Origin of the sequence: Pseudomonas sp. R38(2017), assembly GCF_002112395.1 — a bacterium.
Classification (GTDB): domain Bacteria; phylum Pseudomonadota; class Gammaproteobacteria; order Pseudomonadales; family Pseudomonadaceae; genus Aquipseudomonas.
The window spans coordinates 512,666-628,008 of the sequence record NZ_NEHN01000002.1 but is presented as its reverse complement, the minus strand read 5'-3'; the positions used below and the strand labels follow the sequence as shown (position 1 = coordinate 628,008).

The 115,343-nt window shown below is 59.3% G+C and carries 96 protein-coding genes, 3 tRNA genes, 4 pseudogenes and 2 riboswitches (2 of these 105 running past the window's edge); of the genes and pseudogenes, 47 read left to right on the top strand and 56 right to left on the bottom strand.

The genetic code is table 11. The features are described 5' to 3' along the window. Positions 1-448: the 3' portion of a protease SohB gene (gene sohB, locus CAF87_RS06440; protein WP_085730745.1), read on the top strand. It extends 575 nt beyond the left edge of the window; 448 of the gene's 1,023 nt are visible here — the last part of the coding sequence; its start codon lies beyond the left edge, outside the window; its stop codon occupies positions 446-448. 193 nt (positions 449-641) lie between these two features. Then, positions 642-5,498, top strand: coding sequence for a dermonecrotic toxin domain-containing protein (locus CAF87_RS06435; RefSeq protein ID WP_085730746.1), 4,857 nt, complete (start codon positions 642-644; stop codon positions 5,496-5,498). A 45-nt stretch (positions 5,499-5,543) separates the two neighbouring features. On the opposite strand, the gene CAF87_RS06430 is transcribed toward CAF87_RS06435, so the two are convergent. Both CAF87_RS06430 and CAF87_RS06425 read right to left on the bottom strand, forming a co-directional pair. Continuing rightward, a complete protein-coding gene (locus CAF87_RS06430) occupies positions 5,544-6,038 on the bottom strand; it encodes a DUF934 domain-containing protein (protein ID WP_085730747.1) in 495 nt (164 codons plus the stop codon). Next, positions 6,022-7,680 (bottom strand): nitrite/sulfite reductase, encoded by a 1,659-nt coding sequence (locus CAF87_RS06425; RefSeq protein ID WP_085730748.1) that lies wholly within the window; start codon positions 7,678-7,680, stop codon positions 6,022-6,024. Before CAF87_RS06425 ends, CAF87_RS06430 begins: the two co-directional genes overlap by 17 nt. A gap of 525 nt (positions 7,681-8,205) precedes the next feature. On the opposite strand from CAF87_RS06425, the gene CAF87_RS06420 reads away from it, so the two are divergent. After that, positions 8,206-9,279, top strand: a complete 1,074-nt coding sequence (locus tag CAF87_RS06420) for an ABC transporter substrate-binding protein (protein ID WP_085730749.1) — start codon at positions 8,206-8,208, stop codon at positions 9,277-9,279. A 6-nt stretch (positions 9,280-9,285) separates the two neighbouring features. Here CAF87_RS06420 and CAF87_RS06415 read toward each other — a convergent pair whose 3' ends face one another. Both CAF87_RS06415 and metH read right to left on the bottom strand, forming a co-directional pair. Further along, positions 9,286-9,504, bottom strand: coding sequence for a DUF2970 domain-containing protein (locus CAF87_RS06415; RefSeq protein ID WP_065257810.1), 219 nt, complete (start codon positions 9,502-9,504; stop codon positions 9,286-9,288). A gap of 100 nt (positions 9,505-9,604) precedes the next feature. Then, positions 9,605-13,315, bottom strand: coding sequence for a methionine synthase (gene metH, locus CAF87_RS06410; protein ID WP_085730750.1), 3,711 nt, complete (start codon positions 13,313-13,315; stop codon positions 9,605-9,607). 158 nt (positions 13,316-13,473) lie between these two features. On the opposite strand from metH, the gene CAF87_RS06405 reads away from it, so the two are divergent. From CAF87_RS06405 to nfuA, 3 genes are all read left to right on the top strand, one after another. Beyond that, a complete protein-coding gene (locus CAF87_RS06405; RefSeq protein WP_085730751.1) occupies positions 13,474-15,768 on the top strand; it encodes a fatty acid cis/trans isomerase in 2,295 nt (764 codons plus the stop codon). A gap of 59 nt (positions 15,769-15,827) precedes the next feature. Beyond that, positions 15,828-16,829, top strand: a complete 1,002-nt coding sequence (locus CAF87_RS06400) for an acyltransferase (protein WP_085730752.1) — start codon at positions 15,828-15,830, stop codon at positions 16,827-16,829. Positions 16,830-16,918: 89 nt separating this feature from the next. Then, positions 16,919-17,503: a Fe-S biogenesis protein NfuA gene (gene nfuA, locus CAF87_RS06395; RefSeq protein ID WP_007959519.1), complete on the top strand. Its 585-nt coding sequence runs from the start codon at positions 16,919-16,921 to the stop codon at positions 17,501-17,503. Positions 17,504-17,549: 46 nt separating this feature from the next. On the opposite strand, the gene cobM is transcribed toward nfuA, so the two are convergent. The 4 genes from cobM to CAF87_RS06375 form a co-directional block, all read right to left on the bottom strand. After that, positions 17,550-18,296 (bottom strand): precorrin-4 C(11)-methyltransferase, encoded by a 747-nt coding sequence (gene cobM, locus CAF87_RS06390; protein WP_085730753.1) that lies wholly within the window; start codon positions 18,294-18,296, stop codon positions 17,550-17,552. A 91-nt stretch (positions 18,297-18,387) separates the two neighbouring features. Continuing rightward, complete coding sequence (locus CAF87_RS06385) at positions 18,388-18,801, bottom strand: cobalamin biosynthesis protein (RefSeq protein WP_085730754.1); 414 nt, start codon at positions 18,799-18,801, stop codon at positions 18,388-18,390. Then, positions 18,798-19,499 (bottom strand): CbtA family protein, encoded by a 702-nt coding sequence (locus CAF87_RS06380; RefSeq protein WP_085730755.1) that lies wholly within the window; start codon positions 19,497-19,499, stop codon positions 18,798-18,800. The genes CAF87_RS06385 and CAF87_RS06380 overlap by 4 nt, the downstream gene beginning before the upstream one ends. 11 nt (positions 19,500-19,510) lie before the next feature. After that, positions 19,511-19,708 (bottom strand): CbtB domain-containing protein, encoded by a 198-nt coding sequence (locus CAF87_RS06375; RefSeq protein WP_016983301.1) that lies wholly within the window; start codon positions 19,706-19,708, stop codon positions 19,511-19,513. Positions 19,709-19,829: 121 nt separating this feature from the next. Further along, a riboswitch (cobalamin riboswitch) is annotated at positions 19,830-20,053 on the bottom strand. 720 nt (positions 20,054-20,773) lie between these two features. Next, positions 20,774-20,984, top strand: a riboswitch (cobalamin riboswitch). A 98-nt stretch (positions 20,985-21,082) separates the two neighbouring features. Here CAF87_RS06375 and cobW point away from each other — a divergent pair. The 5 genes from cobW to CAF87_RS06350 are packed head-to-tail and all read left to right on the top strand — an operon-like array spanning position 21,083 to position 29,286. Beyond that, positions 21,083-22,156 carry a cobalamin biosynthesis protein CobW gene (gene cobW / locus CAF87_RS06370; protein ID WP_085730756.1) on the top strand — a complete coding sequence of 358 codons (1,074 nt, stop codon included), beginning with the start codon at positions 21,083-21,085 and terminating at the stop codon, positions 22,154-22,156. Between the two features lie 3 nt (positions 22,157-22,159). Continuing rightward, positions 22,160-25,933 (top strand): cobaltochelatase subunit CobN, encoded by a 3,774-nt coding sequence (cobN, locus tag CAF87_RS06365; RefSeq protein ID WP_085730757.1) that lies wholly within the window; start codon positions 22,160-22,162, stop codon positions 25,931-25,933. 2 nt (positions 25,934-25,935) lie between these two features. Next, positions 25,936-26,937 carry an ATP-binding protein gene (locus tag CAF87_RS06360; protein ID WP_085730758.1) on the top strand — a complete coding sequence of 334 codons (1,002 nt, stop codon included), beginning with the start codon at positions 25,936-25,938 and terminating at the stop codon, positions 26,935-26,937. Continuing rightward, positions 26,862-27,602, top strand: coding sequence for a VWA domain-containing protein (locus tag CAF87_RS06355; protein ID WP_170929562.1), 741 nt, complete (start codon positions 26,862-26,864; stop codon positions 27,600-27,602). The genes CAF87_RS06360 and CAF87_RS06355 overlap by 76 nt, the downstream gene beginning before the upstream one ends. 40 nt (positions 27,603-27,642) lie before the next feature. Then, the gene (locus CAF87_RS06350; protein ID WP_085730759.1) at positions 27,643-29,286 is read left to right on the top strand and encodes a phospholipase D-like domain-containing protein; all 1,644 of its coding nucleotides are present in this window, start codon (positions 27,643-27,645) and stop codon (positions 29,284-29,286) included. 3 nt (positions 29,287-29,289) lie between these two features. Here CAF87_RS06350 and CAF87_RS06345 read toward each other — a convergent pair whose 3' ends face one another. After that, complete coding sequence (locus CAF87_RS06345; protein ID WP_085730760.1) at positions 29,290-30,513, bottom strand: NADH:flavin oxidoreductase/NADH oxidase family protein; 1,224 nt, start codon at positions 30,511-30,513, stop codon at positions 29,290-29,292. 79 nt (positions 30,514-30,592) lie between these two features. Here CAF87_RS06345 and CAF87_RS06340 point away from each other — a divergent pair, with 79 nt between their 5' ends. Next, complete coding sequence (locus tag CAF87_RS06340) at positions 30,593-31,003, top strand: MerR family transcriptional regulator (RefSeq protein ID WP_085731254.1); 411 nt, start codon at positions 30,593-30,595, stop codon at positions 31,001-31,003. Between the two features lie 295 nt (positions 31,004-31,298). Continuing rightward, the gene (locus CAF87_RS06335; RefSeq protein WP_085730761.1) at positions 31,299-32,855 is read left to right on the top strand and encodes a TerC family protein; all 1,557 of its coding nucleotides are present in this window, start codon (positions 31,299-31,301) and stop codon (positions 32,853-32,855) included. 5 nt (positions 32,856-32,860) lie between these two features. On the opposite strand, the gene CAF87_RS06330 is transcribed toward CAF87_RS06335, so the two are convergent. The 6 genes and pseudogenes from CAF87_RS06330 to CAF87_RS06305 all read right to left on the bottom strand — a co-directional run bounded on the left by CAF87_RS06330 (position 32,861) and on the right by CAF87_RS06305 (position 41,893). After that, positions 32,861-33,937, bottom strand: coding sequence for a diguanylate cyclase (locus CAF87_RS06330; protein WP_085730762.1), 1,077 nt, complete (start codon positions 33,935-33,937; stop codon positions 32,861-32,863). Further along, positions 33,921-34,799, bottom strand: a complete 879-nt coding sequence (locus CAF87_RS06325) for a DUF4434 family protein (RefSeq protein WP_085730763.1) — start codon at positions 34,797-34,799, stop codon at positions 33,921-33,923. Before CAF87_RS06325 ends, CAF87_RS06330 begins: the two co-directional genes overlap by 17 nt. Beyond that, the gene (locus CAF87_RS06320) at positions 34,799-37,957 is read right to left on the bottom strand and encodes a hypothetical protein (protein ID WP_085730764.1); all 3,159 of its coding nucleotides are present in this window, start codon (positions 37,955-37,957) and stop codon (positions 34,799-34,801) included. Before CAF87_RS06320 ends, CAF87_RS06325 begins: the two co-directional genes overlap by 1 nt. Continuing rightward, positions 37,954-40,136: pseudogene (gene nrfB, locus CAF87_RS06315) on the bottom strand (cyclic di-3',5'-guanylate-activated glycosyltransferase NrfB). The gene CAF87_RS06320 and the pseudogene nrfB overlap by 4 nt, the downstream one beginning before the upstream one ends. Beyond that, positions 40,133-41,287: a non-hydrolyzing UDP-N-acetylglucosamine 2-epimerase gene (wecB, locus tag CAF87_RS06310; protein WP_085730765.1), complete on the bottom strand. Its 1,155-nt coding sequence runs from the start codon at positions 41,285-41,287 to the stop codon at positions 40,133-40,135. Before wecB ends, nrfB begins: the two are co-directional and overlap by 4 nt. A 174-nt stretch (positions 41,288-41,461) precedes the next feature. Then, complete coding sequence (locus tag CAF87_RS06305) at positions 41,462-41,893, bottom strand: thioredoxin domain-containing protein (protein ID WP_085730766.1); 432 nt, start codon at positions 41,891-41,893, stop codon at positions 41,462-41,464. Positions 41,894-42,229: 336 nt separating this feature from the next. On the opposite strand from CAF87_RS06305, the gene CAF87_RS06300 reads away from it, so the two are divergent. The 8 genes from CAF87_RS06300 (at position 42,230) to CAF87_RS06265 (ending at position 48,717) form a co-directional block, all read left to right on the top strand. Continuing rightward, the gene (locus CAF87_RS06300) at positions 42,230-43,078 is read left to right on the top strand and encodes a transporter substrate-binding domain-containing protein (RefSeq protein ID WP_085730767.1); all 849 of its coding nucleotides are present in this window, start codon (positions 42,230-42,232) and stop codon (positions 43,076-43,078) included. Positions 43,079-43,129: 51 nt separating this feature from the next. After that, positions 43,130-43,792 carry an amino acid ABC transporter permease gene (locus CAF87_RS06295; protein WP_059405928.1) on the top strand — a complete coding sequence of 221 codons (663 nt, stop codon included), beginning with the start codon at positions 43,130-43,132 and terminating at the stop codon, positions 43,790-43,792. A gap of 9 nt (positions 43,793-43,801) precedes the next feature. Continuing rightward, positions 43,802-44,464 (top strand): amino acid ABC transporter permease, encoded by a 663-nt coding sequence (locus tag CAF87_RS06290; protein ID WP_007960241.1) that lies wholly within the window; start codon positions 43,802-43,804, stop codon positions 44,462-44,464. Continuing rightward, on the top strand, positions 44,461-45,258 hold the full coding sequence (locus CAF87_RS06285; protein WP_085730768.1) for an amino acid ABC transporter ATP-binding protein: 798 nt from the start codon (positions 44,461-44,463) through the stop codon (positions 45,256-45,258). The genes CAF87_RS06290 and CAF87_RS06285 overlap by 4 nt, the downstream gene beginning before the upstream one ends. A 31-nt stretch (positions 45,259-45,289) precedes the next feature. Next, the gene (locus tag CAF87_RS06280) at positions 45,290-45,679 is read left to right on the top strand and encodes a RidA family protein (RefSeq protein ID WP_039768794.1); all 390 of its coding nucleotides are present in this window, start codon (positions 45,290-45,292) and stop codon (positions 45,677-45,679) included. A 78-nt stretch (positions 45,680-45,757) separates the two neighbouring features. Further along, a complete protein-coding gene (locus CAF87_RS06275) occupies positions 45,758-46,522 on the top strand; it encodes an IclR family transcriptional regulator (RefSeq protein ID WP_085730769.1) in 765 nt (254 codons plus the stop codon). Between the two features lie 39 nt (positions 46,523-46,561). Then, positions 46,562-47,782 carry an amino acid deaminase gene (locus CAF87_RS06270; RefSeq protein ID WP_085730770.1) on the top strand — a complete coding sequence of 407 codons (1,221 nt, stop codon included), beginning with the start codon at positions 46,562-46,564 and terminating at the stop codon, positions 47,780-47,782. Beyond that, entirely contained in the window at positions 47,782-48,717 is a 936-nt protein-coding gene (locus CAF87_RS06265) for a sugar kinase (protein WP_085730771.1), read from the top strand. The genes CAF87_RS06270 and CAF87_RS06265 overlap by 1 nt, the downstream gene beginning before the upstream one ends. 48 nt (positions 48,718-48,765) lie before the next feature. On the opposite strand, the gene CAF87_RS06260 is transcribed toward CAF87_RS06265, so the two are convergent. After that, positions 48,766-49,041: a peptidylprolyl isomerase gene (locus tag CAF87_RS06260; RefSeq protein ID WP_065260528.1), complete on the bottom strand. Its 276-nt coding sequence runs from the start codon at positions 49,039-49,041 to the stop codon at positions 48,766-48,768. 50 nt (positions 49,042-49,091) lie between these two features. Then, positions 49,092-51,629 (bottom strand): PAS domain-containing sensor histidine kinase, encoded by a 2,538-nt coding sequence (locus CAF87_RS06255; protein ID WP_085730772.1) that lies wholly within the window; start codon positions 51,627-51,629, stop codon positions 49,092-49,094. 127 nt (positions 51,630-51,756) lie between these two features. Here CAF87_RS06255 and CAF87_RS06250 point away from each other — a divergent pair, with 127 nt between their 5' ends. Beyond that, complete coding sequence (locus CAF87_RS06250) at positions 51,757-52,866, top strand: PilT/PilU family type 4a pilus ATPase (RefSeq protein WP_085730773.1); 1,110 nt, start codon at positions 51,757-51,759, stop codon at positions 52,864-52,866. A 134-nt stretch (positions 52,867-53,000) separates the two neighbouring features. Continuing rightward, complete coding sequence (locus CAF87_RS06245) at positions 53,001-56,771, top strand: hypothetical protein (protein WP_085730774.1); 3,771 nt, start codon at positions 53,001-53,003, stop codon at positions 56,769-56,771. A gap of 37 nt (positions 56,772-56,808) precedes the next feature. Here the strand turns inward: CAF87_RS06245 and CAF87_RS06240 are convergent, their stop codons facing one another. From CAF87_RS06240 to CAF87_RS06195, 10 genes are all read right to left on the bottom strand, one after another. Beyond that, entirely contained in the window at positions 56,809-58,764 is a 1,956-nt protein-coding gene (locus CAF87_RS06240; protein WP_085730775.1) for an acetoacetate--CoA ligase, read from the bottom strand. Between the two features lie 63 nt (positions 58,765-58,827). Beyond that, a complete protein-coding gene (gene hbdH / locus CAF87_RS06235; protein ID WP_007952053.1) occupies positions 58,828-59,601 on the bottom strand; it encodes a 3-hydroxybutyrate dehydrogenase in 774 nt (257 codons plus the stop codon). Between the two features lie 7 nt (positions 59,602-59,608). Continuing rightward, on the bottom strand, positions 59,609-61,000 hold the full coding sequence (locus CAF87_RS06230; RefSeq protein ID WP_085730776.1) for a GntP family permease: 1,392 nt from the start codon (positions 60,998-61,000) through the stop codon (positions 59,609-59,611). A 274-nt stretch (positions 61,001-61,274) separates the two neighbouring features. Continuing rightward, positions 61,275-62,690, bottom strand: coding sequence for a sigma-54-dependent Fis family transcriptional regulator (locus CAF87_RS06225; protein WP_085730777.1), 1,416 nt, complete (start codon positions 62,688-62,690; stop codon positions 61,275-61,277). Between the two features lie 40 nt (positions 62,691-62,730). Continuing rightward, a complete protein-coding gene (locus tag CAF87_RS06220; protein ID WP_085730778.1) occupies positions 62,731-64,305 on the bottom strand; it encodes an ABC transporter ATP-binding protein in 1,575 nt (524 codons plus the stop codon). Positions 64,306-64,318: 13 nt separating this feature from the next. Further along, a complete protein-coding gene (locus CAF87_RS06215; protein ID WP_085730779.1) occupies positions 64,319-65,341 on the bottom strand; it encodes an ABC transporter permease in 1,023 nt (340 codons plus the stop codon). Further along, the gene (locus tag CAF87_RS06210; RefSeq protein ID WP_085730780.1) at positions 65,341-66,402 is read right to left on the bottom strand and encodes a microcin C ABC transporter permease YejB; all 1,062 of its coding nucleotides are present in this window, start codon (positions 66,400-66,402) and stop codon (positions 65,341-65,343) included. The genes CAF87_RS06215 and CAF87_RS06210 overlap by 1 nt, the downstream gene beginning before the upstream one ends. Next, positions 66,402-68,270, bottom strand: coding sequence for an extracellular solute-binding protein (locus CAF87_RS06205; protein WP_085730781.1), 1,869 nt, complete (start codon positions 68,268-68,270; stop codon positions 66,402-66,404). The genes CAF87_RS06210 and CAF87_RS06205 overlap by 1 nt, the downstream gene beginning before the upstream one ends. A 135-nt stretch (positions 68,271-68,405) precedes the next feature. Continuing rightward, a complete protein-coding gene (locus CAF87_RS06200) occupies positions 68,406-68,687 on the bottom strand; it encodes a peptidylprolyl isomerase (RefSeq protein WP_041478733.1) in 282 nt (93 codons plus the stop codon). 97 nt (positions 68,688-68,784) lie between these two features. Then, positions 68,785-69,654 (bottom strand): triacylglycerol lipase, encoded by an 870-nt coding sequence (locus CAF87_RS06195; RefSeq protein ID WP_085730782.1) that lies wholly within the window; start codon positions 69,652-69,654, stop codon positions 68,785-68,787. Between the two features lie 336 nt (positions 69,655-69,990). Between CAF87_RS06195 and CAF87_RS06190 the strand changes: the two genes are divergently transcribed. Then, positions 69,991-71,100: a hypothetical protein gene (locus CAF87_RS06190; protein WP_256575973.1), complete on the top strand. Its 1,110-nt coding sequence runs from the start codon at positions 69,991-69,993 to the stop codon at positions 71,098-71,100. Positions 71,101-71,146: 46 nt separating this feature from the next. Here CAF87_RS06190 and CAF87_RS06185 read toward each other — a convergent pair whose 3' ends face one another. After that, complete coding sequence (locus CAF87_RS06185; protein WP_085730783.1) at positions 71,147-72,223, bottom strand: 3-deoxy-7-phosphoheptulonate synthase; 1,077 nt, start codon at positions 72,221-72,223, stop codon at positions 71,147-71,149. Between the two features lie 334 nt (positions 72,224-72,557). Next, entirely contained in the window at positions 72,558-72,689 is a 132-nt protein-coding gene (locus CAF87_RS29470; protein ID WP_256575974.1) for a hypothetical protein, read from the bottom strand. Positions 72,690-72,873: 184 nt separating this feature from the next. Here CAF87_RS29470 and CAF87_RS06180 point away from each other — a divergent pair, with 184 nt between their 5' ends. From CAF87_RS06180 to CAF87_RS06150, 7 genes are all read left to right on the top strand, one after another. Beyond that, on the top strand, positions 72,874-73,338 hold the full coding sequence (locus CAF87_RS06180; protein WP_256575975.1) for a GNAT family N-acetyltransferase: 465 nt from the start codon (positions 72,874-72,876) through the stop codon (positions 73,336-73,338). A gap of 127 nt (positions 73,339-73,465) precedes the next feature. Continuing rightward, positions 73,466-74,107, top strand: a complete 642-nt coding sequence (gene uvrY / locus CAF87_RS06175) for a UvrY/SirA/GacA family response regulator transcription factor (RefSeq protein ID WP_032829778.1) — start codon at positions 73,466-73,468, stop codon at positions 74,105-74,107. Positions 74,108-74,109: 2 nt separating this feature from the next. After that, a complete protein-coding gene (uvrC, locus tag CAF87_RS06170) occupies positions 74,110-75,933 on the top strand; it encodes an excinuclease ABC subunit UvrC (RefSeq protein WP_085730784.1) in 1,824 nt (607 codons plus the stop codon). Positions 75,934-75,965: 32 nt separating this feature from the next. Beyond that, positions 75,966-76,526: a CDP-diacylglycerol--glycerol-3-phosphate 3-phosphatidyltransferase gene (gene pgsA, locus CAF87_RS06165; RefSeq protein ID WP_085730785.1), complete on the top strand. Its 561-nt coding sequence runs from the start codon at positions 75,966-75,968 to the stop codon at positions 76,524-76,526. 60 nt (positions 76,527-76,586) lie between these two features. Continuing rightward, positions 76,587-76,662: transfer RNA gene (locus tag CAF87_RS06160), tRNA-Gly, on the top strand. A 47-nt stretch (positions 76,663-76,709) separates the two neighbouring features. Continuing rightward, positions 76,710-76,783 (top strand) — tRNA-Cys (locus tag CAF87_RS06155). A gap of 194 nt (positions 76,784-76,977) precedes the next feature. Then, positions 76,978-77,064, top strand: a tRNA-Leu gene (locus CAF87_RS06150). Positions 77,065-77,156: 92 nt separating this feature from the next. Here the strand turns inward: CAF87_RS06150 and CAF87_RS06145 are convergent. Beyond that, positions 77,157-77,624: pseudogene (locus CAF87_RS06145) on the bottom strand (tyrosine-type recombinase/integrase); the annotation flags it as partial. Between the two features lie 11 nt (positions 77,625-77,635). Between CAF87_RS06145 and CAF87_RS06140 the strand changes: the two are divergent. Next, positions 77,636-78,542: pseudogene (locus CAF87_RS06140) on the top strand (IS3 family transposase); the annotation flags it as partial. Between the two features lie 204 nt (positions 78,543-78,746). On the opposite strand, the gene CAF87_RS06135 reads toward CAF87_RS06140, so the two are convergent. From CAF87_RS06135 to CAF87_RS06095, 9 genes are all read right to left on the bottom strand, one after another. Next, entirely contained in the window at positions 78,747-78,977 is a 231-nt protein-coding gene (locus tag CAF87_RS06135; RefSeq protein ID WP_085730787.1) for a hypothetical protein, read from the bottom strand. A gap of 120 nt (positions 78,978-79,097) precedes the next feature. Beyond that, on the bottom strand, positions 79,098-79,328 hold the full coding sequence (locus CAF87_RS06130) for a hypothetical protein (RefSeq protein ID WP_085731257.1): 231 nt from the start codon (positions 79,326-79,328) through the stop codon (positions 79,098-79,100). A 70-nt stretch (positions 79,329-79,398) separates the two neighbouring features. Continuing rightward, positions 79,399-81,036, bottom strand: a complete 1,638-nt coding sequence (locus CAF87_RS06125) for an ABC-F family ATP-binding cassette domain-containing protein (RefSeq protein WP_085730788.1) — start codon at positions 81,034-81,036, stop codon at positions 79,399-79,401. A gap of 143 nt (positions 81,037-81,179) precedes the next feature. After that, positions 81,180-82,208 (bottom strand): DNA topoisomerase IB, encoded by a 1,029-nt coding sequence (locus tag CAF87_RS06120; RefSeq protein WP_085730789.1) that lies wholly within the window; start codon positions 82,206-82,208, stop codon positions 81,180-81,182. Between the two features lie 72 nt (positions 82,209-82,280). Then, positions 82,281-83,360 carry a molybdenum ABC transporter ATP-binding protein gene (gene modC, locus CAF87_RS06115; RefSeq protein ID WP_085730790.1) on the bottom strand — a complete coding sequence of 360 codons (1,080 nt, stop codon included), beginning with the start codon at positions 83,358-83,360 and terminating at the stop codon, positions 82,281-82,283. Between the two features lie 3 nt (positions 83,361-83,363). Then, entirely contained in the window at positions 83,364-84,044 is a 681-nt protein-coding gene (gene modB / locus CAF87_RS06110) for a molybdate ABC transporter permease subunit (RefSeq protein WP_085730791.1), read from the bottom strand. Then, positions 84,045-84,812 (bottom strand): molybdate ABC transporter substrate-binding protein, encoded by a 768-nt coding sequence (modA, locus tag CAF87_RS06105; protein WP_085730792.1) that lies wholly within the window; start codon positions 84,810-84,812, stop codon positions 84,045-84,047. Between the two features lie 177 nt (positions 84,813-84,989). After that, positions 84,990-86,051: a nitronate monooxygenase family protein gene (locus CAF87_RS06100; RefSeq protein ID WP_085730793.1), complete on the bottom strand. Its 1,062-nt coding sequence runs from the start codon at positions 86,049-86,051 to the stop codon at positions 84,990-84,992. Between the two features lie 108 nt (positions 86,052-86,159). After that, positions 86,160-88,607 carry an autotransporter gene (locus CAF87_RS06095; RefSeq protein ID WP_085730794.1) on the bottom strand — a complete coding sequence of 816 codons (2,448 nt, stop codon included), beginning with the start codon at positions 88,605-88,607 and terminating at the stop codon, positions 86,160-86,162. Positions 88,608-88,785: 178 nt separating this feature from the next. Here CAF87_RS06095 and CAF87_RS06090 point away from each other — a divergent pair, with 178 nt between their 5' ends. Continuing rightward, positions 88,786-89,769 carry an MDR family oxidoreductase gene (locus tag CAF87_RS06090; RefSeq protein ID WP_085730795.1) on the top strand — a complete coding sequence of 328 codons (984 nt, stop codon included), beginning with the start codon at positions 88,786-88,788 and terminating at the stop codon, positions 89,767-89,769. A 61-nt stretch (positions 89,770-89,830) separates the two neighbouring features. After that, on the top strand, positions 89,831-90,289 hold the full coding sequence (locus CAF87_RS06085; RefSeq protein ID WP_085730796.1) for a GyrI-like domain-containing protein: 459 nt from the start codon (positions 89,831-89,833) through the stop codon (positions 90,287-90,289). Here the strand turns inward: CAF87_RS06085 and ada are convergent. The 6 genes and pseudogenes from ada to CAF87_RS06065 form a co-directional block, all read right to left on the bottom strand. Next, positions 90,286-91,353: a bifunctional DNA-binding transcriptional regulator/O6-methylguanine-DNA methyltransferase Ada gene (ada, locus tag CAF87_RS06080; protein ID WP_085730797.1), complete on the bottom strand. Its 1,068-nt coding sequence runs from the start codon at positions 91,351-91,353 to the stop codon at positions 90,286-90,288. The two genes, CAF87_RS06085 and ada, sit on opposite strands and share 4 nt — an antisense overlap. An 88-nt stretch (positions 91,354-91,441) precedes the next feature. Beyond that, positions 91,442-91,894: an alpha-ketoglutarate-dependent dioxygenase AlkB gene (locus CAF87_RS29230; protein ID WP_256575977.1), complete on the bottom strand. Its 453-nt coding sequence runs from the start codon at positions 91,892-91,894 to the stop codon at positions 91,442-91,444. Next, positions 91,828-92,103 (bottom strand): annotated as a pseudogene (locus CAF87_RS29675) (alpha-ketoglutarate-dependent dioxygenase AlkB); the annotation flags it as partial. The gene CAF87_RS29230 and the pseudogene CAF87_RS29675, both read right to left, overlap by 67 nt. 4 nt (positions 92,104-92,107) lie before the next feature. Further along, positions 92,108-92,821, bottom strand: a complete 714-nt coding sequence (locus tag CAF87_RS06070) for a 2OG-Fe(II) oxygenase (RefSeq protein ID WP_085730799.1) — start codon at positions 92,819-92,821, stop codon at positions 92,108-92,110. A gap of 92 nt (positions 92,822-92,913) precedes the next feature. Then, positions 92,914-93,090, bottom strand: a complete 177-nt coding sequence (locus CAF87_RS29225) for a hypothetical protein (RefSeq protein ID WP_170929563.1) — start codon at positions 93,088-93,090, stop codon at positions 92,914-92,916. Between the two features lie 28 nt (positions 93,091-93,118). Further along, positions 93,119-93,421: a DUF1883 domain-containing protein gene (locus tag CAF87_RS06065; protein WP_007958929.1), complete on the bottom strand. Its 303-nt coding sequence runs from the start codon at positions 93,419-93,421 to the stop codon at positions 93,119-93,121. Between the two features lie 211 nt (positions 93,422-93,632). Between CAF87_RS06065 and CAF87_RS06060 the strand changes: the two genes are divergently transcribed. Next, positions 93,633-93,989: a hypothetical protein gene (locus CAF87_RS06060; RefSeq protein ID WP_085730800.1), complete on the top strand. Its 357-nt coding sequence runs from the start codon at positions 93,633-93,635 to the stop codon at positions 93,987-93,989. A gap of 72 nt (positions 93,990-94,061) precedes the next feature. Continuing rightward, entirely contained in the window at positions 94,062-94,292 is a 231-nt protein-coding gene (locus tag CAF87_RS06055) for a hypothetical protein (RefSeq protein ID WP_085730801.1), read from the top strand. Positions 94,293-94,295: 3 nt separating this feature from the next. Here the strand turns inward: CAF87_RS06055 and CAF87_RS06050 are convergent, their stop codons facing one another. Together CAF87_RS06050 and CAF87_RS06045 are read right to left on the bottom strand one after the other, a co-directional pair. Next, the gene (locus CAF87_RS06050; protein WP_085730802.1) at positions 94,296-94,592 is read right to left on the bottom strand and encodes a hypothetical protein; all 297 of its coding nucleotides are present in this window, start codon (positions 94,590-94,592) and stop codon (positions 94,296-94,298) included. A 137-nt stretch (positions 94,593-94,729) separates the two neighbouring features. Beyond that, positions 94,730-94,918 (bottom strand): hypothetical protein, encoded by a 189-nt coding sequence (locus CAF87_RS06045; protein ID WP_085730803.1) that lies wholly within the window; start codon positions 94,916-94,918, stop codon positions 94,730-94,732. A gap of 247 nt (positions 94,919-95,165) precedes the next feature. Here CAF87_RS06045 and galU point away from each other — a divergent pair, with 247 nt between their 5' ends. Both galU and gorA read left to right on the top strand, forming a co-directional pair. Further along, entirely contained in the window at positions 95,166-96,005 is an 840-nt protein-coding gene (gene galU / locus CAF87_RS06040; protein ID WP_085710029.1) for a UTP--glucose-1-phosphate uridylyltransferase GalU, read from the top strand. A 129-nt stretch (positions 96,006-96,134) separates the two neighbouring features. Next, complete coding sequence (gene gorA / locus CAF87_RS06035) at positions 96,135-97,493, top strand: glutathione-disulfide reductase (protein WP_085730804.1); 1,359 nt, start codon at positions 96,135-96,137, stop codon at positions 97,491-97,493. Here gorA and CAF87_RS06030 read toward each other — a convergent pair. Continuing rightward, complete coding sequence (locus CAF87_RS06030; RefSeq protein ID WP_085730805.1) at positions 97,490-98,494, bottom strand: DNA-binding protein; 1,005 nt, start codon at positions 98,492-98,494, stop codon at positions 97,490-97,492. The genes gorA and CAF87_RS06030 overlap by 4 nt on opposite strands. A gap of 177 nt (positions 98,495-98,671) precedes the next feature. On the opposite strand from CAF87_RS06030, the gene CAF87_RS06025 reads away from it, so the two are divergent. The 3 genes from CAF87_RS06025 (at position 98,672) to ahpF (ending at position 102,001) form a co-directional block, all read left to right on the top strand. Then, positions 98,672-99,610 carry a site-specific integrase gene (locus CAF87_RS06025; protein WP_139831701.1) on the top strand — a complete coding sequence of 313 codons (939 nt, stop codon included), beginning with the start codon at positions 98,672-98,674 and terminating at the stop codon, positions 99,608-99,610. Positions 99,611-99,746: 136 nt separating this feature from the next. Next, positions 99,747-100,310, top strand: a complete 564-nt coding sequence (gene ahpC, locus CAF87_RS06020; RefSeq protein ID WP_003224621.1) for an alkyl hydroperoxide reductase subunit C — start codon at positions 99,747-99,749, stop codon at positions 100,308-100,310. A 128-nt stretch (positions 100,311-100,438) separates the two neighbouring features. Further along, positions 100,439-102,001, top strand: coding sequence for an alkyl hydroperoxide reductase subunit F (ahpF, locus tag CAF87_RS06015; protein WP_085730807.1), 1,563 nt, complete (start codon positions 100,439-100,441; stop codon positions 101,999-102,001). A gap of 81 nt (positions 102,002-102,082) precedes the next feature. On the opposite strand, the gene gloA is transcribed toward ahpF, so the two are convergent. Further along, entirely contained in the window at positions 102,083-102,604 is a 522-nt protein-coding gene (gene gloA / locus CAF87_RS06010; RefSeq protein ID WP_085730808.1) for a lactoylglutathione lyase, read from the bottom strand. Between the two features lie 142 nt (positions 102,605-102,746). Here gloA and CAF87_RS06005 point away from each other — a divergent pair, with 142 nt between their 5' ends. Continuing rightward, positions 102,747-103,265, top strand: a complete 519-nt coding sequence (locus CAF87_RS06005; protein WP_085730809.1) for a DUF4946 domain-containing protein — start codon at positions 102,747-102,749, stop codon at positions 103,263-103,265. Positions 103,266-103,471: 206 nt separating this feature from the next. Here the strand turns inward: CAF87_RS06005 and CAF87_RS06000 are convergent, their stop codons facing one another. From CAF87_RS06000 to CAF87_RS05990, 3 genes are all read right to left on the bottom strand, one after another. Then, positions 103,472-103,837 carry a histone-like nucleoid-structuring protein, MvaT/MvaU family gene (locus tag CAF87_RS06000; RefSeq protein WP_085696023.1) on the bottom strand — a complete coding sequence of 122 codons (366 nt, stop codon included), beginning with the start codon at positions 103,835-103,837 and terminating at the stop codon, positions 103,472-103,474. Between the two features lie 235 nt (positions 103,838-104,072). Continuing rightward, the gene (locus CAF87_RS05995) at positions 104,073-105,608 is read right to left on the bottom strand and encodes an EAL domain-containing protein (protein ID WP_085730810.1); all 1,536 of its coding nucleotides are present in this window, start codon (positions 105,606-105,608) and stop codon (positions 104,073-104,075) included. 115 nt (positions 105,609-105,723) lie between these two features. Further along, positions 105,724-106,596: a LysR family transcriptional regulator gene (locus CAF87_RS05990; protein WP_085730811.1), complete on the bottom strand. Its 873-nt coding sequence runs from the start codon at positions 106,594-106,596 to the stop codon at positions 105,724-105,726. A gap of 77 nt (positions 106,597-106,673) precedes the next feature. Between CAF87_RS05990 and CAF87_RS05985 the strand changes: the two genes are divergently transcribed. Together CAF87_RS05985 and hppD are read left to right on the top strand one after the other, a co-directional pair. Beyond that, on the top strand, positions 106,674-107,621 hold the full coding sequence (locus CAF87_RS05985; RefSeq protein ID WP_085731258.1) for a DMT family transporter: 948 nt from the start codon (positions 106,674-106,676) through the stop codon (positions 107,619-107,621). Positions 107,622-107,867: 246 nt separating this feature from the next. After that, positions 107,868-108,944 (top strand): 4-hydroxyphenylpyruvate dioxygenase, encoded by a 1,077-nt coding sequence (hppD, locus tag CAF87_RS05980; RefSeq protein ID WP_085730812.1) that lies wholly within the window; start codon positions 107,868-107,870, stop codon positions 108,942-108,944. A gap of 61 nt (positions 108,945-109,005) precedes the next feature. On the opposite strand, the gene rarD is transcribed toward hppD, so the two are convergent. The 3 genes from rarD to CAF87_RS05965 form a co-directional block, all read right to left on the bottom strand. Continuing rightward, positions 109,006-109,887, bottom strand: a complete 882-nt coding sequence (rarD, locus tag CAF87_RS05975) for an EamA family transporter RarD (RefSeq protein WP_085730813.1) — start codon at positions 109,885-109,887, stop codon at positions 109,006-109,008. Between the two features lie 139 nt (positions 109,888-110,026). Beyond that, a complete protein-coding gene (locus CAF87_RS05970; protein WP_085730814.1) occupies positions 110,027-111,040 on the bottom strand; it encodes an aldo/keto reductase in 1,014 nt (337 codons plus the stop codon). A 69-nt stretch (positions 111,041-111,109) separates the two neighbouring features. Next, entirely contained in the window at positions 111,110-112,009 is a 900-nt protein-coding gene (locus CAF87_RS05965) for a LysR family transcriptional regulator (protein ID WP_085730815.1), read from the bottom strand. Between the two features lie 99 nt (positions 112,010-112,108). Between CAF87_RS05965 and CAF87_RS05960 the strand changes: the two genes are divergently transcribed. After that, entirely contained in the window at positions 112,109-112,813 is a 705-nt protein-coding gene (locus CAF87_RS05960) for an SDR family oxidoreductase (protein WP_085730816.1), read from the top strand. Continuing rightward, a complete protein-coding gene (locus CAF87_RS05955) occupies positions 112,810-113,184 on the top strand; it encodes a hypothetical protein (RefSeq protein WP_085730817.1) in 375 nt (124 codons plus the stop codon). The genes CAF87_RS05960 and CAF87_RS05955 overlap by 4 nt, the downstream gene beginning before the upstream one ends. A 74-nt stretch (positions 113,185-113,258) precedes the next feature. Here CAF87_RS05955 and CAF87_RS05950 read toward each other — a convergent pair whose 3' ends face one another. After that, on the bottom strand, positions 113,259-114,569 hold the full coding sequence (locus tag CAF87_RS05950; RefSeq protein WP_085730818.1) for an MFS transporter: 1,311 nt from the start codon (positions 114,567-114,569) through the stop codon (positions 113,259-113,261). Positions 114,570-114,739: 170 nt separating this feature from the next. Between CAF87_RS05950 and CAF87_RS05945 the strand changes: the two genes are divergently transcribed. Then, positions 114,740-115,343, top strand: the 5' portion of a protein-coding gene (locus CAF87_RS05945) for a sugar diacid recognition domain-containing protein (protein WP_085730819.1). It continues 521 nt past the right edge of the window; the window shows 604 of its 1,125 coding nt (coding positions 1-604); the start codon lies at positions 114,740-114,742; the stop codon falls past the right edge of the window.

Here is a 115,343-nt window from a genome sequence, read left to right as displayed (position 1 = left end):
CGTGGTTGCGCAGTTGCCCAACGTCAACCGGCTGCTGAAAAAACATGACATCGATTTCGAAGTACTCACCGCTGGCGAATACAAGCGCACCCTGACGGTATTTGGCGAAAACACCGAGAAGGGCCGGGAAAAGTTCCAGGAAGACCTGGACATCACCCATAAGCTGTTCAAGAACTTCGTCGCTCGTTATCGCCCGCAACTGGCGATCGACGAAGTCGCCACCGGTGAAGTCTGGCTCGGCCTCGCGGCGCTGGAAAAACAACTGGTGGACGAACTCAAGACCAGTGACGAGTACCTGGCGGACCGGGCGAAAAACGCCGAGGTCTACCACCTGCACTATGCCGAGCGCAAAAGCCTGCAGGAGCGGATCGGCATGGCGGCCAGCGGTTCGGTGGATCGCGTGTTGCTGAACTGGTGGAGCCGGCTGACTCAGCAACGGTTCTGGTAACGGGTTCTACGCTCGTGTGGAATCTGCCATACGAGCGTATATCAACTTCAACGTATACTTCTGTCGTATATATTTCTTGTATTGTCTTGCATTGTTGTTTTATTGGATGTGAAAACATCAATTAATCCTGCTGTTTTCGAGGTCGCGTAGTCCTTAATCTGATTATTCATTTTTCAGATGACGGTTGTCGGACATGGATGTTAAAGATCGTATTGAAGAAATGCCTGAGATGACGTCAGTCGAACAGGGCATTTTTTTTGAGTTGATGAAACAACAAATGCCGGCCTGGCTGCTTAATGCATCAGCCAATGATCGAGAAAACCTCTATAACAGCCTGAGGTCCAGCTACAAGTCCCGTAAGAACTCGCTCGAACAATTACAGGCATTGAAATCCCCGGAAAGCTTTTGTGCGCCATTGCTGAGCCAGGCCATGTCAGCACGGTTGGGGGAGCCGATCAATGTCGCCGGTGCGCTATTCCAGCATGTGCGCTCGACATCAAGCCTGCTGGGGCTGCGCAAGAAACTGATATTGCCTATAGGCAGAGATCTGTTGAGCGCCGCTTGCGAGAACTTCGAACTGTCCGAAACACGGGCTGACAGTTATCACGAACGCTCCTTGCTTTACATTCCGCAGCGAGTGACCGGGGACGCCAATCGCCTATTGGCCATCGAACCCCATGAGTTCGCAATATTGTGTCGCGAACTGGATCTCGGGAAGCAATACCGTAAACATGTCGAAGCATTGTTTGGTGATGGATCTCGGCCTGCAACGCTTCAGGCTACTTCGATCACGTATTGGCGTGACCGGTTTGAAGTCGACAGGCATATCGCCTATTTGCGCGGGCACATCAGCGCCAATGTTTATCAAGCGCTCGGTTCGGTTGCCGTTTCGCAGCCTGGCAGCAAGACGCTCGATTATCAGAGTCTCGAAATGCTGGGTGTCAAACTGAGAGGGCCCATGGTCATTGGTTCGGTCATGGCGGATTCCGGCGATGCTGATCGTTGCGTCGTTTACCTGCCGCAAGACCCGGATCAGCCGCTGAGGGAGTATGCGTCCTTTCATGACGTCGAGATCGAATTGAGCAAGCGCTTGAGGAGCGCCGACTTCCTGAAGTCATTCATGCGCTTTGTCACGTTGCGGGATCGTCCGACCTTTTTCAACGGCGTGGAGGTACGGTTGTTGAACGTCACGCCTTTGCATCTCCCGTTTGAGACCCCGTATCTGCCACTGACGGTTGTGAGTCCTGAAGGCCGTGCGAAAACAGATCTCTTTCTGGCGCTCTTCGAGCATCGCGCCGCGCAAGTACGTGCCGATGCCAGAATGATGGTGGTCGCTACGGACGATGAGGATGAAAAAACACGTCAGGAAAGGCTGGAGCTCTACGAGTCCATCGGAATCAATGCATTGTTGTTTCTGGTTTCGTTCGTACCGCTTCTGGGAGAGCTCATGTGTGGCGTGGCCGGACTACAGTTGCTCAATGAAGTCTACGAGGGCATTGACAGCTGGGCGCATGGCGATCAGGAGAGTGCGACCGACTACCTGTTCGATACCCTTGAAAATCTGATAGTCATGGCGACGCTTTCCGCTGGTGGTGCTGCCGCAGGCAGAACCTACCGGGCCGTGCGCTCATCAAGTTTCGTACAGAGGCTTCAGCATGTGCCGGTTGCATGGAATGCCCGGCGGCTCTGGAGCCGTGACCTGTCGGCATTTCGTCTGCCGCAAACTGCACCAGGCCTGTTTTCGCCCGATCAGCGAGGCTTGATCCTGCACGGCAACGATCAGTTTCTCAGATTGGGGAATGACGTAATGGCGGTCCATCCGGTGCCGGGCAGCGGCTTGTGGGAGGTCGGCAGTCCGTTCCGCTCGGCCCGATACAGGCCGCAGCTCGAGACCAATGGGTTCGGAGCATGGCGACATCAAAGCGAATCGCCACAGGATTGGGATTCGCTCACGCTGTTTCGTCGCATGGGGTATCGCGAAGAAACCCTGCCGGATGAGCGCGTCTTGCAAATCCTCGCCGCCAGCAATGTCGACGAGCCCGTGATGCGTCAGGTGATCATTAACTGCAGCAGACCCCCGGCGATACTGACGGACGCCGTTCGGCGCTTTCAGGCGGACGCTGATGCAGGGCGATTCATGGCGTCTGTGGCGTCATCTTCGCCCACACGGCTGGCAGACGCGGACCTGCAATTGTATCTGCTGACATCCGAGGGAGAATGGCCGCAGGATCTCATGATCGTTGTCAGGGATACCCAGGCAATCGAAGTCGCACGGTACGGTGCGCTCAATGCTTCTCGAACCGTGGCGATCACGCAGGAGGACGTGCAAAAAGGGGCGTTCCATGTTCCGTTGCTGGCGGCACTGAACGAGAGCGAACGCTTGCATCTGTTGGGGGAGGCGAGCGAAGACCCGGGCGTTCAGGCCACATTGCTGACCTCGCACATTGGCGAACTGGCGCTGTTTCAGCGAATGGCGCTGATGGACCGCCTGTATCGTCGGGCGGACCTTATCGAACGGCCACAGGCCGAGCCGATCCGCAAGGCATTCGCGAAGCTGCCGGCCAGTGTCGCCGATGAATTGGTACGCCACGCTGATGCCAGCGAATGGCAGCAGCTTGAGTCTGGCAAGGTGCCGCTGCGACTGGCCGAAGAGGCGCGACGGTATCAACAGATTTTGCGTCTGAATCGTGCCTGCGAAGGGTTGTACCTCGACGCCGCCAGTGGTCGGGACGTGAACCAGTTGATCCTTGATACCTTGACTCATCTGCCGGGCTGGCCTGCTGATGTATTCATAGAGATTCGCGATTGGGCTGTACATGGCGAGGAAAACGCGTGTGTTGGCCCGCGTGATGCACGTTACAAGGTTTTTATCGAAACCTGTGCAGACCGATATGAGGGTCTGGGCACTGAGGAGAATCTCGTATCCAGCTCATTGACACGCACCCGTACAGATTTTTTTCGGGTTCTTTGGGAAAGTCTCCCTGTGCACAGTCGTCGTGCATTGGGGGCCGAGGCGGGAGCTGATGAATTGCGCCGCAAGATCACCTCTCTGGCGCTGGAGCGGCGCACGCAAGTCAACACCGTGTCGGGGAGCACAAGGGTCGCCGTGCGTTATCGCTCGCCCATGGGGTTGGCGGATCGACGAATCGAGCTCTCCCGTCCGCTGACGGCGGACTCAGCGACGGTAACGCGCCGGTCTGCCGTCCTGCTGCAACGCGCTCGTGAGCTGTATCCCTCATTTTCGTCCGTACAGATCGATCAGTTTCTGGCGACTCTGGACAGCGATGAGGTGGTAGCCATCAGGACACTGGAGCACGTGCGAGAACAATACCAGGCGTTGCTCCAAGCGCTGGAGCGCTGGACTCACCGCAACTCCTATTACCAGGTGGGCGATGGACCCAGGCAACAGGTGCCCACCCGGAACAAGGCACGGGCGACACGTGCGATATTGCGCGCCTGGCGCCGGGAATCATGCGTGTCCACGGCCACCGGCCTCGTTTCACATCGCTTGGCATTCGACGCGATGCCTTTGGGCGACATGCCGGTCATGATTGGCGACTTCAGCCATGTCGACGCGTTGCACATGCGTGCCGTGGGAGCCGGTGCCGGGCTGAACAGCTTCCTGCACAGTTTTCCGGGTTTGCGCATGTTGAGCCTGGCCGGCAATGAACTGACGCGCATTCCCCGTGCGATTGAAACAATGCCCGGGCTGAGGGTGCTGGATCTGAGTGACAACCGGATCCGGTTGATTGATCAGTCCCCGAATGCTCTGGCCCCTCTTGACCATTTGCAGTCGCTGGATCTAAGTTTCAATCCGATGCTGGGCCGCCCGCCGCGGATCGCTTCGCTGCGCAGACTGCGTCACTTGGGGTTGCGAGAAACCGGCATCAGCGAGTGGCCGGCCGACATGGAGGGGCTGACGGCTCTGGAGACCCTCGATCTGCGCGACAATCGAATCGTCGACATTCCCGGGGCCGTGTTCAATGCGCCTGAGGTGTTGAACAGAGGAACCAACGCCGATGGCAATCCGTTATCGGCCACGAGCCTGCAGGCGATTGCCGCCTATCAGCAATCCCGGGGAATCAACCTGGGGGTCATCACTTCTGAGTATGTGAGTGCAGCGCGCTCGCCGTCCGAAGGCACAAGCTCGGATTGGGTGACCGGCTTGCCTGCAGTAAAGGTTTCCCGGGTGAAAGAGGTCTGGTCGGCGCTGTCCGCCGATCCGCAATCCAGGCCTTTTTTCGAGGCCCTGTTGCTATTGCGTGGCACTGCCGATTATTCACGCTCACTGGGTCAGCTGACTCAGCGAGTCTGGTCAGTGCTGGAGGCTGCGTGCGAGGACGACAGGCTTCGTCGTACGCTCTTTCGTATGGCCAGGTCTGGCCGAGTAAGCACGGCCAATGCTGCTGAGGTTTTCAGCGATCTCGAAGTCAGAGTCCTGTGTTCAAGGGCGGCAGCGGATCATACCGCTGCCGAGTCGCTGGAAGGGCGCCTGATCCGACTGCTGCGAGGGCGGTTTCGATTACAGGAGGTCGAACGACAAGCCTCGATGGACGCTGCTCATCGAGCCCGGTCGGGTTCGTTCACACGCGAGCAGGCAATGGAACTGAGTCTGCTTTACCGGGTGCGGCTGGCGAACCGCCTGGAGCTGCCGGCTCAGCCCGATGCTTTGAATGTGCAACTTGAGGTCGAGGTCTCTGACGCGCAGATCAATCGGGTGTATCGCAAGGTCGCCACGGCTGAACAGACTTCGCAACTGCCGCAGTCGATGAGCAGCGAGGAATTCTGGTCTGAATACTTGATGACGACCCATGAAGAGGAGTTTTCCGTTGCCCTTGAACGCTGTGCGGCGTCCATGGCACAACTGGAACGGCACAATGAACTGTCCCGTGAAGTCGCGTCGCGGCAAGTGATGGCGATAATGGACAATCTGAGAAATGAAAATCAGCAGGTGCGGTTACGCTTGACCCACGAAGCATTGACCCGAAACCCGGGCCTGTCATTGCTGGACGGTGAGGGGAATGGCCGATTGGGGGGCGCTAGGCATTAAGTGCATGCCCCCGGACCTGCTGTTGCAGGTCCGGGGGCATGATCGTCAGCGGCGACGGAACAGCGGCAGCGGTTCGTCGGTGGCGGCCTGATAGGTCACCGAGAAGTCCTTGAGGCTTTCCAGTGCATCGTAAGGGTCTTTGTCTGCGCGCAGGGCGAAGGCATCGAAGCCGCAACGGCGCATGTAGAACAGCTGGTCGCGCAGCACGTCGCCAATCGCTCGCAACTCGCCTTTGAAACCATAGCGGTCACGCAGCAGGCGGGCGTTGGAGTAGTTGCGGCCATCAGTGAATGCCGGGAAGTTCAGGGCAATCACCTGGAACTGGTCCACGTCATCGCCGATTTCCTCGGCTTCTTCGTCAGCGTCCAGCCACACACCCAGACCGCCATCGCGGGCCTTGAGCATGCGGGCGTGCTCACGCCACAGCTGCAACGGGACGATCAGGTCGTCGCAGTTGCTGATTTCGTCGATGTTGAAATCTTTGGGCAGCAGGTGCCAGGTTTCGTCGACGACCTCGTTGTTTTTAATGATTCGCTGCATAGACGCGTTCCTTGAAGAGGTCGATGCCAATACGCTGATAAGTGTCGATGAAGCGTTCGTCTTCGGTCCGTTGTTCCACGTACACGTCGATCAGCTTCGAGATCACGTCCGGCATGTCTTCCTGAGCGAACGACGGGCCGAGGATCTTGCCCAGGCTGGCGTCACGACTGGCGCTGCCACCGAGCGAGACCTGGTAGAACTCTTCACCTTTCTTGTCCACGCCGAGAATGCCGATATGGCCGACGTGGTGGTGACCGCAGGCGTTCATGCAGCCCGAGATGTTCAGGTCCAGTTCGCCGATGTCGAACAGATAGTCCAGGTCGTCGAAACGGCGCTGGATCGATTCGGCGATCGGGATCGACTTGGCGTTGGCCAGAGAGCAGAAGTCGCCACCGGGGCAGCAGATGATGTCGGTCAGCAAGCCGATGTTCGGCGTGGCGAAACCACCTTCACGCAGTTCGCCCCACAGGGTGAACAGCTGGCTCTGCTCGACGTCGGCCAGAATGATGTTCTGCTCGTGGGAGGTGCGCAGTTGACCGAAGCTGTAGCGGTCGGCCAGATCGGCGACGGCGTCGAGCTGTTTGTCGGTGATATCGCCCGGAGCAACACCGGTCGGCTTCAGGGACAGGGTCACGGCCACGTAGCCCGGTTTTTTGTGCGCCAGGGTGTTGCGGGCGCGCCAGCGGGCGAAACCCGGGTGTTCCTTGTCGAGGGCTGCCAGTTCGGCGTCTTGATTGCTCAGCGCCTTGTAGTCCGGATCGACGAAATGTTTGGCGACACGATGCACTTCAGCTTCGGTCAGGGTGGTCTGGCCGCCTCGCAGGTGTTCCATTTCGGCGTCGACTTTCTGGGCGAATACTTCCGGTGTCAGCGCCTTGACGAGGATCTTGATCCGCGCCTTGTATTTGTTGTCACGACGGCCGTAGCGGTTGTAAACCCGCAGAATCGCGTCGAGGTAGCTCAACAGGTCCTGCCACGGCAGGAATTCGTTGATGAACGCGCCGACCACCGGAGTACGGCCCAGGCCGCCGCCGACCAGCACGCGGAAACCAAGCTCGCCCGCGGCGTTGTGGACGGGTTCAAGGCCGATGTCGTGAACTTCGATGGCCGCACGGTCAGACGTCGAGCCATTGACGGCAATCTTGAACTTACGCGGCAGGTAAGCAAACTCCGGGTGGAAGGTCGTCCACTGACGGACGATTTCGCACCACGGACGTGGGTCGATCAACTCGTCGGCCGCGACACCGGCGAACTGGTCGGTGGTGACGTTGCGCAGGCAGTTGCCGCTGGTCTGGATCGCGTGCATCTGCACGGTGGCCAGTTCCGCGAGGATGTCCGGGATGTCTTCGACCGCCGGCCAGTTGAACTGCACGTTCTGGCGAGTACTGATGTGGGCGTAGCCCTTGTCGTAGTCGCGGGCAATCTTCGCCATCATGCGCATCTGACGCGAGGTCAGTTGGCCGTAAGGCACCGCCACCCGCAGCATCGGCGCGAAGCGCTGGATGTACAGGCCATTTTGCAGGCGCAGGGGGCGGAATTCTTCTTCGCTCAGCTCACCTGCCAGATAGCGTCGGGTCTGATCACGGAACTGCTTGACGCGGTCCTCGATGATCCGCTGATCGTACTCGTCGTATACGTACATATAAGTCCTGTTCTCAGGCTTTGGGCTACTCGGAAAACGCTGCGTTTTCGCTTGCTGGAGTCCGATGGTGCCTCGGCAATTACGCGCGCACGGCCGCGCACTCCCTAATGGAGCCGGGGCAATATACCCGTTTGCAGTTATGCGCAAAAGTGATGTTTGAGTATATGTAAAGAACCAAATTGACTAACGAGAATCAGTGTCAGCTAACCCACATTTGTCGTGCGGACAATCATCGTCTTAACTGTGGTCGAGTCTTTCTGCAATCACCGATAAAACCGACAAGAGGCGATGCAATGAGCAACCCAACCAAAGCAAGGAAAAGCGATAGCAGCGTCGATGCCTGGGCCATTCTGTTCCTGATCATTCTGGTCGTCGGGACAGCGGTATTCTGGGTCAGTCATCAATAAACGACTTGTCCGGGCCCCGTTTGCGACGACTGTCCGACAAAAAACGGGATCAAGCGCCAATGGCCACTGGTTCGATGGCTATAATGCGTGGCCATTTTTCCTTGGGCCCGGATGATTCATGTTGAAGATTTTGCAACTGATCCTGCTGCTGTTCGGCGCGGTTTTCGGATCATGCGTGCGTGCAGAGTCTGTCCTGTTCCTCAACCCGGGTTCGACGCAGGAAGCGTTCTGGGTCAGTTATTCGCAATTCATGCAGGCGGCGGCCCGGGATCTGGGCATCGATCTGCAAATTCTTTATGCCCAGCGCCAGCCGGAATTGACGCTGGCCCAGGCGCGACTGGCGTTGCAGGGGCCAAGCCGACCCGATTATCTGGTCTTCGTCAATGAGCAGTACGTCGCCCCTCAGATCATGCGTATGGCCTACAACAGCGGTGTGAAGCTGTTCATCGTCAATGCTGCGCTCACGCCTAACCAGCAAGCGCTGGTCGGTGAACGGGCTGACCGCATCGGCAGTCTGGTGCCCAATGACGAAGAGGGTGGTTATCTGATGATGAAGGAGCTGATTCGCCTTCATCCCGCGGTGGCGCCCGGCGACACCATTGAGTTGCTGGCGTTCTCCGGCCTGAAAATCACGCCGTCGTCGCAATTGCGAGAGAAAGGCATGCAACGGGCGCTGGCCGAACATCCTCAAGTGCGTCTGCGGCAACTGGTTTACGGCGGCTGGAAGCAGCAACGTGCCTACGAGCAGGCCAGGCAATTGCTGGTTCGGTATCCCGACGTATCGCTGGTGTGGGCGGCCAATGATGAAATGGCGTTCGGTGCGATGCGGGCCTTTACCGAGGCCGGCAAGGTGCCCGGCAAGGATGTGTTGTTCAGTGCGGTCAACACGTCGCCGGCCGCTTTGCAGGCGGTGGTGGACGGCCGTTTGAGCGCCTTGCTTGGCGGACACTTCACGCTGGGCGGCTGGGCTTTGGTGGAACTGCACGATTATGAGCAGGGCGTCGATCTGAATCAGTACGGAGGCCGTGACCGGCAGGTCCCTTTGCTGCAACTGATCGATAAAAAGCACGCGCAGCAAATGCTCGACATGGGGGCGTCACCGGACTACGGCGTGCACTTTCGCAAGCTCTCGGCGAAGGGCCGCCCGGCCTCGTACCGCTATCCGTTCAACCTGCAAACCCTGATGCACTGAGGCTGTTCAGGCGCCCGCCAGATGCACCACCAATTGCACGATGCCGAACAGTGTCAGGGCGAACACGGCCGTGAACGCAATGCCCAGGAAGATGAAGTGGCTGGGCTTTCCATGGGTGAAATCCCTTGCCCGGTTCTTGCCGCTCTGAACCCCGAATGCTGCCGCCATGACGCTGTGCAGCATTTGCCAGAAGGTCGGAGGCTTGTTGTCGACTGGATCGTCCATAAATCCCTCGTCTGCCGTGTGTGTCAGACAAGCATAGTCAACCCATGAAAAAAGACCGCAGCCTGCGGGGCAGGCTGCGGTCTTTTGTTCCGGCTCTGGGTTAGTTGTCGTAACCCAGGTTCGGCGCCAGCCAGCGCTCGGTCAGGCTCAGTTCCTGGCCTTTGCGTGAGGTGTAGCTCTGGACCTGATCCTTGTCGATCTTGCCCACGGCGAAGTACTGCGCCTGCGGATGGGCAAAGTACCAGCCGCTGACCGCTGCCGCCGGGAACATCGCGTAGTGCTCGGTGAGGAACACGCCGCTGCGGCCGGCGCGCATTTCCTGGGCTTCGGGATCGAGCAGGGCGAACAGGGTGGCCTTCTCGGTATGATCCGGGCACGCCGGGTAGCCCGGGGCAGGGCGAATGCCGGAATACTGCTCTTTGATCAACGCTTCGTTGTCGAGGGCTTCATCCTTGGCGTAACCCCAGTGCTCTTTACGCACCTGCTGGTGCAGCCATTCGGCGCAGGCTTCGGCCAAGCGGTCAGCCAGGGCCTTGACCATGATCGAGTTGTAATCGTCGCCAGCGTCCTGATAAGCCTTGGCCACTTCTTCGGCGCCGATCCCGGCGGTGGTGATGAAACCACCGACGTAGTCGGTCACTTCGCTGTCCTTCGGCGCGACGAAGTCGGCCAGGGAGAAGTTCGGCTTGCCGTCGGTCTTGATGATCTGCTGACGCAGGTGATGCAGGCGGGCCAGTGGCTTGCCGTCATCGCCGTACAGTTCGATATCGTCGTCGTGCACCTGATTGGCCGGCCAGAAACCGAACACCGCACGGGCGCTGATCAGCTTCTCGTCGATCAGCTTGGTCAGCATCTCGCGGGCGTCCTTGTACAGCGAGGTTGCCGCTTCACCGACGACTTCGTCCTCGAGGATGCGCGGGAACTTGCCGGCCAGGTCCCAGGAGATGAAGAACGGCGTCCAGTCGATGTACTCGGCCAGGACGTTGAGGTCGATGTTGTCCAGCACACGGGTGCCGGTGAAGGTTGGTTTGACCGGTGTGTAGGACGCCCAGTCGAACTGCGGTTTTTTCGCGATCGAGGCGGCGTAGCTCAGCCGTTCGGTACGGGCGCTGCGATTGGAGGTGCGTTCACGCACGTCGATGTACTCTTCGCGGGTCTTCTCGACGAAACCAGCCTTGAGTTCCTTGGACAGCAACTGCGTCGCCACGCCTACGGCGCGGGAAGCGTCGGTGACGTAGACCACGGCATCGTTGCTGTACTTTGGCTCGATCTTCACCGCCGTGTGTGCCTTGGAGGTGGTCGCGCCGCCGATCATCAGCGGCAAGTGGAAGTCCTGGCGCTGCATCTCGCGGGCCACGTGGACCATCTCATCCAGCGACGGAGTGATCAGGCCGGACAGGCCGATGATGTCGCATTTCTCTTCGCGGGCCACCTGCAGGATCTTCTCCGCCGGCACCATCACGCCGAGGTCGACGATGTCGTAGCCGTTGCAGCCCAGCACCACGCCGACGATGTTCTTGCCGATGTCGTGCACGTCGCCTTTCACGGTGGCCATCAGGATCTTGCCCTTGGCTTCCGGCTTGTCGCCTTTTTCCAGCTCGATGAATGGAATCAGGTGGGCCACGGCCTGTTTCATCACGCGGGCGGACTTCACCACCTGCGGCAGGAACATTTTGCCGGCGCCGAACAGGTCGCCGACAATGTTCATGCCCGCCATCAACGGGCCCTCGATCACTTCGATCGGGCGAGCGAAGGACTGGCGGGATTCTTCGGTGTCTTCGACGATATGGGTAGTGATGCCCTTGACCAGTGCGTGCTCCAGACGCTTGTTGACGTCCCAGCTGCGCCATTCTTCGGTCTCGGCTTCCTTGACGCTGCCGTCGCCCTTGTACTTGTCGGCGATGGCGAGGAGGGCGTCGGTGCCTTCCGGCGTGCGGTTGAGGATCACGTCTTCAACGGCGTCGCGCAGTTCTTGCGGGATCTGGTCGTAGATTTCCAGCTGACCGGCGTTGACGATACCCATGGTCAGGCCGGCGCGGATCGCGTACAGCAGGAACACCGAGTGGATCGCCTCACGCACCGGGTTGTTGCCGCGGAACGAGAACGACACGTTGGACACGCCGCCGGAGCTCAGGGCATACGGCAGCTCGTCGCGGATGTAGGCGCAGGCGTTGATGAAGTCCACAGCGTAGTTGTTGTGTTCTTCGATACCGGTGGCCACGGCGAAGATGTTCGGGTCGAAGATGATGTCTTCAGGCGGGAAGCCGACTTCGTTGACCAGAATATCGTAGGAGCGTTTGCAGATCTCTTTCTTGCGCGCTTCGGTGTCGGCCTGGCCGGCTTCGTCGAACGCCATCACTACAACTGCCGCGCCGTAACGCTTGCACAGCTTGGCGTGATGGATGAACTGCTCGACGCCTTCTTTCATGCTGATCGAGTTGACGATGCCCTTGCCCTGAATGCATTTGAGGCCGGCTTCGATCACGTCCCATTTCGAGGAGTCGATCATGATCGGTACGCGGGAGATGTCCGGTTCACCGGCAATCAGATTGAGGAAGGTCACCATGGCCTTCTTCGAATCGAGCATCCCTTCGTCCATGTTGATATCGATCACCTGGGCGCCGGCCTCGACCTGCTGCAGGGCGACTTCCAGGGCTTCGGTGTAGTTGTCTTCACGGATCAGGCGGGCGAATTTCGCGGAACCGGTGATGTTGGTCCGCTCGCCGACGTTGACGAACAACGAGCTGCGATCGATGGTGAACGGTTCCAGACCCGACAGGCGGCAGGCCTTTGGAATGTCCGGAATCTGCCGTGGCGCGTAACCGGCGACGGCTTTGGCGATGGCTTCGATGTGGCCCGGGGTGGTGCCGCAGCAACCGCCGACAATATTGAGAAAACCGCTCTGGGCGAATTCTTCGATGACCTTGGCGGTGTCCACCGGCAGTTCGTCGTACTCGCCGAATTCGTTTGGCAGGCCAGCGTTCGGGTGCGCCGAGACGTGGGTGCTGGCCTTGTCCGACAGCTCTTCCAGGTACGGACGCAGTTCACGGGCGCCGAGGGCGCAGTTCAGACCGACCGAAATCGGCTTGGCGTGAGCCACGGAGTTCCAGAACGCTTCGGTGGTCTGGCCCGAGAGGGTCCGGCCGGAAGCGTCGGTGATGGTGCCGGAGATCATGATCGGCAATTCGATGTGCAGCTCTTCGAACACGCCTTGCACGGCGAAGATCGCAGCCTTGGCGTTGAGGGTGTCGAAGATGGTTTCGATCAGGATCAGGTCGGCGCCGCCTTCGATCAGGCCTTTGGTGGCTTCGGTGTAGTTCTCCACCAGCTCATCGAAGGTGACGTTGCGGTAGCCCGGGTTGTTGACGTCCGGCGACAACGAGCAGGTGCGACTTGTAGGACCGAGCACGCCGGCGACGAAGCGCGGCTTGTCCGGGTTCTCGGCGGTCTTGGCGTCGGCGACCTTGCGCGCCAGTCGTGCGCCTTCTACGTTGAGTTCGTAGGCCAGCTCTTCCATGCCGTAGTCGGCCATGGAAATGCGGGTGGCGTTGAAGGTGTTGGTCTCCAGGATGTCGGCACCGGCATCCAGGTAGGCTTTCTCGATACCGCCGATCACGTCGGGACGGGTAATGACCAACAGGTCGTTGTTACCCTTGACGTCGGTCGGCCAGTCGGCGAAACGCTTGCCGCGATAATCCTGCTCTTCGAGCTTGTAGCTCTGGATCATCGTGCCCATACCGCCATCGAGTATCAGGATGCGCTCTTTGAGGGCTTGCTTGAGAGCTTGAAGGCGGACGCTGCGATCGGACATTGGGACTACTCGAAAAGACCATGACGAAGGAGCGGGATCATAACAAACCTGTGCGGATTTAGAGCATGTGGCGCTTTTGCATGAATATCGCTCATGTTGGCACGGGCGTCATAACGGTAGAATCGCGGCGTTTTTTATTCAGGATCAGGATCAGGGAAATGTCGTACCGCGTCGTCAGCATGGTGTTGCTGTTTTTGAGCTTTGGCGCGGCGGCGCAAAGTCCTGCGATCTCGCCTTCCATTTCTTACACTCGCGACATCCAGCCGATCTTCACCGAGAAGTGCGTGGCCTGCCACGCGTGCTACGACTCCGCCTGCCAATTGAACCTGGGCAGCGGTGAGGGCGCGGCCCGGGGCGCAAGCAAAATGCCGGTCTACGACGGCGAGCGCACTCAGGCGGCGCCGACCACGCGGCTGTTCTACGACGCTTTTGGCAAGCGTGCCTGGCAGCAGAAAGACTTCTATTCTGTGCTCGACGCCCAGGGCAGTCAGGCGGCGCTGATGGCGCGCATGCTGGAGCTGGGGCACAAAACGCCACTGACTCCCAATGCCAAACTGCCGGAAGACATCGTCCTCGGTCTGCAGCGGGAAAACATGTGCGCGATGCCTGTCGAATTTGACGGCTATGCCGGTGCTCACCCGAAAGAGGGCATGCCGCTGGCGGTGACCGGCCTGTCCGATCAGCAATATCAGACGTTGCAGCGCTGGCTGGCGTCCGGCGCGCCGATCGATGAGCAAGGCCTGGCGCCGAGCGCCAAGGAAGCGCTGCAGATCGTGCAGTGGGAAAACCTGCTCAACCAGCCAGGGGCGCGGGAAAGTCTGGTCGGGCGCTGGTTGTTCGAACACTGGTTTCTGGCGCACATCTACTTCAAGGACGGTGAGCCGGGGCATTTCTTCCAGTGGGTGCGTTCGCGCACGCCGACCGGCCAGCCGATCGATCTGATTGCTACCCGCCGTCCGAATGACGACCCGGGCACCCAGGTGTATTACCGCCTGTGGCCGGTGCAGGGCGTGATCGTGCACAAGACCCACATCACTTATCCGCTGAGTGCGGCGAAGATGGCGCGGGTCAAAAGCCTGTTCTACAACGGCAATTGGCAGGTGCATGCGTTGCCGGGTTACGGGCCGCAGAGCCGGGCCAATCCGTTCGCGACCTTCGAGGCGATTCCGGCGCAGGCGCGGTATCAGTTCATGCTCGATAACGCCGAATACTTCGTGCGTACATTTATTCGCGGCCCGGTGTGCCGTGGGCAGATCGCAACCGACGTGATCCGCGACAACTTCTGGGCGCTGTTCCAGGCGCCGGAACATGACCTGTACATCACCGACCCGAATTATCGCGGCCAGGCCACACCGTTGCTGGCGATGCCGGGGCAGAACGACGATGTCGGCAGCGTCCTGAGCCTGTGGCACGACTATCGCAACAAGCGCAACAAGTACGAAGCCCTGCGCCGGGACAGCTACGCCGAACTGCCGGCGCCGAGCTGGTCGACCCTGTGGGCGGGTAACGACAATGCGCTGCTGAGTATCTTCCGCCACTTCGACAGCGCCTCGGTGACCAAAGGCCTGATCGGTGAAGTGCCACAAACCATGTGGCTGTTCGACTATCCGCTTTTGGAACGCACTTACTACCAGTTGGCAGTCAACTTCGATGTGTTCGGCAACGTCTCCCATCAGGCGCAGACACGGCTGTACTTCGACTTGATCCGCAATGGCGCCGAACAGAACTTCCTGCGCCTGATGCCGGCCGATTCCCGCGAGGATTACCTCGACGATTGGTATCAGAGCAGCGGCCAGTTCAAGATGTGGCTGGATTACGAGTCCATCGACGACGACAAGCCAACCGCGCTGAAACTCGACGAAAAAGACCCGAAACACGATTTCGCCATGCAGTTGCTCGCTCGCTACGGCGACCTCAACGCGCGGCCCGATCCGATCAACCGCTGCGTGGATGCCTACTGCTCGCGGCCGAACATCGACCCGGCGCTGCAAAACGCCGAACAGGCCCTGAGCCGCCTGACGGCGCGTCCTGCAGCCGGTCTGAAGGTGATCGATCAATTGCCGGAAGCGACGATGCTGCGCATCGAAACCCGCAGCGGCAAGCGTGAGGTCTACAGCCTGCTGCGCAACCGCGCCCACAGCAACGTGGCGTTCCTGCTCGGTGAATCGCTGCGCTATCAGCCGGGGCTCGATACCCTGACCATTTATCCGGGCGTGCTCAGCAGTTATCCGAACTTCATGTTCAACATCCCGGCGGATCAGGTTCCGGCGTTTGTCGATGCCATGGAAAGCGCCAAGGATGCACCGCAGTTCGAGAAGATCGTCGAACGCTGGGGCATTCGTCGCAGCCATCCGCAGTTCTGGTTCTATTTCCATGACCTGAGCCAGTACATCCACGAAACCGACCCGGTGGAAGAGGGCGTGCTGGATATGAACCGGTACGAGAATCTTTGATCGTTTGATCGACGGCCGCTGTCCCAATCCTGTGTAGGACGGGATCGGGAGCGCCATCGATGTTGATTTCAGTGCAGGCCCTGCGAGCGCTCGCCGCGTGGGCGGTGGTCTGCCATCACTTCATGCAGATTTTCTTCGACTTCAAGGCGCGCGGGCCGATAGGGCAGCTGTTCATCGACAAAGGCGCGGTGGGCGTCGATATCTTTTTCGTGATCAGTGGGCTGGTGATTTTTCTGTCCACCGAAGGGAAGGCGCTGCCACCGGCGCGGTTTCTGCTGTATCGACTGTTTCGCATTGTCCCGGCGTATTGGCTCTACACCGTGCTGATGGCATTACTGGTGGTGTTTACCCAACCGCTGCTGCCGGATCAGACGGTGGACTGGCGTCATTTGCTCCTGTCGTTGCTGTTTATCCCGACGGAAAACCCCGGCGGCTACGGGATCTATCCGACCCTGAATGTCGGCTGGACACTCAATTATGAAATGTTGTTCTACGTGCTGTTTGCATGGGCATTGCTGTTCCGGTTGAACGTCCGCTTGCTGGTGGTTGGTGCGTTGCTGTTCACCGTGTGCCAGGCCTGGACCGGGTTTGGCTGGGTCAGTGAGTTCTATCGTTCGGATATCGTCTATGAATTTCTGCTCGGCATCGGTATCGGCATGCTGTATCGCAGGGGCTGGATCGGACAGGGTTTGTGGATGGCGCTGACGGTGATCGGCGCGGCGTTACTGGCTATCTATTATCTGCCGCCATCGCCCCGGTTGCTGAACTGGGGCGTTCCAAGTGCGGTGCTGGTCATGGCGTGTATGGCGCTGGAGCGGCATGTCGAACGCAACCGTGTGCTCAAGCTGCTGGGCGACTGTTCCTACTCGGTTTATCTGATGCATGTTCTGGTGTTATCTGCTGGCGGATTTCTGGCACATCGCTATGGGATCAATCCATATTTGATGTTCCTCCTGTGTGCCGTGGCGATTGGCGTGGGCTCCTGGTTGAGTTATCAATGGGTAGAAAAGCGCAGTTATCAATGGCTTAGAACGCGAATCGACGGCAAACCAGCGGATTAGGCGATTGCGAACTATTCCTACGTAAATACTGGGACTTTGTGCCGCGCGCCGATTGGCGTAAACTCCGCCCAAGCCTGCGAGGAGTTTCCATGACCGCTATTACCATTACCGACGCCGCCCATGATTACCTGGCCGATCTGCTGTCCAAGCAGAACACCCCGGGCATCGGCATCCGCGTTTTCATCACCCAGCCTGGCACCCAGTACGCCGAAACCTGCATTGCCTATTGCAAGCCGGGCGAAGAGAAACCTGAAGACACAGCGCTGGGGCTGAAAAGCTTCACTGCCTACATCGACTCGTTCAGCGAAGCGTTCCTCGACGATGCCGTCGTCGACTACGCCACCGACCGCATGGGCGGCCAGCTGACCATCAAGGCACCAAACGCCAAGGTTCCGATGGTCAACGCCGACAGCCCGATCAACGAGCGCATCAACTATTACCTGCAAACCGAAATCAACCCGGGGCTCGCCAGCCACGGCGGTCAGGTCAGCCTGATCGATGTGGTTGAAGACGGCATTGCCGTGCTGCAGTTCGGCGGCGGTTGCCAAGGCTGCGGCCAGGCGGACGTGACCCTGAAGGAAGGCATCGAACGCACCTTGCTCGAGCGCATTCCGGAGCTCAAGGGCGTTCGCGACGTGACCGACCACACGCAGAAAGAAAACGCCTACTACTAAGGCGTTCGCTGCGGCATAAAAAACGGCGCCCCGTGAGCGCCGTTTTTTATGGTCGATACAAATGTGCATGCCCCGCGCGATACAGTGACGATTCACTGAAGTGATCGCTGCCCAACACCCGGCCGACCAGAATCAGTGCTGTACGCCGAAAGCCCTTGTCGGCAACCTTTTCGGCAATGTCCTCCAGCGTCCCGACGACCCAATCCTGATCCGGCCAGGTCGCCCGGTGGATCACGGCGATCGGGCAGTCCGCGCCATAGTGCGGCAGCAACTCGGCGAGGATCTTCTCCAGATGATTGACCCCCAGATGAATCGCCATGGTCGCCGCGTGCTGCGCCAGGTTGCCCAGTTCTTCGCCGGCAGGCATCGCAGTCTTGTCCGCATAACGGGTCAGGATCACGCTTTGCGAGATGTCCGGCAGGGTGAGTTCGGCGCCCAGTAGCGCGGCGCAGGCGGCGGTTGCCGTTACACCGGGGATGATTTCGAACGGGATTTGCAGCTCGCGCAGATAACGAATCTGCTCGCCGATGGCACCATACAGGCCCGGATCGCCCGAATGTACTCGCGCCACATCCTGGCCCTTGGTGTGGGCGGTCTTGATCAGGTCGATGATCTGTTCCAGATGCAGTTCGGCGCTGTTGACTACGGTTTCAGCCGAATGACCTTCCAGCACCGCCGCCGGCACCAGTGAACCAGCGTAGATGATCACCGGGCAGCTGCGGATCAGCCGCTGGCCTTTGACGGTGATCAATTCCGGATCGCCGGGGCCGGCGCCGATGAAGTAAACGGTCATCGTTGGATCCTGTGAAAGTAGGGTAGGTCGAGGCTTCAAGAGCGCTTCAGATGAAGAACGCTCATGATCGAAAGCGGGGATTATCGGAAATTTACGCTGCGCCGGCCAATGCCAGTGTGGCCTGGGCGTATTTTTGCCGGGATATCAGCAGTTTTGCCGGGGCTTGAATCAGCTGTTCGGCGAGCGCCAATGCAGCGCTTTCCGCCACGCCGTAGCAACCGGTGCGTTCGAAGGCGATCTGTGAATGGTGACTCAGTCGTTGCTGATAACTGGCCAGTTCTTCGCTGCTGAAGTACAGCAACGGCAGCGCCAGTTGAGCCGCCAGTTCCTGCAGGCCGGGTTCGTCGCGTTTCAAGTCGATGCTGGCCAAAGCCTTGACCGCTTCGAGTTCGATGCGATGGGCCTGTAAGGCCTGGTCGAGCAAGGCGCGCAGCGTACTGGCCGGGCAGCCGCGCTGGCAGCCCAGGCCGACCACCAGGGTCGGCGCTGCGCTGTCATCGGTCATGCGTGGTATTGACCATCGCTTTTGCGGCGGAACAACCAGGCGCTGATCAGGCCGAGGGCCAGCCAGAACGCCACGTTGGTCAGCTGCGAAGCGATTTTGAACTGGGCTTCCAGTGCTACCGGAGCAAGCATCGAGTGCACTTCCGGTTGCGGAGCGCCGATCACGTGCGGCACAGCAAGGATCGCTACGCCGAGGATCTTCAGCAGCCAGTTGCCACCGAACGCGATCAACGCCAGGCCGACAGCGGTTGACGCGGCGGTGCCGATCCACCACATCTGGCGCGATGCCAGGTCGGCGGCGGCGGTGCCCGGCAGCTCGGGCGGCAGGCCCAGTGTCGGGGCGAGCACGAAAGTCGCATAACCGGCCAGCCCCCAGAGCAGGCCTTGCGAGGTCTTGGTCGGCGCACGCAGGGTGTACAGACCGGCCAGCATCAGGGCGAAACCCACGGCAACGACCAGATTGCCGCCGGTGGTGGAAACCACTCGCTGCCAGCCGTCTTTCGGCTCCCAGGCTTCGGCATCGTGGGTGTGGGCGGCGGTACCGGAGGCGTGTTCGTGGACTTCGGCCACCGGTTCGGCTTTCTCGAAGGTCTCGGCCTGAAGAATCAGCGGCGATACCCAGAAGCTTTGCAGCAACGTCAGAAGCAGGGCAGCCAGAAGGCCGGTGAAACCTGCGGTCTGCGCAATACGCTTGATCATGTCGTCAGGTCTCAGTGGCACGGGAACGCAGCGCTGTGGCGGGTATCGTGCGCGGCGTTGTGAACCGCTTCGATGTGCGAGAAACCGGCGAAGTAGACCAGGCTGGCACCCAGGATCGACGCGAAGATCGCAGCGGTCAGGCGTTGGCTCAGGGTGGTGGTGCTGGAGATTTTGTCCGTGTTGCTGCCGGTGCTGCTGATGATCGACATGGCGCTTCCCTCTGGTGTGTCAGCGGGTGAACGGTGCGCATGAAAACCCCTGCGAGTCGGGCACGCAGGGGTTCGAACAGCGCCCGCCCACCGCGGGTTTGTTATGTTCAGTGACGCAGGATGCGCACTGTGTGTTGCGGGCCGGTCTCCGGGCTCACGAGGGGTGGCTGTCTGCCGACCTGCACAAGCGTCACCTTCCCATGCCCGTGGGCACAGTGGATCTGACGCTTCGCTCGCTTACCGTTGCGGGGGCAGCACCGGACTGACATGGCTTTAGAGTAAAGCACATGATTCACCGGTTTCCCGTTTCACCCTGTGAAGGGCACCCGTAACAAGTTGTGTAGGAGAGCATGGGTTGGGGAATTTAGTCAATTTTGTGGGCATATCCGTTTTTGTGGGCATATCCGTTGCTGCGGTTATGGCCACTTAGGGTTCCGCCCTTACGGCGGGTCACCTTTTCCAAACGCCGAAAAGGTAACCCAAAAGGCTTCACCCTGACGTACGGCCCCTCGCTGAGGCTCGGGGTTCCTTCGCTCCGGGATCGATCCGGGGGCATCGCCTACGGTTTGCTTCGCTGCACCTCCTCTCGATGTGTTTGGCTTCGCCAAACGGTCGCTGCGCTCCCACCCCGAATCAATCCCTCCACTCAGCCTGCCGATGGGCCTTGAGATCAAAAGCGGTACTTGAGCTAACGCTCATCGTGGTGAGGGGCTTTTGATCTGGCTTCTGCTCTGGCTCTGGCTTTTGATTTTTTGCCCCTTCGGCAGGCCGAGCGGAGGTGTTCATCAGGGGGTAGGCGCGTAGCGCCGTGCGGCGAAGCCGCATACATCGAGAGGAGGTGCAGCGAAGCAAACCGTAGGCGATGCCCCCTGATGGACACCGTAGCGAGGGAACACTGAGCCTAAGCGAAGTGCCGTACGCCGGGGCAAAAGCCTTTTGGTTCCTTTTTGGCGTTTGAAAAAGGGACTCGCTGTAAGAGCGAAACCGCCAGCGGCAGCACCCGAAGCAACGGATATGCTCTCGTTCCCAAACTCCACGAACCATTGACCCATCCCCACACCCTGCGTAGCCTTGCGCTTTCGAGGTTCTTCGGCCCACGCCGAAGCTAAGAAGGGAACGCGGTCCAAGCCGCGGCTGCCCCCGCAACTGTGAACGGTGCCGTTCGCTGCTACGCCACTGCCAACTCAATCCAGAGCCAGCGGGAAGGCGCAGCGAATACCGGGCCAAGGCCCGAACACCGTCAGCCAGGAGACCTGCCTCGTCACAGATTCTCACTTTCAACCGGGCGGGGTGATCCGGTGGCGAACTCTCCAGGCACGCACACGCGTTGCCGGCCTCGTCCCGTATGCCCGCCACCTTGCCAAAGGGCATCCGATGAAAACACTGGCCAAACTCCCCGTCACCATCGTCACCGGTTTCCTCGGCTCGGGTAAAACCACTTTGCTGCGGCACATGCTCGACAACGCTCAGGGCCGCCGCATCGCGGTGATCGTCAACGAATTTGGCGAGTTGGGCATCGACGGTGAAATCCTCAAGCAGTGCACCATCGGCTGCACTGAAGAAGAAGCCACCGGCCGAGTCTATGAACTGGCTAACGGCTGCCTGTGCTGCACCGTTCAGGAAGAGTTCTTCCCGGTGATGCGCGAGTTGGTAGCCCGTCGCGGCGACCTCGACCACATCCTGATCGAAACTTCGGGCCTGGCCCTGCCGAAACCACTGGTGCAAGCCTTCCAGTGGCCGGAAATCCGCAGCGCCTGCACGGTTGACGCGGTGATCACCGTGGTCGACAGCCCGGCCGTGGCCGCTGGCACCTTCGCCGCGTTCCCGGATCAGGTCGATGCACAGCGCAAACTCGACCCGAACCTGGACCACGAATCGCCCCTGCACGAACTGTTCGCCGATCAACTGGCCAGCGCCGACCTGGTGATTCTCAACAAGGCCGACCAGACCAGCCCTGAAGACCTCGCTCGTGTGCGTCTGGAAGTCGCCGAAGAGCTGCCGCCAGCCGTGAAAATCATCGAAGCCAGCAACGGTCGTCTGCCGCTGGACGTTCTGATCGGCCTCGGCGCAGGCTCCGAAGAACACATCGACAGCCGCCACAGCCATCACGATCACCACCACGGTGAAGGCGATGACGATCACGACGACCACGATCACGACGCCTTCGACTCGATCTCCATCGAACTGCCGCAAGCCGATGAAAGCCTGCTGCTCGATGCGCTGACGCAACTGGTTGTTCAGCACGGCATCCTGCGGGTCAAAGGCTTCGCGGCGATCCCGAACAAGCCGATGCGCCTGCTGATTCAAGGCGTGGGCACGCGTTTCGACAAGCACTTCGACCGTCAGTGGGGGGGCGATGAATCGCGCGTGACGCGTCTGGTATTGATCGGCCAGGAACTGGACGCGGCCAAGCTCGAAGCGCAACTGCGCGCCGCGCTCAGCGTTTAAGCCATGCACCTGCTCAGGACCCAGCCCGGCGGTTTCGTGTCGGATGACAACATTGCCGACCTTGGACAAACCCCCGCCGAGCTGGTGATCCTGTGCAGCGGCGATTCCAGCCTGGCGCTGCTCGCCGAAGCGGCGCAGCAACTGCCTGACGATTACCCTAGCGTGCGCCTGGCCAATCCGATGCAGGTGCAGAACCATGCGTCGGTCGACCTGTACGTCGACGAAGTGCTGCGTCACGCCAAGGTCATTCTGATTTCGCTGCACGGCGGCATCGCTTATTGGCGTTATGGCGTCGAGCGGCTGGTGGAATTGTCCGAGCGTGGCGTGCAGGTGATTCTGGTGCCGGGCGATGATCGGCCCGACCCGGAGCTTAGCGGCTTGAGCACCGTAGGCGCCGAGGATCGTGACCGGCTCTGGCAGTTCCTGCGTCAGGGCGGCATGGGCAATGCGCTGGACTTCTTCCACTGTCTGGCCAATCGCTGGCTGGAGCGGGATTACGTGTGGGGCGAGCCGCAAACGCTGCCGCGCACGGCGATTTACCACCCGAACAAAAACACCGCCGAACTGAGTGACTGGCAAGCCGATTGGCTGCCCGCTCAACCGGCCGCGGCGGTGTTGTTTTACCGCTCGCATTTGCAAGCGGCCAACACGGCGTTTATCGACGTGTTCTGCCAACGGTTGCAGGCTGCCGGACTCAATCCGCTGCCGATTGCCGTGGCCAGTCTGAAAGAGCCCGGCTGCCTGTCGGCGGTCGAGGACTGGCTGGATGAGGTCGAGGCGGGGGTGATTCTGAACACCACCGGTTTCGCCCAGTCCAGCCCCGAAGCGCCGCATCTGCGGCCGTTCCGTCGCAACATTCCGGTGATTCAGGCGATTTGTGCGCAGGACAATGAGCCCGGATGGCGCGAGAGCGAGCAAGGCCTCGGTCCGCGAGATCTGGCGATGCACATCGCCTTGCCGGAGCTGGACGGCCGGATTATCAGTCGGCCGATCAGCTTCAAGGACCTGGCGTGGCGCAGCGAGCGCAGTCAGTCCGACGTGGTGTGTTATCGGGCGCAGCCTGAGCGCATGGATTTCGTCGCCGAACTGGCGCGGCGCTGGGTCGATCTGGCTCGGGTGCCTAACACTGAAAAGCGGATCGCCCTGATCCTTGCCAATTACCCGACTCGGGATGGACGCATCGGTAACGGCGTCGGCCTTGATACGCCGGCCGCCGCGCTGAATATTCTGCGGGCGTTGCAAGTTGAGGGTTATCCATTGCCGGCCGAACTGCCGGACAGCGGCACCGAGTTGATCCGACAACTGCTCGGCGGGGTCAGCAACGACCTCGACACCCTCGATCAGCGCCCGTGCCAGCAGAGCCTGGCGATGGGCGACTACCTGACGATGTTCAACGCGCTGCCCGAAGCCAATCGCACGGCGGTTCTGGAGCGTTGGGGGGCGCCGCAAAACGATCCGATGTGCCGTGACGGGCGGATGATGATCGCCGGCCTGCGTTTTGGCCTGACCTTCGTCGGTATTCAACCGGCGCGGGGTTATCAGGTCGATCCGAGCGCGGTGTATCACGACCCGGATCTGGTGCCGCCGCACGCGTACCTCGCGTTCTATTTCTGGCTGCGCCAGACCTACGGCGCTCATGGCGTGATCCACGTTGGCAAGCATGGCAACCTCGAATGGCTGCCGGGCAAAGGCGTGGGCTTGTCGGAGAACTGCTGGCCGGATGCACTGCTCGGGCCGCTGCCGAACATCTATCCGTTCATCGTCAACGACCCGGGCGAGGGCGCCCAGGCCAAACGCCGCACTCAGGCGGTGATCATCGATCACTTGATGCCGCCGCTGACCCGTGCCGAAACCTACGGCCCATTGCGCAATCTCGAACTGCTCGCCGACGAGTATTACGAAGCGCAATTGCTTGATCCGCGCCGCGCCCGTGAGTTGCAGCGCGACATCCTGCAACTGGTGCGTGACACGCAGATCGATCGCGAACTGCAACTGGACGAAGGCCTCGACAGCGATGCCGATGCGGCGATCTGGCTGCCGCGTCTGGACACTTATCTGTGTGATCTGAAGGAATCGCAAATTCGCGATGGTCTGCACATTTTTGGCGAGTCGCCGAGTGGGCGGCTGCGCATCGACACTCTGCTTGCGCTGCTGCGGATTCCTCGTGGCGATGGCAAGGGTGCACAATCGAGTCTGCTGCGGGCGGTGGCGAAGGCGTTTGAGTTGGGGTTCGATCCGCTGGATTGCGCACTGGCTGATCCCTGGGCCGGCCCGCGTCCAATTGAGCTGCTGTCGGTTAGCGATGAGGTCTGGCGCACCGCAGGAGACACTCGCGAGCGTCTTGAGTTGTTCGCGGCGCATTTGATCGAGCAGTCGCTGGTGGGTGATGTGGCGCAACTGGACGCTGCAGGCTGGTCAGATGTGCAGGCGATCATCCAAGCGCTGCGCGAGGTGATCGCCCCGCGTCTGGACGCCTGCGGCCCGGCCGAAATGCGCGGCTTGCTCGACGCTCTGAGCGGCCGTTTCGTCCCGGCCGGCCCGAGCGGCGCACCGAGCCGCGGTCGTCTTGATGTGCTGCCAACCGGGCGCAATTTTTATTCGGTGGACGTGCGCAACCTGCCGACTACCACCGCATGGCGGATTGGCTTCCAGTCGGCCACGTTGATTCTGGAGCGACACCTGCAGGATCACGGCGACCATCTACGCCAGCTCGGGCTGTCGGTCTGGGGTACCGCAACCATGCGCACCGGCGGCGATGACATCGCCCAGGCCATGGCGCTGATGGGCGTGCGACCGGTGTGGGCCACGGGCAGTCAGCGGGTCGATGATTTCGAGATTCTGCCGCTGAGCCTGCTCGACCGGCCTCGGGTCGATGTCACGCTGCGGGTCTCCGGATTTTTCCGCGACGCGTTCGCCAACCTGATCCGCCTGTTCGACGCCGCCGTACAAGCCGTGGCGGAGCTGGACGAACCGGACGATCTCAACCCATTGGCCGCCAAAGTGCGTGCCGAGCGCGAGGCGTTGCGGCAATCGGGTCTGGATGAGGACGCTGCGCGACGTCAGGCCGGCTGGCGGATCTTCGGTGCCAAACCCGGAGCCTACGGCGCGGGCGTGCAGGGCGCCATCGATGGTCGTCTGTGGCAAAGCCGCGAGGATCTGGCCGAGGTCTACCTGAACTGGGGCGCCTACGCTTACGGCGGTTCTGATGAAGGCACCGCCGCCCGCGAGCAGTTCGTCCAGCGCCTGAGCCAGGTGCAGGCCGTACTGCAAAACCAGGACAACCGCGAGCATGACTTGCTCGATTCCAATGATTACTACCAATTCCAGGGCGGCATGCTCGCCGCCGTGGAAAGCCTGCGTGGCGAAACGGCGGCCAGTTATCACGGCGATCACAGCCAGCCGGACTTGCCGAAGATCCGCACCCTGAAAGAAGAGCTGAACCGGGTGATCCGCTCCCGGGCGGCCAATCCGAAATGGATCGACGGCGTCAAACGCCATGGCTATAAAGGCGCGTTCGAACTGGCGGCGACCATCGATAACCTGTTTGCCTTCGATGCCACCACCCAACTGATCGACGATCACCAGTACGCGTTGTTGGCCGATGCCTATCTGCTGGACCCGGCGACCCGAGAGTTCGTGCGCGAGCATAATCCCCACGCGCTGCGCGACATGACCGAGCGTATGCTCGAAGCGCAGCAGCGCGGGATGTGGCAGGAGCCGGGTGTCTATAAAGAAGCACTCGAGAACCTGCTGCTGGATATAGACGAAGAGAGCTGAACATGACCGATATCCCACATTTCCCGCTCTCTGCGGTGGTCGGCGCCGATGATCTGAAACTGGCGTTGTATCTCACGGCCATCGACCCGAAGATCGGCGGCGTGCTGATCGAAGGCCCGCGTGGCATGGCCAAGTCGACCCTGGCCCGGGGCCTGGCGGATTTGCTGGCCAGCGGTCAGTTCGTCACCTTGCCATTGGGCGCGACTGAGGAACGGCTGGTCGGCACGCTGGATCTGGATGCGGCACTCAGTGACGGTCGTGCGCAGTTTTCTCCAGGTGTGTTGGCCAAGGCTGACGGCGGCGTGTTGTATGTCGATGAAGTGAATCTGCTGCCCGATCATCTGGTGGATCTGTTGCTCGACGTGGCCGCCAGCGGCACCAACCTGATCGAGCGCGACGGCATTTCCCATCGGCATTCGGCGAAGTTTGTCCTGATCGGTACGATGAACCCGGAAGAGGGTGAATTGCGTCCACAACTGCTCGATCGCTTTGGCCTGAACGTCGCCCTGAGCGGTCACACGGCGCCGGTCGAGCGCGGGCAGATCATTCGTCGTCGGCTGGACTTCGACAGCGATCCGCAGGCCTTCTGTGGGCAGTGGGAAACCGAGCAACAAGCCCTGCGTGAGCGCTGTGAAAACGCCCGCAATGCCTTGGCGAATATCCCCCTCGACGATGAGGCGCTGGCGCAGATTACCGATCGTTGCTTTGCGGCCCGTGTCGATGGCCTGCGTGCCGATCTGGTCTGGCTGCGTGCTGCGCGGGCCCATGCGGCCTGGCGCGGCGCCGAAGCCATCGCCGAGCAAGACATCGATGCGGTGGCTGAATTTGCCTTGCGTCATCGTCGCCGCGAACAGTCTTCGACCAGTGCCCAACCTCCGGGGCAATCGCCGTCCGGCACCCAGACCGAGCCCAGTGAAGGTCAGGGGCAATGGGGCGAAATGCCGGCGCCGGCACTCGCCACTGGCACGCGCCGCGAAGTCCCTGCCTGGCCAAAAAAGCCATAGGCATTCGCCCCCGATCCGACGCGGGGGCGAATGCCAGACCCCGCGCCGGACGCCTGGACAATGGCCGACAAGGCAAACGTCACGCCGCTCGCAGTGGCTCGGTGAACTGGCTGGGGACGTTGCTCAATGGATGCCCGAAAGTGCGCGCCGATCTGCTGTTTCAACTGCGCACCCGCACACCTCATGAACTGTGGCTGGTGATCGTCGATGCCTCGGCTTCTACCCGTCGTCATCAAGCGTTGAGCGATGCCAAAGGCGTGCTTGCGCAATTGTTCGATGACGCTTATCGGCAACGGGCGCGACTTGCCTTGCTGACCGCCAGTGGGGCAGCGCCGAAATGGCAGGTGCAGGGTTTGAAGGCTTCCAGCGGATTGCGAACGTGGCTCGATGATTTGGGTGCGGGCGGCGGCACGCCACTGCTGGCGGCGCTGAACGAGGCGGGACACTGGCTGACGGTGCGTCGCAAGCGATTTCCCGCCGAGCAACAGCGTCTGCTGGTGCTCACCGATGGGCGCTTGAAAGAGTGGCCGGGATTACCGGCACTGGGCTGTCCGGGCCTGTTGATCGATATCGAGCGCGGGCCGATCCGGCTGGGCCGGGCCAAGCAGTTGGCGACTGCGCTGGAAGCGGATTACCGGCATATCGACGATTTATTGTCTGTCTGAGGTCTATGCTGCATCCAGCCCACATCACAAGGAGTGAATCATGCGCGTACTGGTTGCCAATCCTCAGGACGATTTTCGCGTAAAGGCTTACGCCGGCACCAACGGCGTGCTACTGGCGATGGACCTCGCCGAACCCCGCCGCAAAGGCCTGCTGGGGTTTGCCATCGAGAAGCAGCAGGGCGACAAACCGTGGCAGTTCCTGTTCAATAGCCTGACCTTTCCCGGCAAGGCTCACACCTTCCCGCAGTTTCACGCCACGCCGAGTGATATCGCACCGCTGCAGAAGTTTCGCTGGGCCGATTACGCGGTCAATCCCGGGACGACCATGCATTACCGCGTACATCTGGCCTACGGCACGGCCGATGCGCCGGTGCTGGGGGAGTCGCTGGAGTTGAGCATTACCTCCGACGACGGTCATCCCAGCAATCAGAGTGTGATCTTCAACCGCGCCGTGGCCGCCAGTCAGGCGTTCCAGCGCAAGTTTCCCGACCTGGACGCACAGATCAGCGCCAACAAGAACATGCCCATCGAAGCCTGGCCAGACGCTGCACGGCAATGGCTGGAGAACGGCCTGCTCGGACGCTTGCAGGGGTTCATCGAACGTGCGCCCGATGGCGAGTGGGCGCTAGACATTGCGATCTACGAATATCAACTGCAAGCCATCATCGACACGGTGAACGCGGCATTCGATCGCGGCGTACAGGTGCGGGTTTTGTATCACGCCAAGCCCGGCGATGAAGACACCACGATGAACGAGACCAGCCTCGCCAAGTTGCCGGAAACCAGCAAACGCGGGCGGGTGACCCACGATATTTTCCACGACAAGTTCATCGTCCTCAGCCGTATCGCTGGGGGTGAGCGGCAGCCCCAGGCCGTGCTGTGCGGCAGTACCAACTTCACCGCCAACGGCGTGTATCGCCAGGCTAACGTGGTGCATGTGCTGGATGACACGGCCATCGCGGCCAGTTACTTGCAGACCTTCGAACAGGTCTGGGCGACGCCGGCAGACGTCAGCGCCACCCGGGACTGGATCACCCAGCACAACCCGATGAACCCGGCGCAACCGCTGTTTGCGGGGTTTTCGCCGCGCAGTGGTGGTGCCGATCTGCGCGAGTTCGTCGACATCATCAACGCGGCGAAGAAGGACGTGCTGTTCGTCACCGCGTTCACCTTGCCCGATGCCATTCTCAACGCGCTGCTCGGTCAGCCCCATGACGACATCCTGCGTTACGGCCTGCAGAACACCGCCAGTCGCATCACCGGATTCCACGCCGATCGCACAGCCGAGTTCGCTGCCACCGCGCTGCTCAACACCGGGCTGGAAGGCTGGCTGAAAGAGAACATGAAAGGCCAGAAGGGCAACCTGCTGGTGCACACCAAAGCGATCGTCACCGACTTCACCAGTGACAGCCCGACGATTATCAGCGGCAGTCACAACCTCAGCACCGCGGCCAGCAACGGCAACGACGAGAACTTCCTGATCATTCGTGGCGACACCGAACTGGCGGATCGCTATGGCCTGGAACTGTTGCGGTTCTACGAGCATTACCGCTTCCGCTATTTCGTGAAGAAACTGGCGTTGAAGCAGGTGCAGCCGTTGGCGGCGGATGACAGCTGGACCAACGACTATTACGTCGAAGGGGATTTACGCCAGCTGTCTCGTCTGCGGTTTGCCGGGCGCTAGCGCTTATACATCCATCGCCTGACGGTACTGACGGGTTCGGCGACTGAGGTACAACCGGTCGCGGATCAGTGCCCAGAGTGCCGATACTTCGGGATGCGGCTGGCGGCCCCGGCTCAGGCGCGCCATCTGGAAGCGCACCACGGCCATGTTCGCCAGCGCGGCCAGCGGTTTGCGTTTCCAGCGGATCGGCGGCAGTTGCGGCTCACTGTGGCGACCTTCGCGCCAGTGTTTGACCAGGCTCGGCTCGATGGCCAGCGCGGTGGCGATACCGGCCATGTCGATGCCGCTGTCGAGCACTTGTTCGACGATGGGCAAGCGTCGGATACCGCCGGTGACCATCACCGGCATGCGGGCGACGCTGGCCAGTTCGCTGGCCATTTCCAGAAAGAATGCCTCACGGGCCAGGGTGCGTCCGTCGCGGGCTTCGCCTTGCATCGCCGGCGCCTCGTAGCTGCCGCCGGAAAGCTCGAGCAGGTCGATTGGCTGTTCATTGAGCCATTCGATTACCTGACGGGCATCGTCCGTGTCGAAACCGCCGCGCTGGAAGTCCGCCGAATTCAGTTTCACTGCAACGCAGAACTGCGGTGAAACGGCCTGACGCACAGCCTCGATCACCGACAGCAACAGGCGTGCACGGTTTTCCAGCGAACCGCCCCAGCGGTCGGTGCGACGATTGGTCAGCGGCGAGAGAAACTGGCTGAGCAGATAACCGTGGGCCGCGTGGATCTGGATGCCGGTGAACCCGGCTTTCTCGGCAAGCGCGGCGCTCTTGGCGAAACGCTGAATCACATCTTCGATGTCGTCCTCGGTCATCGGTTTTGGCTCGGCGAACAATTTCGAGAACGAACCCATTTCCAGCGCCACGGCTGACGGCGCCAACGCTTGCTGGCCCATGTTGGCGAAGGTCTGGCGGCCAGGATGGTTGAGCTGCACCCAGACCTGCGCACCGCCACTGCGGGCGATTTCGGCCCACTGACGGAAACGGTCCAGATGCCGTTCGTCTTCCAGCACCACGCCACCGGGGCCGGTCATGGCGCGGCGGTCGATCATGACGTTACCGGTCAGCAACAAACCGGCGCCGCCGTCGGCCCAGGCTTGATACAAGCGAAACAATTCGCGGGACGGTGCCTGGTCACGATCCGCAAGGTTTTCTTCCATGGCGGCTTTGGCGATACGGTTGCCGACGGTTTGACCGTTGGGTAGTTTCAAAATCTGGAAGGGCGACATTGCTTGACTCCTCATCAGTGATGGAGAGAGGCTAAGCTTAAAGTTAACTTTAATGTCAAGCAGGCAATTCGAGGCTGAAATGAAAATTGGTGAACTGGCGCAACAGAGCGGGCTGAGCGCTTCGAGCATTCGCTTCTACGAGGCTCAGGGTCTGATTCCCAAAGTGGAACGCTTGGGTAATGGCTATCGGCGCTACCCGCCGCAAGTGCTGCAAACCCTGAACATCATCCGCAGTGCCCAACAGGCCGGGTTTTCCCTTGAAGAGCTCAAGCAATTGCTGCCGGCTGCCGGGACCGGCGAGTTCAAGCACGATGAACTGGTGGACGGGCTGACACGCAAGGTCGAGCAGATCGAAGTCATGCAACAGCATCTGGCCCAGAGCAAGGCGCGGTTGCTGGAGGTGATCGACAGCATTCAATCCAAACCCGAAGGCATGAGCTGCGGCGCTAACGCCGAACGGGTGCTGGCCTCGATCTACCCGGAATCCTGACGCGACGGCGAAGGCGTACAGATTTTGAAATGATTTCCAACTGTAGGAAAAGTCATCTGAGCCTGTACGCTTCAAGGCCTTTTTTCATTCAGGATTTGCATGAATACCCTCTCGGAGCCTCCCAGTTCTATTCAAAGAACCCCGTTCCCCTCGCGCCACGGCGCGGTCTTGACGCACTCGCAGCATCCAGTCTTCCGACTCCCGACTATCGTTGATGGCGCAGCCTCCGAGCTTTCGCGCCGCACTTTGCCGTGTCCGGCAGCCTGAATTCACTGAAGAGAGATAGAGACAGATTATGGAATGGTTAGCGGATCCCACGGCATGGCTGGGCTTGTTGACACTGATCGTGCTGGAACTGGTGCTGGGTATCGACAACCTGGTGTTCATTGCGATCCTGGCGGACAAACTGCCGCCGCATCAGCGCGACCGCGCACGAATCATCGGCTTGAGCCTGGCGCTGATCATGCGTCTTGGCCTGCTGGCGAGTATTTCCTGGCTGGTTACCCTCACGACACCGTTGTTCGAGGTGTTCGGCAAGAGCTTCTCCGGCCGTGACCTGATCATGTTGTTTGGTGGTGTGTTCCTGTTGTTCAAGGCCACCATGGAACTGCACGAACGGCTGGAGGGCCACGTCGGCGAGCGTTCGACCAACACCGCTTATGCGTTGTTCTGGCCGATCGTGGCGCAGATTGTCGTGCTTGATGCCGTGTTCTCCCTGGATGCGGTGATTACGGCTGTGGGCATGGTCGATGAACTGGCGGTGATGATGATCGCGGTGGTCGTGTCCATCGGTGTGATGATCGTTGCCAGCAAGCCGCTGACCCGTTTCGTCAACGCGCACCCGACGGTGATCATGCTGTGCCTGGGCTTCCTGATGATGATCGGTTTTGCCCTGACTGCCGAAGGCCTGGGCTTTCACATCCCGAAAGGCTATCTGTACGCGGCCATTGGTTTCTCGATCCTGATCGAAGTGTTCAACCAGATTGCCCGGGCCCGTCGCAAGCGCTCGATGCAGGGCTTGCGCCCGATGCGTGAGCGTACGGCCCATGCAGTGATGCGCCTGTTGGGTGGCCGTAAACTGGCGGTGGAAGAAGTGGGCGAGGAGATCTCCGACTTGCTGGACGATGGCGAAGCACCCAGTGCGGAGCTGTTCGACCGTCGCGAACGGGTGATGATCAGCGGCGTGCTGCAACTGGCCGAGCGCCCGATCCGCACCCTGATGACCGTGCGCGCAGATGTCGATCATATTGATCTGGCGGACGACGCAGCGGCGATTCGTACGCGACTGATGCACTCCTCCTATTCGCGTCTGCCGCTGATTCGCAACGGTGCGGTGGATGAACCGTTGGGCTTCGTACACAAGAAGGAGCTGCTCAAGGAGTATCTGGCCGGTAACGAGCCGAACCTTGAACACTTGGCGCGCAAGACGCTGAACCTGCTCGACAGCTATTCGATCCTCAACGCACTGGAACAGATGCGCGCTGCGTCGACCCACATTGCGTTCGTTGTAAACGAGTTCGGTGATTTTGTCGGCGTGTTGACCATGACCGACATCCTCGAGTCGATCGCCGGTGAGTTGCCGGACGCCAGTGAAATCGCTGGCCCGGACGTGGTCGAGGAGCAGGGCGGGTTTGTGGTGAACGGTGCGTTGAATCTGACGCAGATCCGCCAGCGCACCGGTTTCACGGCCGAACCGACCGAGGATTACCAGACCCTCGCCGGGTTGGTGATGAGTCTTCTGGATCGGCTGCCGATGAAGGGCGATCGCCTGGAGCATGCCGGTTGGGGGATGACCGTGATGGCGGTCGAGGAGCGACGGGTAACGCGAGTGTTGCTCAAGCGTGAGGCCTGACGGCCTCATTGATGAAAGGTGTATCGGTCTTTACCGGTGTGCTTTGACTCATACAACGCTTCGTCAGCCTTGATCAGGGCTTGGTTGAGGGTATCGCCATCTTCGACCCGGGCCACACCGATGCTGATGGTCACCGGATGCCGGGTGGTTTGCTCACGCACCACCCGGCATAACTCACCGGCCAATGCCTCGACGTCCTCGCGGCGTACGCCCGCCAGATAAATCGCAAATTCCTCGCCACCCAGTCGCGCGTACTCGAACGGTGCCATTACCGCTTTGATATCTGCCGCGATCCGCTTGAGCACTTCATCGCCGATGTCGTGGCCGTACACATCATTCACTTTCTTGAAGTTGTCGATGTCGATCATCGCCAGGTAATGGTCGTCTTCGCGGGGCAGCGCTTGCAGGCTCTTTTCGGCACGAGTCATGAACGAACGGCGGTTGGGGATTTCAGTCAGCGTGTCGTTGTAGGCCTGATCCAGCAACAGCTTGGACATGATGTAGTTGTAGAGCTTGGTCTCGCGCAGTTTCAAAAACGTATAGATCGTAAGCGCACAGAGAAACACGCTGTAGGCGATGGTCATGACCCCTTTGAGTTCCAGCAGGCCGATACCGGTCCCCATGAACGGATTGAGCATCAGCCAGGTGACGACCTGTGCAGCGAAGAACGACCATCGGCTGAGTGGGAGCACGGAGGCACTGTAAAGCGTGGTAGCGGCAGCGAGCACCAGCCAGATGCCGTGAAACGTCGGCGGCAAGCCGTTGATCACCAACCGTATGCCGAGGGTGATGAGGAACACGAAGGTCAGGTTCAGCCAGTCGAAATGACGGGCTTTGCGCGTGAACATCAACACCACGGCGAGCACGGCGAACGCTGCGATGAACACCATCGAGAGCCAGGTGAAACCCTGATTGCCAAGGAAGCTGACGATCAGGTCGAAGGCCAGCCAGATACCCATGCTGGCCAGATAGATCAGCAGGCAGAACGAATGCAGCCGTTCGAACTCATGCTGGATGAACTCGTCCCATAACTCGGCGGGTGCGGTTCGCTTCAGTACTTCGTCTTCAATGGTTTTGTACATTGCTGCCCGGATGCTTGCGTTGGTTGTCGAGAATCACCTGTCCCCACGGCCGGTATCGCAGGGAAAACACGGCACTTTGATGACAGCCGGTGGAGGTGGCGTCCGGGGTTGCCGGCTCGGCGCGGAAAGCCTCGCCTTCACGGCTGACCTGACGGAATGCTTCACGCACGATGCCGACAGAGCAGGGCAGTGCGCTGGCATAGCCGTTGCGCACCAGCACTGGCAGGCGTCCGGTACCTGCGCCGTCCTGCCACCAGACCTGCGCGCCGGCCACCGTCAGATCCCCCAGCCATTGGGCGTTGACCGTCGGAGCCAGCTTGCCGGCGCTGAAGGCGCTGACATGCAGCGGTGCGTCCAGTTTTGAAGCGAAATCCTTCAACTGACGCTGGAGCGTTGCTCGACGGTCGGCTGCCAGAAAGTGCAAGTCGTCCAGCTCCAGTGGCAGATACCAACCGCTGACCGGCAGCTTCCACTCCAGGCGCAACTTCTGTTGCTGGGCCAGCGATTGTCCCAGTTGCGCCTGCCAGTAGGCGCCGAGGCCTGCGCTGTCCAGTTCATCGATGCGTTTGTAGTACGCCGGGTCCATCGACAGCCCAAGTACCAGATGCAGGCCTTGTTGTCGGGCGAGTTTCAGGCTGTTGGCGAGCCAGCCATTGGCACCGCCAAAGTTCGAGTCGCCGTAAGCGGTCCACTGCACGATCACAGTCCGCGCACCTTGCCGGGCCGTGTCCTGCCAGACTTTCTGCCACTGCGCCTGGGTCAGGCCCGCATCGACATTCAGCGGCTGATAGAACACCCGCTCATCGGCCCGGGCAAGCGTGGCGCCCAGCAGCAGGCAGAAAAACAACATCCATCGAGCCATCAGAAATTCCACTCCACGCCCAGCAGCACACCATTACCGCCTTCGTACAGATTGCCGCCCAGCGACTGTTGATATTCGGTGCGTACCGTCAGTTTCGAACGGTAGGCGTTGTAGCGATCTTCGTCGTACCACCATTGCCAGCGCAGACCGACACCGGTACGCAGGTCCTGGCGCCAGTCGTTGCTCGGATCCTGGCTGGCAAATTCGAGGAAGCCATAAGGCATGATCGTCTGGGCTCCACTATTCGGCAGCTTCCAGGCATGCCCCTGCTGGAACCGCGACAGCCACTGGTGATCGCCGGCCTTGGTCCACCAGGCGGCATCGAGGTAGAGGAAACGCTCGTCCCAGTCGTTTTCGTCGACGCGCCAGTCGTTGCGGTACTTGCCCTGATCGAGGAACGAAGCAGTGGCGCGCAACAGATAGTCGGTGGTGGTGTGGCCGTCCTGGCGATGATCGTTGATCTGATCCAGCAGTTTTTCCGGCACCAGCATCTGGCCGAGGCTCAGGCTGTGGTTGTCGTCATCGTTGAACTGGCTCTGTTTGTAGATCTCACCGTAGAAGTTGATGTTCTGCGTGCCCCACGGCTTGTAGCGCAGGCCGACGCCGGCGGCGAGGGATTCGGCGTAACGGGAGCGACCTTGTCCACCCAGCAGTACGCGACCGTACACCGACAGCGTGCTGCCGGCGCGGCTTGGTTCATCGCCCAGAGCGTGGTCCCACATCGCCAGTTGTACGTTTTGCGAGTCGGCGCGGCGGTTCGAACCTTTGCTTTCGTCCGGGCGCACGAAGTCATTGGTCGATACCCCGGCCGGTGACCAGGTGCTGGCAATCGTCCGGCTGTCGCGGCGGGAGAGGGTTTCATGGGCGCGGCGCTGACGGTAGCGCCGCGCTTCCATGCTGCCATCCTCGTCGTCGGCGGCCACCGGATTATGTTCCAGGTCGATCACCCGGCGCAGTTCCTTGCGGGCCGAGGCGCTGTCCTCCACTTCGTCATAACGCCAGGCCAGGGTTTCACCGAGTCGGTAATCCTCGGGGAAGTCGCGGGCAGCTTGTTGCAGATAGGGGATTGCGGTGGCGCGCTCCTCGCGGGTTTCGGCGCCGGCCAGACGCATGCCGTAGTCGGCGCGATATCGCGGGTTTTTAGGATCGCGGCGCACAGCCTCGGCCAGCCACGCGGTGCTTTGTGGCAGGTCGCCAGCCTTTTGCGCAGTGACCGACGCCGCGTAGAAATGCCCGGCGTCCGGTGCTTGTTGCAAGGCTTTACGCTGACGTTCAAGTGCCTGGACATGATCGCCACGAGCATCGGCGATTGCCGCACCGAGGGCCCATTCATTGGCGCCACGCGTCGTGCTTTGCTGCCAGTATCGTTCGGCTGTCTGGCTGTCACCGGCATTCAGTGCACTTTGGCTGGCGGTGAGGCGTGCGTTATCGCTCAGTTCCGCTGCGGGGAGGCTGCGCCAGATAGTCAGCGCGCCAGCCGAATCACCGGCAGCTTCCAGGGCGTAGGCTAATGGCAAACGACTGCTGTGGTCGCCGAGCTTTTCCGCTTGCTGGTAGTAGACGACAGCTTCGCCCGGCCGATCCGGCATCGCGCAACGACCCAGAGCGCGATAATCGCCGGCGGCTTGCGGATGGTTACCGATGGCTTGCTGAACGGCGTCGCACTGACCGTTTTCCGCGAGCTGCGCGAGCAACTGGCCACGGGTGGCGCCATCCACATGGGTGAGCAATGAAGCCATTCGCCGTTGCTGTTCCGGTGTCGTGGTTTTCGAAGCCGCATAAAGTCCGGCCAGACGTTGGAGTGCAGTGGCCGGCAAGCGTCCTTGATGACGGTCGAACGCGGTTTCCAGCAACTGTTGCGCCTGTGCGTGATCGCCATTGTTTACCGCCAGATAGGTGGCCTGGTTCAGCGAATTCAGGTTGCCGGTTTGCCGGTAGTGAAGCTCCCACAAAGTCTGCGCTTCGGTCATGCGGCCCATGCGTTGCGACAGTTCCGCCCGACGTTTGACGATTTCAGGTGTTTGCGTCTGGCCGGCCAGCCATGCATCGACCTTGTCGCTGCGTCCCTGATCCTGCCAGACATTCAAGATTTGCTCCTGGCGGCGACTGTCCCACGGCTGCGGCAGTCGGGTGGTTTGCAGCAGATCGGTGGCTTGCAGGCGTTGGGCGAGTATCAGCCAGGTTTGTGGGGCGTCGTCAGGTGTGCAGCCGCGAAATTGCTTGAGCGCTGCTTCCGGATCGTGGCGCGACAACCATTCGGCGGTCTCCAGGCAAGGACGCTGCAGGTCGTTGCTCAAGCGCTGCACGGTCGGCACGTCCTCGGTCTTGCGCGCCAGTTCCCACAGGCGCTGACGTTGCGCCGGATCGGCCAGATCGGAGTCCGGCAACGACTGAATCCAGCGTTGCGCCTGTTGTTCGTGGCCCATGGCAATGGCGCGGTCGACCATCGCCAGGCGGATCTTGCGGGCAGCCTCTGGACTCGGGGCCTGTTGCAACAGTTGTTGCAGCGGTTTTTCGTCGAGGCGCTGCACGTAGGCATTGGCCAGACGTTGCCAGCCTTCGGCATCCAGCTGTTTGCGGGCGGCCAGCGGTGCGAGCTGATCGATGGTGCCGCTCCAGTCGCGCAGTTGCTCCGACCAGTTGGCCCGCGCCAGACGCAGGATGTTGTCATCTCCCTTGGGCGACAGTTGTGCGAGCCAGTCGTGAGCCTTGGCCGCGCCGCCGAACTTGGCCAGGCTCAAGCTGTAAGCCTGCCACAGGCGCACGCGGTCGTTCAGGCTGCTGGTGGCCATCCAGCTTTCGACCTGGCTGCTGGTCGGCGGATCCTGTTCGATCCAGGTCAGACGCAGGTCGAGGAGGGCTTCGCTGTTGTCCGGTAGCGCTTGCATCGCATCTTTGTAGCGGCGTTGTTTGGCTAGCGACTCAACGAGCAGCGCCCGGGCTTCGTCGTTTTTCGGGACTTTTTCCAGCAAGTGGCGCATCAGTCGCTCGACTTCTTTCCAGTTGCCCTTTTTCGCTTCGCGATAGCTGCGGTCCATGTAGGGATAGCTGCGGAACTGCTCGAAGTCGCTCAGCGGCGCAGCCTGTAGCGGATACGCAGTGCTCAGGCCCAGCAGCAGGCTGCCCATCAGCAGGGTGTGACGATGCACAGGCTTCATGCGACCTCCCGGACAATGCGGTAGGCGGCTTGTTGTTCACTGGCCTGATCGGCCAGGGCCTGCTCCAGGACTTCCTGGGTGATCATGCCCCGGGAAATCAGGTGTTCGCCGAGCGACATCCGTTCGGCGTCAAAGTCGATCAGTGCCTGATTGAAAAGAGTCGGCGGCACCATGCCGCGTACCTGCAACAGATTGCCCAGCAGCACCTGATGGCGGCTGACCCGCTCCAGCAAGGCTTCATCGTCCTGATGGCGCTCAAGTACTTCGAGCATATGACGCACTTCCTCATTCTGGCGGGGACTGGCGTACCAGTAGCGAATCCCCAATGTCACACGGCCCTGAGGTGCCAGTCGGCTACGCACCGGGCGCTTCAATTGACGGCTGATTGCGCCGAGCGAGACCTGGCTGACCGGGCCTTCGGAGGCCAGAATCAGGGTGTCGCCTTCTTCGGCCACCGGCAGCACGCCGTAGTGCGATGCGACCCGACGTGGTACGGCATCGATCAGGCGCTTGTCGAGCTTGAACGGGTTGAGCGGTGCCCATTCCAGATCGAGCTGTTCGGCAAGGGTTTGTACAAGCTGAGTACTGTCGATGTATTCGCGCAGCAGCAATTCACGGCCAAGACGTCGGCGCACAGGACTGGTGATCGCCGCTTCCAGTTGCTCTTCGGTCAGCAAGCCTTTTTCCACCAGTCGATGGCCGAGCGGGGTACGTTGGGCCTTGGTCAGAGCCGGGAACTCGTGGGTGGTCTTGTCCCAGGCTACGCGCCGCGAGTCGCCCATCTCCATCACCTGGCGCAGGGCGCGCAGGTTGGCGAAGAAGTTGACGAAGTTGCTCCACATCATGCGCGGTGCCGACAGCAGGCCTTCCACCAATCCGTAGTAACGGGTAACGAACCAGCCACGCTGGAACAGACGGTTGAACAGCATCAGCCCGTTGAGCCACAGCAGCACCGAGAGCAACGAGCTGTCGGCGAGGATCGATGGGTAGCGCCACGAGTCAGGGGAAATCACCGTGACCGCCCACATCGCCAGCAGCACCAGGAACAAAAGGTTGACCAGAAAGCTCAGCAGGTAGGCGATCAATCCGCGACGGTCACGCCACAGGAAGTAATTGAGCAGACCTTTGCGGCTCCAGCCGAGATTCTTGGTGCCCTGGAACACGATGCCGACGATCCACCGTGATTTCTGCCGGATCGCGTGCTGCAGATCACGAGGGAAGTGCTCGCGTACACAGATCACCTGGGAGAATTCGCGGTTCATGCCGAACACCCACGGCTGCTCCAGCGCCAGTTTCGGATCGCTGACCGAATAGCGGGCGAAGATGCACTTCATGCCTTTCTGCTTGAGGCGGAAACCGATGTCGTAGTCTTCGGTGAGACTCTGCACATCGAAGGCAATCCCGTCGCCGTCTTCCAGCAGCGCGCTGATGGCCTTACGGCTGAAGCAAGTGCCAACGCCGGCGCTGGGTACCTGGCCGGTAAGGGCTTCGCGCACGATGACGTCTTTGCCGTGGTTTTCCGCGAACTCATCGACGTAGTGGCCGGCGGTGAAGCCTTTCCATTCCGGTGCGTAGGGGTAGACCGGAATCTGGATCAGGTCCTTGTTCGGCAACAAGTAGTTGTAAAGGCGCAACTCCATCGGCGAGATCACGTCTTCGGCATCGTGCAGGATGAAACCGGCGAACTGGATTTTCGCCTCGCTCTCGAAGCGCAGGATTGCGTCGATGATGTTGTTCAGGCAGTCGGCCTTGCTGGTCGGGCCTGGTCGGGCGCAGACCACTTTGTGCACGTTGGGGTAGTGCTGGCAGACCGCATCGACGTCGGCCTGGGTTTCGGCGTCGTTGGGGTAGGTGCCGACGAAAATCTGATAGTTCTCATAGTCGATGGTCGAGGCGGCAAGGCGGCAAGGCGCGCCATCTCGCCGACCACGCCGACTTCGTTCCACGCCGGCACCATGATCGCCAGCGGTTTCTCGGGAATCGAGTACAGGCGTTCCTCGTCGGCGCGCTTGAATTTCTCGTAGATCCGCCAGCGCCGGATCAGCTTGCGGCTCCAGTACACGAGGTCGATGAACAGGTCATCGAGGCCGAGTATGAACATCAGCAGGGCGAGGATGATCGCCACATACTTCAGACCAAACAGCACATACGCAAAGAAGTCGACCCAACCCAGACTCATACGCCGTTACCCGCCGCCGAGCGTGCGCTCAGCCAGGCGTGGAGGCGTTTTGCAATGCGTTCACTGGCGTGGCCGTCACCGTACGGGCTGTGGACGCGGCTCATGCGTTGGTAGGTTGCTTCGTCATCGAGCAACTGACTGGCTTCCTTGACGATCTTCGCGGTGTCGGTGCCCACCAGCAACACGGTGCCACCCTCAAGCACGGAGGGGCGTTCGGTGACGTCACGTAATACCAGCAGCGGTTTGCCGATGGCTGGCGCTTCCTCCTGGACGCCGCCGGAGTCGGTCAGGATGAAGTGCGCACGACCCATCAGCCAGACGAAGTTCGGGTAATCCTGAGGGGCGACCAGATAGATGTTGGGTTTGTCGGCGAGCATGCCGTACACCGCATTCTGCACCTGCGGGTTGAGGTGTACCGGATAGACAAATTGCACATCCGGGTAGCGCAGGGCGAGGTCGGCCAGGGCCTGGCAGATGTTTTGGAAACCGTCGCCGAGGTTTTCCCGGCGATGCCCCGTGATCAACACCATGCGACGGTTGTCGTCGAGCACTGACAAGGGGGAATCGGCTGTCGGACGCCACTGGCTTTGCTGCTGGTGCGTGCGCATCCACAGCAGCGCATCGATCACGGTATTGCCGGTGATTTCGATGTTGTCCTGCGGTACGCCTTCGCGCAGCAGGTTGGCTTCGGCCTTGCCGGTCGGCGGAAAGTGCAGGTCGGCGATCACTCCGGTCAGACGCCGGTTGGCTTCTTCCGGCCAGGGCGCGCGCAAATTGCCAGTGCGCAAACCGGCCTCGACGTGGCCAATCGGCAACTGGCGATTGAACGCGGCGAGGGCGGCGATGAAACTGGTGGTGGTGTCGCCATGCACCAGCACGATGTCCGGTTTGACCCGTTCGTAGGCCTGATCGAGTTGTGCAAGAAGATGTTGCGAGAGACCGTTGAGGGTCTGGCCCTGGGTCATGACTTGCAGGTCTTCATCGACCGTCAGTTCGAACGCGTCGAGCACTTGCTTGAGCATCTCCCGATGCTGGCCAGTCGAGCAGATATTGAGTTTGATGTCGGGCCACTGACGCAGAACCCGGGCCAAAGGGGCCATTTTGATGGCCTCCGGGCGAGTACCGAAAACCATCATGACGTTAAAGGACATTGACCCCTCCTGGGACGAAGCAAGGCCGCGGCCGATGGCCAACAGCACCTATCTCTTTCTGAGAAATAAAGGAAAGCAGCCGGATGGGAGCTTGTCCAATCCGGCCTCGAGGCTAGTTGTTACAGATCAATTGGAACGAAAGTGCCATTACTTGATGGCTCTTAGGTGGCACTTTCAGGAAAAGTTCCGTTGGCGGCTGTCGGGGATGGTGCGCAAGGTGCGTAGGGTATGGCGCAGCCATGGCAGATCGTGCCTTGGTTTGCTGTGAACGGCCGGCGCCTTGACCTTGCCGATGTGTTGGGCAAAGTCCCGCTCCAGAGTTTCTTCGGTGCCGATGCCCTTGAGTTTTTTCAAGAGTTTTCCGTTCTTGTAGAACAGTACCGTTGGTGTCCCTGTGACCAGTGGGTGGCGGGGGCAGTCGCGGGTATTGAGCATGTAGATATTTCCCCGTTGCCGATAGGGCTCGGCTACATGGCGAAAGATCGGCCCAGCCCACTCACAGGCGGGGCAGTGTTCATTGGCGAAATACAGGATCACCGGGCGCCAGGTCTTCAGGGTTTTGCGGTAGGTGGCTGGCAGCTCCGAGAAGGATATTGAAGCGCTCATAACAACCTCCGTTTTCTTTCCGGGGATTGAAAGACGTTATCGGAGGGAAAGGGGATCGAGCTACTGTCAGAGTTGACAGGTGTGGTATGCGCCATTTTGTGCCGTGCGCACTGAAATGTGGCCCGAATACCCGTGTGTGTAGCCAACGGTAGCGCGACATCTACGTCACTTGGCGTAACACCGTTTCCAGCACTATTCGCATCCCTCTGATTCAGCACACTTTTCATTCCATTGCAGATTCCCCTCGAATCCTGTGGCACACTTTCTGCTGTCTATTCCGTAGTAACAAACCAAGTTCCGGTATAACGGAATAAACAACCCTCTGGAGTGCTTGCCATGCATCGCCGACCTTCCTTGTTGAAAGCGTGTGTTTTTGTTCTCGCGGCTTCGTCCGCTGTCATGGGTATGGCCCAGGCGGCCGACAGCAAGCTCGACAGCGTCCTGGCCCGTGGAAAACTGATCGTGGGGACCGGCAGCACCAACGCGCCGTGGCACTTCCAGGGCGCGGACGGCAAGTTGCAGGGCTTTGATATCGACATCGCCAGGATGGTGGCCAAAGGTCTGTTCAATGACCCAAGCAAGGTCGAGTTCGTGGTGCAGTCGTCCGATGCGCGGATTCCCAACCTGCTGACCGACAAGGTCGACATGAGCTGCCAGTTCATCACCGTCACCGCCAGCCGTGCGCAGCAAGTGGCGTTCACCCTGCCGTACTACCGCGAAGGCGTCGGCCTGCTGTTGCCGAACAACAGCAAGTACAAGGAAATCGAAGATCTGCAGGCCGCGGGCGACAGCGTGACCGTGGCCGTTCTGCAAAACGTGTACGCCGAAGAGCTGGTGCACCAGGCACTGCCCAAGGCCAAGGTCGATCAGTACGACAGCGTTGATCTGATGTATCAGGCCGTAAACTCCGGCCGCGCCGATGCCGCCGCCACCGACCAGTCTTCGGTCAAATACCTGATGGTGCAGAACCCTGGCCGCTACCGCAGCCCGACGTATGCCTGGAGTCCGCAGACCTATGCCTGTGCCGTAAAACGTGGCGATCAAGACTGGCTGAACTTCGTCAACACCACCCTGCATGAAGCCATGACCGGCGTTGAATTCCCGACTTACGCGGCATCGTTCAAGCAATGGTTCGGCGTGGATCTGCCATCGCCCGCCATCGGTTTCCCTGTCGAATTCAAATGATCCCGTGAGAGTGGGGCGCCCTGACGTGCCCCGCTCAAGGTACTGCCGACCATGAACTATCAGTTGAACTTTGCCGCCGTGTGGCGCGATTTCGACACCTTGCTGGCGGGGCTCGGTCTGGGCCTCGAACTGGCGCTGGTGTCGATCGCCATCGGCTGCGTGATCGGCCTGCTGATGGCGTTTGCCTTGCTATCGAAGCATCGCGCCTTGCGGGTGCTCGCATCGGTGTATGTGACGGTGATCCGTAACACGCCGATTCTGGTGTTGATTCTGTTGATCTACTTTGCGTTGCCGAGTCTGGGGATCCGGCTGGACAAGATCCCTTCGTTCATCATCACGCTGTCGCTGTATGCCGGGGCGTACCTGACGGAAGTGTTCCGCGGCGGCTTGTTGAGCATTCCCAAGGGCCAGCGTGAAGCGGGGCTGGCGATTGGTCTGGGCGAGTGGCAGGTGAAGGCCTACGTCACCGTGCCGGTGATGTTGCGCAACGTGCTGCCGGCCCTGTCGAACAACTTCATTTCGCTGTTCAAGGACACCTCGCTGGCTGCCGCGATCGCGGTGCCGGAGCTGACCTATTACGCGCGCAAGATCAACGTCGAAAGCTACCGGGTGATTGAAACCTGGCTGGTGACCACGGCGTTGTATGTCGCGGCCTGTTACCTCATTGCCATGCTGCTGCGTTACCTCGAGCAGCGTCTGGCGATCCGCCGATAGGAGGCTGCGATGTACGAATCCCCCAGCTGGTTGCATGAGTTGTGGATTGCCCGCGAAGCCTTGTGGCAAGGCTTTCTGACCAGCGTGCAGGTGTCGGCGCTGGCCATTCTGTTCGGCACGGTTATCGGCGTATTTGCCGGGCTGGTGCTGACCTATGGCAAGTTCTGGATGCGCGCGCCGTTCCGCTTTTATGTCGACCTGATTCGCGGCACCCCGGTGTTTGTGCTGGTGCTGGCCTGCTTCTACATGGCGCCGGCGCTTGGTTGGCAGATCAGCGCGTTTCAGGCGGGTGCCCTGGGTCTGACGCTGTTTTGCGGCTCCCACGTTGCCGAGATCGTGCGCGGTGCGTTGCAGGCTTTGCCACGTGGGCAGATGGAGGCGGGTAAGGCGATCGGTCTGACGTTCTATCAGTCCCTCGGTTACGTGCTCTTGCCTCAGGCGCTGCGGCAGATCCTGCCGACCTGGGTCAATTCGTCCACGGAAATCGTCAAGGCCTCGACCTTGCTGTCGGTGATCGGCGTGGCCGAGCTGTTGCTCAGTACCCAGCAGATCATCGCCCGGACGTTCATGACCCTGGAGTTTTATCTGTTCGCCGGTTTTCTGTTCTTCGTCATCAACTACGGCATCGAATTACTCGGCCGGCACATTGAAAAGCGGGTGGCCCTGCCATGACTCAAGCTCAAGTTTCCAACGTCCAGAACGGCCAGCCGCTGCTGGATATCCGAGGCCTGCACAAACAATACGGTGCGGTCGAAGTGCTCAAGGGCGTCGACCTGAGCATGCAGCGCGGCAACGTGGTGACCCTGATCGGCTCCAGCGGCTCGGGCAAGACCACGCTGCTGCGCTGCGTGAACATGCTGGAGGAGTTCCAGGGCGGGCAGATCCTGCTCGACGGCGAGTCCATCGGTTATGACGAGGTCAGCGGCAAACGCGTGCGCCACCCGGAAAAAGTCATCGCGCGCCATCGGGCGATGACCGGCATGGCGTTCCAGCAATTCAATCTGTTCCCGCACCTCACCGCGTTGCAGAACGTCACGCTCGGCCTGCTGAAAGTCAAAAAGATGCACAAGGACGAAGCCGTGGTCCTGGCCGAAAAATGGCTGGAGCGGGTCGGCCTGCTGGAGCGGCGCAATCACTTTCCCGGCCAGTTGTCCGGTGGTCAGCAACAGCGCGTGGCGATTGCCCGGGCGATTGCGATGAACCCGAGCCTGATGCTGTTCGACGAAGTCACCTCGGCCCTTGACCCGGAACTGGTCGGCGAAGTGCTGAACGTGATCAAGGGCCTGGCCGAAGACGGCATGACCATGTTGCTGGTGACCCACGAAATGCGTTTTGCGTTCGAGGTCTCGGACAAGATCGTTTTCATGAATCAGGGGCGCATCGAAGAGCAGGGGCCTCCCAAGGAACTGTTCGAGCGTCCTCAATCGCCGCGGCTGGCGGAATTTCTCAAAAGCACGCGGTTCTGACTTTTCACTTTTTCAATCAGGAGAAACACCCATGAGCATTACGCGTTACGGAACCGGCAGCACCGCCGCCGGCGGCCAGCCGCGCCCATTTGCCCGCGCCGTTGAAGCGGATGGCTGGCTGCACGTTTCCGGTCAGGTGCCGGCGGTGGATGGCGAGATCATCGTGGGCGGCATCGTCGAACAGACTCACCAGACCATGAAGAACCTGATCGCGATTCTTGAAGAGGCCGGCTATGGGCTAGAGGATGTGGTACGTGCCGGGGTGTGGCTGGACGATCCACGGGACTTCACGAGTTTCAACAAGGTCTTCGGCGAGTACTTCAAGCCTGAACACGCACCGGCCCGGGCCTGTGTGCAGGCGAGCATGATGGTGGACTGCAAGGTCGAGATCGACTGCATCGCGTACAAGAAAAAGGCCTGAGTATTGACCGTTCCCGCGCAAGGCATGGGAACGATCTTTCGCGATAAACTCCCGGCACTTTGAATGGGAACCACTGAAATGACCGAAGACACCATCAAGCGCCGGGCACGCGGTCTGGACCGGGCGTTCGATATCCTCGATTTCCTCAAGGAGATCGGCCAGCCACTGCGTCCGAACGACATCGCCAACGGCATCGGCAGCCCGAAATCCACGGTCTACGAACTGGTGGCCTCGTTGCTCGAACGGCGGATTCTGGAGCCGGTGGGCAAGGACGGTCACGTCTATCTCGGTCGTCAGCTGTATTTCCTCGGCCAGGCGCACTTGCGGCATTTCGACCTCAGTCGCGAGGCCGATCACGCGTTGCAGGAGATCGTCAGCCAGACCCGGGAAACCGCGCAGATGTGCCTGCTCAACGGGCGCAAATACACGGTGGCGCTGATGAAGGAGGGCGAGCGGCATTTCCGCATTTCTTCCGATATCGGCGAAAACGCGCCGATCCCGTGGACTGCCTCCGGGCGCTTGCTGCTGGCGCATTTGAGTGACCAGCAAATCAGCGACCTGATCGACCCCGACGATTTCATTTTGCCCGATGGCGAACGCCTGCCGATGGAGACGTTTCTGGCGGAAATCCGTCAGGCCGGCATCGACGGTTTCTTCTCGTTCGACAGTGTTGCCGACACCTTTACCCATTGCTTCGCCGCGCCGGTCAAAGACCCGAGCGGCGTGGCCATCTGCACCCTGTGTATCGTCGCTCCGCGCGCCGATGCCAAGACCAACTACAACGACTATCGCCGGGTTCTGATCGAGAGCGCCAACAGCCTCGCCCGGCGTATCAACGAATAACTGCGCCCGCCAGCGGACGCGATCGTGAGGAGTTCGACCATGACGACTGCCAACAACACTGCTGCCGTGGAAAAGGGTGATGCCGCCATTGGCGCGCAACTGGTGCGTGACATCAGTCTGCCGGCGCTGGTGCTGCACCGCGAAGCGTTGGAGCACAACATCCGCTGGATGCAAAAGTTTGTCAGCGACAGTGGCGCCGAACTCGCGCCCCACGGCAAGACCAGCATGACCCCGGCGTTGTTTCGTCGTCAGCTCGACGCCGGCGCCTGGGGTATCACCCTGGCCAGCGCCACCCAGACTCGCGCCGCTTACGCCCACGGCGTGCGCCGGGTGCTGATGGCCAACCAACTGGTCGGCACGCCGAACATGGTGTTGATTGCCGACCTGCTGGCGGCCGATTCGGGCTTCGATTTCTATTGCATGGTCGATCACCCGGACAACGTCGCCGATCTGGGCGCCTATTTCGCGTCACGCGGCGTACGCCTGAACGTGATGATCGAGTACGGCGTGGTCGGCGGCCGTTGCGGTTGCCGTAGCGAGCAGGAAGTCATCGAACTGGCCAAGGCCATCGGTGCGCAACCGGCACTGGCGCTGACCGGTATCGAGGGTTACGAAGGCGTGATCCATGGCGATCACGCCGTCAGCGGCATCCGTGAATTCGCCGCCTCGCTGGTGCGTCTGGCGGTGCAGTTGCAGGACAGCGGCGCGTTCGTCATCGCCAAACCGATCATCACTGCATCGGGTTCGGCCTGGTACGACTTGATCGCCGAATCGTTCGAAGCGCAGAACGCTGGCGGGCGTTTCCTCAGCGTGTTGCGTCCCGGCAGCTACGTGGCTCACGACCATGGCATCTACAAAGAGGCCCAGTGCTGCGTGCTCGACCGTCGCAGCGACCTGCACGAAGGCTTGCGTCCGGCGCTGGAAGTCTGGGCTCACGTGCAGTCGATGCCGGAGCCGGGGTTTGCCGTGATTGCCTTGGGCAAGCGTGACGTGGCGTTCGATGCCGGGATGCCGGTGCCGTTGCAGCGTTACAAGGCCGGTGTGGTGCCAGCGGTAGGCGAGGATGTCGGTGCCTGCAAGGTCACGGCAGTGATGGACCAGCACGCGTTCATGACCGTGGCGCCGGGCGTGGAATTGCGTGTCGGCGACATCATTTCCTTTGGCACTTCCCACCCATGCCTGACCTTCGACAAGTGGCGGGTCGGGCTGCTGGTGGACGAGCAGCTGTCGGTGATCGAAACCATGGAAACCTGTTTCTGATGAACACGCTCAGTCCATTGGGTCCGAACACACCGCGCATCGCTCTGATCGGCGAATGCATGATCGAACTCCAGCAACGTGCCGATGGCAGCCTGCAACAGAGCTTTGGCGGTGACACGCTGAACACGGCGGTCTATCTGTCCCGCGCCATGGGTGACAAGGCGCAGGTCGATTACGTCACTGCGCTGGGCGACGACAGTTTCAGTGATGCAATGTGCCGCAGTTGGGCCGCCGAAAATATTGGACTGGACCTCGTCCAACGCTTGCCCGGTCGTTTGCCGGGATTGTATTGCATCCAGACCGACGCTACCGGGGAGCGCCGCTTCCTTTACTGGCGCAACGAAGCCGCTGTGCGCGATTGCTTCACGACACCAGCCGCCGCACCGATTCTGAGGGCGTTGCCAGACTACGACGTGCTGTATTTCAGCGGTATCACGTTGGCAGTGCTCGGCGCGCAGGGCCGGGAAAAACTGATCCAGACCTTGATCGAAGCCCGCCAGCGCGATGCACGGATCGTTTTCGACAACAATTACCGGCCACGGCTGTGGGCCTCGGTGGAAGAGGCACGGGTGGCGTATCGCAGCGTGTTGCCGCATGTCGATCTGGCGTTGCTGACAGTGGACGACGAGCAGGCGCTGTTCCATTTCGAGGACTGTGAGGCGGTGTTTGAGGCGTATGCGCAGATCGGCACACCGGAAGTGGTGCTCAAGCGTGGTGCCGAAGCCTGTCTGATCCGTTGCGACGGGGAAGCGTTTGAAGTTCCGGCACAGAAGGTCGAGAAGGTGGTGGACACCACGGCGGCGGGGGATTCGTTCAGTGCGGCGTATCTGGCCAGTCGCTTGTCGGGGGCAAGCCCTGCGCAAGCGGCAGAGGCAGGGCACCGGTTGGCGAGTCGGGTGATCCAAGTGCCCGGAGCACTGATCCCCAGGGAGTGAATCCGATCCCCGAAGGTGCTGCCGAAGCTGCACCTTCGGGGCACTGGATCAATCGCGGAAAAACACCTGCACCAGGTGATAGCCGAACTTGCTCTTGATCGGTCCGTGCACGGTGCGCAGCGGTTTCTTGAAGATCACCGCGTCGATCGCTCCGACCATCTGTCCCGGCCGCACTTCACCCAGATCGCCGCCGCGCTTGCCGGACGGGCAGGTCGAGAACTTCTTCGCCAGCACATCGAACGCTTCACCGTTGGCGATGCGTTGTTTGAGTTTTTCAGCCTCATCGGCAGTCTTGACCAGAATGTGGCGGGCTTGGGCTTTCATCGTGCAATACCTGTAGCGGGGTGACGGCGGGGCGCGGATTATGCCTCAAGTCACGGGGTTTGGCTGAACATCGCGCGGATCTTGCCGGCCAGCTGTTCGATGGAAAACGGCTTGGCAACCATGTCCATGCCGTCCTCGAGAAAGCCCTGACGCTCGGCGGCTTTCTGCGCATAACCGGTCATGAACAACACTTTGAGCCCCGGACGATGCTGGCGAGCGATCTCCGCCATTTGCCGGCCGTTCATGCCTGGCAGGCCGACGTCGGTCACCAGCAGGTCCACCCGCAGATCTGATTCGAGCAATGGCAGAGCACCCTTGGCGTCTTCGGCTTCATGGGCGCGATAACCCAGCTCCTTGAGCAGGTCCATGACCAACATGCGCACCGCCGGATCGTCCTCGACCACCACCACGGTTTCGCCGGTGGCGACAGCGGGGGCCTGCGTTTCCGTCTCGGCCACGGCCGGCTCCGCCACCAGAGAATGCAGGCGAGGCAAGTACAGGCGCACACAGGTGCCCTGACCCGGCAGGCTGTCGAGGCTGACGTGCCCGCCGGTTTGTTGGGCAAAACCGTAAATCATCGACAGCCCGAGCCCGGTGCCCTGGCCGATCGGTTTGGTGGTGAAGAACGGGTCGAACGCTTTCGAACGCACCGACGGCGTCATGCCGGTGCCGTTGTCGCTCACCGCCAGCATCAGGTAATCACCGGCCTTGACCGGTTCGAGGGTGGTGATGTCGTTGCCATCGAGATAAACGTTGGCCGTTTCGATCAGCAGTTCGCCGCCATCCGGCATGGCGTCGCGGGCGTTGATCACCAGGTTGAGCAGGGCATTTTCCAATTGGCTCACATCGGTGCTGACGGGCCAGACGTTGTCGGCCAGGCGCAAGGTCAGTTCGATCGGGTCGCCTTTGGTGCGGCGGATCAGGTCCTCCAGCGAATGGATCAGTTCATTGACGTTGAGGGTCTTGCGATCCAGCGACTGGCGCCGGGAGAACGCCAGCAAGCGGTGAGTCAAAGCAGCGGCGCGATTGGCTGATGACACCGCGGCATCGGTGAATCGACCGATTTCATCAGTACGGCCACTGGCGATATAGCGCTGCATCAGGTCGAGGCTGCCGATGATTCCGGTCAGCATGTTGTTGAAGTCATGGGCGATACCGCCGGTGAGCTGACCGACCGCTTCCATTTTCTGCGCATGGCGCAGGGCATCTTCGGCACGTTCGCGTTCGAACATTTCGTTCTGCAGGCGCTGGTTGGCCTGGGCCAGTTGCTCGGTACGCGCGCTGACGCGTTCCTCAAGGGTTTCATTGAGGTTGCGCAAGGCTTCTTCGGTCTTTTTGCGTTCGGTCTCGTCGATCACGAAGATGTAGAAACCGTTCACCGCGCCATCCGGGCCGTGGCGTGGCAGGTAGTTCATCAGGGCGTGGCGCTGACTGCCATCGCGATGGGGCGTGTAAAGGCTGAATGAACAGGGCCGACCGGCGAGGGCCTCGGCGATGTACGGAGCGCGCAGAAAGTAGGACTCTTCGCCGATCACTTCGCGGATCGTTCGACCGTACAGCTCTTGCGGGGTCAACCCGTACCAGTCCAGGTACGCGGCGTTGTTCAGGCGAAAGCGTTCTTCGCGGTCGACATAGCTGATCAGGATCGGCATCGCGTTGATGATCAGTTGCAGCTCGGTCTGGCTTTGGCGCAGGGCCTGCTCGGTGTGCTTGCGCTCGGTCAGGTCCAGCGCAGCGCCGAGAAAACGCATCGGCCGTCCGTGGTGATCCTTGTAGCAGCGCCCGCGAGCGAAGACCCAGCGCACGTCGCCATTGGCCTGCAACAAACGATATTCCTCGGCGTATTCGGTGCCATGGGTGATGCAATGCTTGATGCTGCGGGCGATCAGCGCGCGGTCTTCCGGGTGCACGCCGTGCAGATATTCACTGATGGGCAACTGGCTGGCCCGCGCCGGGTCGACGCCATGCAACTGGGCGAAATGTGCATCGGCAATGAAGCGATCTTCACCAATGTCCCAGTCCCAGGTGCCAACCGCATCGGTAGCCGCCAGCGCCAGCTGCAGGCGCTCTTCGCTTTCGCGCTGGGCCTTGAGGCTGTCTTCGGAACGCTGCTGGAGTTCCAGGGCGATGCGTCGGCGCTCATTGGTTTCGATTGCAGTGACCAGAATGCCGGACACTTGCGCGCTTTCGTCACGTATCGGGCTGTAGGTCAGGTCCAGCCAGAAGTCGGATTCCTTACCGTCCCGTTGCAGGGTAAAGCGCCGTTCGCTGTAGGTTCGCACCTGGCCTTGTAGGACGGCGCTGTAAATCGGGTCGGTAAAGTCTCGAAGTTCCGGCCATATCTGGTGCGCCGGCTGTCCGAAAGCGTGGGGATGCTTGCTGCCGGCCAGTAGTGCGAAGCCGTTGTTGTAGATCTGGGTGAGCTGCGGGCCCCACAGCAACAGCATCGGCATCGGCGAATGAATCACGATGTCAACCGCGGTCCGCAGGCTCTGCGGCCAACTATCGGCGCTGCCGAGCGGGCTGCGGCTCCAGTCGGTGCGGGCGATCAATGCCTGGGCGTCGTTGGTGTTCGGTACAGCGTTCATCACATCAGTCCTGAGCATCGGTCGGTGAGGCGGCGTCTACTATCCTAGTGCGGTAGACGCTGTAAGGCCCGTCGCGTCACGACGCACGGTCTTAAGTTCCTTGAAAGCTTCGCAGGTGTTTTTGGCCATGGAAATCGACGCACTGCTCAAACAACTGGTGAGCCGCCACGGTTCGGATCTGTTCCTGTCCACGGGGGCGCCGCCCAGTGCGCGGTTTGACGGCGTGCTGACACCTTTGAGCGAGCAGTCGTTCAAGCCCGGCGAAGTGGCAACCGTCGCCGCGTCCCTGATGGACGCCGAACAGCGCCGGGAGTTCGACCGTGATCTGGAAATGAACCTGGCGATTTCCCGAACAGGGATCGGTCGTTTCCGGGTCAACATCTTCAAGCAGCGCAATGACGTGTCGATCGTGATCCGCAACGTCAAACTCGACATCCCGCGATTTGAAGACCTGAAACTGCCGCCGGTACTGCTCGAAACGGTCATGCTCAAGCAGGGGCTGATACTGTTCGTCGGCGCTACCGACTCGGGCAAGTCCACGTCGCTGGCGGCGCTGATCGACCATCGCAATCGTCATAGCCGCGGGCACATCGTCACAATCGAAGATCCGATTGAATATATCCATCGACATCAGCAATCAATCATCAATCAGCGTGAAGTCGGTGTCGACACCCGCAGTTTTCATGCCGCGCTGAAGAACACCCTGCGCCAGGCGCCAGACGTCGTACTGATCGGCGAGATTCGCGACCGCGAAACCATGGAGCATGCGCTGGCCTTTGCCGAGACGGGGCATCTGGTGTTGTCCACGTTGCATGCCAATAACGCCAATCAGGCACTGGATCGGATCATCAACATGTTTTCGGAAGAACGCCGATCGCAGTTGTTGCAGGCGCTGGGCGGCAACTTGAAAGCATGCATTTCTCAACGTCTGGTGCGTACGGTTGATGGACAAAGACGCGCGGTCGTGGAGGTGCTGCTGGGCACGCCAACGATCACTGATTTTGTCCGGCGTGGCGAGTTCGAAGAGCTCAAATCCATCATGGAAAAATCTACGGAACTTGGCATGCAAACTTTTGATGGTGCCTTGTTCAATTTGGTTTCGCAGGGGGTTGTAAGTAAGCAGGAGGCATTGAAGAACGCTGATTCAGCCAATAATCTAAAGTTACGAATCAAGCTTGTCGCAGATCCGAATAATGATCCGGATGCAACTCCGGGAGAGTGGGGGTTGATAGAGTGAGTTTGCATGCTGTTTGTGTGTAAGGGTGGCCATTGGTAATGGTGTTTAATATTTTTGCACTGGATCGTATGCCTGGGGAACAGTAAAACATCATCGAGCTGAGGATTCAGCACTTAACTTGATGAGGTTTTTTAATGTCTGTCGCTAAAAGAAACAAGTTGTTCCGGTCGTCGACCATTGCGCTTGCCGAGTGGAAAAAAAGGTCTCAGGGCGATGCAGACGAATGCCGCGAAGTACTGCAACAACTGGACGTCGTGCTGAACAGTTTTTCAGATGATCAGGATATTTACTGGTTTGACTATGATGTAAAGTTAAAAGCAGGGTCGTCGCTGTTCGAGATTTATAACCCTGGCATGCTCTTGTTCAATAATCTGGAGAAGCTCGGAGCGGTATTCGGGGCACTTATTCGGGAGGGCGTACGCGATCATGAGGGTTTGTTTTGTGTAACTGCAGACGGCAAGATGGAGGTTTTCGACGAAGATAGAGGTTGGGTGGATCTGGTTGCGGCAGACCACTTCGATCACAGTGAAGAGATTCAATCAACAATCAAAGTGATTGCGGATGTGGCCCGCACGGCAGGGGGGTATATATGGACCAATCACGATGTCACGCTTGAGCAGTGGTTCAGGTTCCATGAAATCGACTTGCCGAGAAAAAATGCGCAAGTCAGGAATCTTATCGAAATATTGAAGTTTGATCCGCAAGTAGAAGAGCCTGAAAACTACTGGGAACATTTCGAGAGCGACGGTCAGGTCTTGGTCACACTGTCGGATGAGCAATTTGCGGAGATTCGTCAGGCGAAAACAAAATTCTTGCCACCGTACAAAATGTTGACTGCCTTTTATATCGAGACCGGACGCGCTCCGGTGTCCAATGAAAATGCCAATCAGCGCATTGCCGAATATGTTCGTCACGCCTTCCCCCGGGCGTTTGCGGAGAAATGCTTGCGAGAATTGGGCTGGTTTAAAGAGAACGAACAAGGGACTTTCTCCGACACTGTTCTGCAGCAGTTCTTGATAACCTCCATATTGCTCGATATAGCCCCGTGGGTCGGCCATAGCCATAAACGTAGGCACATTCAATCGTTTGACTTGTATGCGCCGTCCTTTGTTGATTGGCATCCGTCGGCTGTGCGCGTGTTGCTCACCGATTATCTTGCGGGCAGTGACTGGCTTGATCGACGTTGGGGGCCGCTGGTAACGCACTTGCTCCTGTCGAGGACGGCGCCGGAGTTTCTGGTTCGTGAGGTCCCGGCTTCAGTCACACTCGGATCGATTGCATGGGTGAAGCTATGTCGTGCCGTAGCACTGGTGGAAGCGGTGAAAACCGGTGCGTCGCGAGTACTGAGTTACTCGCAGATCATGGCCTATGTGGACCTTGAACCGGTCAGTGAGGCGCAAAAACATCTATGGGATCTGGCCATGATTGACCCGATCGTCGATTGGGCACTGCTTAACCGGATTGTGACAAGCACTGAATTCGATCAAGCAGAAGAGGCGACTACCCGACGTGCGATCGAAGCGTTCGAACAACACTCGGATCAACTTGCCCAGATAGCTAGTGCATTTTCGACGCCATTACCTTCCAGGGCAGACATCGCCCGAGCGGCTTTGAAAGTGGCGGCACCGGGTTGTGACACCCTGGATGAAAAGGCGCTCTCGTTGCTGGGGGGGCAGCAAGTCATGTCTATGGTCGATCTGCATCAGTCGGGCGATCTGGTCACTGGCAAGTGGGACAGGCGCACCGTACGCCTGGTGACTAACGGGGTGCCCAAGCCGGCCATCAATTACAACCCGTCGGGTATCAGTCTGTATACGCGTTACCCAAAATTGCTGAAACTCACTTCCTGTGACGAGGAGATGGATCGTCAGTTGGCCGTGCATTTGACGGAACTCAACAGCGCCATGTTGTCGACAGTGAAACTGGCGTTGGCGCAGATGCCCGCACCGGATCTGAAAGTATTCATGAATGCGCAGATAAGCTTTCTAACAGTACGCGAATCATCGATTTACTATGTTAGCCGTCGTATCGGTGGCCCATTCGATTTCACTCAGGGAAGAGAAACACAGCAAAGCAGAGACGCTGCAACCGGGCGCTTCGGACTCGTGATGTGTGCTTCTCATAACGGTGTCTTCATTTGCTATGAACTGTTTACCTCACGTGGAGAGTTCCGGAAAAACGACGCTCTGGGCAGCTTGATCATTCGCGAGCGAAAACTCGAACAGCGTTCACGGATTAGCCGTCCGGCGGATTTGACTACACAACTGACGCTGACTTATCCGCAAAGCCTGCCGCTCAATGTGAAATGCTACACCCACGCAGCAGCTCCGGATTCTGCTATTACCACCAGCTTGGCGATCATCGATAACTTTGGTTTGCTGCCGGAGCCCGCTGCATCTGCAAACCCCAAGCAGGGTTTATATCAACGCTTCAACGATCCGAACATTGCGCGTATCGCCGACTTCATCGTCAAAAACCGCCCATTCCTGGATGCCGGTGAACTTAGAGAACTGGTGCGCATTCCGACGCCACTTGAAAGTTCTCAAGAGCAGGGGGAACAACTGCTCACCTATTTCATCGACCTGATTGTACCGTTCAAGAAATGTATTCAGGACGTCGCATCCGGTGAACATGACAAGGTGGTAGATGGCGTCTACGGTTGTCTGATGGACGGTATCGGTCTTGTGGGAACGGTGGCGGGAGCCAGTTCGAAAGCGTTGAGTATTTCTGCCAAGGCCATTTCCACGACATCAAAAGCGGCGCGTTTTTCCAGGTTGGCTTTCACCTCGGCGATTTCCCTTTTCAATCCGTTCGACGGTGTGCCATCGGGCCTGCAGTCAAGTGGGAAACTCGTGCACAAAGGCTTGTTGCGGTTCAATAAAAATACCCACGAGCTTATTACCGTAGCGCGGAAACAACTGCGCACGCTGAGCGATAGTCGACAATCCTTTGACTTGATCGACAACTCCCGTAGTACGCAATTCGGGCTTGGCACATGGCGGCCGCGTGGCACTACTGGCGACAACATCGCAGTGCTTGCCGCACGTGAAGATAAAAATTGGTTTGCCTTGAATCGTCGCGGCGACTTATGGGGCAAGCCGCTGGTTGGTTTTTCGTATCGAGCGCCTGTGCGGTTGCCTTACTCACCTAAAACCTTGCCAGAGAGCTACACGCGCAGGTTCATTGAACAAAGTCTGCCGCGTGCCCGAGCGAAAATTGACGATGCTATCGCAGTCCTTCAGCGGCATGACTTGAAACAAGATTGCAGCAAGGTAATGAAAATTATGTTCGGCGATACTTCGGCGGCTGCCACTAATCGTCTGGTGAACTATCTACGCTTGATCCGCTTTGACTTTGCCGGTTTTTCGATGAGTAACATTTTGCTCGATGCGGTGAAGGAACACGATGTGCTTGCAGCGTTCGACGTGGGCAGTTACAAACGCTGGAAAAGCACGGGTTCAGGTAATGAAGCGGGTATTGCCTTTGTTGAAATCTATACCAAGAGCCTCAACAGGCACTTTACAGGTCTGGGCTTCAACCATGACGTGGTCGCTGATGACCTGATTCACGAGCTGTTCCATGGGGCTGCCCAAACCGATGACATTGGCTATGCCACCGATGCAGAGTTCGAGAGTACCCGGGGGCAGCGACTCGACGTGACGCCATTGCTGAATATCGCCCTGGGTTGTTTGCCTGTGTCGGAGGAAGGCACGGAATGCCATCAGCCTGAGAAGGCATTTGCAAATGCCGATTCTCTGGCTGTGGCGACGTCGTTATTCAGTCAGCTTTACTCCAACAAAGTTACGTATGACCGCAACATGGCGATTCTTGGCAGTGCAGTCGACACCAGTGACGGCAAGCCAATTGTTGCCCCGGTTATCATCACGTTGAACACACCCGTGTGATCGTGTCGGTTTTCGGTTGATTCAAAACGACCTCCGATCAGGTCATCAGCTCCGGCCGATCCCGAAATTGCTCCAGGGCCTCGGGATTGGCCAACGCATCGGTGTTTTTCACCGGTTCACCGTGCACCACATTGCGCACGGCCAGCTCCACCACCTTTCCGCTGATGGTGCGCGGAATGTCCGTGACGGCGACGATCTTCGCCGGTACATGGCGTGGTGTGGTGTTGGCGCGGATCACTTGGCGGATCTGCTGTTGCAGTGCGTCATCCAGGGTTACGCTTTCCTTTAGGCGCACGAACAGCACCACGCGTACATCGTCCTGCCACTGCTGGCCGATGGCGACGCTGTCCAGCACTTGCGGGACTTTCTCCACTTGCCGGTAAATTTCTGCTGTGCCGATGCGAACGCCGCCGGGGTTGAGCACGGCATCGGAGCGACCGTGAATCAGCATCCCGCCGTGGGGCAGTTGTTCGGCGTAGTCACCCTGGGCCCAGACGCCGGGGAACTGGCTGAAATAGGATTTGCGCAGTTTCTCGCCGTCCGGATCATTCCACAGTCCAATCGGCATCGCCGGAAATGGCCGGGTACACACCAGCTCGCCTTTCTCACCGATAACCGGTTGCCCGGCGTCGTTCCAGACTTCAACCGCCATGCCCAGGCTCTTGCCCATGATTTCACCACGGCGTACCGCTGACATCGGATTGCCGTTGACGAAGCAGGACACGATGTCGGTGCCGCCGGACATTGAGGACAGGCAAACGTCCGGTTTGAAGTCGCGATAGACGAAATCATAACTCTGCGGCGACAACGCAGAACCTGTGCAGAGCAAGGTTTTCAGGTGGCTCAGGTCATGGTTTTCACGGGGCTTGATGCCGCTGCTTTCAAGGGTCGCGAGAAATTTCGGGCTGGTGCCGAACACGCTGACCTGCTCGTCATCGAGCAGCTCCAGCAATCGCTGGTTGTCCGGATAAAACGGTGAACCGTCATAGAGCACCACCGCGCTGCCGACCGCCAGCGCCGAGACCAGCCAGTTCCACATCATCCAGCCGCAGGTGGTGTAGTAGAACAAGCGGTCGCCGGGCCCCAAATCGACATGCAACCCGTGCTCCTTGGCGTGCTGCAGCAGTACGCCGCCCGTACTGTGAACGATGCACTTCGGCACGCCGGTGGTTCCGCTGGAATACAGCACATACAGCGGATGGTCGAACGGCACCGGGACGAATTGCGGCTCATCGCCGGGTTCATAGAAGTCGTCCCATAGCGTGACGTTGGCGGGTGTCCGGTAATCCGTGGCATGGGCGTGGGGGCGTGCGTACGGCACGATGATCAGTTGTTGCAAGGACGGCAGCTGCTGGAGGATTTCGTTGATCTTGACGGTCTGGTCGATCTCTTTTCCGGCGTAACGGTAACTGGCGCAGGTGATCAGCACTTTCGGTTCAATCTGACCAAAGCGGTCGATTACGCCGTGGGTGCCGAAGTCCGGTGACGAGCACGACCAGATTGCGCCAAGACTGGTGGTTGCGAGCATCGCGACCAGGGTTTGCCAAGTGTTGGGCATGCAGGCTGCGACCCGGTCGCCGAGCACGACGCCGGCCGCTTGCAGGCTGGCCTGGAACCCGGCGACTTGCCGGGCCAGTTCGGCCCAGGTCAGCAGTTCACGCTGGCCGTTTTCCGCGATGGCGATCACAGCGACGGCTTCGTCCCGTCGACTCAGCAGGTGTTCGGCGAAGTTTAACGTAGCGCCGGGAAACCACTCGGCACCGGGCATTTTCATGCCTTTGCGCAGGACCGCGTCAGGCTGGGTGTGAAAGCTGATACCGAAGAAATCCACGATCGCCTGCCAGAACGCTTCGCGCTGGTCGATGGACCATTGATGCAGGGCGGGGTAGTCATCGAGCTTCAGGTGGTGGCGCTGATTGATGAAGCGCCGAAAGCCGTCCATGCGGGACCGGGCAATACGTTTGGCATCGGGCTGCCAGAGAATATCGGACATGGTTTGCCTCTTATTGTTTGTCAGAAGGCTCCCACCGCAAAGCGGGAGCGATCAGTTGCACGCTTACTGAGCGAGCCAGCCGCCATCGATATTCCATGCGGCGCCGCGCACCTGGCTGCCGGCCTCGCTGCACAGGAACAACACCAGTTCACCGAGGTGCGCAGGCGTGACGAACTCCAGCGACGGCTGTTTCTCGGCCAACAGATCGTGTTGTGCCTGCTGCGGGTCGACACCCTTGGCCGCGCGATCGTCGATCTGTTTCTGCACCAGCGGCGTCAACACCCAGCCCGGGCAAATCGCATTGCAGGTGACATTGCTGGCGGCGGTTTCCAGGCCGACCACTTTGGTCAGGCCGATCACGCCATGCTTGGCCGCCACATACGCCGCTTTGCCGGTGGAACCGACCAGGCCGTGCACCGAGGCGATGTTGACGATCCGGCCCCAGCCCTTGGCGCGCATGCCCGGCAGGCTCAGGCGGGTGCTGTGAAACACCGACGACAGGTTGATGGCGATGATCGAATCCCAACGCTCCACCGGAAATTCCTCAACCGCCGCGACATGCTGGATACCGGCGTTGTTGACCAGAATGTCCACGCCGCCGAACTCGCGCTCGGCGTAGGCGATCATGTCGGCGATCTGCGCCGGGTCGCTGACGTCCGCCGGGTGATGGCCGACCTTGCCACCGAACTGTTCGACTTCGGCAATCACCTTCGAGGCATCGCCAAAACCGTTTAGGATCAGGTTGGCGCCGGCTTTGGCCAGCGTGAGCGCAATGCCCAGTCCGATGCCGCTGGTGGAGCCGGTGACCAGTGCGGTCTTGCCAGAAAGAGTCGTCATGAATACCTCACACAATGCCAGTGGCGTAGAAAGTGCCGATTACCACGAAAACCGCCAGGGTCTTGATCAGCGTAATACAGAAAATGTCCTTGTAGGCCTCACGGTGGGTCAGGCCGGTGACGGCGAGCAGGGTGATCACCGCGCCATTGTGCGGCAGGGTGTCCATGCCGCCGCTGGCCATCGCAGCCACCCGGTGGAGCACTTCCAGTGGAATGTTGGCGGCGTGGGCGGCGCTGATGAACTGTTCGGACATTGCCGCGAGGGCGATGCTCATCCCGCCCGAGGCGGAGCCGGTGATGCCGGCCAGCAGGGTCACGGTGATCGCTTCGTTGACCAGCGGATTGGGAATGCTCTTGAGCCAGTCGGCCAGCACCAGAAAACCCGGCAAAGAGGCGATGACCGCGCCGAAACCGTATTCAGACGCGGTGTTCATCGCCGCCAGCAGCGCGCCGCTGACTGCGCTTTTACTGCCCTCGGCGAGCTTGCTTTTGATCGCTTTAAAACCGAATGCCAGCACCATCAGGATGCCCACCAGCAAAGCCGCTTGCACCGCCCAGATCGCGGTGAGCTTGGCGATTTCGGTGGTCACCGGTGCGGCCATGCCTGGCAGCGCGAGGCTGTGGGTCTTGCCGTACCACTGCGGAATCCATTGGGTGAACAGCAGGTTCATGATGCCCACCGCCAGCAGCGGCGACAGGGCGATCCACGGATTTGGCAGTTTCAGGTCTTCGGCGGTTTCCGGTTCGTTGCGCAGTTCGGTGCCGTAGCCTTCGCCTGCACGCTGAGCCTTGTTGCGTTGGCGCTGCAGGAACAGCATGCCGGCGCAGAACACGAAAATCGTGCCGATCACACCTAGCCACGGCGCCGCCCATGCGGTGGTGTTGAAGAAGGTGCTGGGGATGATGTTCTGGATCTGTGGTGTGCCGGGCAAGGCGTCCATGGTGAACGAAAACGCGCCGAGGGCGATGGTCGCCGGGATCAGGCGCTTGGGGATGTTGCTCTGGCGGAACATCTCCGCTGCGAACGGGTAGACCGCGAACACGACGACGAACAGCGAAACGCCGCCGTAGGTAAGCAGGGCGCAGACCAGAACGATCACCAGCATCGCCTGGCGCGTGCCAAGCAGACGAATCGCTGCTGCGACAATCGAACGGGAGAAGCCCGACAGCTCGATCAGCTTGCCGAACACGGCGCCGAGCAGGAACACGGGAAAGTAGAGTTTGATGAAACCGACCATTTTCTCCATGAATACCCCGGTGAAAGCAGGGGCGACGGCGGACGGGTCGGTGAGCAGAACGGCGCCGAGGGCGGCGATCGGGGCGAAAAGGATAACGCTATAGCCACGGTAGGCCGCGAGCATCAGCAGCGAGAGGGCTGCCAAGGCGATGATCACACTCATGGTGTGCTCCTTCGATTGTTATTTTTGTGGGTGGAACGGGTACAGGAGGGGGCTATAGCGAGAACTGTGCCAAATGGTTAAGTGATTGAAACAAAAGGAATTAGTTTGGTTTTGGCACTGGTTTTTCGAAGTTTTGTCTCTGTTTAGAGATTTCTATAGCTGGGAGGACGCTTTCGCGGGCAAGCCCGCTCACACAGTTGAGCGTATTCCCCTATGGGGGCGGGCTTGCTCGCGAAGCTTTCGATGTAGTCTTGATTTAGAGAATGTTGTCTCTTTATTGAGACTCTACGATTCCAAGCGCAATCATCTTCTTGTATAGCGTCGAGCGCCCCAGTCCCAGCCGCTCAGCTGCCTCGATCACCTTGCCCCCGCATTGCGCGAGAGTGGATTGAATCAACTGCCGGTCAAACCGCTCACGAGCCTGACTGAAGGTCTCGTTGGTTGCCGGTTCTGACAGAGGCGCCAGGGTTCGCTCAACCGGTGTAAACGTGCCAATCGCGGCACGAATGTCATCCGCCGTCAGCATCAAGTCATCACTGAGCAACGCTGCTCGCTCCAGCACGTTGCGCAACTCGCGAATGTTCCCCGGCCAGGCATGCTGACCCAACAGCTCCAGGGCTTCGCGATTGAGTTCATGCTGACTACGCAACTCTTCAAGAATCGCTTCACTGAGGGCCGGTAGATCGTCCAGCCGTTCACGCAGCGGCGGTACCTGAATCGGCAGCACGTTGAGCCGGTAATACAGGTCCGCTCGGAACTCGCCGCGCTTGATCGCCGCTTCCAGGTCCGTCGACGTTGCGGCAATCACCCGCACATCGCTTTGGATCACGTCGTTGGAGCCGACAGGTTCGAACTCCTTTTCCTGCAACACCCGCAGCAATTTGCTTTGCAGCGGCAGAGGCATGTCGCCGATCTCATCGAGAAACAGTGTCCCGCCCTGAGCGATCTGCAACTTGCCGGTGCGGCCCTTGCGGTCGGCACCGGTGAAGGCGCCGGGCGCAGTGCCGAAAAACTCGGCTTCGAGCAGCGCTTCCGGAATTGCCGCACTGTTGATGCTGACGAACGCCTTGTGCGCCCGGGGCGAGGCGCCGTGAATCGCCTGCGCCAGCAACTCCTTGCCGCTGCCGGTCTCGCCCAGCAGCAGAACCGGTGACTCTGCACTCGCGCTGCGCCGGGCACGGCGCTTGACCTCCAGGCTGGCAGCGCTGGTGCCGATGAAGTGGGCGAAGTTGTATTTGGTTTGCCTTGCGCGCAGCAGCGAGCGGGTCGAGGCGAGTTCTTCCTGCATGCTCAGGTAGCGCTTGAGCATCGGCGACAAGCTGCGCAGTTCATCGAACAGGGCAAAACCGATGGCGCCGATCACCGCGCCGGCATCGTCATGGATCGGCAGGCGCATCACCACCAGCGGTTCTTTTGGCGTGTCCTGCATGTCCAGAAGTATCGGTCGCCCCGTGCGCACCACTTCACGCAGAAGACTGCCAGGAATCACGCTTTCACAGGGCTTGCCGATGGCCCCGGCCGCAGAGTCGAGCCCGAAGCGCCGGGCATAGCGCTCGTTCATCCAGACGATGTTCGCATCGCGGTCGACAATCACCGTGCCTTCACTGGATTGCTCGATGATCTCGAACAGCGAACGGATCGCCAGGGTGCGGACCCGTTGGTAATCCTTGAGGCTTTCAGTGGTGTTCATGGCGGCGTCCATTGGCGGAAGTCAGGTGGCGCGATTATGCCTACCCCGGATGCGCCGCTGCCAACAGCTCTTTGGTATAGGGGTGCTGCGGTGAGTCGAACACGTCATGGCTGGCGCCGTGTTCGACCACTTTGCCGTCCTTGATCACGATAATGTCGTGGGCCAATGCCCGTACCACCGCCAGGTCGTGGCTGATGAACAGGTACGTCAGGCCATGTTTTTCCTGAAGCTGGCGGAGCAGGGCGACCACTTGCTTCTGCACGGTACGATCCAGCGCCGAAGTCGGCTCATCGAGCAGGATCAGCGCCGGTTTGAGCACCAGTGCCCGGGCAATAGCGATGCGCTGACGCTGGCCTCCGGAAAATTCGTGGGGGTAGCGATGACGGCTTTCAGGGTCGAGGCCGACTTCCTTGAGCACGCGGATCACCTGTGTGTCGCACTCGTCGGCGGTGGACTCGCAATGCACCTCCAGCCCTTCGCTGATGATCTGCGCCACCGACATGCGCGGGCTGAGGCTGCCGAACGGGTCCTGAAACACCACCTGCATCTGCCGGCGCCACGGCCGCAATTGCTTCTGATTGAGGCCGTCGAGGGACTCGCCCTGAAAGCGGATGCTGCCTTCGGAGTCGAGCAGGCGCAGGATCGCCTGACCCAGCGTTGACTTGCCCGAGCCAGACTCGCCGACGATGCCCAACGTTTTGCCGCGCTGGATATTCAGGCTGATGCCGTCCACGGCGCGCAGGCATTGCTTGCGCTGGAACAGTCCGCCGCCGACGACGAAATCCACCCGCAGGTCTTCGACTTCCAGCACGTTTTCTCGTTCGTCCCGGGGAAGCGCTTCGCCTTCCGGTTCGGCATTGAGCAACACGCAGCTGTAAGGGTGTTTCGGCTCGGTAAACAGCGTTTCGCAAGGTGCCTGCTCGACGATTTCCCCGGCCTTCATCACGCAAACCCGCTGGGCAATGCTGCGTACCAGATTGAGGTCATGGCTGATCAGCAGCAGCGACATGCCGAGACGTTGTTGCAGGGATTTGAGCAGCACCAGGATCTTGCGCTGCACGGTGACGTCGAGGGCCGTGGTCGGCTCGTCGGCGATCAACAGTTCCGGTTCGCAGGCCAGGGCCATGGCGATCATGACCCGCTGTCGCTGGCCGCCGGACAACTGATGCGGGTAAGCCTTCAGTCGTTCTTTCGGCTTCTGGATGCCCACCAGTTCAAGCAGTTCAAGAATGCGTTTCTGCGCTTCTTTACCGCCCATGCCTCGATGCAGCAGCAGGGTCTCGCCGATCTGCTTTTCAATGGTATGCAGCGGGTTGAGCGAGGTCATCGGCTCCTGAAAGATCATGGCGATGCGGTTGCCCCGCAGGTCGCGCAAAGTCTTGGGATCGGCAGCGACCAACTCCTTGCCGCGATAGCGAATGCTGCCGGTGGTTCGGGCTTCGCTATCCGGGAGCAGTTGCAGGATCGAGTGGGCCGTTACCGATTTGCCCGAGCCCGATTCGCCCACCAGCGCCAGGCACTCGCCGGGGCGGATGTCCAGGCACAGATTGCGCACCACGGTCTGGCCATGGAAGGCGACGCTGAGGTCACGGATTTCGATCAGGTTGTCAGTCATATCAAGGATCCGTTCATGAACGCGGGTCAAAGGCATCGCGCAATGCTTCGCCGATGAATACCAGCAGGGACAGAATCAGCGCGAGGGTGAAAAACGCCGTCAATCCTAGCCACGGTGCCTGCAGGTTCTGTTTGCCCTGGCCGATCAACTCGCCCAGCGATGCACTGCCGGCGGGCATGCCGAAGCCGAGGAAATCCAGCGCAGTCAGGGTGGAAATCGCCCCGGTCAGAATGAATGGCAGATAGCTCAGCGTGGCATTCATTGCGTTGGGCAGAATGTGCCGGAAGATCACCTTGCGGTCGGTCAGGCCCAGGGCCCGTGCAGCCTTGACGTATTCCAGGTTACGCCCGCGCAGGAACTCGGCGCGTACCACGTCCACTAGTGCCAGCCAGGAAAACAACGCCATGATTCCCAGAAGCCACCAGAAATTCGGTTCGACGAACCCCGAAAGAATGATCAGCAGGTACAGCACCGGCAGCCCCGACCAGACTTCAAGCAGACGCTGACCGAGCAAGTCGATCCAGCCACCGTAGTAGCCTTGCAGTGCGCCGGCCGCGATGCCGATCAGGGCGCTGACGAAGGTCAGCATCAGCGCGAACAGGATCGATACCCGCGCACCGAAAATCACCCTTGCCAGCACGTCCCGCGCCTGATCGTCGGTGCCCAGCCAGTTGACGGAAGTCGGTGGACTCGGCGCCGGTTTGTTGAGGTCGTAGTTCGGCGTGTCCTCACTGAACGGGATCGGCGGAAACAGCAGCCAGCCACCGTCCTTGCGGATCAGATTCTGGACGTAGTCGCTGCGGTAATCAGCCTGAAAGGGTAGTTGGCCGCCGAACTCCTGTTCGGTGTGGCGCTTGAGCACCGGGAAGTACCATTGGCCCTGATAGCTGACGACCAGTGGTTTGTCGTTGGCGATCAGCTCGCCACCGAGACTGATCACGAACAGGCCAATGAACAACCATAGCGACCACCAGCCTCGGCGGTTTTTCTTGAAACGTTCTAAACGACGCCGTCCCAGAGGCGAGAGCTTGAACATCAGGCATTCCTCGCGGCGAAGTCGATGCGCGGATCGACGAGCGTGTAGCACAGGTCGCCGATCAGTTTTATCAGGAGGCCGAACAGGGTGAAGATGAACAGCGAACCAAACACCACCGGGTAGTCCCGGGACACGGCAGCTTCGTAGCTCATCCGCCCGAGGCCGTCGAGGGAGAAAATCACCTCGATCAGCAACGAACCGGCAAAGAACACACTGATGAAGGCTTGGGGAATGCCCGACACCACCAGTAACATCGCGTTGCGAAACACATGACCATACAGCACCCGGCGTTCGCTCAGGCCTTTGGCGCGAGCGGTGACCACGTACTGACGGGTGATTTCATTGAGAAACGAGTTCTTGGTGAGGATGGTCAAGGTCGCAAAGCCGCCGATCACCAGCGCAGTCACCGGTAGAACAAGGTGCCAGAAATAGTCGGCAATCTTGCCCAGTGTCGACAGTGATTCGAAGTTGTCCGAGACCAGTCCGCGCACCGGAAACCAGTTCAGCGACGTACCGCCGGCAAACACCACGATCAGGAACATCGCGAACAGGAACGCCGGCATCGCGTAACCGATGATGATCGCCGTACTGCTCCAGATATCGAAATGACTGCCGTGGTGCACGGCTTTGCGGATGCCCAGCGGGATCGACACCAGATAGGTGATCAGCGTCGCCCACAACCCGAGGGAAATGGTCACCGGCATTTTCTGCAGGATCAGGTCGGTGACCGTGGCGCCGCGGAAGAAGCTCTTGCCGAAATCCAGCTGCGCATAGTTCGTGAGCATCAGCCACAGGCGTTCATGGGCCGGTTTGTCGAAGCCGTACTGTTTTTCGATGTCCTTGATCAGCTGCGGGTCGAGGCCACGGCTGGCGCGGGAGGTGCCGCTCATGGTCTCGCTCGCACCGCCACCGACACTGGCTCCGCCGATCCCCTGCAAGTGGGCAATGGCCTGTTCCACCGGACCACCCGGCGCGGCCTGGATGATCACGAAGTTGACCAGCAGAATGATCACCAGCGTCGGGATGATCAGCAGCAGGCGCCGCAGTATGTAAGCCCACATCAGTGCGGCCCTCCGGGTCTGCCACGGCTGATTTTCTCGGCCGTCATCTGCTGGTTGGTCAGCGGCGTGCTGCTGATTTCCCACCAGCTTTCGATCGCTTCGTCATTGCTCGCCTGTACGGTCGGAATACCGAAACGGTTCCACCACACGGTCGAGGTGCCCGGCGGGTAATAGTTGGGAATCCAGTAGTAATTCCATTGCAGCACTCGATCCAGCGCATGGGCGTAATGCAGCATGTCGGCCTGGGTCGAGGCGCGAATGAGGCCGTTGATCAAAGTGTCCACCGCCGGATTCTTCAGGACCATGTAGTTGTTGGCGCCGGGATCGTTGGCCGAGGCAGAACCGAAGTAGTTGAGCAGTTCGCCCCCGGGTGAGGTGGTGACCGGGTAACCGGTGACAATCATGTCGTAGTCGCGGCTCATCAGGCGATTGACGTACTGCGAAGAGTCGATGCGGCGGATATCGAGGTTGATGCCGATCTGTTTCAGGGTGCGCTTGTAGGGCAGCAGCAGCCGGTCCATGCCGTTCTGGCTGACCAGGAAGGTGAAGCTCAATGGCTCGCCCTGTGCGTTGACCAATTGATCGCCATCGGGTTTCCAGCCGGCCTGTTCCAGCAGTTCCAGCGCTTGCAACTGTTTGTCGCGGATCAGGCCGCTGCCATCAGTTTTCGGCGCCTCGAAGACCTGGGTGAAGACCTCGTCGGGAATCTGCCCGCGCAACGGTTCAAGAATCTTCAGTTCGGCAGCGTCCGGCAGTTCACGGGCGGCGAGGGCGCTGTTGGAAAAGTAACTCTGCTGGCGGATGTACATGTTGCGCATCATCTGCCGGTTGCTCCATTCGAAGTCCCAGAGCATGGCCAATGCCTGGCGTACGCGGCGGTCCTGAAACATCGGTTTCTGCAGGTTGAACACGAAGCCTTGCGCCGATTGCGGTGCTTCGGTTGCCAGGTGAGCCTTCTGCAGACGCCCATCGCTCAGGGCCGGGCTGTCGTAGCCGATCGAGTAGCCGGTAGCGGAAAATTCGCGGTTGTAGTCATAGGCACCGCCGCGCAATACCTGACGGGCGACGTCGGTGTCGCCGAAGTACTCGATGCTGAAGTGGTCGAAGTTGTAGAGCCCGCGGCTGACCGGCAAGTCCTTGCCCCACCAATCGGGATTACGCTCGAAGGTGATACTGCGTCCGGAATCGACCTTGCCGACCCGGTACGGGCCGCTGCCCAGCGGCGGTTCATAACCGCCACCGCCGGCGAAATCCCGGGTCTTCCACCAATGCTCGGGAAACACCGGCAGGGTTGCGATGTCCAGCGGCAGGGTGCGGTTTTCATTGCTCTTGAAGTCGAAGCGCACGGTGAGCGGCGCTTCGACTTCGACGCCTTTGACGTCGGCGAACTGGGTGCGATAGCGCAGGCTGCCCTGGGTCATGAGCAAATCGTAGGTGTAGCGCACGTCTTCGGCAGTGATCGGTTCACCATCGGCGAAGCGTGCCTTGGGATTGATGAAGAAGCGCAGGGACAGACCATCCTCGGAGCGCTCCATCTTCTGTGCCACCAGCCCGTAGACGGTGTAAGGCTCGTCCATCGAGCGCTGGGCCAGCGGGGAATACAGCAGGCCGTCGATCTGGGTGACGCCGATGCCTTTGTCGATGTAGGGCAGGACATGGTCGAAGTGACCGATCTCGATCGCCGAACGGCGCATCGTTCCGCCCTTGGGGGCCTGGGGATTGGTGTAGTCGAAGTGACTGAAATTGGCCGGGTACTTCGCTGGTTCGCCGTAAACGGTCAATGCATGCTGCGGTGCAGCGCTCACACCGGCGGCGCTCATCAACAGAGCCACGGCAGTGAACATCAAGGAGGAGAAAGCCAGTCGCATTGTCAGCCTTAGAGCCGGGTAATCGATAAGCGCAATTTGTACGCGAGCGCAGCGTTGTTCGCCAGCCGCGTGGTGTAACCAAAACACAACGGCCCGCCATCAGGCGGGCCGTTACACAGCGCAACGGACGAAGGATCAGTCCTGACGGCTGGTGACTTCCAGCAGGTGATAGCCGAACTGAGTCTTGACCGGGCCTTGCACGACGTTGATCGGTGCGCTGAACACTACGGTATCGAATTCCTTGACCATCTGGCCCGGGCCGAACGAGCCCAGATCACCGCCCTGGCGGCTGGACGGGCAAGTGGAGTTGGCTTTGGCGACTTCAGCGAAATCGGCGCCGGCTTCGATCTGGGCCTTGAGTTCGTTGCACTTGTCTTCGCTCGAAACCAGGATGTGGCGGGCAGTGGCTTTAGCCATGGGAAAAATCTCCAATCAAATCAGTAAAGGGAGGAGCCTACCGGATTCAGTGGCCGATTTCTCGGCAAAGTTCCGTTCGGTTGTTTGATGCAGGCTCTCAGAGGTTGGCCGCCTGCAAGTGCAAGGCGTGCTCGACGTACAACTTGATCGAATCGACTGCTCCGGCGTGCTTGTCAGCGGTTCGACCGAGGCTGCGCAGATGATCAATCGGATAGTCGGAGCGGATCACGGTGCCCAGATGAGAACTGTAGCGCCCGACGAAGCCATCGTTTTGCAGAGGTTCGGTCGTGAAGTACTGCGACAGAGCCCGGCAGATGTCTTGCACCGGGTCGGGTTTCTGCAGATTCAATGACGGTACGACACCACTCCAGGAGTAGTAGCGCACGTCATTGACCTGTTCGGCGCCTTGCCCGCCCCAGCTCTGCGGCAGGCCTTGCGGGTACTTGTCATTGAAGTCGCCGACGCCTTCGGTCGTCAGGGCATTCAATGCGGCCAATGCATGTTGCGGCAGCGCCGTGGTCCCGCTGAGGAGGCACAGAAAGTCAGAAAACAGTGTGGCCACGTTTTGCGCGACGATCTCCGGCAGGTTTCCGGGGATCAGTGCCTTGCGCAGGAAGTCCGCCAGTTCCGAACCGTGATTCGGTCCGCTGACCGATGTCACGGATGCAACTTTGTGTGGGGCAAGCGCTGCCGCGTACCGAGCAGCCAGTGCACCCTGGCTATGGCCGATCAGGTTGACTTTCGCCGCACCCGTGCCCTTGAGCACGGAGCCGATCTGGCAAAGCAGTTGTCTGCCGCGTACTTCGTTGTTGTGAATGGCTGACAAGTGCGGCACGAAAACCTGCGCCCCAATAGCCTTCAGCGCCTGCCTGACGTCGTGGAACAGCTCAACTGGGCCGATGCGCTCGAATCCGAACAAGCCGTGCACCAGGAGGATGGGGTAACGGGTGGTGGTGTCTTGTTGCATTTTTCATCCTTGATCGCAGAAGTTCATCGATATTTGCCGGGTGCCACTCTAAATCAGTCTCGGAGCTCTCGATGTATGAAGCGTCTGTCTCGGGCGGCGGAAACTGGGTCGGTGTGCGCAGGAAATATCCTCAAAGTTTGAAATCCGGATCGGAATATCTGGACGTCTTTTGTCTCGTCCAATGTATTTGTTCTGTAATTGCCTACCGATTGCGATGCGATTGCCGCCGGAGCACGGTGTAGATGGACGACATCATTTTTCGTGTCTGACTGATTGAATAGAGGCTCTTCGACGCAGCAACGAGCTGCAGGGCGTTTCCAGGGAGTGGAGCTACGAATGAACAGGCAGAGCGCGCAAGAAGCGACACGGGGCAATGTTTTAGCCGTAACAACGATCGGCTCATCGGGGCACGAATGTCTGCGCGAGCCGTCGGATTTAATGCCCGCGGTTACCCTCGAAGCGGTGGAAGGAGGTGTCCTTGACCCTTCGTTGAGTCGGGTCGTCATCCGGATCGCGCCATATTCCGATATGGCATGCGGTGACAGAGTGGTACTGAGCTGGCATGGTCTCGATATCGAGGGTTTACCGTATCGACAGGAGTTCGCGCGATCGATCAGCGAAGCTCAGCTGGGGAGGGATATCGTTTTTGTCATCAGAAGTCCTCACATCGCTGCGCTGGATGGCGGTTCGCTGGAGGTGTTCTGGACGTTGAGCAGCATGAAATGGTTGTTGCCCGTCAACTCCGTCAGGACTCAGCTGAATGTTGGGGACGTTCTATACAGTCTGTTGCCGCCCATGGTCGACGATGCCGTTGGCGGGCATCTTGATCCGGCGCGCGTCAACGGAGGCACAACTGTCACTTTCCAGCCTTATGCCGGGATGTCGGTGGGTGATCGAGTGCAGTTGTTCTGGCAGGGGGCTGCAGAGCACGCCTCATTCCGGGACAGCTTGATCGTCGAATCCTTTGCTGTCGGAACGCCGCTGGTGTTCGGTGTCGATCCTCGATTCATCATCCCGCATTCTGGCAGTGAAGTGCTTGTTCGATATGTCATCGAACAAAATACTGGAGCGCTGCGCGAATCGGGCTCCAGGAAAATCATCGTTGCTCCGTTGGTGCGCGGCGCACTGGCTGCACCACAAGTGCTTGAAGCACGGGAAGGGATGCTGGACGTATGTGAAACCATTGATGGCGTCAGCGTAGTGATCAGCGATGCGCAGGTAGAGGTTGGTGAACTGGTTTATCTCAGGTGCGATGGCGAGCACTACTTTCATCGCGATGATCGGAAAATAACCAGCGGAATGGAGATTGAGCCCCTGGTGTTTATCGTTCCCTATTGCTTTTGGCGCGAGCATGTCGGTACGGCTGTTCGAGTGTCCTATTCGGTTGAGCGACTGGATGATGTCAGTCAGTTATCCGATGTGGCACTGCTGAACGTGCAGACTTGATCAAGCGGCCTTCCGGGCAGGCATGCTCCGGAAGGCTGGTTCATATTCAGACCAGGGACGGATTCCGAAGACGCTCCGCAGCATCGTGCAGCAGACGTTCCGTGGCAGCGAAGCCCAGGCAGCCATCCGTAACCGAGACGCCGTAGCGCAACGACCCACTCAATGGCTGGCACCCTTCGAACAGATGCGACTCGATCATCATTCCGACCAGTGAACGGTCTCCCTGGAGGCGCTGCTCCAGCACATCGTTGAAAACGTCCGGCTGACGAAGAGGGTCCTTGCCGCTGTTGGCGTGGCTGCAATCGACCATGATCCGGCTCGGTATCTTCAGTCGGCTCAGTTCGGTATGAATTCGGGATACGCTCGCGCGATCGTAGTTCGGCCCTTGATGGCCGCCGCGCAGGACCAGGTGGGTATCCGGGTTGCCCGAAGTCGGAATGATTGCCGGATGGCCTTGGCTGTCTACGCCAAAATGGCGATGTGGATGAGCAGCCGAGCGCATTGCGTCGACGGCAATGGAGACGCCGCCATCGGTGCCGTTCTTGAAGCCGACTGGCATGCTCAGTCCGCTCGCCATCTCGCGATGAATCTGTGATTCAGTTGTTCGCGCACCGATGGCAACCCAGCTGAGCAGGTCGTCGAAGTAGCCAGCAGCCATGGGTTGCAGAAGTTCGGTGGCAACGGGAAGGCCGAGGCGGATCATTTTCAGCATCAGTTCGCGTGACAACGTCAGGCCGGCAGCCATGTCATCGCTGCCGTCCAGGTGGGGATCGTACGCTAGACCCTTCCAGCCGACGGTGGTGCGGGGTTTTTCGACGTAGGCACGCATAACGAGCAGCATTTCCTGACTGACGTCATTGGCCAGGCGGGCAAGTTTGTCGGCGTATTCGAGCGCTGATTCGGGATCGTGAATGGAGCAAGGGCCGACGACTACCAGCAAACGGTGGTCTTCTCCGTTGAGAATGGCGCGGATGGCCTGGCGGTGATTGGCAACCTGCTGGCTCAAGGCATTGCTCAGGGGTAATTGCTGCTTGAGCTGTAGCGAACTGGGCAGACGCAGGGTCAATGCTTCGTTGGCCGGATTCAGGGTGGACAGTGGCAGAGCAGAAACGGACGAGTTCATATTCGGTCTTCCTGGGCTGGTCGCGGGTCTTTCCCGCCGACTCGGCCCTATTGGGGTGTTCGACAGTTGGCCGTATTGGCTACGTGTGTTGGCTTGCCACCTGTAGGTGACCGATCGGAGGCGGCAGGTTGTCCCGAGCGGAGGCTGCTAAATCGCCAGGCGGTAAAACTGTCGTAGCGGTAATAGGTGGCGTAGTTCATGTCGTGATTCCTCAAATGTCTGGTGTGTCGCTGAAAGTTCTGGGCCTGAAAAAACAAAACCCCCGGTCGGGAGGCCGACCGGGGGGTGAGAATTCTCTGGTAGGCGACCCGTCTATATGGGCGCCGTGTGGGTATCAGGCGCGCCAGTGGCTAAACCAATACCCAAAATAAAAGCTGCTGGCTGGAGCGCAAATGTCGTTCACGCGCGCAGCCGCAACCGAGCGCTGGGCGCTGGTGGCAAGAAGCTGTGCAAGGGCGTTGAACATGATGTGTCTCCGATGAATGCGCCGAGCTTACTAGAGCCCGATGCGCGTCAGCAATCAGAAAATGCTATCGAAGGTACAAGACGTCCTCTATCGGTTGAGCCTTCGGCAAGCTATGACACACTCTGCCGTTTTCAGCGGTTCGAGGTTGAGTCGCGTCGAGGTTGGCATCAGGGGAGGGCAAGGCATGAAGGTTATGGATGTGCAAACAAGGTTTCATTTGCGACCGGCGACGCCCGATGACCTGGCGTTTACGCGAGAAATTACCTGCCAGAACATGCTCCGCTATTACATCAGCTACGATCTGCTGTGGCAGGACGAAGCTTTCGATATCGCGTGGGCCGGGCGCGAAAACTGGATGATCGAATGCGATGGCAGGCCAGTAGGCTATTTCAGCCTCAGTCGTGATGCCCGCGCTTTGTACATTCGCGAATTGCAGGTCTGCGGGGGATTTCAGGGACAAGGTGCAGGTTCCTGGGCGATCGATCAGGTTGTTGCAATTGCACACCTTGAGTGTCGCCCGGCATTGCGACTGACAGTGTTCAAGAACAATCCGGCGCAAAACCTGTATCGCAGAAAGGGAATGGTTGTGCAGGGCGAGGACGAGTGTTTCCTGAGGATGCATCTCGAATTCAGTACACGTGTGCTCTGAAACGCACGGCCGGCAAGCCCTGAATGATGAATTGAAACTTTTTATATGCTGCTTGCCGCTAGGTCTGTCTGGCACTTTTTGCTAAGGTGTCCGGCATCCCAATAAGACCATATCGCGAGGTGTCTGCTTGATTAGGGTGCTAGTGGTCGATGACCATGATCTCGTTCGTACGGGCATTACTCGGATGCTGGCCGATATCGATGGCCTGCAAGTGGTTGGCCAGGCCGAGTCCGGGGAAGAATCCCTCATCAAGGCCCGTGAGCTGAAGCCAGACGTGGTGCTGATGGACGTCAAGATGCCTGGCATCGGCGGCCTGGAGGCCACGCGCAAACTGTTGCGCAGCCATCCGGACATCAAGGTGGTTGCAGTCACCGTGTGCGAAGAGGATCCGTTTCCTACCCGATTGCTGCAGGCGGGCGCCGCGGGTTATCTGACCAAGGGGGCCGGATTGCCGGAAATGGTACAGGCCATCCGCCTGGTCTTTGCCGGTCAGCGCTACATCAGTCCGCAAATTGCCCAGCAACTGGCGATCAAGTCCTTCCAGCCAACCAACGATTCTCCGTTCGATGCCTTGTCGGAGCGGGAAATCCAGATTGCCTTGATGATTGTCGGGTGCCAGAAGGTGCAGATCATTTCCGACAAATTGTGCCTGTCGCCAAAAACCGTAAACACCTACCGTTACCGCATTTTCGAGAAGCTTTCGATCAGCAGTGATGTCGAGCTGACGCTTCTGGCAGTTCGTCACGGCATGGTTGATGCCAGCCTCTGACCATGACTGAAACATTCGATTCCGGCGCCTTCCTGTCGACTGTCAGTGGGCGGCCTGGCGTTTACCGCATGTTCGACAGCGATGCGCGTCTGCTGTACGTCGGCAAGGCCAAGAATCTGAAAAAGCGCCTGGCCAGTTACTTTCGGAAAACCGGGCTGGCGCCCAAAACCGCCGCGCTGGTCGGGCGAATCGCCCAGGTCGAAACGACCATTACCGCCAATGAAACAGAAGCCCTGTTGCTTGAGCAAACACTGATCAAGGAGTGGCGGCCGCCGTACAACATCCTGTTGCGCGACGACAAGTCTTATCCGTATGTGTTTCTGTCTGACGGACAATTCCCTCGCCTGAGCATTCATCGCGGTGCCAAGAAGGCCAAGGGCAAGTACTTCGGGCCTTACCCGAGTGCCGGGGCAATCCGCGAAAGCCTCAGCCTTCTGCAAAAGGCATTCTTCGTGCGCCAGTGCGAAGACAGCTACTACAAGAACCGGACGCGTCCGTGCCTGCAGTACCAGATCAAGCGCTGCAAGGCTCCCTGTGTCGGGCTGGTAGAGCCCGAGGTGTACGCCGAAGACGTGCGGCACTCGGTGATGTTCCTCGAGGGGCGCAGTCATGCACTGACTAATGAACTGTCCACGGCGATGGAAGAGGCTGCAATCAACCTTGAGTTCGAACGTGCTGCCGAGCTTCGCGATCAGATTGCATTGCTACGTCGGGTCCAGGATCAGCAGAGCATGGAAGGCGGGACTGGCGATATCGATGTGGTCGCAGCCTTTGTCAACCCCGGAGGCGCCTGCGTGCATTTGATCAGCGTGCGGGGAGGGCGGGTTCTGGGCAGCAAGAACTTTTTCCCGCAGGTCGGGATCGAGGAAGATGTTGCCGAAGTCATGGCTGCGTTTCTTGGCCAGTATTTCATCAGCAGCCCCGAGCGGGATTTGCCAAGTGAACTGATCGTCAACGTCGTTCATGAAGACTTTCCCACATTGATCGAAGCGATTCAGGAGCTGCGCGGGCGCGAACTGTCCATCAGTCATCGGGTTCGCGGTACGAGGGCGCGCTGGCAACAGCTGGCCGTGACCAATGCCGAACAGGCGCTGGGTGCGAGGCTAGCAAACCGCCAGCACGTTGCGGCCCGTTTCGAGGCGTTGGCCGAGGTGTTGAAGCTGGACGAGCCACCGCAGCGCCTGGAGTGCTACGACATCAGCCATTCCAGCGGCGAAGCGACCGTTGCGTCCTGTGTTGTGTTCGGGCCGGAAGGGGCAATCAAATCGGATTACCGCCGATACAACATTGAAGGCGTGACGGCGGGTGATGATTATGCCGCCATGCACCAGGCGTTGACCCGGCGCTTCAGCAAGCTGAAGGACGGTGAGGGCAAGTTGCCGGACATTCTGTTGGTGGACGGCGGCAAAGGGCAGTTGTCGATGGCGCGTGATGTGCTCAACGAACTGGCTGTGCCGGACCTGATCCTGCTGGGCGTTGCAAAAGGCGCGACGCGCAAGGCGGGGTTCGAGACTTTGTATCTGAATGATGCCGCGCATGAATTCACGTTGCGTGGCGACTCACCTGCGTTGCACCTGATTCAGCAGATTCGTGATGAAGCTCACCGCTTTGCAATCACCGGACACCGTGCGCGTCGTGGCAAAACCCGTCGTACATCAACGCTGGAAGGCGTGGCGGGCGTAGGTCCGACCCGTCGCAGGGACTTGCTGAAACATTTTGGTGGATTGCAGGAGCTGTCTCGTGCAAGCATCGAAGAGATCGCCAAAGCACCGGGGATCAGCAAAAAGCTAGCAGAGTCGATTTATGCAAACCTGCATAGTGAGTAGAATGCCCATTCACCTCGTAGCCAGTTGTGCCGATGAATATCCCTAATCTGATTACCGTTCTCCGTGTCCTGCTCATCCCGATCTTCATTTTGCTGTTCTATCTGCCTTACCAGTGGAGTTATCTGGCCTCAAGTTCGGTCTTTGCCTTCGCGGCGGCAACGGACTGGCTGGATGGCTATCTGGCGCGCCGACTGGAGCAAAGCACTCCGTTTGGGGCGTTTCTGGACCCTGTCGCTGACAAACTGATGGTTGCTGTTGCACTGGTGTTGCTGGTGCAAGAACACGGCAATCTGTGGCTCACGTTGCCGGCGGCCGTCATCATCGGTCGCGAGATCGTCGTTTCGGCGTTGCGTGAGTGGATGGCCGAACTTGGTGCGCGGGCTCATGTGGCTGTATCGAACCTGGGCAAATGGAAAACCGCTGCGCAAATGCTTGCACTGGTGATCCTTCTGGCTAACCCCAAGGTTTTCAGCTTCTGGGTTTTCATCGGTTACACGTTGCTGATGGTTTCTGCAGGCCTGACCTTGTGGTCGATGGTTCAATACCTTCGGGCTGCCTGGCCGCATCTGAAGACCGATGTTGAAAAGAAATAAAACTTTTTTGAATCAAAGGGTTGACGGCGCTTCTGATTTCTATAGAATGCGCCACACCAAGCGGGAATAGCTCAGTTGGTAGAGCACGACCTTGCCAAGGTCGGGGTCGCGAGTTCGAGTCTCGTTTCCCGCTCCAAGTTTGTACAGCGTTTGTTGTTGCGCTACTGACAACAAAAGCTTTGAGGCCGAGTAGCAAAATGGTTATGCAGCGGATTGCAAATCCGCCTACGCCGGTTCGATTCCGACCTCGGCCTCCACTATAAATAAGCTCCGTAGATCCATGATTTACGGAGCTTTTTTTATTGCATTGTGCTGAAAGATTTAGTCTTTAAAAACGCCTTTGCCAACTTGCTTCACAGGGGAGTGATGTATATATTTCCCCCTCTGCTGTACGGGCACCAATCTGTCAGGATTGTGAACCGGCATCAGGGCAACGCAGTACCGCGCTACCGCCCGAATGGCGAAACTGGTAGACGCATGGGACTTAAAATCCCCCGCTCGTAAGGGCGTGCCGGTTCGATTCCGGCTTCGGGCACCATAAATATCAAGGGCTTGCATGACATACCTCATGCAAGCCCTTAGTTCTTTTTTCGCAATCAAAAAAATTTTTCCGCAATTCGTGACTGTCAGTCAATTCGTAGGGGTAACCTTCATCCCCTTGCCCATTCGAATGTACTGTTCTGTCATCCCAACGGTTGTATGCCCTGGCTGGTCCCGAGCTTCTCGGATGCTCCCTGTTGACTCCTCCTTATCCGTCGCCGCTTTTGCTCTTAGGTCGTGCATCTGAAATTCTGCTTTTGGAATTCCGGCTGCTTCCCTGGCGTCATCAAACGGCTTTCTGAGCATGTTGGTCGTCATTGGCTGCCCAGAGTCGGTAACTACCAGACGTGTTGATCTGATTTTGTGTCCAGCCTTTCGTGTCATGATTCGATCGATTACGACTTTGAGCTCACCAATGATCTCGATCCTTCGTTTAGCCCCAGTCTTGCCTTGCTGAACGGAGAGCTTTCTGTCTTTTATATCTCGCTCATCCATTTTCAATGTGTCTGCGATCCTCTGGCCTGTTAGGTAGAACAGGTCCAAAGCGTCCCTCAATGGGTGTGGGGGTGATCATCTCATTAGGCTACCGCGCTCTTGATGTCGGAAGAGCACGAGCGCACACGCTGATTGATCAGTTGAGCGCCTGAGAGCCGGTCGATTGGTTTTGCGCAGTCTTTGATGTCACGCGCTCGTGCTACTACGCCCACCGCCTCAGACGCAGAACTCCGGATGTTGAACGGCTTCGGTTGCGCAGTCGGGTCAATGAACTGTTTACGCAAAGTCGAAGCGCCGCCGGTAGCCGCAGCATCGTGTCGATAATGCGGTAAGGCGGCGAGAAAATCGGGCGGTTCAAGGTGCGTGGTCTGATGCGGGAACTGGCGTTAGTCAGCAAACAACCGGGATCGCATGCCTATAAACAAGCGACGGTTGAGCGACCTGATATTCCGAACATCTTGAATCGAGAGTTTGATGTGCCAGCACCCAATCAGGTCTGGTGTGGCGATATCACCTACATCTGGGCTCAAGGGAAATGGCATTATCTGGCGGTCGTCCTGGATCTCTACGCGCGCCGAATTGTAGGCTGGGCGCTGTCGAACAAACCAGATACGGATCTGGTGGTCAAGGCGCTGGATATGGCTTATGAGCGAGGGAGGCCTCAAGGGCTAATGTTTCACTCGGATCAGGGCTCGCAATATGGCAGCCGTCAGTTTCGCCAACGGCTCTGGCGTTACCGCATGCGCCAGAGCATGAGCCGTCGTGGAACTATTGGGATAATGCGCCGATGGAGCGCGTGTTTCGCAGTTTGAAAACTGAATGGATACCGACGGTGGGCTACATGACGGCTCACGAAGCGCACCGAGACATCAGCCATTACCTGATGCATCGGTACAACTGGATGCGGCCTCATCAATTCAACGGTGGGCTGGCGCCAGCTAGGCCGAGAAAAAACTTAACGTCGTGTCCGGGATTAGTTGACCACTACAGTATTGTGGCAGCTGCGGCATCTGACGCGATTGAGTTCGGGGCTGGAGCTGAGATTGTTGCCCTAGTGACCACAGCCCAGGTGTCCGTCGAATTTGAGATGAATGACCATGAGACGCCTCCTTGGTGACGTGCAAAGGGTTTGACCTCTCACCGCCAAGGACGTTCTTTTATGCAAGCTTTGCACAAGTCAGCGGATCACCTGAAGCGTGGCAGCGGCCGGTCTACAGGTTTGAGCGATGACAGGGTGCTGCGAATCAGCGGAGCATCTTTTTCGATGTCGTTCAAACGATCGCGAATGCGCAGGGCGGTCGGGTGCCCGCCTTGATGATCGACCCAGTCGGCGATCTCTTTACAGGCCGCCGCGAGGCGCGCCTCCCGGGCATCGAGCAAGGTGAGGAGAGTGGTGATGGACTCTCTTTCGGACATGGAACACCTCCGTTCAACAAACCGCTCTGTGGCAGCAAAAAGCCCGCGAAGCGCGAGCTCTCTGCCGTTGGGGCGCTGCTCCTTCAGCTGATTTGAGTATAGACCCGTAAATGACAGCTATCAGCCCGAAGACTCGCTGGCCGTCACCCGCGAGCTGGCGGCATTCAGTCGCTGGCATTCTCGCCGGGCATCCTCTTCCAGATCGTAGCCATCTCCGATGAAACCGCCGGTTCGCGTGTCATTGATGCGATACCAACTGATGGCCTCGGCGGGTTCGTGGAGACTTTCTCCTGCGCGGCGACCGTGAATGATGATCTTGTTGCAACACTTCACGACGAATATGTCTTCCATGGCGCACCGCAGCTGATTCATATCAGATCAACTATAGAAGCCCTGACAAATCGTGCAAAAAATAGTCAGGTCAGTTCGTCGGTTGAAGTATCCACCCCGAACGATGCCAGTTCAGAGAGTGAGTCGGTTGCAGCGCCTTGAGGAAGTCCTGGTCGTGCGAAACGGCAACTATTGCCCCTGGAAATGTCTGCAAGGCTCGCTCGAAAGCTTCCACCGAGGGTATGTCCAGATGATTGGTCGGTTCGTCCAGCAACAGCAACTGCGCGGGGTCTGCTCTCCAAAATGCCAGCGCCAGTGCGGCTTTCAGACGTTCGCCACCGCTCAATGAAGCGCAACATCCTGTGGCGCGACGAGCATCCAGTTGCAGGTGAGCGAGGTTGCTGCGCAGCGTGCCTTCGTCCAGGGTCACCCCCTGCATCATCAACTGTTCGATGATCGAGCGCGGATCGTCCAGTTGAGCCAATTGTTGATCAAGAAACGCGAATGACACGTGAGTCGCGGCGACCCCGTCGACAGGCGCCAGTTGGCCGGCGAGCACCTTCAGCAGGGTTGATTTCCCGCACCCGTTGGGGCCGCTGATAGCGATTCGCATCGGCCCATGGATCGTCAAGCTCAGGCGGCTCGTCGCCGCTTCGTGCGGCAGCCACGGCAGCCTGGCTTCAATTAGCGTGCAGACCTGGCGGTTGCTCGGCACGGTGCTTCCGGGCAAGTTGACCAGCACGCTGTCTTCTGGCTGCACCTTGGCGAAGGCCTCCCGAACCCGGGAATCGAGCTCGGCCTTGCGTGCCTGATGACTCTGTCGGACATGCCCCATGATTTCCCGGGCGGCGCCTTTGATCGCAACATATTCGAAACTGGCAATGTTGGCGGTCTCGGCTTTGCGTCGGGAGTTGGATGCGTGGCGTTGTATCGCGTCGTGTTCGTGCCGCAACCGCCCGCGTTCGCGCTGGCGTTCGCTTCGGGCTTGATCAAGGCGTGCTTGTGCCGCCGCTTGATGGATCCGCTGATGCTCACGGAATGCCGAGTAATTGCCTCCGAAGTCATTTGCCACAGCTCCATTGAGTTCGATAATCCGTTGCATGCCATCGAGCAATTGGCGGTCATGGCTGACAACGATCAGCCCGCTGTTCCATCGTTCCAGTGCGGTCATCAGCCATCGCCTCCCACCTTTGTCCAGGTGATTGGTCGGCTCATCAAGGATCAGCAACGGTGCCTGGCTCAAAAAGGCGCCAATCAGCGCGATACGGGCTTGCTGGCCTTCACTCAGTTTTTCGGTCAAGTCAGAGGGCTCAACGCCGCTCAGCCCGGCCTCATCGAGAAATCGCGCCAAGCGATCAGGCAAATCCCATTGTTCGCCAATGAGGTCGAAATCTTCGGCCGATCCGTTACCTTGATTCAATCGATCCAGTGCCTGAAGAATGGCTGCACTGCCCGTGGTCTCTGCGACTGTCTGGCCTCGCACCGAGACACGGTTTTGCGCCACATAAGTTGTCGCCACCGTGCGGGTCACAGTTCCTTCAGTTGGCTGCAAATGCCCGGCAATCAAACGCGCCAATACGCTTTTGCCGACACCATTGCGTCCGACGATGGCGGTTGGCGTTTGATTGAACTTCAAATTGAGTGCATCGAAAATCGTCTCGCCATCGGCGAACTGGAAACCCAGCTGATTCAGGGATACGAGGGCAGGCGTACGCGAGACGTGAGTCATCGGCACCTCCAAAAAATGTCGGGAACACTGACAAGCGCCTTTGAAGGCGTGTCGCGATTACATTTTTGAAGGCTTAGTTGTTCACTTCTGCGGTCGTCCTTGGGAGGGGAAGCTCGTTAGCCTAGTCGAGACCTCCGACGGCTTCAAGCCATGTCAGACATGCGCTCAAGGAATAACGCCAGGGCCACTTCCTCCTTGCGCAGACCTTTGCGGATCCTCGGCTTTGGCAGATCCGCCAGCGCGCCCAGCATGAAATGCTCCACCACGGCCGGGTGGATATAGCATTTGCGGCACACCGCCGGCGTATTGCCCAGTTGTCGCGCTACACCTTTGACCATCTCCACCACATGCCGCTTGGCTTCGGCTTCCGATTCCCATTGCAACTCCCGCAGCACCGACAGGGCGAGGGCGCTGCCAGCCCAGGTCCGGTAGTCCTTGGCGGTGAAGTCCGCGCCGGTCAGGGTTTGCAGGTAAGAGTTGACGTCGGAGGAACTGACGGTGTGCCGCTCACCGTGTTCATCCACGTACTGGAACAGGTTCTGCCCCGGGATTTCCAGGCAGCGCTTGATAATCCGCGCCAGGCGCCGGTCTTTCACGGTGATTTGATGCTCGATACCGCTCTTTCCGCGAAACTGGAACAGGATCGCGCTGCCATTGATCTCGACATGCCGATTGCGCAGAGTAGTCAGCCCATAGGATTTATTGTCTCGTGCGTATTGAGTATTGCCGACGCGGATCAGCGTGGCATCAAGCAAAGTAATCACCGTGGCCATGACTTTGTCGCGGCTGAACCCCGGTGCGTCCAGCAGCACTTCCAGTTGTTTGCGCAGGTTCGGCAGCGCCATGCCGAACTCGCGCAGTCGCGAGTATTTGTCGGCATCGCGGACTTCGCGCCAGCGTGGGTGATAGCGGTATTGTTTGCGCCCGCGAGCATCGCGGCCGGTGGCTTGCAGATGGCCGCGAGAGTCCGCGCAGATCCACACATCGGTGTAGGCCGGCGGCACAGCCAACGCATTGATGCGTTTGATTTCGTCAGGATCGCGGATGCGCTGGCCAGTTGCGTCGAAGTAGCAGAACTTGCCGCGCAGCTTTTTGCGGGTGAGTCCCGGCTGGGTGTCATCGACGTAATGCAGGTTCGAAGGCAACACATCGGTCAGCGCTGTATCGGGCATGGCGGGGTTCCTGGGCGGCAATCGGGCTGTTACAGCGATTGACCGCATGCCATGGCAGTCGTGCCGACCGATTTAAGCCAGCACCGCGACGGCCTTGATCTGCGCCCATAATTGTTGACCGGCATGCACGCCCAACTGGTCCCGCGAATACCGGGTGATTCTTGCCAGCAGCGGCATACCACCCGCATCGAGGCGAATCAGCACATGAGCGGCATTGTCGGCGGGCATTTCGCTGACCACCGTTACCGGCAGTCGATTGAGGATGCTGCTCTGCTCGGTGTTTTGCAGGGTCAGGCTGATATCGCGAGCCTGCACTTTGCAGCGCAGCGTCTGACCAATCTCCATGGGGGAGTGAGTCACGCGAATGCTCAACTTCGTGCCGGGCAATTGCAGGCATAGCAATTGGTAGTGGTGATCGTAGGAAATGACCTGGCCCTCAATCACCACACCTGCGTCATCGCCCATTGCCAGTGGCAAATCGAGGCGCGCCAGGGTTTCACCAATCGGACCACTCGCCAGCGCTTTGCCGTCGTCGAGCAGTACCAGATGATCGGCCAGGCGCGCGACTTCGTCCTGGGCGTGACTGACATACAGAACCGGGATATCGAGTTCGTCGTGAAGCCGTTGCAGGTAAGGCAGGATTTCGCTTTTACGTTGACTGTCGAGGGCCGCGAGCGGCTCGTCCATCAGCAACAGTTTCGGACTGGTCAAAAGCGCCCGGGCGATGCCGACGCGCTGTCGCTCTCCGCCGGACAGATGCTGCGGATTACGCTCGAGCAAATGGCCGATTCCCAACAGTTCAGTGGCTTGCGCCATGTCGACCCGGCGCTGATTCCTGGCAATCCGCTTGAGTCCGAATTGCAGGTTGGCCAGCACCGAGAGGTGCGGAAACAGGCTCGCTTCCTGAAAAACATAGCCGAGTGCACGTTTATGTGGCGGGACAAAGACGCCTTTCTCGCTGTCCTGCCAGATTTCGTCGTTGATTTGCACAAAGGCGTGCGAAGCCTGTTCAAGTCCGGCAATGCAACGCAGGCAGGTGGTCTTGCCGGAACCCGATTGCCCGAACAACGCGGTCACGCCGCGACCGGGCAAGTGCAGGTCGACATCCAGGCCGAAGCCGGGGTAAGCGAGTTTCAAGCGTGCTTCAATCATCGATCAACCCCAGCCTGCGCGCGACTTGCGGCTGGAATAGAGCGCCAGCAACACCAAAAACGAAAACACCAGCATCGCACCGGCAAGCCAATGCGCTTGTGAGTATTCCATGGCTTCGACGTGGTCGTAGATTTGTACCGAGACCACCCGGGTCTTGTCGGGAATGTTGCCGCCGATCATCAGTACAACGCCGAACTCACCGACGGTATGGGCGAAACCCAGGATCGCCGCCGTAATGAAGCCGGGACGTGCGAGCGGCAGGATGACGCTGAAAAAAGTGTCCCAGGGATTGGCGCGCAATGTCGCGGCCACTTCCAGTGGGCGAGTGCCGATGGCGGAGAAGGCGTTTTGCAACGGCTGCACCACAAAGGGCATGGAATAGAGCATCGAACCGATCACCAGCCCGGTGAAACTGAACGTAAGCGTACCGAGCCCAAGCCATTGGGTGAAATGACCCAGAAAGCCATTGGGGCCGAGAGCGAGCAACAGATAAAAGCCGATAACGGTCGGCGGCAACACTAGGGGCAGGGCGACAATCGCCCCGATGGGGCCGCGCAACCAGGATTGGCTGCGCGACAACCACAGGGCAATTGGAGTACCAATCACCAGCAGGATCGCGGTGGTCAGGGACGCCAGTTTCAGGGTCAGCCAGATCGCCGCGAAATCGGCACTCGTCAGCGACATTTACAGCTGATAACCGTAGGACTTGATGACCGCAGCGGCTTTCGGGCCTTTGAGGTAATCAACCAGCGCCTTGGCCGCCGCGTTGTCCTTGCCTTTGTTCAGGATGACAGCGTCCTGTTTGATCGGGTCGTGCATGCTCGCCGGAACGATCCATGCCGAGCCGCTGCTGACTTTGCCGTCCTTGTAGATCTGCGAGAGGGCAACGAAGCCCAGCTCAGCGTTGCCGGTGGAAACGAACTGGTAGGCCTGGGTGATGTTCTGGCCTTCGACGATCTTGGCTTTGGTTGCATCAGTCAGTTTCAGCTTTTCCAGCACCTGGGTGGCAGCCAGGCCATAAGGTGCAGTTTTCGGGTTGGCGATGGACAGGTGTTGGTACTCGTTTTTCTTCAGAGCGTCGCCTTTGGCGTCGACGTAACCTTCTTTGGCCGACCACAGCGCCAGGGTGCCGATGGCGTAGGTGAAGCGCGAACCTTTGACTGCGTCGCCTTCTTTTTCCAGTTTTTCAGGGGTGGTGTCGTCGGCCGAGAGGAACACTTCAAATGGCGCGCCGTTTTTGATCTGGGTGTAGAACTGCCCGGTGGCACCGTAGGCTGCAACCAGTTTGTGCCCGGTGTCTTTTTCGAAATCGGCGGCGATTGCCTGGATCGGTCCGGTGAAGTTGGCCGCGACGGCAACTTGCACTTCATCCGCCTGAACAGCACCGACGGCGAATACCGCAAGCAGGGAGGCCAGGCAGGTAGGGGCAAAACGTGAGGCACGAATGGTCATGTAACGGCTCCGTTGTTGGCAAGTGCAGTGGGCAGTTATTGTTGGAAGGGTAGACTGCGCCGATGCGAGGGGTGAATCGCTATATAGTTGAATATATAGCGAAATGCCGCTAAACGGAAAGTCCTGGTTTCGGGCGGGCAGGTGAGGGGATGAAACCCTTCACCCATGCCTCATGTATTACCGGGTCAGTTTCGCCAGTGCACCCTCGGCCAGTTGCCGAGTCAGTTCAGCGCTGCTCAACTCCTTGCCCAGCGTAAACGCCTGACCAGCCCAGAGGTTGCTGAAATCAGCCTCATCCTTGGCGCGCAACGGCATCAGAGCTCCGCCAGCCAACGGAAACGCTGGCGCTTTGTCCGACATCGGTCCCACTTCACGCATCACTCGATTCAGAATCCCCCGTGCCGGGCGCCCGGTGAACAGGTTGGTGATAGCGGTTTCACTGTCCTTCGCGGTGCGCAGCGCCTTGTGATGAGAAGCGCTGACTTTGGCCTCCGGTGTAAACAGATAAGCCGTGCCGACCTGAGCAGCAGATGCACCGAGCATGAATGCCGCTGCAACGCCTCGTGCATCGGCGATCGCACCGGCAGCAATCACGGGCACTTTGACCGCGTCGACGATTTGCGGAACGAGCGCAAAGGTTCCCACCTGGCTGCTCAGGTCATCGCTGAGGAACATGCCCCGATGCCCTCCGGCCTCGTAGCCCATGGCGATGATTGCGTCGCAACCGTTCTGTTCCAGCCAGACGGCTTCGTCGACGTTGGTTGCCGAGGACAGGATTTTCGCCCCGGTGGCCTTGACCCGGTCCAGCAGGGATTTTTCCGGCAGGCCAAAGTGGAAACTCACCACCTCAGGACGAAAATCTTCAAGTACTTCGCAAGCGGCTGCATCAAAAGGTGCGCGGTTGGATACCGGCGTCGGTGCATCGAAGTCAGCACCCAGTTCGCGGTAGTAGGGTTCCAGCAGATTCTTCCAGTCCCGTGCCCGCTGTTCATCGGCGGCCGGTGGCTGGTGGCAGAAGAAATTGACGTTGAACGGTTTGTCAGTGCCCTGACGGATGGCCTTCAGTTCTTCGCGTAATTGCTCGATGCTCAGCATCGCCGCCGGCATCGAACCCAAGCCGCCCGCGTTGCACACCGCAATGACCATTGACGAGTTGGTGGCACCGGCCATAGGGCCCTGGATAATCGGCAGTTCGATGCCGAGCAGGTCAAGAATGCGCGTATCTGGCCATTGGTTCATGGAAAAGACTCCGAAGGACAAAGCAGGGCAGAGAAGCTGAAGCCGGTTTTTTTACCAGCAAAACCGGGTGCAGGGCCAGCCGAGATTTGTAGCCGAGCGGGATTCGGATCAGCGTCGATGAAATCCACCACCGCCCCCTCCACCGAATGAATGGTTCATGAACTGCGAAGAGTTGTGGAAGTTGTTCAGTCGCTGGTTACCCACATTGCGCGCCGCAGAATCGCGGTTGAGGTTCTGTAACTGAGCATTGTTGTTGGCCGGTGCGCGGGCTTCTCCGCCCTTGACCATCGACTGCCAGCCGTCATCGGTCTTCTTGTAGACGTTGCCGTCGTGGCCGGCATACACGTTGTCGCCAACCCGTGCGGCGCCGCTGTTACGCCCGTGAATCCCTCCGTACTGCGTGGTGTTGCCGGTGTTCGGGTTGTAGACGGCGCCACGATTGGCAGTGACCTGAGTGCCATTACGGGCATTGCCCGCTGTTACCCGCCCCCCGGCAATCGCACCGCCGTTGGGCCCCACCACTTCACCGCTGCGACCGGCCGCATAGTTGCCGGTGTAGACATTGTGTACCGCGCCACGCTGACCTGCGGTCGCAATCCCGGTCCGTGAGTTGTAGGAGGAGCCGACCTGACCGGCCCAGCGGTTGCCGGTCCAGGCGTTGTAACCTGCGCCATAGCGGCTGACGGTCGCCCGATCACCCCATTGCCGGTAAATGTTGCCGGTCGTGCCGGCCCACCCGCCCGGGCCCCATGCGACGGCGCCGCCGTGATAACCGTAGGCTGCGCCGCCCCAGGCCAATGGCGCCGGATACAAGTGTGGTCCCCACGCGTAGCCCCAACCGTAATTACCCCACCATGGATAGGCGCCCCAGCCCCAGCCCATGGCGGCAGTGCTGCCGCCCCAGCTCCAGCCGAACCCGAAGCCGAACGTCCAGCCAGTCCACGGCGTGTAGCGGATGGCGACGCCAAAGCCGTAAGTCACCGGCGGCCCGTACCAGACACTGCCGATCCATGGTGTGTACGGATAGCCGGTACCGTAAACCACAACACCGGTCGCCGGATCCAGCGTCGATCCCTGATAGCCCGGCGTGTAGCCGACGACGACCGTGTCGCCACTGGACTCATAGACTTTGACGTAAGTGAGGTAGTGCATCGGTGAGTTCGGTGGTATCGAATAGATCACCGCCGGCACCGAACTGGCCACGGTCCAGGGACCACCGACTGCCGTGGCAACGAACCAGATGCCATTCTCCACGGCGTACCAACTGTTGTTGTCGATCCGGATGATCGGCGTGGCGCTGTTGATCACATATTGAAGCGGGGTCCCACTGATGGCTTTGAGTTGAGGCTCGCCGTCGAATTGTGGTGCAGTCATTTTTACCGCGCTTTTCTTGATCGCCGACGTCTGCGGGATGCTGGCGGCAATGGCCGCCTCCTTGGCCTGGGGCGTCCCGGCGACCGAGGCTTTGACGTTTTCCTTCGGACTGTCGTCGGGAATGTTGGCGAAGTCTGCCGGCAGCTTGTCCGCCGGGGTAAATGTCCACGGGCCGTTCATGTCACCGGCGCGGAACCAGCGGCCGGATATCAGCACATAACTGTTTTGATCGCCGATTTCCTTGAAGATGTGCCCGGTCGTGTTGCTGACGTACAGCAGTTGCGTGCCCTGGATCGGCAGCCACTGCGGCGCACCGTCAGTGACGATCAGCTCGGTCGGGGTCGTGGCCACGAAGATCTTCGGCTGCGGCGGTTTGGCCAGGCTCGGTACTTTGTCCTTCGGGTCGCTTTGCCCGGTGAGCAGATCTACCTGCCGGCTCTCGATCGCCGCTTTCTTGGCTTTTTCCAGATTCGTCGCAGGTGATGAGAGTAGGGTGTAGGGCCCCGTCAATTGATCGGCAACCATCCAGCCATCGAACACATGCAGATAATGTTTGCCTTGGGCGTCCTTGAGCAGCAGAGGGCGAGTGTTGATCACCCGTTGCAATTCGGTGCCGTTGACCGGACGAAACACGGCATCACCGTCGATATAGACCAGCATGGCCGGCACATCCGAGCTGAGGATGGTCGGCGGCGCGTTTTCCAGTGGCGCCGTGTCGACTTTCTGCTCGGCGGCCAGTACACCGACGGCGGCCTCCAGTTGATCGAGTGAAATGGTTTTCTTGCGCTTGGCCGCATCGTTTTGCAGTGTCGTGATCCACGTCTCTGCCTGGCTTGCATCGGCAGGGAAATCCGCCTTGATGATTTTGTACTGGTCGAGCATAACCCAGCGGGTGGCTTTGTCGACCAGTGTGTGAGCGCTGAACTGGACGATGCCGTAAGTCGACTTGTCGTCGGCGCCGGTGGCCTCGACGGCGGCGCGAGCCTGCAAGGTGTAGCCGTCCCAGTTGTCGAGCTGCGGCTGATACACGGTGAGTTTTGACTTGCCGCTGGTGATGACTTGCGGCCATGTCGGCTCAACGGCAGCCGCTTCTGCTGTCTTGGCGGCAGGCGCCGCCCAAGCGGTATTGAATGCCAACAGACAGAGCATCAGCCATGCAAAAAAAGGGCGGGCGCGGGACATTGTCAGCTCCATCGACAAAGGCTTCTCGGGGATAACTGGAAGCAGTCGAAAAGCATAGTCGTCCGATCTGGAATCACCCGCCGGTTTCAGCGATTGGCGGAAAGTCGAGTGGGGCAAAATGTTGCGATGTGGTATTTGAATGCCACGAGACCCTGAATTCATTTCCTGAGAGGCAATCATGTTCAACGGCATTCTGATCGACAAAGACGACAGCGGTTATCGCGCCAGCCTGCAGAAAATCGACGAGCAGCAGTTGCCCGACGGCGATGTGTCTGTTCGCGTCGCGTACAGCACGCTGAACTTCAAGGACGGGCTGGCGATTACCGGCAGCAGCCCGGTGGTGCGCAAGTTTCCGATGGTGCCGGGGATCGATCTGGCCGGTACGGTCGAGGTCAGTTCGCATCCCGACTATAAGGCTGGCGACCAGGTGTTGCTCAACGGCTGGGGCGTGGGTGAAAACCACTGGGGCGGCCTGGCTCAAAAGGCCCGACTCAACGGCGACTGGCTGATTCCGCTACCCAAGGCGTTTTCCGCCGCACAAGCCATGGCCATCGGCACGGCGGGCTACACGGCGATGCTGTGCATCATGGCGCTCGAGCGAAATGGCGTGACGCCAGAACAGGGCGAAGTGCTGGTTACCGGCGCCAATGGCGGGGTTGGCAGCTTTGCAATCGCCTTGTTGCACAAGCTGGGCTATCGCGTGGTGGCGTCCACCGGGCGGGTGTCGGAGCATGAGTATCTGCAGCAGTTGGGCGCCAGCGAAATCATGGATCGCGCGACCTTGTCCGAACCCGGCAAGCCACTGGCGAAGGAACGTTGGGCGGCGGTCATTGATTCGGTCGGCAGCCACACATTGGCCAACGCCTGTGCCAGCACCCGCGCTGAAGGCACCGTCGCGGCGTGTGGTCTGGCTCAGGGCATGGATTTCCCGGCGTCGGTGGCCCCGTTCATCTTGCGTGGTGTGACGCTGGCTGGAATCAACAGCGTAACTCAGCCCAAGGCGCGTCGAATCGAGGCCTGGGAGCGTCTGGCCAAGGATCTGGATTTCGCCCTGTTGCCCCTGATCAGTCACGAAATCGGCCTCAGCGAGGCGATCGAAGCTGCTCCGAAATTGCTCGCCGGACAGTTGCGCGGACGGGTTGTCGTGGACGTCAATCGCTGACACATTAAGCGCCATCGCGGACCTGCCGGGTCGCACTTCAAAAAAAGGGAGTGGCACTTCGATGGATCTACAACAACAGCGCGTTGAGTCGTTCACGGTTTCAGGCTTGCGTGTTCGAACCACCAACGCCGCAGAACACAAGGCCGAGACCGCGAAAATCGGCCCGATGTGGAGGCAGTTTTTCAGCAAGAACCTGGCGGATGCCATTCCTGGCAAGCTGAGCGAGTCACCGATTTACGGGGTGTACTCGGCTTATGAATCGGATGCTTCGGGTGCGTTCGATGTGACGGCGGGTGTTGCGGTTGCCAATCCGCAGACTGAATTCGAAACCCTTCGGATCGAAAGCGGCGAGTATCTGGTGTTCCAGGGACAGGGCGCATTGCCCGATGCGGTCATTGCCACTTGGGGCCGGATCTGGAAACACTTCGAAGCCAATCCGCAGATTCAGCGGCGTTACGCCACTGACTTCGAGGCCTACCTTGGCCCCGAATCAGTGGCGATTTACATCGGCATCCGCTAAGGCTGCGTTTCCCGGGACAACAGCTCACGCTTGCGCTCCACGCCCCAGCGATAGCCGGAAAGGTTGCCGTCGCTGCGGACCACGCGGTGGCAAGGGATCGCCACTGCGAGGCTGTTGGCGCCGCAAGCCTGGGCCACCGCACGTACAGCTTTTGGCGAGCCGATGCGCTGGGCGATGTCGGCGTAACTGGCGGTGCTGCCAACCGGTATTTCGCGCAGCGCCTGCCAGACCCGCTCCTGAAACGCTGTGCCCCGCACATCCAGTGGCAGATCAAGACCGATTGCCGGCGTTTCAATGAAGCCGACGACATGGGCAATCAGTTGCTCGAACCCGGCGTCGGCACCAATCAGGTTGGCGCGGCGAAACTGATCCTGCAGGTCGCAGACCAGTTGATGGGGATCGTCCCCCAACAGAATCGCGCAGATCCCCCGGTCACTCTGTGCCACCAGAATGGCGCCGAGCGAACATTGCCCAACCGCAAAGCGAATATTGCTGTTTTGCCCAGCAGCCCGGAAGTCGCCAGGTTTCATGCCCAGCAACTGATCCGCAGCTTCATAGAAGCGGCTGTTGGAGTTGAAGCCGGCGTCGTACAGCGCATCGGTCACCGAGTCGCCATCCGCCAACCGTTGGCGCACTCTGCGCGAGCGGTGAGCGGCGGCGTACCCTTTGGGCGTCAGGCCGGTGGCGGCTTTGAATACCCGATGGAAATGGAAGGGACTCAAGCCTGCAGCGTCCGCCAGCTCGTTGAGCGCTGGCAGGGTTTCGGCGGTTTCGATCTGCCGGCACGCAGCGGCTACGGTCGCGGCATGTTGCGCGGCCACGTCGCTCTGATCCTTGCTCGCCCGTTTGCTGGGGCGATAACCCGCTGCCTCGGCCTCTTCGGCTGTGTCGAAGAACTCGACATTCTGTGGTTTAGGCAGGCGCGCCAGGCTGCTCGGACGGCAATAGATGCCAGTGGTTTTCACGGCGTAGACAAATTGACCGTCCGCCCGTGGATCGCGGGCGACAACGGCGGACCAGCGTGGATCGTCTTCAATGTTCAGCGGGGGCGAAAGCGTTTTCATGATGGAGAGTCCGTTGACCTGTTGAATTTCAGGTTAACCAGTGCCGCCAACCCTAACACTCCGGCCCTTGCGGTCAAACTTTGCACGGTCATCCGGCGGTGCGAAACGTCAGATTGAAACGCTGTTCGCCCAGTTGGGGATGCCGGCCGTATTTGATCGGCAGGACGCCGTGGTAGCGCAGCCGATCAACGCCGCCCCAGATCACCATGTCGCCGTGCAGCAGCGAAATGCGCTGACTCTTGTCGTTGCGGGCGAAACCTCCGAACAGGAACATGGCGGGCAATCCCAATGACAGGGACACGATAGGTGCGGTGTAGGAATGTTCGTCCTTGTCTTGATGCAAAGACATTTTCGCGCCGGGGACATAACGGTTGATCAGGCAGGAGTCCGGTACGAAGTCGAAAAAGCCGACTTCCTTCGCTGCCGCTTGTGCCAAATCGCGAAACACTTCGGGCATTTCCGGCCAGGGCAGATGGCTGAGCGGGTCTCGGCCGAATAACGGTAACCGCTGCGGTCGGTGATCCAGCCAAGTGCTCCGCAACTGCTGGTGGCCACTGACATGCTGAACCCGCCGGGCGTCATCATGTGTCGTAACGGGGCACGTTCGATGATCGATTTCAGAGCCGGCAGCAATTGCTCGATTCGGGGCAGGGCAAAGCCGCGCAGCACCCAGGATTGTTCGCCGATCTGTTCAGCGCGTCGGGGCTGCTCGGATTCGGTGTCGGCGAACAGATCGAAGTTGGTGCGCATGATGTCAGGTAGCGTCGTGAAAAATGATGCCCAGAGTATGCCGTTTTCCGCTGTGCAGGCGGCTGACGCCGTGGCGCATGGTGACCCGATAGTCGCCGCGTACGCCTTTTACCGGACGTTGGTTGACGGCAAAGATCAGCGCGTCGCCTTTCTTCAGGTCCATCACCAGTGGGCGAGACTGCATTCTCGGGCGTTGTTCGGTCAGGACGAACTCACCGCCGCTGAAGTCCTCGCCAGGTTCTGACAGAAGAATCGCTACCTGCAGCGGGAAGACGTATTCGCCGTACAGGTCCTGATGCAGACAGTTGTAATCCTGTGGGCCGTATTGCAGCAAGAGCGGGGTAGGCCGCAGTTGACCGGCGGCATGACAGCGCGCAAGAAACTCGCTGTGCAGGGCTGGAAAACGTTGTGGCAAGCCCATTCGTTCATGCCAGCGGTTGGCCAGGTGAACAAGGCGTGGATAAAGCGCGCTGCGCAGGCGTTCAACCAATGGAGGAAGCGGGTAGCGCAGATACTTGTATTCGCCGCGACCGAAACCGTGGCGGGCCATGATCACCTGTGAGCGGAACGGTTCGCTTTGCGGGTACAGCGCACTCAGACGATCACAGGTTTGTGGTCGCAACAGCGAACGGATGATGGCGCAACCATCCTGATCCAGCTGTTGTTCCAGTGCGACCCAGTCGAGCGTGTCGAGGGGGGAGTCGGGTGACATCGGCATACTGATTCCTTGGCTTGCGTCGAGGTGATCAGTCTAGGCAGCCCGCCAGGCCGGAACACTCCGGCGCTTGCGGTCGAATGGTCACCCGCGTCTTACAACGCCTTGCTGACGCTGATGTCGCTGATCACGTCTTCGCTCTGGCCGTGCAGGGCATCCAGCACAGCCTTGGCCTCTTCCGGCGTGCCGTTTTCCAGCTGGGCGAATTCGAAGCGGCGTTCGCCGTTCAGTTTGTACTTGATGACGTATTTGGTCGTTTGGGCCACGGTCATGCTTACCTGATTGCGTTGAGGGAGCCGATCAGCTGAGTTTCGAGCTGGAGCGGCGAATGATCTTGATCGAGTGCGTCAGGGTCGGCTTGCGGGTCACGCTGATTGCACGACGGTTGACGGTGTCGATGGTGATGTTCCAGAACCCGGTGCTCGGCGCGGTAATGCGGGCCGGGAAGGTGTCGAATGCGCCGCCGTGATAGGTGTGACGGCCGCCGTTCTTGAAGCTGCGGAAGTTGGCGTCGTTCATCAGACGGATGTTGCAGGTTTGTGAGCACTGGATGACGACAATGTCGTCTTCGTTGAGGTGCTCGCGCTGGTGAATAAATTTCATGGGCGCCTCCAGAAGGGCTTTTTCTACAAAATCAAAACGATAGCAGGATCGATTGGCGCAGTTTATCAGCCCGGACAGGTTATTATCCGGCCGTCGGGCGCTGCTTTGACAATTAAAAACAGTTATTCGCGATTTCATGTGCGTTAAATGCAATGAGCCTCGGAGAAAAACGGCATTCATGCTGTCCGAGGGTCTTTATAGGAGATTCTGTATGAAGTGGGGTGTGGTCTTTGTGCCGTTGGCATTGGCGATGGGTGGTTGTGCAAGCGTTTCGGAAATCAATGAAACGTTGCCGACCATGAACGTCATTTCCGGCAAGAAACCCCACGAGTACGCACAGTGTCTGGCCGACAAACTGGCCCAAAGCCGCGGGGCCCTGCAAATGGAACCGCACAAGGACGGGGTTCGGGTGATCGTGCCTGGGAAGTTGTCGTCCGGCCCAGCGGCAGTGTTTGACATTGAGGACCGCTCCGGCGGCAGCAGCATCAAATTGCACGAGCGCATGTCCAACGTGCCGATACGTCCAAGGGATGTGCGCAATGCCGCCACGGTGTGCATTTCCGGCTGATAAACTATCAGTCATCGGTATAGATGCCGTCCAGGTCACGCTTGGGCGGCATTGTCATTTCTGGAGATGTGCATGAAGCGAGAACAGGTGCGCGAGCGCCATAAAGAGGGGCTGATCGCGGCCACCCATGTGATTCAGAACCCGGCGAATTCGGGGGAATGGATCGTGTTTTTCAAGAAGAGCGCCGGGCGCAGTTACTTTCTGGTGGATGAAAACGACGAAGTTGAATCGTTTGCCCGCCTAGATGACCTGATCGAGGTCGTTCGTGGGCTGGGGATCAAGTTCGCCGAAATTCACATGTAAAGCTTACTTGCAGACCACCACGACACTACGGTTCTTGTAGTTGCCGACATCGATACCCAGCGTTTTTTCGCTTTCCTTGGGCGCTGGTGTGCCATCAGTTCCGACGATGCGATAGCCGGTGCCAGCGCAGGAGGCGTCTGCCTTCTCGTAGCAGGTGGCCCAGGAATTGGCCTCGCCAGAGCAGTCGATGCTCAACCCTTGTTCGCCGTTGTCCAGGTAAGTGGGCTGAGAGGTGGCGCAACCGCCCAGGGCCAGTAGCGCAATCAGTGGCAGCATGCTGTGCAATATATGGGTGTTCATGGCGATGTCGTCTTCAGAAGGAGAGGGCTAGACGCTCTGACAGCGCCGGCATGAAAAGGTTATAGCGATTAGCCATATCTTCACGTGTTTGAAAAAGGCCCTGCGCAATGGCAGGGCCCTGGATACGTTGCGGTTGATCAGTCCTGATCCTTGCCGCGACGCTTCGGTGCAGGAGGCGTGTAATCAAGCACCGCGGCTACCTCAATCGCCATCGCTTCAGTGGGCAATGGACCGGACACATCTTCGCCGTTGGTAGCGGTGATATGCCACTGGCCATCTTTCGCCTTGGCGACGGTGTACCCGTTGATGATTTTTGCTGCGGACATCTAGCGGCCTCGTTGGCTGGTTCAAAGGCGTCATGATAACGGGAAACCGGCGAACGGGCGCGGGTCGATGCGGTGTTTCTTAATCATTGGGCTAAGCTGAATGCGCAGCTTCTGCGTACGGATTGAACTATCCGCCAGAATATTTCTCTATGTTGACATCGGTTAGCCAGTGCGGGGCATTGTAAGGTGCACGCCGCCTGATTAGACTGCGCCGAAACTCGTACACACAGCCCTTTCAAGGACTTATATGATCAAGAAATGCTTGTTCCCAGCAGCCGGTTACGGTACTCGCTTCCTTCCAGCGACTAAAGCCATGCCCAAAGAAATGCTGCCGGTGGTAAACAAGCCACTGATCCAGTACGGCGTCGAAGAAGCTCTGGATGCTGGTCTGACTGAGATCTCCATCGTGACCGGCCGTGGCAAGCGTGCCCTGGAAGACCACTTCGACATCAGCTATGAGCTGGAAAACCAGATCAAGGGCACCGACAAAGAGAAATACCTGGTCGGTATCCGCAAGCTGTTGGACGAGTGCTCGTTCTCCTACACCCGTCAGACTGAAATGAAAGGCCTGGGTCATGCGATCCTGACCGGTCGTCCGCTGATCGGCGATGAACCGTTTGCCGTGGTGCTGGCGGACGACCTGTGCGTCAACCTCGAAGGCGACGGCGTACTGACCCAGATGGTCAAGCTGTACAAGCAGTTCCGCTGCTCGATCATTGCCATTCAGGAAGTCGATCCGGCAGAAACCAGCAAGTATGGCGTCATTGCTGGCGAGATGATCCGCGACGACATCTACCGCGTACACAGCATGGTCGAGAAGCCAAAGCCGGAAGACGCGCCGTCCAACCTGGCGATCATCGGCCGTTACATCCTGACTCCGGATATCTTCGACCTGATTGAACAGACCGAGCCAGGCAAGGGTGGCGAAATCCAGATTACCGACGCCCTGATGAAGCAGGCCCAGAACGGCTGCGTGATGGCCTACAAGTTCAAGGGCAAGCGTTTCGACTGCGGCGGTGCCGAGGGTTACATCGAGGCAACCAACTTCTGCTTCGAAAACTTCTACAAGACTGGCAAGGCCTACTGATAGCGCCTGACCTGCCTGTACGAAAAAGCCACCTTCGGGTGGCTTTTTCATTTTCCGCCCCTATATCGGCAGGAGTGCTTGCCCAAAGGACGACGGCAGGTATGCTGATCGCCTGCCGAGGAGAAAGAAATGGCCTACGATTTTGACCTTTATGTGATTGGTGCCGGTTCCGGCGGTGTGCGGGCTGCGCGTTTTGCTGCCGGTTTCGGTGCGAAAGTGGCGGTGGCCGAGAGCCGTTATCTGGGTGGCACTTGCGTCAATGTCGGCTGCGTGCCGAAAAAGCTGCTGGTGTACGGCGCGCATTTCGCCGAAGACTTTGAACAGTCGTCCGGTTTCGGCTGGAGCCTGGGTGAAGCGGACTTTGATTGGGCGACCCTGATCGCCAACAAGGATCGCGAGATCAATCGACTGAACGGCATTTATCGCAATCTGCTGGTCAACAGTGGCGTGACCCTGCATGAAGCGCACGCGAAGATCGTTGGTCCCCATGAAGTGGAGGTCAACGGCGAGCGCTACACCGCGAAAAACATTCTGATCGCCACGGGTGGCTGGCCGCAGATTCCGGAAATCCCTGGGCATGAGCATGCCATCAGCTCCAATCAGGCGTTTTTCCTGAAAGAGCTTCCGAAGCGCGTCCTGGTCGTCGGTGGTGGTTACATTGCCGTCGAATTTGCCGGGATCTTCCATGGTCTGGGTGCGGATACCACGTTGCTGTATCGCGGTGATCTGTTCCTGCGCGGCTTCGACGGTTCGGTGCGCAAACATCTGCAGGAAGAGCTGATCAAGCGCGGCATGAATCTGCAGTTCAATGCCGATATCGAGCGGATCGACAAGCAACCAGATGGCAGCCTGAAAGCGACCCTCAAGGATGGTCGCGTGCTGGAAGCAGATTGCGTGTTCTACGCCACTGGCCGGCGCCCGATGTTGGACAATCTCGGCCTGGAGAATACCGAGGTGCAGCTGGATGAGAAGGGCTTCATCAAGGTCGACGAGCAGTACCAGACCACCGAGCCGTCGATTCTGGCGCTGGGCGATGTCATTGGTCGCGTGCAGTTGACGCCGGTGGCGCTGGCTGAAGGCATGGCGGTGGCGCGCCGGCTGTTCAAGCCGGAGCAATACCGCCCAGTGGATTACAAGATGATTCCGACAGCGGTATTCAGTCTGCCGAACATCGGCACCGTCGGTTTGACCGAAGAAGAGGCGCGTGAAGCGGGTCACGATGTGGTGATCTTCGAAAGCCGCTTCCGCCCGATGAAGCTGACCCTGACCGAATGCCAGGAGCGCACGCTGATGAAGCTGGTGGTCGATGGCAAAACCGACAAGGTGCTGGGCTGTCACATGGTCGGGCCGGATGCCGGCGAGATCGTGCAGGGACTGGCAATTGCGCTGAAGGCTGGCGCCACCAAGCGTGACTTCGACGACACCATCGGGGTGCACCCGACGGCGGCCGAAGAGTTTGTCACCATGCGTACGCCGGTCGGCGCTTAATTCTTTTTCGGTTCTGCTGCGTCTGGCGCTGCCGCAACGGTGGTGGCCAGGCGCAGACTGTCTTGCGCCTTGGTCAATTCCTTCTCCAATGACTGATTGAGCTGCGACTGCTCGTCGACGCTCTGCTTGAGTGTCTGGCTGTCCAGCAGTGCCACGCGCAAGCGTTCCTGGAGGAGAGTGCGCTCGTTGTCGACGCGCGTCGCTTGCTCCAGCAGTTGATCCTGACGCTGATTGCTGTGCTTGAGCTGATCCTGCAGCAGGCTCAATTCGCGCAGCGTTCCGCGGTTTTCAGTCAGCAAACGTTCGTTGTCGCGGTGCAATTGAGTGATTTCATCCTGGCGCACCAGCGCGCTTTGTTGCGCCTGACGCAACTCTATCTGCAACTGCTGAACCTGACTTTCGTGACGGCTCTGTTCCTGTTCGCGCTGCTCCTTGACGGCATTGCGGTAGTGCTCAAGCGCATCACGAGCATGCAGGTGCTTTTCTTCCAGCGAGCGGATCTGCTCGTCTTTGTCCTGCAAGCGCAATTCGAAATCTGCCAGCGCCTGATTCAGGCCGGCATTGCGCGTCTGTTCGGTTTGCAGCATCGAGCGGGTGTCGCTCAAGGCTTCGGACTCTTTCGCTAGCGCTGCGCCCTGGATGTCGTGCTTCTTCTCCAGCTGCGCATGCTCATGGCGCAGCTGATTCAATTCCGCTTCCAGCGCCTGGCGTTGTTGCTCGTACTGTTCGCGTGCCTGATCGATCGGCTCCTGTGCCTGTTCTTTCAGGCGTTGTGCCAGGCGTGTGACAAGCGCCAGGAGCTCGTCATCGATGGGTTCTACTGAAGGATCCGCCGGTGCGCTGCCGTCATCCAGCTCTTTCAGATAGCGATGGATTGTGGTTTTCGATCCGGTATTCCCCAGCTCGATGCGTACCGCGTCGATGCTTGGGTGTTCGCCACGGGCGAGAATCGCTGAGCGCGCGATCTGGACTACTGCTTTGTTAACGCCGCCACGGGCCATATGTGCTCCTACGATTATGTACTGTGGTACATGCCACTAAGGTACGCAGTGTACCATGCTGAAAATAAAGTTAAATGTTTCAAGATAAACGGACGGGATATACTGGTATTACCCAATGTGAAGCGCCAGAATCCGCTTTTCAATCTTCAAATCAGTACATCTGCGAGAAATCAGCCCATGAGCGATATCGATCGCTACCTGCAAGCCGCCACCCGTGACAACACCCGCCGCAGCTATCGCGCGGCCGTCGAGCATTTCGAAACGGTATGGGGTGGGTTCCTGCCCGCGACGGCTGACAGTGTCGCGCGGTATCTGGTGGCGCATGCGGGGGTGCTTTCGGTCAATACACTGAAGTTGCGCTTGTCGGCGCTCGCGCAGTGGCATAACAGTCAGGGATTCGCCGATCCGACCAAGACTCCGGTGGTGCGCAAAGTATTCAAGGGCATCCGTGCGCTGCATCCTGCGCAGGAAAAACAGGCCGAGCCATTACAGCTGCAGGACCTTGAACAGACCGTGGCCTGGCTTGAACAGGAAATGAAAGAGGCCCGAGAAAAACAGGACCGGCCATTGTTACTCAGGGCCTGCCGTGATCGAGCGCTGATTCTTCTGGGGTTCTGGCGTGGCTTTCGCAGTGATGAGTTGTGCCGGGTGCAGATCGAACACGTCCAGGCACTCGCTGGCAGTGGCATCACCCTGTACCTGCCGCGAAGTAAAGGCGACCGGGAAAACCTCGGTCAGACCTATCAGGCTCCGGCGTTGTTGAAGCTCTGTCCGGTGCAGGCCTACATCGACTGGATCACCGAAGCGGCGCTTGTACGCGGCCCGGTGTTTCGTGCCGTCGACCGTTGGGGCAATCTGAGCGAGGAGGGCTTGCACGCCAACAGTGTGATTCCGTTGCTGCGCCAGGCCCTCGAGCGAGCCGGGATCTCCGCCGAGCGCTACACCAGTCACTCATTGCGGCGCGGCTTTGCCACTTGGGCGCATCAAAGCGGTTGGGATCTCAAGTCGCTGATGAGTTACGTGGGCTGGAAGGATATGAAGTCCGCCATGCGCTATGTTGAAGCGAGCCCCTTTCACGGGATGGCCCGGATTACGGATAACCCGCTGTCGCCGTAGATATCGTTTTCTTCTATTAATACAGTCAGCTAATAGCGAAAACAAATCAGCAGCATCAGGTTTGCCAATGAGCCATCCGTCGAGTGAGTGGGTAGGATTCACCCATCGAATTCACAACCCTGACGGAGAGTCATCAATGCCTATCATCAACAGCCAAGTAAAACCGTTCAAAGCTACCGCGTTCAAAAACGGCGACTTCGTACAAGTCTCGGACGCTGACCTGAAAGGCAAATGGTCCGTAGTGTTCTTCTACCCAGCCGACTTCACCTTCGTTTGCCCAACCGAGCTGGAAGACCTGGCCGACAACTACGCTGCCTTCCAGAAGCTGGGCGTAGAAATCTACAGCGTTTCGACCGACACCCACTTTGCCCACGCTGCCTGGCACAACACTTCGCCAGCCATCGGCAAAATCGAATACACCATGATCGGCGACCCGACCCACGTCATCTCCCGCAACTTCGACGTGCTGATCGAAGAAGCTGGCCTGGCTGACCGTGGCACCTTCGTGATCAACCCTGAAGGTCAGATCAAAATCGTTGAACTGAACGATGGCGGCGTTGGCCGTGACGCTTCCGAGCTGCTGCGCAAGATCAAGGCTGCTCAGTACGTTGCTGCTCACCCAGGCGAAGTTTGCCCAGCCAAGTGGAAAGAAGGCGAGGCCACTCTGGCTCCGTCCCTGGACCTGGTCGGCAAGATCTAAGTCTGTGACACGCAATGCAGGGCGGAACTCCGCACCTACCTAAGTAAGCTGCACCGCCCAATAGAAAAGCCCGGGCGAGATTCGCTCGGGCTTTTTTTCGCCTCAAATAAAGTCAGGAGATCGCCCGTATGTTGGACGCCAATCTTAAAGCCCAGTTGAAATCGTACCTGGAACGGGTCACCCAGCCGATCGAGATCGTTGCTTCACTCGACGACGGTGCGAAATCCCGTGAAATGCTCGACCTGTTGAAAGACGTTGCCAGTCTTTCGCACCAGATTACCTTGATCGACAGCGGCGACGATGCACGCAAACCGTCGTTCTCGATCAACCGCCCAGGTGCCGACATCAGCCTGCGTTTCGCCGGCATCCCGATGGGCCATGAATTCACTTCGCTGGTGCTGGCCCTGCTGCAAGTCGGCGGCCACCCATCGAAGGCCAGTGTTGAAGTGATCGAACAGATCCGCTCGCTCAAAGGCGAGTTCAACTTCGAGACTTATTTCTCGCTGTCCTGCCAGAACTGCCCTGACGTAGTCCAGGCGCTGAACCTGATGGCCGTACTTAACCCGAACATCCGCCACGTCGCCATCGACGGCGCGCTGTTCCAGGACGAAGTCAACGATCGCAAGATCATGGCCGTGCCGAGCATTTACCTGAACGGCGAAAACTTCGGCCAGGGCCGCATGGGCCTGGAAGAGATTCTCGCCAAACTCGACACCGGTGCCATCGAGCGTCAGGCCGAGAAAATCAGCGCCAAAGAGTCTTTCGATGTACTGGTGGTCGGCGGTGGCCCGGCCGGCGCTTCGGCAGCCATCTATGCGGCACGTAAAGGCATTCGTACCGGTGTTGCGGCCGAACGCTTCGGCGGCCAGGTGCTGGACACCATGGCCATCGAGAACTTCATTTCCGTGCAGGAAACCGAGGGTCCGAAACTGGCTACCGCGCTGGAAGAACACGTCAAGCAGTACGACGTCGACATCATGAACCTGCAGCGCGCCGACAAGCTGATCCCGGGCAAGAATGGCGAGCTGCATGAAGTCCGCTTCGCCAGTGGCGCGACCCTTAAGGCCAAGAGCGTGATTCTGGCGACCGGCGCGCGGTGGCGTGAAATGAACGTGCCGGGCGAGCAGGAATACCGCAACAAAGGAGTGGCGTACTGCCCGCACTGCGACGGCCCGCTGTTCAAGGGCAAGCGTGTCGCGGTCATCGGCGGCGGTAACTCCGGCGTCGAAGCGGCCATCGACCTGGCCGGTATCGTGTCCCACGTAACGCTGCTGGAATTTGATGTACAGCTGCGTGCCGACGCCGTATTGCAACGCAAGCTGCACAGCCTGCCGAACGTCACCGTGATCACCAGTGCGTTGACCACTGAAGTCACCGGCGACGGGCAGAAGGTCAACGGCCTGCGTTACAAGGATCGCAACACTGACGAGCTGCGCACGGTCGAGCTGGAAGGGATCTTCGTGCAGATCGGTCTGTTGCCTAACACCGATTGGCTCAAAGGCACCATCGAGCTGTCGCCGCGCGGCGAGATCATTGTCGACAACCGGGGGGAAACCTCGATCCCGGGCATCTTTGCTGCCGGTGACGTGACGACCGTGCCGTACAAGCAGATCGTGATTGCGGTGGGCGAGGGCGCCAAGGCCTCCCTCAGCGCTTTCGATCACCTGATCCGCACTTCGGCTCCGGCATAAATCCCGGGCCTGAAAAAGAAAAACCCCATCAGTGATGATGGGGTTTTTTCTTTGCGGGGTGCTTTCTACCCAGACTCAGCTTTACAGCGGCGCTGGCTGGATGATTTCGACCCAATAACCATCCGGATCCTTGATGAACGCCAGGCTCTTCATGCGGCCATCGGTCAGGCGCTTCTGGAAATCGCAGCCCAGCTCTTCAAAGCGTGCGCAAGCGGCAACGATATCCGGTACCGAAATGCAGATGTGGCCGAAACCGCGCGGGTCGGTGTTGCCGTTGTGATAGGCGAAGTCTGCGTCGTTTTCGGTGCCGTGGTTGTGGGTCAGTTCCAGGATGCCGGGAATCGACTTCATCCACTCGGTGCGGGCAGCGGCGTCGGTCGGGATCTGCGATTTGTCGACCAGGGCGAGGAAGTACAGGCTGAATTCGGCTTCCGGGAAGTCACGCTTTTCCACCAGCGAGAAACCCAGTACGCGGGTGTAGAAGTCCAGCGATTTGGTGATGTCCTTGACGCGCAGCATGGTGTGGTTAAACACGAAGTTGCGGGTTGCGCTGTCCGGGGTGGCGGTCACGCCAGGGAAGGTGTTCAGTTCTTGCAGGCTCATGAGCCCTCCGTAACAAATTGGGGCGAGTGAATGGGCGCAATGATACGCATGCCTGGCAGCATCGCCAAACCGAAAGCGCGGGCTTGCCCTCCAGGCGGGCGAGCCTCAGACTTTACAGCTCAATCCGCGAGTGCCTCTGGTAATGATCCGACCGTTCAAATCGCTGTTCGTTTTCCTGGGTTTTTCCCTGCTGGCGCTACCGGCCTTTGCCGAGGCGCCGAGCATCACCTGGCCGGCCGGGTGGGAAGTCGAGGCGTTACCCGAAACATCCCCGGACGTCTCCCGTCAGCGCGGGGTGAAGACTGACGCCGATGGCAATCAGGTGATGGTGATGGAGTTGACGATGACCCGTGTGGAAAGCGGTCATCAGGTCAACTTGCAGGGCGTGTTGCTGGAGATGCGCAAGTCGGTGCAGAAAGACTTTTTCCAGAGCGGTTATCAGAGTGTCTGCAACAAGGTTCACGCGAGTACGCTGGGCTCGCTTGCGGCACTTGAGACCACTTGTACCGTGACTGAAAACGGCCGTCACGTGCTGTCGCAAACATTGGTTGCAGCGGTCGAGGCGAATAAGGCTTACGTACTTTCGTATGCCGGGCAGGCGGAGGTTTATAAGGCCAGCGGCAATGACATAGTGGCTGCGCGAAACAGCTTGAAATTCTAACTGCCTGTTCGTGGTCAGCGTGATGTTAGATACCAGAACTGATTAAGCATAAAGTTATTGCTGGACAATGAGGCAACATTCAGAAGCATAGTTTCAGCGCGAAAGGGGTTTGAGACTAAACTTTCCTGCCAGAAAAGTCGTTGTATTTGTTAAGTATTGTCCAAAAAAAAGCCCTGCATATGCAGGGCTTTCATGTTTGCGAGGGATTAACTGCGCAACCAGGAGTCAACGGTGGCTGCACCGTACTGTTCCTTCCAGGCCTTCAGCCCGCGGTGGTTGCCTCCCTTGGTCTCGATCAGCTCGCCGGTGTGCGGGTTCTGATAGACCTTGACCACGCGAGCGCGGCGGGTTTTAGGTGCGGCGGTCGATTGCAGACCGGATTTCGCCGGGTTCGGATCGAGAATGGCGATGATGTCTTTCAGGCCTTTGCCGTAGGTTTTCATCAGCCCCTGGAGCTTTTCTTCGAATTCGATTTCTTTCTTGAGCCCGGCATCGTTCTTCAGCGATTCCAGCTGCTTGAGCTGTTCCTGAAGGGCCTTTTCAGCTGCACGAAATTCAGCGAGTCTGGACAATATCTTTACTCCAATAGTGTGTTTGGCTGATACCAACCGCAAACAAAGCTATAAGCCAAGAGCCTTGAAGCGACTCGGTGATAGTGGCTCACCTGCCAATCTAGCAACAGGTAAGAAAAATTGTAGTAGTTAATGCGTCAAGAGTAAATCCTGATGTTTTCTTTATGTAAAAACAGCGATGTCTTGTATCAATTTGGTGCGAACGGTCTGAGCCCGTCGGTTTTATCGCGTTTAGTTAATGGTGAGTTAATGCATCGATGAAGTCTGCGGCCGGCATCGGTTTGCCAAACAGATAGCCTTGCAGAAAGTTGACGTGATGCGCGGCCAGATAATCGGCCTGGACCTGTGTTTCCACGCCTTCGGCCACAATGCCCAGATCCAGTTTGGCGCAGAGTTCGATGATGCTGTCCAGAATGTGTCGGGACAGGGCGTCCTTATCAATCATGGCGACGAATGTCTGGTCGATCTTCAAAAAGTCGACATTGAATGTTCTCAAATAGCCCAGGCTCGAATGACCGGTGCCGAAGTCGTCGATGGCGATCTTCACATCCATGGCGCGCAATTGTGCAAATAACTGATGGGTGATGTCGGTGGGCTCGATCAGCTCGCGTTCGGTCAGCTCCAGGACCAGGCTGATGCTGCCGGGGGCAAAAGCCGCCAGAAACTCGCGGCAATCTTCCAGCAACTCGAGATCGTGGCAGTGACTGGCCGTAATGTTGATGCCGATATGAAAAGGGGCTTCGAATGAAGCAGACAGCGGCCCGAGCACCACAGCGGTCTGCTGCATCAATGAACGGGTCATCGGCACGATCAGCCCGGAGTGTTCTGCGAACGGTATGAACATATCCGGACGCACCAGGCCTTCCTTGGGATGATTCCAGCGCATCAGCACTTCGCAGCCCGACCAGCGCTCGCTGTCGCCGTAGACCACCGGTTGAAAGTAGGGAATGAACTCTCCGGCTTCCAGCGCGCGCAGCATTTCGTGACTGGGGGATGTCGCGCGGTTCTGCACGATATAGCCAATCGCCCCGGACACCGCCCCAAAGAAAATCAGCAGACTGAACAGTGGCGGGTATTCGTCGCTCATGTAGTTCCAGGTTTCATCTTCAGGGAAACCGGCTCTCACGGTGTAGGCATAGTGTGGAGAGTTCAACGTGCTCTGGGCCACCGGTAACTCAGGGAGGGGGCCTTGATGCACTTTGCCGTCGGCCGAAAGCCAGTTATTACCCACTTGCATCAATAACAATGTCTGCCGGCCGATCAGGCGCAGGATATTGCTCAGGTGATAGCCGTCCAGCGTCGTCAGGGCGCCGCCCCGGCCATCGCTCAGTCGATACACCAGCAGCGCCGTATCAGGCGTAACCGGGTTGCCGTTCATGAGCCATAACTTGCCTTGGGTGTAGTCCCCCGGATTGACGGTTTCCTTGAAGTCGCCGAACAACGAACTGCAATAGAGGTTGTTGTCCCACACCAGATTGGTCGAACGTACGAACGGGCGGCGGGTGACCTGTTCGCGCAGGGCCAGTTTGACATCCTCGCAGGTCTGGCCCGCCAACGGCAGCAATTCCCGGGCGGATTGGGCGGTGTTGTCGAGCATCAGGTCCAACTGGCGCAAGGCCTCCTCGGCGGTTTGCCGGGAGCTCTGCTCCAGCGTGCGCTCGGCCTGCATATGCAGAATGACAGTGCCGATGATGATCGGCAGCAAACCGCACAGCAGCGTCACGATGATTCGGGTGCTGCGTTGGCGGCGGGGCCTGACGGTCAGAGGCATGGGCGCATCCTGTTGCGGTGGTGTGTGGCTCTCGACGGCAGGCGGGGCAAGGATGCACCTTCTGGAAAGCGTTGAGTCTGTGCCCATGATAGATGGCCGTTGGCGCTTGCGCCGCTCAGCGGTAATCCAGTGCAGTCGCCAGTTTGATGAAAGCCAGAGTGGCGGGTGATGACTGACGCTGGTCCAGCACGGCCAGGCCGATGTGCCTCGCCACGGGGGGCGACAGTGGCCTTTTCACGTATTGCGGATCTGGCTCGTTGGGTAGCGAACCTTCGGCAACGATGGTGATGGCGTCGCCCCGGCTCACGGTATCGAGGGTACTCAGCAGTTGCGAGCAGCGGTATCGGATATTCGGGCTTAGCCTTGCCGCGTTGAACAGTCGCGATACAAGCTCCGAAGAGCCTGCTTCGGTGAGTACGAACGGGTCGCTGCAAAGGTCTTTCAGGCTCAGTTGCGCCCGCGTGGCCAGAGGATGGTCGAGCCGGAGCAGGGCGACCATCTGGTCCTCCATCAGGGCAAACGTATCGAAGCGTTCTTCGGGCAATACCACGAAACCTATATCGATCCGTCGCTCGTCAAGCCACTGGAGTACCTGGCGGTCCGGACCCTCGTCGATGTGAACCTCGATGCCCGGGTGCGCTTGCCGAAAATGCCGGAGAATCCGCGGCAACAACCTGATCGATGAGGTCGGGCCGAACGAGCCGATACGCAAGGTGCCGCTTTTCAGCCCGCGTGCATCGGCGGCTTCCTGGCGCAATGTGTTGGCCAGCCCGAGCATCGCCCGTGCGCGCAGTAGCAATTGCTCGCCAATATCGCTGAGTTCGACTTGCGATTGATGCCGGCGAAACAATTCGACACCCAGTTCCTGCTCCAGTGACTTCAAAGCATGGGACACCGCCGACTGGGAAATCCCCAGACGATGGGCCGCGAGGGTGAAGCCGCGTAGCTCGGCCACCAGAGAGAAAATTTCGAGCTGGGTCAAAGTCATGAGTAAAAGCTCATTTTACGATGATCGACAATTATTCGAATGATACGGCATCCGTCAGTTTCGTCGTCGAGAGCGTTATGAATAGTCATGAATCAATCCATCCGGTGGCCTCGGACATGCCCGTCTATCTGAACCTCGCCATGGTCAGCATGATCTGGGGCGGGACCTGGGTGGCCGGGCGATTTCTCGCCGGCAGCCTGAGTCCGATCCTCGCTGCCAGCCTTCGGTTCTTGCTGGCCAGCGTCGCGTTGCTCTGTTTTCTATGGCTGGCGCGGATTCCCTTCGCACGCCCGAATCCCGGGCAATGGCTGCAACTGGCATTGCTGGGGTTCTTCGGGATTTTCTTCTACAACCTTTGCTTCTTTTACGGCCTGCAATACATCAATGCGTCGCGGGCCTCGCTGATCGTTGCGTTGAATCCGGCGGTGATCGGCCTGGCATCCTGGCTGCTGCTCAAGGAGCGTCTGAGTCGACTGAAAAACATCGGGATCCTGATCTGCATCGGCGGCGCCGGTGTGGTGATCGTGAGTCGTAATCCGCAACTGCTGGCTGCGACACCAGACGCCTGGATCGGCGATCTGCTGATTCTCGGCTGCGTGTTGAGCTGGGGTATTTACTCGCTGTTTTCCCGCAGCCTCAATCAGAGCATCGGCCCGTTGCAGACGGTGGCCTTTTCGATTCTGCTCGGCACGCTGATGCTCTGGGCGCTGGCTGCCGTTCGCGGCGAAGTGAGCGGGGCGGCGGTGGCCAATCTCGGGATGACGCAATGGCTGAGTCTGATCTATCTCGGGGGCTTGGGTTCGGCGCTGGCGTACATCGGTTACTACGACGGCATCCGCAAAATCGGTGCGACCCGCTCCGGCGTGTTCATTGCGCTTAACCCGCTGACCGCCGTGCTGGCTGGCGCCATCCTGCTGGGCGAGCAACTGACAATACCCATGAGTCTGGGCGGTGCGCTGATTCTGGCGGGCATCTGGCTATGCAACAAACCTCTTGCACCGGCCCGAAAAAAGCGGATTTTATAGAGAGGGCAGACAACCCTGATTACGCTGTGTAGAATCCGGTTACGCATACAATAATAATCGTCTTCTGGCAGCAGAAGCCTCGCCCGCAAGAGCCTTGGGTCGACAATGAAGATATTCGGGTTTCAACTGATCTACGGTGACTTCCTCGCCCGCAGTGTGCGTGGCATCTCCTGTGCGCCACCCACCGGCCTCAGCATTACTGACAAATAACTCTGGTTAATTGATAAGAATGATGAGGCGCCAACCATGGCAGATTTATACGAAAACCCAATGGGCCTGATGGGCTTCGAGTTCATCGAGTTCGCATCGCCGACACCTGGCACCCTGGAGCCGATCTTCGAGATCATGGGCTTCACCAAGGTCGCGACCCACCGTTCCAAGAACGTGCACCTGTACCGCCAGGGCGCGATCAACCTGATCCTCAACAACGAACCCCACAGCGTTGCTTCATACTTCGCCGCCGAGCACGGCCCGTCCGTTTGCGGCATGGCGTTCCGGGTCAAGGACTCGCAGAAGGCCTACAAACGTGCGCTGGAACTCGGTGCCCAGCCAATCCACATCGAAACGGGCCCGATGGAGCTGAACCTCCCGGCGATCAAAGGCATTGGCGGCGCGCCGCTGTACCTGATCGACCGTTTCGGCGAAGGCAGCTCGATTTATGACATCGACTTCGTGTTCCTGGAAGGCGTTGACCGCAACCCGGTCGGTGCCGGCCTGAAGATCATCGACCACCTGACCCACAACGTGTATCGCGGCCGCATGGCCTACTGGGCGAACTTCTACGAGAAACTGTTCAACTTCCGCGAGATCCGTTACTTCGACATCAAGGGCGAATACACCGGTTTGACCTCGAAAGCGATGACCGCGCCGGATGGCATGATCCGCATCCCGCTCAACGAAGAATCGTCGAAGGGCGCCGGGCAGATCGAAGAATTCCTGATGCAGTTCAACGGCGAAGGCATCCAGCACGTGGCGTTCCTCACTGACGACCTGGTCAAGACCTGGGATCAGTTGAAGAAGATCGGCATGCGCTTCATGACTGCGCCGCCGGACACCTACTACGAAATGCTCGAAGGCCGCCTGCCGAACCATGGCGAGCCGGTCGATCAACTGCAATCGCGCGGCATCCTGCTTGATGGCGCGTCGGACAAAGACGACAAGCGTCTGCTGTTGCAGATCTTCTCGGAAACCCTGATGGGCCCGGTGTTCTTCGAATTCATCCAGCGTAAAGGCGATGATGGTTTCGGCGAAGGCAACTTCAAGGCATTGTTCGAATCGATCGAGCGTGACCAGGTGCGTCGTGGTGTACTCGCTACCGAGTAATCCGCATCAGATGTAAAAAAGCCCGGCCTGCAATTGCAGGCCGGGCTTTTTATTGCGCGTCTTACGGGCGCCGCTGGCGCATCAGATGCTTGAACCCTTCAAACACCAGCACTACCACCGCGAGCCAGATCGGGATGTAGGTCAGCCACTCTCCGGGTTTGATACTCTCGCCGAGCAGCAGCGCCACACCGAGCAGCAACACCGGCTCCACGTAACTCAACAAGCCGAACAGGCTGAACGGCAGCAAGCGGCTGGCGATGATGTACACCACCAGCGCCGACGCGCTGATCAGACCGAGCAGCGGAATCAGCCACGCCAGCGCCGGGTACTGATCGAAGACGCCGAAACCCTGTTCACCACCGCGCACAAACCAGTACGCCGCCGGCAGCATCAGGGTCATGTCGACCCACAAGCCGCCGAGGTTGTCGGTCTTGAGGTATTTGCGCAGCACGAAATACAACGGGTAACCGACGACCACCACCAGCGTCGCCCAGGAAAACCCGCCGACCTGATGCAGCTCGTTCAACACGCCGAGGCTGGCAAAGAACACCGCGATTTTTTGCAGGTACGACAGGCTTTCGCCATAAGCGATGCGTCCCGTCAGCACCATCGCCAGCGGCAACAGAAAGTAGCCCAGCGACACATCGAGGCTGTAGCCATTGAGCGGCGCCCACATGAACAGCCACAACTGCACGCCCAGCAACGCAGACGACAGGATCAGGCCACCGATCAGCTTCGGCAGCGCAGGGATTCGGCGCAGCAGCTCCAGCACCCGCCGCCATTCGCCGGACAACAACATGAACAGGGTCATGCAGGGCACGGTCAGCAGCATCCGCCAACCGTAGATTTCCACGCCGCTCAACGGGGTGAGCAACGAGGTGTAGTAATACATGACGGCAAACAGCGTCGAAGCTGTTACCGAGAGAGCGATACCTTTAGACAAACTGTCCTCGCGGGGGTGATGGTCAAACGGGGCGCGCAGGATACGTGTTTTTTGTGCTGAATATTGGCCGAGTGATCAATATTTCCAACATTCGACACAGGTCCCCTGAGAACAGAGACCTGTGTCGAAGCGTAGGTGCTTAAGCCAGCCGCGGTTTCCGGCCCGACACAAAATGGCTCACATCATTAAACCCCGGCGTAGACGCATGCCCCGGCGTCACCAGCGAATCGATAAACGCCTCATCCTCCGCTGTAATCTTCACCGCCTGCGCCTTGGTGTAGGCATCCCACTGTTCTTCAGTACGCGGCCCGACAATCGCCGACGTCACCGCGCCGTTGTTCAGCACCCAGGCAATCGCAAACTCGACAATCCCGACTCCGCGCTCTTTTGTGTATTGCTGAATCTGCTGGGCAATGCGCAGCGACTCTACTCGCCATTCCGTCTCCAGAATCCGCTTGTCCTGACGCCCGGCACGGCTGTTGGCGTCCGGGGTTACGTCCGGCGCGTATTTGCCGCTGAGCACACCACGGGCCAGCGGGCTGTAAGGCACCACGCCGAGGCCGTAAGTCTGGGCGGCGGTGATCTGTTCGGTTTCGGCCTGACGGTTGACGATGTTGTACAGCGGTTGGCTGATCACCGGGCGATCAACGCCGAGTTTGTCCGCCACGCGAATCACCTCGGCGATCCGCCAGCCACGATAGTTCGACAGGCCCCAATAACGGATCTTGCCCTGGCGAATCAGATCGCCAATCGCCGAGATCGTGACTTCCAACGGGGTGTTGTGGTCTTCGCGGTGCAGGTAATAGATGTCGAGGTAGTCGGTGCCGAGCCGGGTCAGGCTGGCCTCCAGACCATTGAAAATGTGCTTGCGGCTCAGACCGCTGCGATTCGGCACGCCGTCCACCGGGCCGAAGCCGACCTTGGTCGCCAGCACCCATTCATGCCGATGACGGGCGATGGCCTCGCCGACGATCTCTTCCGAGCGGCCGTTGGTGTAGACGTCCGCCGTGTCGATGAAATTGACGCCCTGATCCCAGGCCTTGTCGATGATACGCAGCGAGTCCTCCGCGCTGGTCTGCTCGCCGAACATCATCGTGCCGAGGGTGAGGGTGGACACCTGCAACCCCGAATGACCCAGTGTGCGATAGCTCATGCCGAAATCCTTTTGTCGGTGGGAAAGCCTCCATCAAATACCAGAAGCATCCGGCGCGGCAAAGTGAATTTATCGGCGCAATGCCTCGCAACGTTCGCGCAAAAATGCCTGCAACACCTTGACCCGTTCCGACACCTGCACCCGGTGCGGGCACAGCAGATTGAACGGCACGCTCTCACCTTGCCAGTCATCGAACAGCATCAGCAGCCGTCCGGCACGTACGTCCTCGGCCACGTCGAGCCAGGCCTTGTAAGCGATGCCATGCCCGGCGAGTGCCCAGCGGCGAGCGACTTCGCCGTCGTCGCTGAGGTAGTCGCCGCGTACTTCGACCTCGACCGTTTCGTCTTCGCGATGGAAGCGCCAGGTGTTGTAAGGCCGACCGTTGCGCAGGTAGAGCAGGGCGCTGTGTTCGCTCAATTCGGCGGGGTTTTGCGGTGTGCCGTGACGCTCCAGATACGCAGGGCTGGCGCAGGCCATACGCCGATGCTCAGGCAGAATCGGCAACGCCACCAGCGTCGAATCACTCGGCACACCAAAGCGCAGCGCGACGTCCACTGTCTCGCGAAACAGATCTGCATGCCGGTCGTTCAGCAACAATTGCAGCTGAATGTGCGGGTGCTCGCGTTTGAAATCGTCCAGCCACGGCAGCAACACATTGCGCCCGAAGTCCGACGGCGCCGCCAGTTGCAGCACGCCGCTCAGGCCTTCGGTCTGCTGCTTCAGCGCTTGTTCACCCTCGGCCAGAGTGGCCAGCGCCAGACGCACACTTTCCAGATAGCGCCGGCCTTCTTCGGTCAGGCGCATGCTGCGGGTCGAGCGGGCGAACAGGCGGATGCCGAGGCGGGTTTCCAGGCGTTTCAATGCGATGCTGGCGGCGGCCGGCGTCAGCTCCAGCGCCCTGGCGGCGGCGGAAATGCTGCCGGAGTCGGCGGTGCGGACGAAGATTTCCAGATCGAGGATCGAGCTCATTGGTAAAAATCCTTTAAAGATCCTTCCGATTTACCGGGATTTTTCTTCGATTGGCAACCGGAGAAGATGCAATCTCCTTAAGCCTACCGGAGAACTCTCATGAAACCACTCGACAACCAGACTGTTGTGGTCATCGGCGGCAGCAGCGGCATTGGCGCCGCTGTCGCGTCGAACGCTGCTGAACGTGGCGCCCGTGTTTATTCGGTCGGCCGCCGTGTCGCAACCTCCGAAACCCATGACGGTGTCCGTCATGAAACTGCCGATGTCACTGATGACGCCTCGCTGCGTCAACTGTTCGAAAGCATCGGCGCCTTTGATCATCTGGTGATTACCGCAGGGCCGAGCGTCAGCGCCAAGCCGCTGGCCGACAGCGATCTGCTCCAGGCTCAACAGGCGTTCGACGTGAAATTCTGGGGCACCTTGCGCGCCATTCAAGCGGCGCTGCCGTACCTGAGCGAGCGGGGTAGCATCACCCTGACGTCGGGGTTGCTTTCGCGCAAATTCGTCGCCGGGCAATTCATCAAAACCACCCTGAACGCGGCACTTGAATCCCTTGCCAAACAACTGGCCAAGGAGCTGGCGCCGCGTCGGGTCAACGTGATCAGCCCCGGCGTGACCGACACCGAAGCTTACGCCGGCATGGACGAAAGCCATCGCAGCGCGATGTTCGCCCGCACCTCGGCCGCTCTTCCGGTGGGCCGGGTCGGAACGCCGCAGGATCTGGCCGCCGCATTTATGCTGGTCATGGAAAACGGCTTCATCAGCGGCAGCATCATCGACGTCGACGGAGGTGGATTGTTATGACCTGGCACTTCGATCACCTGGCGTTCAATGCGCCGGACGGGCAACCGATTCAGGACGCTTTCAATTCCTTATTGGGACTGACGCCGGGGCGACGGCCGCCGTTTCCGTTTCCTGGGCGGTGGTTGTATCAGGACGGGGAGGCGCTGGTGCATGTGATTGAGCAGCCCGCGCTGGATGAGGCGGCGTTGAGTCATATTGCGTTTCGCACCGATGAAGATGCGGCGGTGGTTTTGAAACGGGTGCAGAGCAGTGGGTTGCCGTATCAGGTGGCGCAGGTGCCGGAGGACGGGATCTGGCAGATTTTTGTGCAAATGCCGGGGGGATTGGTGCTGGAGCTGGATGCGACAGCGGGGGATTTTGTGAGTGTTTAATCGTGGCGTTTACGATCTTGGGGCGCCAATAAAAAACGGCCCGAAGTGGGCCGTTTTTGTGTGCCTGCCGATAATCAGGCCCGCAACGTCCGCGTCATCCGCAACGCCAACAGACTCCCGCCAACGATCACACCCGATAGCAGATACAGCGCCGCATCAGTCGAGCCGGTGCTGTCCTTGACCCAACCCACCAGATAAGGACTGAGGAATCCAGCCATCTGCCCCATCGAGTTGATCAACGCCAGACCACCTGCCGCCGCACCTGCGCTCAGCATGGCAGTCGGCACCGGCCAGAACATCGGCAGACCGGTCAGCGCGCCCATGGTCGCGATGGTCAGACCAAGGATCGCAATCGGCGGGTTGGCCGCGAAGTTCACCGCGATCAGCAGGCCGATCGCACCCATCAGCATCGGCACCACCAAGTGCCAGCGACGTTCTTTGCGCAAGTCCGCCGAGCGACCGACCACCAGCATGAACACCGCCGCCAGCAGATACGGAATCGCGCTCAACCAGCCGATCACCAGGTTGTCGCTGAAACCGAGGTTCTTGATGATCGACGGCAGCCAGAAGTTGATCGCGTACACGCCGCTCTGAATGCAGAAGTAGATCAGGCCGAAGGCCCAGATCGCCGGGTTCTTGAACACGGCGATCAGCGAATCGGAGGTGGTTTTCGGTTTGTTCGCCAGGTCTTCGGCCTGATCCGCTTCCAGCACCGAACGCTCGTGCGGGGTCAGCCATTTGGCAGCGGCAAAGTTGTCGCTAAGCAGGAAGTAGGCGAGTGCGCCGAGGATTACAGTCGGAATGCCTTGCAGCAGGAACATCCACTGCCAACCGGCCAGACCACCCTGGCCCGCAGCGAAGTGATTGAGGATCCAGCCGGAAAACGGGCTGCCGAGCAGACCAGATACCGGAATCGCCGACATGAACAGCGCCATGATCCGGCCACGGCGGAAGGTCGGGAACCACTGCGAGAGGTAGAGCACAACGCCAGGGAAGAACCCGGCCTCGGTCGCGCCGGTGAACAGGCGCAGGGTGTAGAACTGGGTCGGTGTAGTGACGAACAGCAGGCAGGTCGATAACGTGCCCCAAGTGATCATCATCAGCGCGATCCAGCGCCGTGGGCCGAATTTGGTCAGCGCCAGGTTGCTCGGTACGCCGCACAGCACGTAGCCGATGAAGAAGATACCGGCACCAAGGCCGTACACGGTTTCGCTGAATTTCAGCGCGTCGAGCATCTGCAGTTTGGCGAACCCAACGTTGACCCGGTCGAGGTAGTTGAACAGGTAGCAGATGAAGATGAAGGGGATCAAACGCAGGGTAATGCGCTTGTAGACGGCATTTTTATCGTCAGCGATGGTCTGGGCGGCAGCGGCGCTCTGCGACATGGCGGCTCTCTCTTTATTATGATTTTTTGCGATGCAAAGGGTAACGTTGATCGCCCTGAGAGTCTCGGCCACCTTTGGCCGGATTGTCTTTGTGCCTGAGCACAGGGTTTGCCGGCAGACCCTGTGCGGGTGAACAACCGTCCGCGCCTGTTTTCAAGGATTTTCCCCTTATGTTCGAACTCGATCACGACCTCGCCCAGGACATCGTCGACCGGGCCATGGCCATTTTGCCGTACAACGTCAACGTCATGGACAGCCAGGGCCTGATCCTCGGCAGCGGCGAACCGGAGCGGATCAACACCCGCCACGAAGGCGCGCAACTGGTGCTGGCCAACGGGCGGGTGGTGGAGATCGACGCGCAGACCGCCGTGCATCTGAAAGGCGTGCAGCCGGGGATCAATCTGCCGTTGCTGCTTGATCAGCGTTTGATCGGCGTACTCGGCATCACGGGCGAGCCCGAACAACTGCGCACTTACGCCGAACTGGTGCGCATGACCGCTGAAATGCTGGTGGGGCAGCGCAATCAGCAATCCGAGCAGCAATGGCGGCGGCAGCGTTGCGATGACTTGCTTGCGCTGCTGTTGAGTGAAGCAGGGGATTCGCCGCGTTTGGTGGATGAAGCCCAGCAACTCGGGCTCAAACCGCAACTGACGCGGGTGCCGTATCTGTTTGAGCTGGGACTTGAACACGGGCCGGGGCAAACCGTCGAGGCGCTGAGTGCGTGGCTTATGTCGCGCTATCCGGACAGTTGGTGCGTGAGTTCGGCCAATTCGT

What these genes read in the sequence shown, in the direction of transcription:
- uvrC (WP_085730784.1), top strand. Translation starts at nt 74,110, where the DNA reads ATGACTGAAACATTCGATTCCGGCGCCTTCCTGTCGACTGTCAGTGGG.
- CAF87_RS06260 (WP_065260528.1), bottom strand. Translation starts at nt 49,041, where the DNA reads ATGAAAGCCCAAGCCCGCCACATTCTGGTCAAGACTGCCGATGAGGCT.
- CAF87_RS06120 (WP_085730789.1), bottom strand. Translation starts at nt 82,208, where the DNA reads ATGCCCGATACAGCGCTGACCGATGTGTTGCCTTCGAACCTGCATTAC.
- ahpC (WP_003224621.1), top strand. Translation starts at nt 99,747, where the DNA reads ATGCCTATCATCAACAGCCAAGTAAAACCGTTCAAAGCTACCGCGTTC.
- gorA (WP_085730804.1), top strand. Translation starts at nt 96,135, where the DNA reads ATGGCCTACGATTTTGACCTTTATGTGATTGGTGCCGGTTCCGGCGGT.
- CAF87_RS05985 (WP_085731258.1), top strand. Translation starts at nt 106,674, where the DNA reads ATGAATAGTCATGAATCAATCCATCCGGTGGCCTCGGACATGCCCGTC.
- CAF87_RS06355 (WP_170929562.1), top strand. Translation starts at nt 26,862, where the DNA reads ATGGGGCGAAATGCCGGCGCCGGCACTCGCCACTGGCACGCGCCGCGA.
- CAF87_RS29225 (WP_170929563.1), bottom strand. Translation starts at nt 93,090, where the DNA reads ATGACCGTGGCCCAAACGACCAAATACGTCATCAAGTACAAACTGAAC.
- CAF87_RS29470 (WP_256575974.1), bottom strand. Translation starts at nt 72,689, where the DNA reads ATGTTCAACGCCCTTGCACAGCTTCTTGCCACCAGCGCCCAGCGCTCG.
- CAF87_RS06275 (WP_085730769.1), top strand. Translation starts at nt 45,758, where the DNA reads ATGACCGAAGACACCATCAAGCGCCGGGCACGCGGTCTGGACCGGGCG.
- CAF87_RS06305 (WP_085730766.1), bottom strand. Translation starts at nt 41,893, where the DNA reads ATGAGCGCTTCAATATCCTTCTCGGAGCTGCCAGCCACCTACCGCAAA.
- hbdH (WP_007952053.1), bottom strand. Translation starts at nt 59,601, where the DNA reads ATGACGACTCTTTCTGGCAAGACCGCACTGGTCACCGGCTCCACCAGC.
- CAF87_RS06430 (WP_085730747.1), bottom strand. Translation starts at nt 6,038, where the DNA reads ATGCAGCGAATCATTAAAAACAACGAGGTCGTCGACGAAACCTGGCAC.
- CAF87_RS06270 (WP_085730770.1), top strand. Translation starts at nt 46,562, where the DNA reads ATGACGACTGCCAACAACACTGCTGCCGTGGAAAAGGGTGATGCCGCC.
- CAF87_RS06090 (WP_085730795.1), top strand. Translation starts at nt 88,786, where the DNA reads ATGTTCAACGGCATTCTGATCGACAAAGACGACAGCGGTTATCGCGCC.
- CAF87_RS05960 (WP_085730816.1), top strand. Translation starts at nt 112,109, where the DNA reads ATGAAACCACTCGACAACCAGACTGTTGTGGTCATCGGCGGCAGCAGC.
- CAF87_RS06380 (WP_085730755.1), bottom strand. Translation starts at nt 19,499, where the DNA reads ATGATCAAGCGTATTGCGCAGACCGCAGGTTTCACCGGCCTTCTGGCT.
- CAF87_RS06435 (WP_085730746.1), top strand. Translation starts at nt 642, where the DNA reads ATGGATGTTAAAGATCGTATTGAAGAAATGCCTGAGATGACGTCAGTC.
- CAF87_RS06250 (WP_085730773.1), top strand. Translation starts at nt 51,757, where the DNA reads ATGGAAATCGACGCACTGCTCAAACAACTGGTGAGCCGCCACGGTTCG.
- CAF87_RS05990 (WP_085730811.1), bottom strand. Translation starts at nt 106,596, where the DNA reads ATGACTTTGACCCAGCTCGAAATTTTCTCTCTGGTGGCCGAGCTACGC.
- CAF87_RS06345 (WP_085730760.1), bottom strand. Translation starts at nt 30,513, where the DNA reads ATGTCGCCCTTCCAGATTTTGAAACTACCCAACGGTCAAACCGTCGGC.
- metH (WP_085730750.1), bottom strand. Translation starts at nt 13,315, where the DNA reads ATGTCCGATCGCAGCGTCCGCCTTCAAGCTCTCAAGCAAGCCCTCAAA.
- cobW (WP_085730756.1), top strand. Translation starts at nt 21,083, where the DNA reads ATGAAAACACTGGCCAAACTCCCCGTCACCATCGTCACCGGTTTCCTC.
- wecB (WP_085730765.1), bottom strand. Translation starts at nt 41,287, where the DNA reads ATGTCCTTTAACGTCATGATGGTTTTCGGTACTCGCCCGGAGGCCATC.
- ada (WP_085730797.1), bottom strand. Translation starts at nt 91,353, where the DNA reads ATGAAAACGCTTTCGCCCCCGCTGAACATTGAAGACGATCCACGCTGG.
- CAF87_RS06210 (WP_085730780.1), bottom strand. Translation starts at nt 66,402, where the DNA reads ATGTGGGCTTACATACTGCGGCGCCTGCTGCTGATCATCCCGACGCTG.
- CAF87_RS06195 (WP_085730782.1), bottom strand. Translation starts at nt 69,654, where the DNA reads ATGCAACAAGACACCACCACCCGTTACCCCATCCTCCTGGTGCACGGC.
- CAF87_RS06375 (WP_016983301.1), bottom strand. Translation starts at nt 19,708, where the DNA reads ATGTCGATCATCAGCAGCACCGGCAGCAACACGGACAAAATCTCCAGC.
- CAF87_RS06295 (WP_059405928.1), top strand. Translation starts at nt 43,130, where the DNA reads ATGAACTATCAGTTGAACTTTGCCGCCGTGTGGCGCGATTTCGACACC.
- cobM (WP_085730753.1), bottom strand. Translation starts at nt 18,296, where the DNA reads ATGACCGTTTACTTCATCGGCGCCGGCCCCGGCGATCCGGAATTGATC.
- CAF87_RS06030 (WP_085730805.1), bottom strand. Translation starts at nt 98,494, where the DNA reads ATGGCCCGTGGCGGCGTTAACAAAGCAGTAGTCCAGATCGCGCGCTCA.
- ahpF (WP_085730807.1), top strand. Translation starts at nt 100,439, where the DNA reads ATGTTGGACGCCAATCTTAAAGCCCAGTTGAAATCGTACCTGGAACGG.
- pgsA (WP_085730785.1), top strand. Translation starts at nt 75,966, where the DNA reads ATGAATATCCCTAATCTGATTACCGTTCTCCGTGTCCTGCTCATCCCG.
- CAF87_RS06025 (WP_139831701.1), top strand. Translation starts at nt 98,672, where the DNA reads ATGAGCGATATCGATCGCTACCTGCAAGCCGCCACCCGTGACAACACC.
- CAF87_RS06300 (WP_085730767.1), top strand. Translation starts at nt 42,230, where the DNA reads ATGCATCGCCGACCTTCCTTGTTGAAAGCGTGTGTTTTTGTTCTCGCG.
- CAF87_RS06255 (WP_085730772.1), bottom strand. Translation starts at nt 51,629, where the DNA reads ATGAACGCTGTACCGAACACCAACGACGCCCAGGCATTGATCGCCCGC.
- CAF87_RS06045 (WP_085730803.1), bottom strand. Translation starts at nt 94,918, where the DNA reads ATGTCCGCAGCAAAAATCATCAACGGGTACACCGTCGCCAAGGCGAAA.
- nfuA (WP_007959519.1), top strand. Translation starts at nt 16,919, where the DNA reads ATGACCGCTATTACCATTACCGACGCCGCCCATGATTACCTGGCCGAT.
- CAF87_RS06205 (WP_085730781.1), bottom strand. Translation starts at nt 68,270, where the DNA reads ATGCGACTGGCTTTCTCCTCCTTGATGTTCACTGCCGTGGCTCTGTTG.
- modA (WP_085730792.1), bottom strand. Translation starts at nt 84,812, where the DNA reads ATGACCATTCGTGCCTCACGTTTTGCCCCTACCTGCCTGGCCTCCCTG.
- CAF87_RS05955 (WP_085730817.1), top strand. Translation starts at nt 112,810, where the DNA reads ATGACCTGGCACTTCGATCACCTGGCGTTCAATGCGCCGGACGGGCAA.
- CAF87_RS06400 (WP_085730752.1), top strand. Translation starts at nt 15,828, where the DNA reads ATGTTGATTTCAGTGCAGGCCCTGCGAGCGCTCGCCGCGTGGGCGGTG.
- CAF87_RS06215 (WP_085730779.1), bottom strand. Translation starts at nt 65,341, where the DNA reads ATGTTCAAGCTCTCGCCTCTGGGACGGCGTCGTTTAGAACGTTTCAAG.
- CAF87_RS06060 (WP_085730800.1), top strand. Translation starts at nt 93,633, where the DNA reads ATGAAGTGGGGTGTGGTCTTTGTGCCGTTGGCATTGGCGATGGGTGGT.
- CAF87_RS06330 (WP_085730762.1), bottom strand. Translation starts at nt 33,937, where the DNA reads ATGTACAAAACCATTGAAGACGAAGTACTGAAGCGAACCGCACCCGCC.
- CAF87_RS06335 (WP_085730761.1), top strand. Translation starts at nt 31,299, where the DNA reads ATGGAATGGTTAGCGGATCCCACGGCATGGCTGGGCTTGTTGACACTG.
- CAF87_RS06095 (WP_085730794.1), bottom strand. Translation starts at nt 88,607, where the DNA reads ATGTCCCGCGCCCGCCCTTTTTTTGCATGGCTGATGCTCTGTCTGTTG.
- CAF87_RS06320 (WP_085730764.1), bottom strand. Translation starts at nt 37,957, where the DNA reads ATGAAGCCTGTGCATCGTCACACCCTGCTGATGGGCAGCCTGCTGCTG.
- CAF87_RS06325 (WP_085730763.1), bottom strand. Translation starts at nt 34,799, where the DNA reads ATGGCTCGATGGATGTTGTTTTTCTGCCTGCTGCTGGGCGCCACGCTT.
- CAF87_RS06240 (WP_085730775.1), bottom strand. Translation starts at nt 58,764, where the DNA reads ATGTCCGATATTCTCTGGCAGCCCGATGCCAAACGTATTGCCCGGTCC.
- CAF87_RS06065 (WP_007958929.1), bottom strand. Translation starts at nt 93,421, where the DNA reads ATGAAATTTATTCACCAGCGCGAGCACCTCAACGAAGACGACATTGTC.
- CAF87_RS06385 (WP_085730754.1), bottom strand. Translation starts at nt 18,801, where the DNA reads ATGACCGATGACAGCGCAGCGCCGACCCTGGTGGTCGGCCTGGGCTGC.
- CAF87_RS06265 (WP_085730771.1), top strand. Translation starts at nt 47,782, where the DNA reads ATGAACACGCTCAGTCCATTGGGTCCGAACACACCGCGCATCGCTCTG.
- CAF87_RS06290 (WP_007960241.1), top strand. Translation starts at nt 43,802, where the DNA reads ATGTACGAATCCCCCAGCTGGTTGCATGAGTTGTGGATTGCCCGCGAA.
- CAF87_RS06135 (WP_085730787.1), bottom strand. Translation starts at nt 78,977, where the DNA reads ATGTCCGAAAGAGAGTCCATCACCACTCTCCTCACCTTGCTCGATGCC.
- CAF87_RS06125 (WP_085730788.1), bottom strand. Translation starts at nt 81,036, where the DNA reads ATGACTCACGTCTCGCGTACGCCTGCCCTCGTATCCCTGAATCAGCTG.
- CAF87_RS06005 (WP_085730809.1), top strand. Translation starts at nt 102,747, where the DNA reads ATGATCCGACCGTTCAAATCGCTGTTCGTTTTCCTGGGTTTTTCCCTG.
- CAF87_RS06050 (WP_085730802.1), bottom strand. Translation starts at nt 94,592, where the DNA reads ATGAACACCCATATATTGCACAGCATGCTGCCACTGATTGCGCTACTG.
- CAF87_RS05965 (WP_085730815.1), bottom strand. Translation starts at nt 112,009, where the DNA reads ATGAGCTCGATCCTCGATCTGGAAATCTTCGTCCGCACCGCCGACTCC.
- modB (WP_085730791.1), bottom strand. Translation starts at nt 84,044, where the DNA reads ATGTCGCTGACGAGTGCCGATTTCGCGGCGATCTGGCTGACCCTGAAA.
- CAF87_RS06130 (WP_085731257.1), bottom strand. Translation starts at nt 79,328, where the DNA reads ATGGAAGACATATTCGTCGTGAAGTGTTGCAACAAGATCATCATTCAC.
- gloA (WP_085730808.1), bottom strand. Translation starts at nt 102,604, where the DNA reads ATGAGCCTGCAAGAACTGAACACCTTCCCTGGCGTGACCGCCACCCCG.
- CAF87_RS06185 (WP_085730783.1), bottom strand. Translation starts at nt 72,223, where the DNA reads ATGAACTCGTCCGTTTCTGCTCTGCCACTGTCCACCCTGAATCCGGCC.
- CAF87_RS06420 (WP_085730749.1), top strand. Translation starts at nt 8,206, where the DNA reads ATGTTGAAGATTTTGCAACTGATCCTGCTGCTGTTCGGCGCGGTTTTC.
- CAF87_RS06245 (WP_085730774.1), top strand. Translation starts at nt 53,001, where the DNA reads ATGTCTGTCGCTAAAAGAAACAAGTTGTTCCGGTCGTCGACCATTGCG.
- CAF87_RS05970 (WP_085730814.1), bottom strand. Translation starts at nt 111,040, where the DNA reads ATGAGCTATCGCACACTGGGTCATTCGGGGTTGCAGGTGTCCACCCTC.
- galU (WP_085710029.1), top strand. Translation starts at nt 95,166, where the DNA reads ATGATCAAGAAATGCTTGTTCCCAGCAGCCGGTTACGGTACTCGCTTC.
- CAF87_RS06100 (WP_085730793.1), bottom strand. Translation starts at nt 86,051, where the DNA reads ATGAACCAATGGCCAGATACGCGCATTCTTGACCTGCTCGGCATCGAA.
- CAF87_RS06200 (WP_041478733.1), bottom strand. Translation starts at nt 68,687, where the DNA reads ATGGCTAAAGCCACTGCCCGCCACATCCTGGTTTCGAGCGAAGACAAG.
- CAF87_RS06405 (WP_085730751.1), top strand. Translation starts at nt 13,474, where the DNA reads ATGTCGTACCGCGTCGTCAGCATGGTGTTGCTGTTTTTGAGCTTTGGC.
- CAF87_RS06230 (WP_085730776.1), bottom strand. Translation starts at nt 61,000, where the DNA reads ATGAGTGTGATCATCGCCTTGGCAGCCCTCTCGCTGCTGATGCTCGCG.
- CAF87_RS05995 (WP_085730810.1), bottom strand. Translation starts at nt 105,608, where the DNA reads ATGCCTCTGACCGTCAGGCCCCGCCGCCAACGCAGCACCCGAATCATC.
- CAF87_RS05950 (WP_085730818.1), bottom strand. Translation starts at nt 114,569, where the DNA reads ATGTCGCAGAGCGCCGCTGCCGCCCAGACCATCGCTGACGATAAAAAT.
- CAF87_RS06085 (WP_085730796.1), top strand. Translation starts at nt 89,831, where the DNA reads ATGGATCTACAACAACAGCGCGTTGAGTCGTTCACGGTTTCAGGCTTG.
- modC (WP_085730790.1), bottom strand. Translation starts at nt 83,360, where the DNA reads ATGATTGAAGCACGCTTGAAACTCGCTTACCCCGGCTTCGGCCTGGAT.
- CAF87_RS06225 (WP_085730777.1), bottom strand. Translation starts at nt 62,690, where the DNA reads ATGAACACCACTGAAAGCCTCAAGGATTACCAACGGGTCCGCACCCTG.
- CAF87_RS06285 (WP_085730768.1), top strand. Translation starts at nt 44,461, where the DNA reads ATGACTCAAGCTCAAGTTTCCAACGTCCAGAACGGCCAGCCGCTGCTG.
- CAF87_RS06360 (WP_085730758.1), top strand. Translation starts at nt 25,936, where the DNA reads ATGACCGATATCCCACATTTCCCGCTCTCTGCGGTGGTCGGCGCCGAT.
- hppD (WP_085730812.1), top strand. Translation starts at nt 107,868, where the DNA reads ATGGCAGATTTATACGAAAACCCAATGGGCCTGATGGGCTTCGAGTTC.
- CAF87_RS06415 (WP_065257810.1), bottom strand. Translation starts at nt 9,504, where the DNA reads ATGGACGATCCAGTCGACAACAAGCCTCCGACCTTCTGGCAAATGCTG.
- CAF87_RS06340 (WP_085731254.1), top strand. Translation starts at nt 30,593, where the DNA reads ATGAAAATTGGTGAACTGGCGCAACAGAGCGGGCTGAGCGCTTCGAGC.
- CAF87_RS06350 (WP_085730759.1), top strand. Translation starts at nt 27,643, where the DNA reads ATGCGCGTACTGGTTGCCAATCCTCAGGACGATTTTCGCGTAAAGGCT.
- cobN (WP_085730757.1), top strand. Translation starts at nt 22,160, where the DNA reads ATGCACCTGCTCAGGACCCAGCCCGGCGGTTTCGTGTCGGATGACAAC.
- CAF87_RS06425 (WP_085730748.1), bottom strand. Translation starts at nt 7,680, where the DNA reads ATGTACGTATACGACGAGTACGATCAGCGGATCATCGAGGACCGCGTC.
- CAF87_RS06190 (WP_256575973.1), top strand. Translation starts at nt 69,991, where the DNA reads ATGAACAGGCAGAGCGCGCAAGAAGCGACACGGGGCAATGTTTTAGCC.
- CAF87_RS06070 (WP_085730799.1), bottom strand. Translation starts at nt 92,821, where the DNA reads ATGCCGATGTCACCCGACTCCCCCCTCGACACGCTCGACTGGGTCGCA.
- CAF87_RS06055 (WP_085730801.1), top strand. Translation starts at nt 94,062, where the DNA reads ATGAAGCGAGAACAGGTGCGCGAGCGCCATAAAGAGGGGCTGATCGCG.
- CAF87_RS06220 (WP_085730778.1), bottom strand. Translation starts at nt 64,305, where the DNA reads ATGACTGACAACCTGATCGAAATCCGTGACCTCAGCGTCGCCTTCCAT.
- CAF87_RS06180 (WP_256575975.1), top strand. Translation starts at nt 72,874, where the DNA reads ATGAAGGTTATGGATGTGCAAACAAGGTTTCATTTGCGACCGGCGACG.
- CAF87_RS06280 (WP_039768794.1), top strand. Translation starts at nt 45,290, where the DNA reads ATGAGCATTACGCGTTACGGAACCGGCAGCACCGCCGCCGGCGGCCAG.